Origin of the sequence: Streptomyces sp. NPDC023838, from assembly GCF_040639555.1 — a bacterium.
In the GTDB taxonomy this organism is placed as follows: domain Bacteria; phylum Actinomycetota; class Actinomycetes; order Streptomycetales; family Streptomycetaceae; genus Streptomyces.
In genome coordinates this window covers 168938-283155 of the sequence record NZ_JBFAAD010000003.1, presented here as the reverse complement: position 1 = coordinate 283155, position 114218 = coordinate 168938, and the positions used below count along the sequence as shown (strand labels likewise).

General features: G+C 69.8%; 102 protein-coding genes, 2 tRNA genes, 1 pseudogene and 1 riboswitch (1 of these 106 cut by a window edge). Of the genes and pseudogenes, 47 read left to right on the top strand and 58 right to left on the bottom strand.

Annotated features, from left to right (window positions below):
• Positions 1-50 precede the first annotated feature (50 nt).
• Together AB0G17_RS05580 and AB0G17_RS05575 are read right to left on the bottom strand one after the other, a co-directional pair.
• Positions 51-920 carry a rhomboid family intramembrane serine protease gene (locus AB0G17_RS05580; RefSeq protein ID WP_361375906.1) on the bottom strand — a complete coding sequence of 290 codons (870 nt, stop codon included), beginning with the start codon at positions 918-920 and terminating at the stop codon, positions 51-53.
• Between the two features lie 273 nt (positions 921-1193).
• On the bottom strand, positions 1194-1727 hold the full coding sequence (locus AB0G17_RS05575) for a peptidylprolyl isomerase (protein WP_361375903.1): 534 nt from the start codon (positions 1725-1727) through the stop codon (positions 1194-1196).
• Between the two features lie 327 nt (positions 1728-2054).
• Here AB0G17_RS05575 and AB0G17_RS05570 point away from each other — a divergent pair, with 327 nt between their 5' ends.
• Positions 2055-2747: a DUF5324 family protein gene (locus AB0G17_RS05570; protein ID WP_361375900.1), complete on the top strand. Its 693-nt coding sequence runs from the start codon at positions 2055-2057 to the stop codon at positions 2745-2747.
• 78 nt (positions 2748-2825) lie between these two features.
• Here the strand turns inward: AB0G17_RS05570 and AB0G17_RS05565 are convergent.
• Positions 2826-2898: transfer RNA gene (locus tag AB0G17_RS05565), tRNA-Ala, on the bottom strand.
• Between the two features lie 151 nt (positions 2899-3049).
• On the opposite strand from AB0G17_RS05565, the gene AB0G17_RS05560 reads away from it, so the two are divergent.
• Entirely contained in the window at positions 3050-3598 is a 549-nt protein-coding gene (locus AB0G17_RS05560) for a DNA-binding protein (RefSeq protein WP_361375897.1), read from the top strand.
• Between the two features lie 24 nt (positions 3599-3622).
• Positions 3623-5074, top strand: coding sequence for a serine/threonine-protein kinase (locus AB0G17_RS05555; protein WP_361375894.1), 1452 nt, complete (start codon positions 3623-3625; stop codon positions 5072-5074).
• Positions 5075-5126: 52 nt separating this feature from the next.
• Here the strand turns inward: AB0G17_RS05555 and AB0G17_RS05550 are convergent, their stop codons facing one another.
• Positions 5127-6527 (bottom strand): hypothetical protein, encoded by a 1401-nt coding sequence (locus tag AB0G17_RS05550; protein ID WP_361375891.1) that lies wholly within the window; start codon positions 6525-6527, stop codon positions 5127-5129.
• A gap of 143 nt (positions 6528-6670) precedes the next feature.
• Positions 6671-6805 carry a DLW-39 family protein gene (locus tag AB0G17_RS05545; protein ID WP_003958712.1) on the bottom strand — a complete coding sequence of 45 codons (135 nt, stop codon included), beginning with the start codon at positions 6803-6805 and terminating at the stop codon, positions 6671-6673.
• A 209-nt stretch (positions 6806-7014) separates the two neighbouring features.
• Here AB0G17_RS05545 and AB0G17_RS05540 point away from each other — a divergent pair, with 209 nt between their 5' ends.
• Entirely contained in the window at positions 7015-7404 is a 390-nt protein-coding gene (locus AB0G17_RS05540) for a DUF6344 domain-containing protein (protein WP_361375888.1), read from the top strand.
• 290 nt (positions 7405-7694) lie between these two features.
• Here the strand turns inward: AB0G17_RS05540 and AB0G17_RS05535 are convergent.
• The 9 genes from AB0G17_RS05535 to dnaA all read right to left on the bottom strand — a co-directional run bounded on the left by AB0G17_RS05535 (position 7695) and on the right by dnaA (position 20290).
• Positions 7695-7768, bottom strand: a tRNA-Ile gene (locus tag AB0G17_RS05535).
• Between the two features lie 110 nt (positions 7769-7878).
• Positions 7879-8475: a DUF3566 domain-containing protein gene (locus AB0G17_RS05530; protein WP_361375885.1), complete on the bottom strand. Its 597-nt coding sequence runs from the start codon at positions 8473-8475 to the stop codon at positions 7879-7881.
• An 87-nt stretch (positions 8476-8562) separates the two neighbouring features.
• Positions 8563-11175, bottom strand: coding sequence for a DNA gyrase subunit A (gene gyrA, locus AB0G17_RS05525; RefSeq protein WP_361375882.1), 2613 nt, complete (start codon positions 11173-11175; stop codon positions 8563-8565).
• A 44-nt stretch (positions 11176-11219) separates the two neighbouring features.
• Positions 11220-13283 (bottom strand): DNA topoisomerase (ATP-hydrolyzing) subunit B, encoded by a 2064-nt coding sequence (gene gyrB, locus AB0G17_RS05520; protein WP_361375879.1) that lies wholly within the window; start codon positions 13281-13283, stop codon positions 11220-11222.
• Between the two features lie 447 nt (positions 13284-13730).
• On the bottom strand, positions 13731-14282 hold the full coding sequence (locus AB0G17_RS05515; protein ID WP_101389148.1) for a DciA family protein: 552 nt from the start codon (positions 14280-14282) through the stop codon (positions 13731-13733).
• A complete protein-coding gene (gene recF / locus AB0G17_RS05510) occupies positions 14279-15400 on the bottom strand; it encodes a DNA replication/repair protein RecF (RefSeq protein ID WP_361375876.1) in 1122 nt (373 codons plus the stop codon). The genes AB0G17_RS05515 and recF overlap by 4 nt, the downstream gene beginning before the upstream one ends.
• 43 nt (positions 15401-15443) lie before the next feature.
• The gene (gene gnd / locus AB0G17_RS05505) at positions 15444-16322 is read right to left on the bottom strand and encodes a phosphogluconate dehydrogenase (NAD(+)-dependent, decarboxylating) (protein ID WP_067162137.1); all 879 of its coding nucleotides are present in this window, start codon (positions 16320-16322) and stop codon (positions 15444-15446) included.
• Positions 16323-16443: 121 nt separating this feature from the next.
• Positions 16444-17574, bottom strand: coding sequence for a DNA polymerase III subunit beta (gene dnaN / locus AB0G17_RS05500; protein WP_361375873.1), 1131 nt, complete (start codon positions 17572-17574; stop codon positions 16444-16446).
• Between the two features lie 928 nt (positions 17575-18502).
• Positions 18503-20290 (bottom strand): chromosomal replication initiator protein DnaA, encoded by a 1788-nt coding sequence (gene dnaA / locus AB0G17_RS05495; RefSeq protein WP_361375870.1) that lies wholly within the window; start codon positions 20288-20290, stop codon positions 18503-18505.
• 385 nt (positions 20291-20675) lie between these two features.
• Between dnaA and rpmH the strand changes: the two genes are divergently transcribed.
• The 9 genes from rpmH to AB0G17_RS05450 all read left to right on the top strand — a co-directional run bounded on the left by rpmH (position 20676) and on the right by AB0G17_RS05450 (position 27587).
• Complete coding sequence (gene rpmH, locus AB0G17_RS05490; protein ID WP_006381191.1) at positions 20676-20813, top strand: 50S ribosomal protein L34; 138 nt, start codon at positions 20676-20678, stop codon at positions 20811-20813.
• Positions 20814-20831: 18 nt separating this feature from the next.
• Positions 20832-21203: a ribonuclease P protein component gene (gene rnpA, locus AB0G17_RS05485; RefSeq protein ID WP_361375867.1), complete on the top strand. Its 372-nt coding sequence runs from the start codon at positions 20832-20834 to the stop codon at positions 21201-21203.
• The gene (yidD, locus tag AB0G17_RS05480; protein ID WP_361375864.1) at positions 21200-21535 is read left to right on the top strand and encodes a membrane protein insertion efficiency factor YidD; all 336 of its coding nucleotides are present in this window, start codon (positions 21200-21202) and stop codon (positions 21533-21535) included. The genes rnpA and yidD overlap by 4 nt, the downstream gene beginning before the upstream one ends.
• A gap of 3 nt (positions 21536-21538) precedes the next feature.
• Complete coding sequence (gene yidC / locus AB0G17_RS05475) at positions 21539-22825, top strand: membrane protein insertase YidC (protein ID WP_361375861.1); 1287 nt, start codon at positions 21539-21541, stop codon at positions 22823-22825.
• Between the two features lie 14 nt (positions 22826-22839).
• The gene (locus tag AB0G17_RS05470; protein WP_361375858.1) at positions 22840-23349 is read left to right on the top strand and encodes a R3H domain-containing nucleic acid-binding protein; all 510 of its coding nucleotides are present in this window, start codon (positions 22840-22842) and stop codon (positions 23347-23349) included.
• A gap of 110 nt (positions 23350-23459) precedes the next feature.
• Positions 23460-24179 carry a 16S rRNA (guanine(527)-N(7))-methyltransferase RsmG gene (gene rsmG, locus AB0G17_RS05465; protein ID WP_361375855.1) on the top strand — a complete coding sequence of 240 codons (720 nt, stop codon included), beginning with the start codon at positions 23460-23462 and terminating at the stop codon, positions 24177-24179.
• Positions 24180-24458: 279 nt separating this feature from the next.
• The gene (locus AB0G17_RS05460; RefSeq protein WP_361375852.1) at positions 24459-25535 is read left to right on the top strand and encodes a ParA family protein; all 1077 of its coding nucleotides are present in this window, start codon (positions 24459-24461) and stop codon (positions 25533-25535) included.
• Entirely contained in the window at positions 25532-26638 is a 1107-nt protein-coding gene (locus AB0G17_RS05455; RefSeq protein WP_361375849.1) for a ParB/RepB/Spo0J family partition protein, read from the top strand. Before AB0G17_RS05460 ends, AB0G17_RS05455 begins: the two co-directional genes overlap by 4 nt.
• Before the next feature lie 331 nt (positions 26639-26969).
• A complete protein-coding gene (locus AB0G17_RS05450; protein WP_361375846.1) occupies positions 26970-27587 on the top strand; it encodes a GNAT family N-acetyltransferase in 618 nt (205 codons plus the stop codon).
• A gap of 118 nt (positions 27588-27705) precedes the next feature.
• Here AB0G17_RS05450 and trxA read toward each other — a convergent pair whose 3' ends face one another.
• From trxA to AB0G17_RS05415, 7 genes are all read right to left on the bottom strand, one after another.
• Positions 27706-28038 carry a thioredoxin gene (trxA, locus tag AB0G17_RS05445; protein ID WP_190092046.1) on the bottom strand — a complete coding sequence of 111 codons (333 nt, stop codon included), beginning with the start codon at positions 28036-28038 and terminating at the stop codon, positions 27706-27708.
• Between the two features lie 46 nt (positions 28039-28084).
• Complete coding sequence (gene trxB, locus AB0G17_RS05440; protein WP_361375842.1) at positions 28085-29047, bottom strand: thioredoxin-disulfide reductase; 963 nt, start codon at positions 29045-29047, stop codon at positions 28085-28087.
• A gap of 105 nt (positions 29048-29152) precedes the next feature.
• Entirely contained in the window at positions 29153-30121 is a 969-nt protein-coding gene (locus AB0G17_RS05435) for a hypothetical protein (RefSeq protein ID WP_361375839.1), read from the bottom strand.
• The gene (sigM, locus tag AB0G17_RS05430) at positions 30118-30831 is read right to left on the bottom strand and encodes an RNA polymerase sigma factor SigM (RefSeq protein WP_361375836.1); all 714 of its coding nucleotides are present in this window, start codon (positions 30829-30831) and stop codon (positions 30118-30120) included. The genes AB0G17_RS05435 and sigM overlap by 4 nt, the downstream gene beginning before the upstream one ends.
• 50 nt (positions 30832-30881) lie before the next feature.
• Positions 30882-32609, bottom strand: a complete 1728-nt coding sequence (locus AB0G17_RS05425; protein ID WP_361375833.1) for a serine/threonine protein kinase — start codon at positions 32607-32609, stop codon at positions 30882-30884.
• 129 nt (positions 32610-32738) lie between these two features.
• Complete coding sequence (gene murJ, locus AB0G17_RS05420; RefSeq protein ID WP_361375830.1) at positions 32739-34910, bottom strand: murein biosynthesis integral membrane protein MurJ; 2172 nt, start codon at positions 34908-34910, stop codon at positions 32739-32741.
• A 54-nt stretch (positions 34911-34964) separates the two neighbouring features.
• Positions 34965-37301 (bottom strand): DUF6049 family protein, encoded by a 2337-nt coding sequence (locus AB0G17_RS05415; RefSeq protein WP_361375827.1) that lies wholly within the window; start codon positions 37299-37301, stop codon positions 34965-34967.
• Positions 37302-37541: 240 nt separating this feature from the next.
• Here AB0G17_RS05415 and AB0G17_RS05410 point away from each other — a divergent pair, with 240 nt between their 5' ends.
• Positions 37542-38984, top strand: a complete 1443-nt coding sequence (locus AB0G17_RS05410) for a CCA tRNA nucleotidyltransferase (protein WP_361375824.1) — start codon at positions 37542-37544, stop codon at positions 38982-38984.
• A gap of 162 nt (positions 38985-39146) precedes the next feature.
• Here AB0G17_RS05410 and AB0G17_RS05405 read toward each other — a convergent pair whose 3' ends face one another.
• From AB0G17_RS05405 to AB0G17_RS05390, 4 genes are all read right to left on the bottom strand, one after another.
• Complete coding sequence (locus AB0G17_RS05405; protein ID WP_361375821.1) at positions 39147-39668, bottom strand: hypothetical protein; 522 nt, start codon at positions 39666-39668, stop codon at positions 39147-39149.
• A 108-nt stretch (positions 39669-39776) separates the two neighbouring features.
• Complete coding sequence (locus AB0G17_RS05400) at positions 39777-41030, bottom strand: MFS transporter (protein ID WP_361375818.1); 1254 nt, start codon at positions 41028-41030, stop codon at positions 39777-39779.
• Positions 41031-41110: 80 nt separating this feature from the next.
• Positions 41111-42193 carry an inositol-3-phosphate synthase gene (locus tag AB0G17_RS05395; protein WP_361375815.1) on the bottom strand — a complete coding sequence of 361 codons (1083 nt, stop codon included), beginning with the start codon at positions 42191-42193 and terminating at the stop codon, positions 41111-41113.
• 50 nt (positions 42194-42243) lie between these two features.
• Positions 42244-42927: a PadR family transcriptional regulator gene (locus tag AB0G17_RS05390; RefSeq protein WP_188276669.1), complete on the bottom strand. Its 684-nt coding sequence runs from the start codon at positions 42925-42927 to the stop codon at positions 42244-42246.
• A 375-nt stretch (positions 42928-43302) separates the two neighbouring features.
• Between AB0G17_RS05390 and AB0G17_RS05385 the strand changes: the two genes are divergently transcribed.
• The 3 genes from AB0G17_RS05385 to AB0G17_RS05375 all read left to right on the top strand — a co-directional run bounded on the left by AB0G17_RS05385 (position 43303) and on the right by AB0G17_RS05375 (position 48512).
• Positions 43303-45987, top strand: a complete 2685-nt coding sequence (locus tag AB0G17_RS05385; protein WP_361375811.1) for a transglycosylase domain-containing protein — start codon at positions 43303-43305, stop codon at positions 45985-45987.
• A 119-nt stretch (positions 45988-46106) separates the two neighbouring features.
• Positions 46107-47615, top strand: coding sequence for a glycosyltransferase 87 family protein (locus AB0G17_RS05380; protein WP_361375808.1), 1509 nt, complete (start codon positions 46107-46109; stop codon positions 47613-47615).
• 37 nt (positions 47616-47652) lie between these two features.
• A protein-coding gene (locus AB0G17_RS05375) for an IS5 family transposase (RefSeq protein ID WP_361375805.1) occupies positions 47653-48512 on the top strand; the annotation gives its coding sequence in 2 pieces (ribosomal slippage) (positions 47653-47995 and positions 47995-48512; 861 coding nt in all).
• A gap of 15 nt (positions 48513-48527) precedes the next feature.
• Here AB0G17_RS05375 and AB0G17_RS05370 read toward each other — a convergent pair.
• From AB0G17_RS05370 to AB0G17_RS05355, 4 genes are all read right to left on the bottom strand, one after another.
• Positions 48528-49061 (bottom strand): hypothetical protein, encoded by a 534-nt coding sequence (locus AB0G17_RS05370; protein WP_361375802.1) that lies wholly within the window; start codon positions 49059-49061, stop codon positions 48528-48530.
• A gap of 173 nt (positions 49062-49234) precedes the next feature.
• Positions 49235-50266: an alanine racemase gene (locus AB0G17_RS05365; protein ID WP_361375799.1), complete on the bottom strand. Its 1032-nt coding sequence runs from the start codon at positions 50264-50266 to the stop codon at positions 49235-49237.
• 68 nt (positions 50267-50334) lie between these two features.
• Positions 50335-51453, bottom strand: a complete 1119-nt coding sequence (locus tag AB0G17_RS05360) for a peptidoglycan bridge formation glycyltransferase FemA/FemB family protein (RefSeq protein ID WP_361375796.1) — start codon at positions 51451-51453, stop codon at positions 50335-50337.
• Positions 51454-51577: 124 nt separating this feature from the next.
• Positions 51578-51898, bottom strand: coding sequence for a hypothetical protein (locus AB0G17_RS05355; protein WP_361375793.1), 321 nt, complete (start codon positions 51896-51898; stop codon positions 51578-51580).
• A 271-nt stretch (positions 51899-52169) separates the two neighbouring features.
• Here AB0G17_RS05355 and rpsF point away from each other — a divergent pair, with 271 nt between their 5' ends.
• The 4 genes from rpsF to rplI all read left to right on the top strand — a co-directional run bounded on the left by rpsF (position 52170) and on the right by rplI (position 53871).
• The gene (gene rpsF, locus AB0G17_RS05350) at positions 52170-52460 is read left to right on the top strand and encodes a 30S ribosomal protein S6 (protein WP_067162183.1); all 291 of its coding nucleotides are present in this window, start codon (positions 52170-52172) and stop codon (positions 52458-52460) included.
• Between the two features lie 75 nt (positions 52461-52535).
• Complete coding sequence (locus AB0G17_RS05345) at positions 52536-53126, top strand: single-stranded DNA-binding protein (RefSeq protein WP_361375788.1); 591 nt, start codon at positions 52536-52538, stop codon at positions 53124-53126.
• 43 nt (positions 53127-53169) lie between these two features.
• Positions 53170-53406 carry a 30S ribosomal protein S18 gene (gene rpsR / locus AB0G17_RS05340; RefSeq protein WP_005315025.1) on the top strand — a complete coding sequence of 79 codons (237 nt, stop codon included), beginning with the start codon at positions 53170-53172 and terminating at the stop codon, positions 53404-53406.
• Positions 53407-53424: 18 nt separating this feature from the next.
• Complete coding sequence (gene rplI / locus AB0G17_RS05335; RefSeq protein WP_067162187.1) at positions 53425-53871, top strand: 50S ribosomal protein L9; 447 nt, start codon at positions 53425-53427, stop codon at positions 53869-53871.
• Positions 53872-54078: 207 nt separating this feature from the next.
• Here the strand turns inward: rplI and AB0G17_RS05330 are convergent, their stop codons facing one another.
• Positions 54079-55416 carry an MATE family efflux transporter gene (locus tag AB0G17_RS05330; protein ID WP_361375785.1) on the bottom strand — a complete coding sequence of 446 codons (1338 nt, stop codon included), beginning with the start codon at positions 55414-55416 and terminating at the stop codon, positions 54079-54081.
• A 441-nt stretch (positions 55417-55857) separates the two neighbouring features.
• Here AB0G17_RS05330 and dnaB point away from each other — a divergent pair, with 441 nt between their 5' ends.
• Complete coding sequence (dnaB, locus tag AB0G17_RS05325) at positions 55858-57327, top strand: replicative DNA helicase (protein ID WP_067162191.1); 1470 nt, start codon at positions 55858-55860, stop codon at positions 57325-57327.
• Positions 57328-57346: 19 nt separating this feature from the next.
• Here dnaB and AB0G17_RS05320 read toward each other — a convergent pair whose 3' ends face one another.
• Positions 57347-58111, bottom strand: a complete 765-nt coding sequence (locus AB0G17_RS05320) for a helix-turn-helix domain-containing protein (RefSeq protein WP_361375782.1) — start codon at positions 58109-58111, stop codon at positions 57347-57349.
• Between the two features lie 223 nt (positions 58112-58334).
• Between AB0G17_RS05320 and AB0G17_RS05315 the strand changes: the two genes are divergently transcribed.
• The 4 genes from AB0G17_RS05315 (at position 58335) to AB0G17_RS05300 (ending at position 62374) form a co-directional block, all read left to right on the top strand.
• The gene (locus tag AB0G17_RS05315; RefSeq protein ID WP_361375779.1) at positions 58335-59006 is read left to right on the top strand and encodes a DUF4097 family beta strand repeat-containing protein; all 672 of its coding nucleotides are present in this window, start codon (positions 58335-58337) and stop codon (positions 59004-59006) included.
• 13 nt (positions 59007-59019) lie between these two features.
• On the top strand, positions 59020-60012 hold the full coding sequence (locus AB0G17_RS05310) for an ATP-binding cassette domain-containing protein (RefSeq protein ID WP_361375776.1): 993 nt from the start codon (positions 59020-59022) through the stop codon (positions 60010-60012).
• Positions 60009-60800 (top strand): ABC transporter permease, encoded by a 792-nt coding sequence (locus AB0G17_RS05305; RefSeq protein WP_361375773.1) that lies wholly within the window; start codon positions 60009-60011, stop codon positions 60798-60800. The genes AB0G17_RS05310 and AB0G17_RS05305 overlap by 4 nt, the downstream gene beginning before the upstream one ends.
• A gap of 161 nt (positions 60801-60961) precedes the next feature.
• Positions 60962-62374 (top strand): serine hydrolase domain-containing protein, encoded by a 1413-nt coding sequence (locus tag AB0G17_RS05300; protein WP_361375770.1) that lies wholly within the window; start codon positions 60962-60964, stop codon positions 62372-62374.
• Between the two features lie 212 nt (positions 62375-62586).
• Here the strand turns inward: AB0G17_RS05300 and AB0G17_RS05295 are convergent, their stop codons facing one another.
• Together AB0G17_RS05295 and AB0G17_RS05290 are read right to left on the bottom strand one after the other, a co-directional pair.
• Positions 62587-63039, bottom strand: a complete 453-nt coding sequence (locus AB0G17_RS05295; RefSeq protein WP_361375767.1) for a GNAT family N-acetyltransferase — start codon at positions 63037-63039, stop codon at positions 62587-62589.
• Positions 63040-63049: 10 nt separating this feature from the next.
• Positions 63050-63508 carry a MarR family transcriptional regulator gene (locus AB0G17_RS05290; protein ID WP_361375763.1) on the bottom strand — a complete coding sequence of 153 codons (459 nt, stop codon included), beginning with the start codon at positions 63506-63508 and terminating at the stop codon, positions 63050-63052.
• A gap of 141 nt (positions 63509-63649) precedes the next feature.
• Here AB0G17_RS05290 and AB0G17_RS05285 point away from each other — a divergent pair, with 141 nt between their 5' ends.
• Entirely contained in the window at positions 63650-64861 is a 1212-nt protein-coding gene (locus AB0G17_RS05285; protein WP_361375760.1) for an MFS transporter, read from the top strand.
• Between the two features lie 256 nt (positions 64862-65117).
• Here AB0G17_RS05285 and AB0G17_RS05280 read toward each other — a convergent pair whose 3' ends face one another.
• On the bottom strand, positions 65118-65969 hold the full coding sequence (locus tag AB0G17_RS05280) for a GNAT family N-acetyltransferase (RefSeq protein ID WP_361375757.1): 852 nt from the start codon (positions 65967-65969) through the stop codon (positions 65118-65120).
• Positions 65970-66196: 227 nt separating this feature from the next.
• On the opposite strand from AB0G17_RS05280, the gene AB0G17_RS05275 reads away from it, so the two are divergent.
• Entirely contained in the window at positions 66197-66832 is a 636-nt protein-coding gene (locus tag AB0G17_RS05275) for an HAD-IB family phosphatase (protein ID WP_361375754.1), read from the top strand.
• A gap of 138 nt (positions 66833-66970) precedes the next feature.
• Positions 66971-68116 carry a globin domain-containing protein gene (locus AB0G17_RS05270; protein WP_361375751.1) on the top strand — a complete coding sequence of 382 codons (1146 nt, stop codon included), beginning with the start codon at positions 66971-66973 and terminating at the stop codon, positions 68114-68116.
• 157 nt (positions 68117-68273) lie between these two features.
• Here AB0G17_RS05270 and AB0G17_RS05265 read toward each other — a convergent pair whose 3' ends face one another.
• The 4 genes from AB0G17_RS05265 to AB0G17_RS05250 all read right to left on the bottom strand — a co-directional run bounded on the left by AB0G17_RS05265 (position 68274) and on the right by AB0G17_RS05250 (position 71427).
• Positions 68274-68756 carry an NUDIX hydrolase gene (locus tag AB0G17_RS05265; protein WP_361375748.1) on the bottom strand — a complete coding sequence of 161 codons (483 nt, stop codon included), beginning with the start codon at positions 68754-68756 and terminating at the stop codon, positions 68274-68276.
• A gap of 39 nt (positions 68757-68795) precedes the next feature.
• On the bottom strand, positions 68796-69692 hold the full coding sequence (locus AB0G17_RS05260) for a LysR family transcriptional regulator (RefSeq protein WP_361375745.1): 897 nt from the start codon (positions 69690-69692) through the stop codon (positions 68796-68798).
• A 188-nt stretch (positions 69693-69880) separates the two neighbouring features.
• Positions 69881-71035 (bottom strand): cystathionine gamma-lyase, encoded by a 1155-nt coding sequence (locus AB0G17_RS05255; RefSeq protein ID WP_361375742.1) that lies wholly within the window; start codon positions 71033-71035, stop codon positions 69881-69883.
• Positions 71036-71046: 11 nt separating this feature from the next.
• Complete coding sequence (locus AB0G17_RS05250; protein WP_361375739.1) at positions 71047-71427, bottom strand: phage holin family protein; 381 nt, start codon at positions 71425-71427, stop codon at positions 71047-71049.
• Positions 71428-71477: 50 nt separating this feature from the next.
• Here AB0G17_RS05250 and AB0G17_RS05245 point away from each other — a divergent pair, with 50 nt between their 5' ends.
• From AB0G17_RS05245 to AB0G17_RS05230, 4 genes are all read left to right on the top strand, one after another.
• The gene (locus AB0G17_RS05245) at positions 71478-71795 is read left to right on the top strand and encodes a cupin domain-containing protein (RefSeq protein WP_361375736.1); all 318 of its coding nucleotides are present in this window, start codon (positions 71478-71480) and stop codon (positions 71793-71795) included.
• 152 nt (positions 71796-71947) lie between these two features.
• Positions 71948-72166, top strand: coding sequence for a DUF5326 family protein (locus AB0G17_RS05240; RefSeq protein ID WP_361375733.1), 219 nt, complete (start codon positions 71948-71950; stop codon positions 72164-72166).
• Between the two features lie 188 nt (positions 72167-72354).
• Positions 72355-73125: a helix-turn-helix domain-containing protein gene (locus AB0G17_RS05235; RefSeq protein WP_361375730.1), complete on the top strand. Its 771-nt coding sequence runs from the start codon at positions 72355-72357 to the stop codon at positions 73123-73125.
• A gap of 98 nt (positions 73126-73223) precedes the next feature.
• A complete protein-coding gene (locus AB0G17_RS05230; protein WP_361375727.1) occupies positions 73224-73658 on the top strand; it encodes an SsgA family sporulation/cell division regulator in 435 nt (144 codons plus the stop codon).
• A 7-nt stretch (positions 73659-73665) separates the two neighbouring features.
• Here the strand turns inward: AB0G17_RS05230 and AB0G17_RS05225 are convergent, their stop codons facing one another.
• Positions 73666-75000, bottom strand: a complete 1335-nt coding sequence (locus tag AB0G17_RS05225; RefSeq protein ID WP_361375724.1) for a YibE/F family protein — start codon at positions 74998-75000, stop codon at positions 73666-73668.
• Positions 75001-75071: 71 nt separating this feature from the next.
• Positions 75072-75206, top strand: a riboswitch (TPP riboswitch).
• On the opposite strand from AB0G17_RS05225, the gene thiC reads away from it, so the two are divergent.
• Positions 75199-76977, top strand: coding sequence for a phosphomethylpyrimidine synthase ThiC (gene thiC / locus AB0G17_RS05220; RefSeq protein ID WP_361375721.1), 1779 nt, complete (start codon positions 75199-75201; stop codon positions 76975-76977). (Overlaps the previous riboswitch by 8 nt.)
• Before the next feature lie 207 nt (positions 76978-77184).
• On the opposite strand, the gene AB0G17_RS05215 is transcribed toward thiC, so the two are convergent.
• The 3 genes and pseudogenes from AB0G17_RS05215 to AB0G17_RS05205 form a co-directional block, all read right to left on the bottom strand.
• Positions 77185-78033 (bottom strand): hypothetical protein, encoded by an 849-nt coding sequence (locus tag AB0G17_RS05215; protein WP_361375718.1) that lies wholly within the window; start codon positions 78031-78033, stop codon positions 77185-77187.
• A 172-nt stretch (positions 78034-78205) separates the two neighbouring features.
• On the bottom strand, positions 78206-79363 hold the full coding sequence (locus AB0G17_RS05210) for a metallophosphoesterase (protein WP_361375715.1): 1158 nt from the start codon (positions 79361-79363) through the stop codon (positions 78206-78208).
• 247 nt (positions 79364-79610) lie between these two features.
• Positions 79611-80717: pseudogene (locus AB0G17_RS05205) on the bottom strand (LacI family DNA-binding transcriptional regulator); the annotation flags it as partial.
• Positions 80718-81120: 403 nt separating this feature from the next.
• On the opposite strand from AB0G17_RS05205, the gene hisC reads away from it, so the two are divergent.
• The gene (gene hisC, locus AB0G17_RS05200) at positions 81121-82200 is read left to right on the top strand and encodes a histidinol-phosphate transaminase (protein ID WP_361375712.1); all 1080 of its coding nucleotides are present in this window, start codon (positions 81121-81123) and stop codon (positions 82198-82200) included.
• Here the strand turns inward: hisC and AB0G17_RS05195 are convergent.
• A complete protein-coding gene (locus tag AB0G17_RS05195; protein WP_361375709.1) occupies positions 82197-82622 on the bottom strand; it encodes a cyclophilin-like fold protein in 426 nt (141 codons plus the stop codon). The genes hisC and AB0G17_RS05195 overlap by 4 nt on opposite strands.
• Before the next feature lie 277 nt (positions 82623-82899).
• Between AB0G17_RS05195 and AB0G17_RS05190 the strand changes: the two genes are divergently transcribed.
• The 5 genes from AB0G17_RS05190 (at position 82900) to AB0G17_RS05170 (ending at position 92146) form a co-directional block, all read left to right on the top strand.
• Positions 82900-84408: a cytochrome ubiquinol oxidase subunit I gene (locus AB0G17_RS05190; protein WP_361375706.1), complete on the top strand. Its 1509-nt coding sequence runs from the start codon at positions 82900-82902 to the stop codon at positions 84406-84408.
• A gap of 18 nt (positions 84409-84426) precedes the next feature.
• Positions 84427-85428 (top strand): cytochrome d ubiquinol oxidase subunit II, encoded by a 1002-nt coding sequence (gene cydB / locus AB0G17_RS05185; RefSeq protein ID WP_361375703.1) that lies wholly within the window; start codon positions 84427-84429, stop codon positions 85426-85428.
• 125 nt (positions 85429-85553) lie between these two features.
• Positions 85554-89105 (top strand): thiol reductant ABC exporter subunit CydD, encoded by a 3552-nt coding sequence (cydD, locus tag AB0G17_RS05180; protein ID WP_361375700.1) that lies wholly within the window; start codon positions 85554-85556, stop codon positions 89103-89105.
• A 55-nt stretch (positions 89106-89160) separates the two neighbouring features.
• Positions 89161-90918 carry a GAF domain-containing protein gene (locus AB0G17_RS05175; RefSeq protein WP_361375697.1) on the top strand — a complete coding sequence of 586 codons (1758 nt, stop codon included), beginning with the start codon at positions 89161-89163 and terminating at the stop codon, positions 90916-90918.
• 148 nt (positions 90919-91066) lie between these two features.
• The gene (locus AB0G17_RS05170; protein WP_361375694.1) at positions 91067-92146 is read left to right on the top strand and encodes a peptidoglycan DD-metalloendopeptidase family protein; all 1080 of its coding nucleotides are present in this window, start codon (positions 91067-91069) and stop codon (positions 92144-92146) included.
• Between the two features lie 63 nt (positions 92147-92209).
• Here AB0G17_RS05170 and AB0G17_RS05165 read toward each other — a convergent pair whose 3' ends face one another.
• Positions 92210-93088, bottom strand: a complete 879-nt coding sequence (locus AB0G17_RS05165; RefSeq protein WP_361375691.1) for a Cof-type HAD-IIB family hydrolase — start codon at positions 93086-93088, stop codon at positions 92210-92212.
• A gap of 269 nt (positions 93089-93357) precedes the next feature.
• Between AB0G17_RS05165 and AB0G17_RS05160 the strand changes: the two genes are divergently transcribed.
• A complete protein-coding gene (locus AB0G17_RS05160; protein WP_361375688.1) occupies positions 93358-94254 on the top strand; it encodes an LLM class flavin-dependent oxidoreductase in 897 nt (298 codons plus the stop codon).
• Between the two features lie 84 nt (positions 94255-94338).
• On the opposite strand, the gene AB0G17_RS05155 is transcribed toward AB0G17_RS05160, so the two are convergent.
• The 3 genes from AB0G17_RS05155 to AB0G17_RS05145 all read right to left on the bottom strand — a co-directional run bounded on the left by AB0G17_RS05155 (position 94339) and on the right by AB0G17_RS05145 (position 96072).
• Positions 94339-94800, bottom strand: a complete 462-nt coding sequence (locus tag AB0G17_RS05155) for a hypothetical protein (protein ID WP_361375685.1) — start codon at positions 94798-94800, stop codon at positions 94339-94341.
• A 130-nt stretch (positions 94801-94930) separates the two neighbouring features.
• Complete coding sequence (locus AB0G17_RS05150; RefSeq protein WP_361375682.1) at positions 94931-95485, bottom strand: RNA 2'-phosphotransferase; 555 nt, start codon at positions 95483-95485, stop codon at positions 94931-94933.
• A 71-nt stretch (positions 95486-95556) separates the two neighbouring features.
• On the bottom strand, positions 95557-96072 hold the full coding sequence (locus tag AB0G17_RS05145) for a PadR family transcriptional regulator (RefSeq protein WP_361375679.1): 516 nt from the start codon (positions 96070-96072) through the stop codon (positions 95557-95559).
• A 108-nt stretch (positions 96073-96180) separates the two neighbouring features.
• On the opposite strand from AB0G17_RS05145, the gene AB0G17_RS05140 reads away from it, so the two are divergent.
• Positions 96181-96753 carry a hypothetical protein gene (locus AB0G17_RS05140; RefSeq protein ID WP_361375676.1) on the top strand — a complete coding sequence of 191 codons (573 nt, stop codon included), beginning with the start codon at positions 96181-96183 and terminating at the stop codon, positions 96751-96753.
• Between the two features lie 56 nt (positions 96754-96809).
• Here AB0G17_RS05140 and AB0G17_RS05135 read toward each other — a convergent pair whose 3' ends face one another.
• From AB0G17_RS05135 to AB0G17_RS05120, 4 genes are all read right to left on the bottom strand, one after another.
• On the bottom strand, positions 96810-97775 hold the full coding sequence (locus AB0G17_RS05135; protein ID WP_361376287.1) for a MerR family transcriptional regulator: 966 nt from the start codon (positions 97773-97775) through the stop codon (positions 96810-96812).
• 243 nt (positions 97776-98018) lie between these two features.
• The gene (locus tag AB0G17_RS05130; protein ID WP_361375673.1) at positions 98019-98948 is read right to left on the bottom strand and encodes a metal-dependent hydrolase; all 930 of its coding nucleotides are present in this window, start codon (positions 98946-98948) and stop codon (positions 98019-98021) included.
• On the bottom strand, positions 98945-100699 hold the full coding sequence (locus AB0G17_RS05125; RefSeq protein WP_361376284.1) for an SDR family oxidoreductase: 1755 nt from the start codon (positions 100697-100699) through the stop codon (positions 98945-98947). Before AB0G17_RS05125 ends, AB0G17_RS05130 begins: the two co-directional genes overlap by 4 nt.
• A 26-nt stretch (positions 100700-100725) precedes the next feature.
• Positions 100726-101574: a M24 family metallopeptidase gene (locus tag AB0G17_RS05120; RefSeq protein ID WP_361375670.1), complete on the bottom strand. Its 849-nt coding sequence runs from the start codon at positions 101572-101574 to the stop codon at positions 100726-100728.
• Positions 101575-101843: 269 nt separating this feature from the next.
• On the opposite strand from AB0G17_RS05120, the gene AB0G17_RS05115 reads away from it, so the two are divergent.
• From AB0G17_RS05115 to AB0G17_RS05095, 5 genes are all read left to right on the top strand, one after another.
• Entirely contained in the window at positions 101844-102893 is a 1050-nt protein-coding gene (locus tag AB0G17_RS05115) for an ABC transporter ATP-binding protein (protein ID WP_361376281.1), read from the top strand.
• A gap of 16 nt (positions 102894-102909) precedes the next feature.
• A complete protein-coding gene (locus AB0G17_RS05110; RefSeq protein ID WP_361375666.1) occupies positions 102910-103800 on the top strand; it encodes an ABC transporter permease subunit in 891 nt (296 codons plus the stop codon).
• Positions 103797-104708, top strand: coding sequence for an ABC transporter ATP-binding protein (locus AB0G17_RS05105; RefSeq protein ID WP_361375663.1), 912 nt, complete (start codon positions 103797-103799; stop codon positions 104706-104708). Before AB0G17_RS05110 ends, AB0G17_RS05105 begins: the two co-directional genes overlap by 4 nt.
• Before the next feature lie 17 nt (positions 104709-104725).
• Positions 104726-105445 carry an ABC transporter permease gene (locus tag AB0G17_RS05100; RefSeq protein WP_361375660.1) on the top strand — a complete coding sequence of 240 codons (720 nt, stop codon included), beginning with the start codon at positions 104726-104728 and terminating at the stop codon, positions 105443-105445.
• Between the two features lie 79 nt (positions 105446-105524).
• Complete coding sequence (locus AB0G17_RS05095; protein WP_361375657.1) at positions 105525-106199, top strand: rhomboid-like protein; 675 nt, start codon at positions 105525-105527, stop codon at positions 106197-106199.
• Positions 106200-106348: 149 nt separating this feature from the next.
• On the opposite strand, the gene AB0G17_RS05090 is transcribed toward AB0G17_RS05095, so the two are convergent.
• From AB0G17_RS05090 to AB0G17_RS05060, 7 genes are all read right to left on the bottom strand, one after another.
• Positions 106349-107170 (bottom strand): HAD family hydrolase, encoded by an 822-nt coding sequence (locus AB0G17_RS05090; protein WP_361375654.1) that lies wholly within the window; start codon positions 107168-107170, stop codon positions 106349-106351.
• Positions 107167-108456: a serine--tRNA ligase gene (serS, locus tag AB0G17_RS05085; protein ID WP_361375651.1), complete on the bottom strand. Its 1290-nt coding sequence runs from the start codon at positions 108454-108456 to the stop codon at positions 107167-107169. Before serS ends, AB0G17_RS05090 begins: the two co-directional genes overlap by 4 nt.
• Positions 108457-109019: 563 nt before the next feature.
• A complete protein-coding gene (gene pheA, locus AB0G17_RS05080; protein WP_361375648.1) occupies positions 109020-109955 on the bottom strand; it encodes a prephenate dehydratase in 936 nt (311 codons plus the stop codon).
• A 154-nt stretch (positions 109956-110109) separates the two neighbouring features.
• Entirely contained in the window at positions 110110-111390 is a 1281-nt protein-coding gene (efeB, locus tag AB0G17_RS05075) for an iron uptake transporter deferrochelatase/peroxidase subunit (RefSeq protein ID WP_361376278.1), read from the bottom strand.
• A gap of 23 nt (positions 111391-111413) precedes the next feature.
• Complete coding sequence (locus AB0G17_RS05070; protein ID WP_361375645.1) at positions 111414-113366, bottom strand: copper resistance protein CopC; 1953 nt, start codon at positions 113364-113366, stop codon at positions 111414-111416.
• A gap of 22 nt (positions 113367-113388) precedes the next feature.
• On the bottom strand, positions 113389-113847 hold the full coding sequence (locus AB0G17_RS05065) for a copper chaperone PCu(A)C (RefSeq protein ID WP_361375642.1): 459 nt from the start codon (positions 113845-113847) through the stop codon (positions 113389-113391).
• Positions 113844-114218 carry the 3' portion of an SCO family protein gene (locus AB0G17_RS05060; RefSeq protein WP_361375639.1) on the bottom strand. The gene runs 282 nt beyond the window's last position, so the window shows 375 of its 657 coding nt (coding positions 283-657); its start codon lies beyond the right edge, outside the window — the gene reads right to left on this strand; the stop codon is at positions 113844-113846. The genes AB0G17_RS05065 and AB0G17_RS05060 overlap by 4 nt, the downstream gene beginning before the upstream one ends.

Sequence of the window (114218 nt, the reverse complement as noted above, 5' to 3'; positions counted from 1 at the left end):
CTTGGGGGAAAGCCCGACTCCGTGTGCCCGCCCAGCTGGAGTCCGCCGGTTCAGGTGAGCGCGGCGGTCCGGGCTGTCACGATGACCAGGGCGGCCAGCAGGACCGCCGCGCACGTCCCCCACTGGATCAGCGCCCGGCGCTCCCGGGGCGCGTGGACCATCGCGTACGCCACCACCGTGCCGCCGACCAGGCCGCCGATGTGGGCCTGCCAGGCGATCCCGCCCCAGGGGTTGAACGTGATCACCAGGTTGATCACCAGGAGCGCGATCAGCGGCCGCATGTCGTAGTTCAGCTTGCGCATCAGTACGGCGGTGGCGCCGAACAGCCCGAAGATCGCCCCGGAGGCGCCGAGCGAGGGCGAGTTCGGAGCGGCGAGCCAGTACGTCAGCGCGCTTCCGGCGATCCCGGAGACGAAGTAGAGCGCCACATAGCGCACCCGGCCGAGCGCCGCCTCCAGCGGTCCGCCGATCAGCCAGAGGCTGAGCATGTTGAAGGCGATGTGCAGGGGGCCGCCGTGCAGGAACGTCGACGTCACCAGGCGGTACCACTGCCCTTCGGCGACGCCCTGGAGCGAGTCGAACCCGGGCGGGAGGGCCCGCCCCAGCATTTCGTACCGGTACTCGAACTTGTCCCCGATCACCTGCTGCAGCAGATAGCCGACCAGGTTGAGCCCGATGAGGATCTTGGTGAGCAGATGCGGGTCGCCGGGCGCGATCGTGGCGCCCGCCATCGTGCGCGGCTGGTTGGCCGTCGGCGCGTGGCCGGTGCCGGAGCCGCCACGGACGCACTCCGGGCACTGGAAGCCGACCGAGGCGCTGACCATGCACTCCGGGCAGATCGGGCGCTCGCAGCGGGTGCAGGTGATACCCGTCTGCACGCCCGGGTGCCGGTAGCAGCTCGGCAGGCTCGCCTGGTCCATCGGGCTCCTTGTACTCGGTGCGGGTGCTTGGCGGGGTGCTCGGTGCGGTGCTCGGTGCGGTGCTCGGTGCGGTGCTCGGTGCGGTGCTCGGTGCGGGCGCGGCAATCGCGCCGCCCCGCTCGTCACGTCATACGGACGAGCGGGGCGGTTTGGTTCCCCTCGAACGGGTGACCGTCGCAGACCCGGCCGGGCGCGGGGCGAGCGGGCTCAGTCCTCGCGTGGATTCAGCCCTCGCCCGGGCTCAGTCCTCGCGTGGATTCAGCCCTCGCGAACTCAGCCCTCGCGGGACTCGATGACGACCGACTCGATGATCACGTCCTGGACGGGACGGTCGGTGCGCGGGTTGGTCTGGGCGCCCGCGATGGCGTCCACGACCTTCTTGCCGGCGTCGTTGGCGACCTCGCCGAAGATCGTGTGCTTACGGGTCAGCCACGCGGTGGGGGACACCGTGATGAAGAACTGGGAGCCGTTGGTGCCCGGCCCGGCGTTCGCCATCGCCAGCAGGTACGGCTTGTCGAAGGACAGCTCCGGGTGGAACTCGTCGGCGAACTCGTAGCCCGGGCCACCGGTGCCGTTGCCCAGCGGGTCCCCGCCCTGGATCATGAAGCCGCTGATCACCCGGTGGAATACCGTGCCGTCGTAGAGCGGATCCGTGGTCTTCTTGCCGGTCGCCGGGTGGGTCCACTCGCGCTCGCCCTTGGCCAGCTCGACGAAGTTCCTGACCGTCTTCGGGGCGTGGTTCGGCAGGAGCCGGATCTCGATGTCCCCTTGGTTGGTCTTCAGGGTGGCGTAAAGCTGCTCGGCCACGGTCTGCCTTCCTTTGGTCTGCACTGACGTCCCACGATCCTCGCACGGAGGGCGCCGCGGCAAGGAAATGCCGCCGATCCCCGCCGAACAGACGCGCCCCGGGGTGAACCGTGGCATCGTCGAACGCGAGCTCTCCCCGCACCGCCCTCGCGCCCTCGTGCCGCGCATCACCCGAAGTCGCCCCGCATGACCCGGATGCCTTTCCGCGCATGCCGGGTACCCGTCCGACAGGCATGATTTCGAGATGGGTGGAAAGGCGACACTGTGCTCATTCCGGCGACAACCCACCGGACCGCCCTGAACCCCGCCACCAAGGAGGAGGATCACGTGACCCGCATGGACAGCGTGCGCGCCGCGACCGGCTCGGCGAAGGAGAGCGTGCTGCACGCCGCGGAAGTGGTGGCGCCCTACGCCGACTCGGCCAAGAACCAGGCCGCGCACTACGCGCACGAGACGCGCGTACGGCTCGCGCCGAAGGTGGCCAAGGCCGCCCAGCAGGCCCGCAGCCAGGCTCATCACCAGTACGGCTCGTATGTCGCGCCGCACGTGCCGCCGAAGGTCGACGAGGTGGCCCGGGAGGCGGCGGCCCGTTCCCGTCGCGCCGCCCGCCAGGCCGCCGACTACACGGCGCCCCGCGTCAGCCAGGCGGTCGCCGCCGCCCAGCCGGTCCGGGAAGAGGCGCTGGCCCGCTCCACGGCCGCCCTGGCGGCCCTGCGCGGCCAGATCACCCCGCGCCAGATCGAGAAGCTGGTGAAGAAGCAGCGGCGCCGGGCCCGGGCCGGACGCGTAGCCAAGTACCTCGTGGTCGCCGGCGTCCTGGCGGGCGGCGCCGTCGCCGCCTGGAAGTGGTGGGACAAGCAGGCCAACCCGGACTGGCTGGTCGAACCCCCCGCCCCCACCGAGGTCGCCGAGCCCACCCCGCTGAGCGCGGTCGACGGCAGCGGCTCCCTCGACCCGGAGGTTCAGGCCAAGGAGGCCGAGGAGGCCGAATACGACGACGAGCGCGACGGGAACCACTGACCCCGGCCCCCGGCCGTACACAACGAAACGGCGGGTGCCGTGGACCACTGGTCCACGGCACCCGCCGTCGTCTTGCTGTGGAGCCTAGGGGAGTCGAACCCCTGACATCTGCCATGCAAAGACAGCGCTCTACCAACTGAGCTAAGGCCCCGGAAAGGTGATGCGCAGACCAGAGTACCGGGTGGAACGGGGTATCCCGCAAAAGGATTGGGACTCCCGGTGGGCGACCACTCTCCGTAAGATGCTCGTCGGGGTTCGCGACAGCGAAGCGCCCCAATGGGGAAGCGATGGGGAGACGCGCAATGGACGCAACGCAGCAGGAAGCGACCGCAAGAGCGAGGGAGCTTCAGCGGAGCTGGTACGGAGAGCCGCTGGGGGCGCTCTTCCGCCGACTGATAGACGATCTCGGCCTGAACCAGGCCAGGCTCGCCGCCGTCCTCGGCCTGTCGGCCCCCATGCTGTCCCAGCTGATGAGCGGTCAGCGCGCCAAGATCGGCAACCCGGCCGTCGTCCAGCGCGTACAGGCCCTGCAGGACCTGGCCGGCCAGGTCGCCGACGGCAGCGTCAGCGCCGCCGAGGCCACCGACCGGATGGACGAGATCAAGAAGTCCCAGGGCGGCTCCGTCCTCACCAACACCGGCCAGGCCACCACGAGTTCGGGCGCTCCGACCGTGCGCCGCGTGGTGCGCGAGATCCAGTCGCTGCTGCGCTCGGTCGCCGCCGCCGGGGACATCATCGACGCCGCCGACACCCTCGCCCCGGCCCACCCCGAGCTGGCAGAGTTCCTCCGGGTGTACGGCGCCGGACGCACCGCCGAGGCGGTCGCCCACTACGAGGCGCACCAGAGCTGACGGCCATGGGGGCGGGGATGTCAGGTGGGTGAGGTCTTCGCCGGTCGGTACGAACTCATCGACCCGATCGGACGCGGTGGCGTCGGCGCCGTCTGGCGCGCCTGGGACCACCGCCGCCGCCGCTGCGTGGCGGCGAAGGTCCTCCAGCAGAGCGACGCGCACACCCTGCTGCGCTTCGTCCGCGAGCAGGCCCTGAGGATCGACCACCCTCATGTGCTGGCCCCGGCGAGCTGGGCCGCCGACGACGACAAGGTCCTGTTCACCATGGACCTGGTGACCGGCGGCTCGCTGGCCCATCTGATCGGGGACTACGGGCCGCTGCCGCCCCGGTTCGTCTGCGTGCTGCTCGACCAGTTGCTCGCGGGACTCGCCGCGGTGCACGCCGAGGGGGTCGTCCACCGCGACATCAAACCGGCCAACATCCTCCTCGAAGCCACCGGCACCGGACGTCCGCATCTGCGGCTGTCCGACTTCGGCATCGCGATGCGCAAGGGCGAGCCCCGGCTCACCGAGACGAACTACGTGATGGGGACGCCGGGGTACTTCGCGCCCGAGCAGATCACGGGCGCGGACCCGGACTTCCCGTCCGACCTGTTCGCGGTCGGGCTGGTCGCGCTGTATCTGCTGGAGGGTCAGAAGCCTGACGCCCGGGCCCTGGTGGAGTACTTCACCACGCACGGCACACCGGGGGCCCCACAAGGCGTCCCGGAGCCTCTGTGGCAGGTGCTGGCGGGTCTGCTGCAGCCGGACCCGCACGTCAGGTTCCGGACGGCCACGGGCGCGCGCAAGGCGCTGGCCTCGGCCGTGGAGCTGCTGCCGGAGGTCGCGCCCGACGAGGAGCCCGTCGAGGTCTTCGACCAGATCGGCCCGCTGCCGGAAGGTTTCGTACCGCGCGAGCTCCCGCCGGTCCTGCGGCATCCGCAGACGTCCGGAACGCCACGGCACCCGGCTCCGGCCCACTCCCCGGCCCAGCCCCCGGCCTTCTCCCCGCCCCCGTACGACGCGTCGCAGCAATCGCCGCACCTCGGGCGGGAGCAGCAGCAGAACCAGCCGCAGGACCAGCTACAGGACCAGCTACAGGACCAGTTACATCACCAACGGCCGCTGGCTGCTGACCCGTTGCCCGCGCCGTCAAGGCCGTCCACGGCGCCCACGGCGTCCACGGCGTCCACGGCGTCCACAACCAACGGATTCCCTCCGATCCCGCCCCCCTATCCGCCCTCGTACACACCCACGCCCGTCACCAAGAGGTACACCGGCCAAAGCGCGCAGGCTCCCACTCCGGCGCCACCGGCCTCCGGGCCGAGCGGTCCACCGCTCTCCGACCCCGTCCACCACCAGGTGCACACCCCCGCCGCCCCGCCCCCCTCGGCCCGGCACAAGCGGCCGGGACCGCCCCCGAAGGTGACCGTCCCGGTCCTGCTCCTCGCCCTGCTCTGCTTCGCCGTCGGCTTCTGGGCACTCAGCCAGGTCTGAACGCGGCTCCAGGGCGCGCGGCGGGTCTGAAAACGGCTGCTGCGCGCGCTCATCAGCCCGGCCTGACCGGCTGTTCCCGCCGTCGGGCCACCAGCGTCCGCACCCCGAGCCACACCACCAGCAGCGTGCCCGTCCCGATCCCGGCCGCCGCGAGCAGCCGCATCTTCGTCGAGCCGCCGTCGTGCCGACGGGGGGCCGCGGCCGGAGAGGAGGCGGGGGTCCGGCCGGTGGCCGCGAAGTCGGGCGCGGCCCCTTCGTACGCGGGCGCGGGCCGCGCCTCGCCCCGCACGCCCACCCGCAGCGTGACGGGGTACGTCCCGGGCCCGAGCGCCCGGGCGACCTTGGGGCTGAGGCTCACCGCCAGGTAGTAGTCGCCCCCGAAGCGCAGCGCGCCGACCGTGCCCCAGGTCGAGTTGCGGTTCTCGTACGCCACTGGCGCGAGCGGCTGCAAGGCGACGGACGCGGGCTTTCCGTCGTATCCCGTGTACGCGTCGACGACCGGGCCGAGCGCCGGGTTGTAGAGCTGGAGGTCGATGGCGGGGGCCACGTATCCGCTTCCGCCTCCGCCGGCGCGGCCCAGTTCGGCGGTGGCGAACACCTGCTGTCCCCAGCCGACCGGGACGCGGTAGAACAGCGTGCTGCCCGGCCGCAGGGTGTCGCGCCACGCGCCGCCGCTCAGCCGGGGCGCGTCGGCGAAGCCCGTACCGCCGCGGGCCGTGCGCGGGGCCGAGGAGGGCGCGGGTGGCGCGGCGGTCGACCAGTGCGTGGGCGGGTACGTCGGAACGTCGCCCGTGACCCTCGGCTCGCTCGTGTGCCGCAGCTCCAGCCCCCATTCGCCGGGCGCGGAGGCGGCGTCCCCGATCCGCTGGACCAACACGTTGTACAGGCCTGCCGCCTGACAGGACGTCCGTTTCCCGGTCAGGCCCCGTGAGACGTACGCGGCGATCGGCCTCGGGTACTCGGGCGAGCCGAAGAGCGCGCGGCCGGTGTCGCAGGTGTTGCCGTCGCGGTCCTGGAGCGTGAGCTCGATGCCGTCGCCGAAGGCGACCTTGGTGTCCGGCCTCGGTACGGCCACGGCCGACACATAGGCGTCTCCCGTGCCGCCCAAGTCGACCTGGAAGTAGGCCTTCGCGTCGGGCCCGACGGCCGACCGGTACACACCTCCGGCCGCCAGCCGCGGCGCGCCCTCGCCGGTCGCGGCGCCGGTGACCGGCTGGGCGCGCGGGTCGTAGCGGTAGGGAGTGTCAACACGCACGGCGCCGTCAGCACGCACGGCGCTGTCAGCACGCACGGCGCCGTCGGCACGCACGGCGCTGTCAGCGCGGTACGGACGGTGCGGCTGCGCCCCGTTCGCGGCTTCCGCCCCCTGCGCCCCCTGGCTCTGCAGTGCCGCCAGCGTGCACAGCGCGGCCACGGCGGCCGCGGCCCGGCCCTTCCCACGCTGGTTCGTCATCCCGCCGCGCCCCCTTCAATTTTGCTTCCGCAAGCCATTGATTTGCGCAGGTGAACCCGTGGGGGCGACTGCCCCGGCCACATGACAGCACAGAGCCCCGGCCGCGTCGGCGGCCGGGGCTCTGCAACTGGACTCTGTGGGGCTCACACACCCGAACCTGCGGGCACGGAGTCGGTCGCCTCCGTCCACAGGTCCTGCTCGGCGCGATCCGCCTGGATCTGGCGGTACACGAGGAGCCCGCCGATGGCGGCCAGTGCGACCAGGAGGAGCTTCTTCACCGCGCGACCTCGTCTTTCCTTGACGTAAGGGACCTCTGTCGCCCGACTATACACACCGATCGATATCAATCGGTGATGGTCCATCCGAGTGCAGTTCATCGGAAGATCCGCCCATAGCGGTGCGTCGCCCCTCGCTCGCCACCGCTCGTACACATCATGAGATACAACGCAAATCGGGCAACCCGAAACGGCACAGAAGCGAGGAAGTCATGGCAACCAGCAAGCTCACGACGTGGTGGACCGCACTCATCGGCGCGTTCGTCGCCCTCTTCTCCTTCCTCGGCCTGGCCGGCCAGGCCACCGCCGCCGCTTCCGTACCGCAACAGGGCGCCGTTCACCACCGGAGCGAAAAACTGGCTGCCGAGACGCCGAACGTGCGCTGGGCCCTGCCCAGTGCCTCGGCACTGCCACCCACGATGAAGCAGCGCATCCGCGCCGAGGCCCACGGCTCCTCGCCCTCGACCCGGCACCTGCCCACCGCCCATGACGAGAGCGAAGGCGGCGACGGCGCCCAGGGCTTCTCACGCGACGACTCCGCAGAAGAAGGGTCCGCCTCGGACGACGAGGCGCCAGCCCCGTCCTCGGCCCCGTCCCCCTGACCCCTCCCAGCTCCTGCCCGAGCTTGCGAGCCACGAGCCCGGCGACTCCCCCGAGTTGCCGGGCTTCTTCATGTGCGTACGTACGTCGCGTACGTACGTAGTACGTACGTAACAGGCCATGCCCCCGGGCCACGGCCCCGGGCCCCGCCCCACCAGCCCACCAGCCCACCGGCCGCCCGGCGCCGACGCCCCAGACCCTCAGCCCCCCAGGCCCGCGCCCGCGCCCGCGCCCGCGCCCGCCGCACAACGAAAAGGTCCCCGGACTCATCGTCCGGGGACCTTCTGCACTGTGGGGCTAACAGGATTTGAACCTGTGGCCTCATCCTTATCAGGGATGCGCTCTAACCAACTGAGCTATAGCCCCGCCGCGCTCTGCGGGGTGTCCCCCGCGCGCTGACCTCTGAAGATTAGCGCACGTGGGGGCCAGTCCCAAAATCGATAGCGGCGGCCGGTTTGAACTGCGGCAACCCGCGCTTACTCGTCCTCGGCCAGCGTGAGCTCGATGCCGCCCACGAAACCGGCCGAGAGGTTGTAGATGAACGCCCCGAGCGTCGCCAGCGCGGTGGCGAGCACCACGTCGATGACCGCGATCACCGAGGTGAAGATCAGCACGCGCGGCAGCGACAGGAAGGACTGCAGGTCGAAGCCGTTGGACTCGTTGGAGCCGGTGGCCTCGCTGATGGTCCCGCCCACGGACGAGAAGACGCCCATCGCGTCCATGACCATCCACAGCACGGCCGCCGCCACCACCGTGCACACGCCCAGCGCGATGGAGAGCAGGAAACTGACCTTCATCACTGACCACGGGTCGGCCTTGGCCACCCGCAGCCGTGCCTTGCGCGTACGCGGCGTCGTACGTGCCCCCGTGCGGGGGCGGCGGACAGTGGCGGAAGACGAGCCGCCGCCGCGCTGCTGACCGCCCTGCGTCCCGTTCTGGGACGGCGGGTAGGCCTGCGGCGGGTGGTACGGCTGCGCGGGGCCCGATGCGGACTTCTCGCGCTCGCCGGGCAGTGCCCCGGCGGCGTATCCCTCGTAGTCGGACCGGGCCTGAGGCCCGCGGGTGTCGGTCACCGTTACCCCCTGGGAGTCCGCGGCAGGGCCACGGGCACCGTTCGCTCCGGAAGCGGCCGATCCGGCGCCCGTGGCTCCACTCACGCTTTACTCCTCGTGCTCACCGGCCGAAGGCTCCGTGCCCTCGACTGCGGCCTCGGCAGACTCGCCCTCAGCCGCGTCGATCTCGGTCCCTTCGGGACCGTCGACCTCTTCAGCCTCGCGACCGGCCTCGGCGTTACGAGCGATACCGACGACGGCATCGCGCTTGCCCAGGTTGATCAGTTGGACGCCCATGGTGTCACGGCCCGTCTCCCTGACCTCGTTGACTCGCGTACGAATCACACCACCGCCGAGCGTGATGGCGAGGATTTCGTCCGTCTCCTCGACCACCAGCGCGCCGACCAGCGAGCCCCGGTCCTCGACGATCTTGGCGGCCTTGATACCGAGGCCACCGCGACCCTGGACGCGGTACTCGTCGACGGGGGTCCGCTTCGCGTACCCGCCGTCGGTGGCGGTGAACACGAAAGTACCGGGCCGGACGACATTCATCGAGAGCAGCTCGTCGCCCTCGCGGAAACTCATCCCCTTGACACCCGAGGTGGCACGGCCCATCGGGCGCAGGGCGTCGTCCGTCGCCGTGAAGCGGATGGACTGCGCCTTCTTGCTGATGAGCAGCAGATCGTCCTCGGCGGAGACCAGCTCGGCGCCGATCAGCTCGTCCTCGCCGCCGACCTCCGTTTCACGGAGGTTGATGGCGATGACACCACCCGATCGGGGCGAGTCGTAGTCCTTGAGCGAGGTCTTCTTCACCAGGCCGGACTTGGTGGCGAGGACCAGGTAGGGCGCCGCCTCGTAGTCGCGGATGGCGAGGATCTGGGCGATCTTCTCGTCCGGCTGGAAGGCCAGCAGGTTCGCCACGTGCTGGCCGCGCGCGTCCCGGCCGGCGTCCGGCAGCTCGTACGCCTTGGCCCGGTAGACCCGGCCCTTGTTGGTGAAGAAGAGCAGCCAGTGGTGCGTGGTGGAGACGAAGAAGTGGTCGACGATGTCGTCCTGCTTCAGCTTCGTGCCCCGCACGCCCTTGCCGCCGCGCTTCTGCGAGCGGTAGTCCTCGGTCTTGGTGCGCTTGACGTAGCCGCCGTTGGTGATGGTGACGACGATGTCCTCTTCGGCGATGAGGTCCTCGATGGACATGTCACCGTCGAAGGGCACCAGCTTGGAGCGCCGGTCGTCGCCGAACTTCTCGACGATCGCCGCCAGCTCCTCGCTGATGATCTGGCGCTGGCGCTCGGGCGAGGCGAGGATCGCGTTGTACTCGTTGATCTTCGCCTGGAGCTCGTCGTGCTCGGCGACGATCTTCTGCCGCTCCAGGGCGGCGAGCCGGCGGAGCTGCATCTCCAGGATCGCGTTGGCCTGGATCTCGTCGATCTGGAGCAGGCCCATCAGACCCTCGCGCGCGACCTCGACGGTGTCGCTGCGCCGGATCAGCGCGATGACCTCGTCGATCGCGTCGAGCGCCTTGAGCAGACCGCGCAGGATGTGGGCGCGCTCCTCGGCCTTGCGCAGCCGGAACTTGGTGCGCCGGACGATGACCTCGATCTGGTGCGTCACCCAGTGGCGGATGAACGCGTCCAGCGAGAGCGTGCGCGGCACGCCGTCGACGAGCGCCAGCATGTTGGCGCCGAAGTTCGTCTGGAGGTCGGTGTGCTTGTACAGGTTGTTCAGGACGACCTTGGCGACCGCGTCCCGCTTGAGCACGATGACCAGGCGCTGGCCGGTACGGGAGCTGGTCTCGTCCCGGACGTCGGCGATGCCGCCGACCTTGCCGTCCTTCACCAGGTCGGCGATCTTCTGTGCCAGGTTGTCGGGGTTGACCTGGTACGGAAGCTCGGTGACGACCAGGCACTGGCGGTTCTGGATCTCCTCGACCGCGACCACCGCGCGCATCGTGATGGAGCCGCGCCCGGTGCGGTACGCCTCCTCGATGCCCTTGCGGCCGACCACGAGGGCGCCGGTCGGGAAGTCGGGGCCCTTGATGCGCTCCATCAGCGCGTCCAGGAGCTCCTCGTGCGAGGCCTCGGGGTGCGCCAGGAACCACTGGGCGCCGTCCGCCACCTCGCGCAGGTTGTGCGGCGGGATGTTGGTGGCCATACCGACGGCGATGCCGGCGGAGCCGTTGACCAGCAGGTTCGGGAAGCGCGCCGGCAGGACCGTCGGCTCCTGGTTGCGGCCGTCGTAGTTGTCCTGGAAGTCGACGGTCTCCTCGTCGATGTCGCGGACCATCTCCATGGACAGCGGCATCATCTTGCACTCGGTGTACCGCATGGCGGCGGCCGGGTCGTTGCCCGGGGAACCGAAGTTGCCGTTGGAGTCGACCAGCGGCAGGCGCATCGACCAGTGCTGGGCCAGACGGACCAGGGCGTCGTAGATCGAGGAGTCGCCGTGCGGGTGGTAGGTGCCCATGACGTCGCCGACGACGCGGGCGCACTTGTAGAAGCCCTTCTCGGGCCGGTACCCGCCGTCGTACATCGCGTACAGCACGCGGCGGTGGACGGGCTTCAGACCGTCCCGCACGTCCGGCAGCGCGCGCGACACGATGACGGACATCGCGTAGTCGAGGTAGGAGCGCTGCATCTCCGTCTCGAGCCCGACGGGCTCGATGCGCAGGACAGGTTCTTCCTCGGTGGGCTCAGTGGTCGCGGGAGTGTTCTCGTCGGCCATTGCTGGTTCTCAAGTCCTTTCGAAGCGGTCAGCGACGGACCGACTCAGATGTCGAGGAAGCGGACGTCCTTGGCGTTGCGCTGGATGAACGAGCGCCGCGCCTCGACGTCCTCGCCCATCAGCACCGAGAACAGATCGTCGGCCTGGGCCGCGTCGTCCAGGGTGACCTGCCCGAGCACGCGGTGGTCGACATCCATGGTGGTGATGCGCAGTTCCTCGGCGTTCATCTCGCCGAGACCCTTGAAGCGCTGGATCGAGTCCTCGCGGATCCGCTTGCCGTTCTGCTTGCCGAGCTCCACGAGCGCGTCTCGCTCACGGTCGGAGTACGCGTACTCGAAGTCGTCCCGGCCCCACTTGATCTTGTAGAGCGGCGGGCGCGACAGGTACACGTGCCCGGCCTCGACCAGCGGCCGCATGAAGCGGAAGAGGAAGGTCAGCAGCAGGGTGTTGATGTGCTGGCCGTCGACATCGGCGTCCGCCATCAGAATGATCTTGTGATAGCGGAGCTTCTCGATGTCGAAGTCCTCGTGGACTCCGGTGCCGAAGGCCGAGATCAGCGCCTGGACCTCGGTGTTCTGCAGGATCTTGTCGATACGGGCCTTCTCGACGTTCAGGATCTTGCCTCGGATGGGCAGGATGGCCTGGTACATCGGGTTGCGGCCGGACTTCGCCGAGCCACCGGCGGAGTCACCCTCGACGATGAAGATCTCGCACTTCGTCGGGTCGTTGGACTGGCAGTCGGAGAGCTTGCCGGGGAGAGAGGCGCTTTCCAGCAGACCCTTGCGGCGGGTCAGGTCGCGCGCCTTGCGGGCGGCGACACGTGCCGTCTGCGCCTGGATGGCCTTGCGGATGATGTCCGCGGCCTCGTTGGGGTTCCGGTCGAACCAGTCGGTCAGGTGCTCGTGCACCACCTTCTGGACGAACGTCTTCGCCTCGGTGTTGCCCAGCTTGGTCTTGGTCTGGCCCTCGAACTGCGGCTCGCCCAGCTTGACGGAGATGATCGCCGTCAGACCCTCGCGGATATCCTCGCCGGAGAGGTTGTCGTCCTTCTCGCGCAGCAGCTTCTTGTCACGGGCATACCGGTTGACCAGGCCCGTGAGCGCGGCGCGGAATCCCTCCTCATGCGTACCCCCCTCATGCGTGTGGATGGTGTTCGCAAAGGAGTAAACGCCCTCGCTGTACTGAGAGTTCCACTGCATCGCGATCTCGGCCGAGAGCATGCGCTCCTTGTCCTCGGCCTCCACGTCGATCACGGTCGGGTGGATCAGATCACCCTTGCGCGAGTTGAGGTACTTCACGAAGTCGACGATGCCGCCCTCGTAGTGGTACGAGACCGAGAGCGCCCGCTGCTCTTCCGACTCCTCGGCCGAGTCCGCCCCGGAGACGGCCTTCGCCGACTCCCGCTCGTCCGTCAGCTTGATCGTCAGGCCCTTGTTGAGGAAGGCCATCTCCTGGAAGCGCCGCGCGAGCGTCTCGAAGGAGTACTCGGTGGTCTCGAAGACGTCCGGGTCGGCCCAGAACGTCACCGTGGTGCCACTGTCCTCGACCTGCTCGTGCTTGGCCAGGGGCGCGGTGGGGACGCCGAGCTTGTAGTCCTGCGTCCAGCGGTAGCCGTCGCGCTTGATGTCGACCGCGAGCTTGGTCGAGAGGGCGTTCACGACGGAGACGCCGACACCGTGCAAACCACCGGAGACGGCGTAGCCGCCGCCGCCGAACTTGCCGCCCGCGTGCAGCACGGTCAGCACGACCTCGACGGCCGGCTTCTTCTCCACGGGGTGCATGTCCACGGGGATGCCACGGCCGTTGTCGACCACGCGCACGCCACCGTCGGCCAGGATCGTGACGTCGATCGTGTCCGCGTGACCGGCGAGGGCCTCGTCGACGGAGTTGTCGACGACCTCTTGCACGAGGTGGTGCAGGCCGCGCTCACCCGTCGAGCCGATGTACATGCCGGGCCGCTTGCGGACCGCGTCCAGACCTTCGAGGACGGTGATGGCGCTGGCGTCGTACGAGGCGGTGACCTCGCCGTTCTCACCGACGGCAGCGGACGGGGTGTTCTCGTTGGGGTTGCCGGAATCGGCCACGAAGCGCCCTTTCTGGCACAGCACAGCCTTCCCCTGGGCAGACAGGAGCGGCTGCGTCGTTCAGCGATGGTCAGCGTCGGGCGGCGCCTTGGTGGGGCAGCGACCGACCGCGTCATTCGGTGGGTCCCGCGAGGAGGGCGGGATTATTGACCAGTCTACCGGTAGCGCCGACATGAATGGGGGTTTGCCGGTACCTGAGTCCGCATGTGCCGCCCTGAGCGGGCGCCTACCGACTCCCCATATCCAGGCAGGGGCTCTAAGAGCCTCACACGGGCATTCAGCGCTTCGGCCTGTCAACCTCCGGCTACCGTGAGGGACGCCTCACCCGTACCACCCGGTTTCCTGGCGCGCGGCAGCCGTCGACGGACGCTACGGAGGCCCGCCAACAGGCGGTACCTGGCCGGTTCTTCGAGCCAGGGCGGTGGTTCCACGAGCCGCGACGGGCTCCGGGGCGTGCGCGCACGCCCCGCCTCACCCGTACGTGTCGCCCGGCCCCGTGCTCCCCGGAGCCCGCAGGCGTCCGTACCGCGTGGGCGGGCCGCCCGGGCCCAGGACCTTGATCATCCGGACCGTGCCATGGCCCAGATCCGCGTTCAGCCGGGCCACCAGCTGGGGCGCGAGCAGGCGCAGCTGCGTCGCCCACGCCGTGGAGTCGCACTGCACGGTGAGCACCCGCTCGTCGGGGTCCTCGTCGTAGCGCAGCGGGACGCAGTGGTTGGCCAGGTCGTCGCCGACGATCTGCGGCCAGCGGCCCATCACCCCGCCGACGGCCGCCGGGGTCTCCCAGCCGCGCTCGGTGATCAGCCGGTTGATCGCGGCGCCCAGCGGCTGCGGGTCGCGCCCGTCCGCCCGCGCGCCAGAACGCAGGCCGCCGCCCCGGCGGGCCTGCTTCTTCTGCTGCGCGGCGGCGCCCCGCGCCTTGGCCTGCTCCTTGGCGGCGCGCAGCGCCACGCGCGCGAGGTCGACGCCCGAGGACTCGGGAACCTTGGGCACCGGCGTCTCGTTACCGGAGTGCTCGCTCATACCCGCGCCACCTCTCCCGCGGCGACCTCGTACCGGGCCCCCGCGAGGACGCCCGGCACATCGTCGTCCACGGCCGCCGTCACCAGCACCTGCTCGCCCGGAGCCACCAGCTCCGCCAGCCGTTCGCGGCGCCGGGCGTCCAGCTCCGCGAAGACGTCGTCCAGGACCAGCACGGGCTCGTTGCCCTCGGCCCGCAGCAGGTCGTACGAGGCGAGCCGCAGCGCCAGCGCGTACGACCAGGACTCGCCGTGGCTGGCGTACCCCTTGGCCGGGAGCTGGCCGAGCTTGAGCAGCAGGTCGTCGCGGTGCGGCCCGATCAGCGTGACGCCCCGCTCGATCTCCTGCTTGCGTACGTCGACGAGCGCGGCCATGAGCTGCCCGTACAGGTCCTCGCGGGCGGTGGCCTCGCCCTGGGCCGACGGCTTGTACTCCAGAGCCACCGGGCCGCCGCCGGGCGCCAGCTGCTCGTACGCCTTGTCCGCGAGCGGCTGGAGCGTCGCGATCAGGTCGAGCCGCTGGGCGAGCAGCTCCGCGCCGGCCCGCGCCAGGTGCTGGTCCCACACGTCGAGCGTCGACAGGTCCATGCCACGGCCGCCGTGCCGCCGGGCCATCGCCGCCGACTTCAGCAGGGTGTTGCGCTGCTTGAGGACGCGGTCGTAGTCGGAGCGCACGGCCGCCATGCGCGGCGAGCGCGCGGTGACCAGCTCGTCCAGGAACCGCCGCCGCTCGCCGGGGTCGCCCTTGACCAGCGCCAGATCCTCCGGCGCGAAGAGCACGGTCCGTACTATCCCCAGCACGTCACGCGGTCTGACCTGCGAGGATCGATTGATACGAGCCCGGTTCGCACGGCCCGGGTTGAGCTCCAGCTCGATGAGCTGGGAGCGCTCGCCCTGGGTCACGGCCGCGCGGATGACCGCCCGTTCGGCGCCCATGCGTACCAGTGGCGCGTCCGAGGAGACCCGGTGGCTGCCGAGGGTCGCCAGATAGCCGACCGCCTCGACGAGATTGGTCTTGCCCTGGCCGTTGGCGCCCACGAAAGCGGTGACGCCCGGGTCGAGCGGAACCTCGACCCGGGCGTACGAGCGGAAGTCGGCCAGCGAGAGATGCGTGACGTGCATGGTGGTGCGCCGACCTCCCCCGGCCCTGCCAACAGCCTGTGGATTACTTCTTGGACTCGACCGCGTGGCCGCCGAACTGGTTGCGCAGCGCCGCGATCATCTTCATCTGCGGGGAGTCGTCCTGCCGGGACGCGAACCGCGCGAACAGCGACGCGGTGATCGCGGGCAGCGGAACGGCGTTGTCGATGGCCGCCTCCACGGTCCACCGGCCCTCGCCGGAGTCCGCGGCGAAGCCACGCAGCTGGTCGAGGTGCTCGTCCTCGTCGAGGGCGTTGACCGCCAGGTCCAGCAGCCAGGAACGGATGACCGTGCCCTCCTGCCAGCTGCGGAAGACCTCGCGCACGTCGGTGACGGAGTCGACCTTCTCCAGGAGCTCCCAGCCCTCGGCGTAGGCCTGCATCATCGCGTACTCGATGCCGTTGTGGACCATCTTGGCGAAGTGGCCGGCGCCGACCTTGCCCGCGTGGACCGAGCCGAACTCGCCCTCGGGCTTGAGCGCGTCAAAGACCGGCTGGACCTTCGCCACGTTCTCGGCGTCGCCGCCGTACATCAGCGCGTAGCCGTTCTCCAGGCCCCAGACGCCACCGGAGACGCCGCAGTCGACGAAGCCGATGCCCTTGAGGCCCAACTCGACGGCGTGCTTCTCGTCGTCGGTCCAGCGCGAGTTCCCGCCGTCGACGACCACGTCGCCGGGGGAGAGCAGCTCAGCCAGCTCGTCGATGGTCGACTGCGTCGCGGCACCGGCCGGGACCATCACCCAGACCACGCGCGGGCCCTTGAGCTTGCCCACAAGCTCCTCGAGGCTGTGGACATCGGCGACGTCCGGGTTGCGGTCGTAACCGATGACGGTGTGGCCTGCGCGGCGAATCCGCTCGCGCATGTTGCCGCCCATCTTGCCGAGGCCGACGAGACCGAGCTCCATCACATGATCCTTTGACGTTGTGGCATTCGTACCCGTGTCCGAGACTACGCCCGGACACGGGCACACACCTGTGGGGTCGGCCGCTCAGACGAACACGGTCCCGCCCAGGTCAGCCGGGTGGTCAGCCGGAGAGCCGCACCGGCATGATCAGGTACTTGTACGCGTCGTCCGCCTCGGCGTCGAGCGCGGGCTTGCCGCTCAGCAGCGCCGGCTTGGTCGAGGTGGTGAAGGAGAGCTGGGCGACCGGCGAGTCGATGGCGCTCAGGCCGTCGAGCAGGAAGGTCGGGTTGAAGGCGATCGAGATGTCGTCGCCCTCCAGGTGGGCGTCCACCCTTTCCACAGCCTGTGCGTCGTCGCTGGAACCGGCCTCCAGGATGAGCACGCCCTGCTCGAAGCTGAGGCGGACCGGCGTGTTGCGCTCGGCGACCAGGGAGACGCGCTTGACGGCCTCGACGAAGGGCGCGGTCTCGATCACCGCGACCGAGTTGAACTCGGTGGGGAACAGCGTTCGGTACTTCGGCAGGTCGCCTTCGAGCAGCCGGGTGGTGGTGCGGCGGCCGGCGCCCTCGAAGCCGATCAGACCCTCACCGGCACCGGAGCCCGACAGGGCGAGGGTGACCGTGTCACCGCTGGTCAGGGCCTTGGCGGTGTCCAGGAGCGTCTTGGCGGGCACCAGGGCGACGGCGGAGGCGTCCGGGTTCTCCGGCTTCCACAGGAACTCGCGGACCGCGAAGCGGTAGCGGTCGGTCGAGGCCAGGGTGACCGTGTCGCCCTCGATCTCGATCCGGACGCCGGTCAGCACCGGCAGGGTGTCGTCGCGCCCGGCGGCGATGGCCACCTGGGCGGCGGCGGAGGCGAAGACCTCACCGGGAACGGTGCCGGTCGCGGTCGGCATCTGCGGCAGCGCCGGGTACTCCTCCACAGGCAGGGTGTGGAGGGTGAAGCGGGAGGAGCCACAGACCACCGTCGCCCGTACACCGTCTGTGGAAATCTCCACCGGGCGGTTGGGCAGGGCGCGGCAGATGTCTGCGAGCAGGCGGCCGGAGACGAGCACCGTGCCGTCCTCGTCGACCTCGGCCTCGACCGAGACCCGCGCCGAGACCTCGTAGTCGAAGCTGGAGAAGCTGAGGGCGCCGTCCTCCGCCTTCAGAAGAAGGCCCGCAAGCACCGGCGCGGGCGGACGGGCCGGGAGGCTGCGGGCCACCCACGCCACCGCCTCCGCGAGAACATCGCGCTCCACCCGGATCTTCACCGGAACCGCCTCCTGCTGTTGCTGGCTCGCCCTGCTGGCTTTCGTCGTCGGCTGTATCGCCGGGGACCAGTCTGACGTACGGCACTGACACTCGGTGCGAGTCGGGGTCAAGTCGTGGCGAGAGGTCCGGGAGGCGCCGGGCCCGAGTTGTGCACAGGCCCCACTTCGAAGCGAAATCCCAGCTAACTCTAAGTGGGAGTAGTAGTAGGGCCTGTGGAAACCGTGGATAACCCCGTTTTCGCAGGTCAGACCCGTTTTTTTGTCCACCGAGCCTGTGGGTGGAGCCCGTGGACAACTCACCGGTTCTGTGGACGCCCGAAAGTTCTGCACACCCGATGCACAGGCAGGGCCCACTTCTCCCCAGAGCTGTCCCCAGCTTTACCCAGGTTCCCCACAGCCCAACCGGCCTCGTTGGTGTGACGGCTTTCACTCGACCCGGTGATCGGGGGTGTTGCGTTGCCGAACAGTGGACAGCGCTGTGGAGAAGCTGTGGGCAACATGCCCCAGCCTGTGGGCCGCCGGTGGACAACTTTGACCACAGGCTGTGGACAGAGATTTCGTCCACAGCCTGTGGAGCACGCTCGCGCACAAATCCACAAGTACCTGACCTGGGGTGATGGAGTATCAGGGCGTCGGCCTGTGGAAGCAATCTGGACAACGGGACAGTCCCCAGGGTGTGGACGGGGAAAAGTGCCCGGATCTGTGGAGAACCCCCTCTGACCGGCGCGTATTCGAACACCGGGAGCCCGGGCCGGGCCGTGCGGACCGGTCGCGCAGGGCCGTACACAGGGCGTGGACGACGCCGTACGGAGGCTTGGGCGAGGGCGTACGGGAGGTACAGGAGGCCGTACGCGGGCTTGTGGGCAACAGAAAGGGCGCCCGGGACGTGTCGTCCCGGACGCCCTGAGAGGCTCTGTGAGCGCTCCGCTCAGCCGTTCTTGATGCGGTTGGTGAGCTCGGTGACCTGGTTGTAGATGGAGCGCCGCTCGGCCATGAGCGCGCGGATCTTGCGGTCGGCGTGCATCACCGTCGTGTGGTCGCGGCCGCCGAACTGTGCCCCGATCTTCGGCAGCGAGAGGTCGGTGAGCTCGCGGCACAGGTACATCGCGATCTGGCGGGCCGTCACCAGCACCCGGCTGCGCGAGGATCCGCACAGGTCCTCGACGGTGAGCCCGAAGTAGTCGGCGGTCGCCGCCATGATCGCGCCGGCCGTGATCTCGGGCGCCGAGTCCTCGCCGCCGGGGATCAGGTCCTTCAGCACGATCTCGGTGAGCCCCAGGTCGACCGGCTGCCGGTTGAGCGACGCGAACGCCGTCACCCGGATCAGCGCGCCCTCCAGCTCACGGATGTTCCGCGAGATCCGGGACGCGATGAACTCCAGCACCTCCGGCGGGGCGTTGAGCTGCTCCTGCACCGCCTTCTTACGGAGGATGGCGATGCGCGTTTCCAGCTCCGGCGGCTGCACATCGGTGGTCAGACCCCACTCGAAACGGTTCCGCAGCCGGTCCTCGAGCGTCATCAGCTGCTTGGGCGGCCGGTCCGAGGAGAGCACGATCTGCTTGTTGGCGTTGTGGAGCGTGTTGAAGGTGTGGAAGAACTCCTCCTGTGTCGACTCCTTGCTCGCCAGGAACTGGATGTCGTCGACCAGGAGGATGTCCACGTCCCGGTACCGCTTGCGGAAGGTGTCGCCCTTGCCGTCGCGGATCGAGTTGATGAACTCGTTGGTGAACTCCTCGGAGCTCACGTAGCGCACGCGCGTGCCGGGGTAGAGGCTGCGGGCGTAGTGCCCGATGGCGTGCAGCAGATGCGTTTTGCCAAGACCCGACTCCCCGTAGATGAAGAGCGGGTTGTACGCCTTGGCCGGCGCCTCGGCGACGGCTACGGCCGCCGCGTGCGCGAACCGGTTCGAGGAACCGATGACGAACGTGTCGAAGAGGTACTTGGGGTTGAGACGCGCGTGCGGCTCGCCCGGGCCGCCGGGCTGGGCCGCCGAGGACGACGAGGGGCCGCCCATCGGGCGCGGGGCGCCGCCGCCCGGCTGCGGGCCGCCGTGGTGCTGCTGGTGCTGCTGGGACTGCGGCTCGGGCAGCTCGTGGCGCTCGTGGCGATCCGGGCGCTGCTGCTCGTACGACTGCGGCTGCTGCTCGTACTGCGGGCGCTCGGGCATCTGCGGCTGCCGGTAGTCGTGCTGCGGCTGCTGCGGGCGGGCGGTCGCGTACGGGTCGCGCTCCTGGAAGCCGCCGAGGCGGGGCTGCTGCCAGGACATGTCCTCCTGGGCGCGCGGCCAGGCGCCGGGCTCGGGGCGCTGCTGCTGGTAGTCCGGGTAGGCGGGGCGCACGGTCGGCAGGCCGTCGTCGGCCGGGCGGCCGTAGGCGTCGTCCTGGTAGCGCGGGGGCTGCTGCTGGGGCGGCGCGGACTGCGGGCCGCCGCCGGGCGGCTCGCCCACCGAGTCGTCGACGGTGATCGCGATCCGGATCGGGCGGCCGCACTCACGGCTGAGCGTGTCGCTGATCAGCGGGGCCAGGCGGCCCTCCAGGACGCGCTTGCCCCACTCGTTGGGGACGGCGAGCAGCGCGGTGTCGGCGACCAGCGCGAGCGGCTGGCAGCGCTCGATCCACTGCTTGTCCTTGGGCTCGATGCCCTGCTGGCCCTCTCCGAGGAGCTGCTCCAGCACTCGTGGCCACACTGCGGCAAGATCGGCAGGTACGTCAGCCACAAGGCACGCTCTCTCGCAGGTCCCACGAATGTGTGGTTCTCGGGACGGGATGGAAGGACAGGCAAGGACAGAAAGGAAAAGAGTCGGGGTCGAGCCACGGTAGTCGCGGCGACTGACGTGGTTCAAGTTGTTGTCCACAGGCTGTGCACAGTGGGCCCCGTGAAGAGGCTGGTTTGACCGGATGGCGTAGCCGCGCGTACCGTAACCAGGTCGAGTTGTCGATGGCTGCTGCCGCCTGCCTCCGATGGGCAAAGATCACGGTCTGTGATCGTGAAGCGGTGCACTCGGGCGTATTGCGAGCTTCGTGTATTGCGAGCTTCTCGTGGGCGCACGGTGACAGCCAGGCGATGTCCCGCCACCACCGAATCATTTCTGGAGCCCCCGAGTGAGCAAGCGCACCTTCCAGCCGAACAACCGCCGTCGCGCCAAGACCCACGGCTTCCGCCTGCGGATGCGTACCCGTGCCGGCCGCGCCATCCTCGCGAACCGTCGTGGCAAGGGCCGCGCGAGCCTGTCCGCCTAATCGCATACAGGTCATGACGTGCTGCCTACCGAGAATCGGCTGAGGCGGCGCGAAGACTTCGCGACCGCGGTACGCCGAGGACGCCGGGCCGGTCGCCCGCTCCTCGTCGTCCATCTACGTAGCGGTGCACAAGACCCGCACGCGCCTGGGGAGAGCGCTTCCCCGACGCGTGCGGGTTTCGTCGTCAGCAAGGCCGTGGGTGTGGCGGTCGTCCGCAACCTGGTGAAGCGCAGGCTTCGCCATCTGATGCGCGATCGGCTGTCCCAGCTGCCCCCCGGTAGCCTGGTGGTCGTACGAGCATTGCCCGGCGCGGGCGATGCCGATCATGCACATCTGGCCCGAGACCTGGACGCCGCCCTTCAGCGGCTGCTGGGAGGGGGTGCGCGATGAAGTACCCGCTGCTGGCCCTGATCAAGCTGTACCAGTGGACGATCAGCCCGCTGCTCGGGCCCGTCTGCAGGTACTACCCGTCGTGTTCCCACTACGGATTCACGGCCATTGACCGGCATGGCGCGGTGAAGGGCACGGCACTGACCGCCTGGCGCATTCTGCGGTGCAATCCGTGGTCGCCCGGCGGCGTGGACTACGTCCCCGAACGCAAGCGTCCTCGTTGGCACGAGGCGCTGCGCAACGCCTGGCGCGGCGACAAGGGCGGGCACGCCGCCGCTGAGACCGAGCCCAGCCCGGCCGCAGAGACCTCGCCCAATGCTCAAGGAGCCTGATTAGTGGACACGATTGCCAGTCTGTTCAGCTTTATCACCTGGCCTGTTTCCTGGGTCATCGTCCAGTTCCACCGGTTGTATGGCGCGATCTTCGGGCCGGACACGGGCTGGGCCTGGGGACTGTCCATCGTGTCCCTGGTGGTGCTGATCCGGATCTGTCTGATCCCGCTCTTCGTGAAGCAGATCAAGTCGACCCGGAACATGCAGGCGCTCCAGCCGAAGATGAAGGCGATCCAGGAGCGCTACAAGAGCGACAAGCAGCGTCAGTCCGAAGAGATGATGAAGCTGTACAAGGAGACGGGCACCAACCCGCTCTCCTCGTGCCTTCCCATCCTGGCGCAGTCGCCGTTCTTCTTCGCGCTGTACCACGTGCTGTCGGGCATCGCGAGCGGCAAGACCATCGGCGTCATCAACCAGCCGCTGCTCGAGAGCGCCCAGAAGGCGCACATCATGGGCGCCCCGCTGGCCGCCAAGTTCACGGACAGCGCCCACAAGGTCGAGAGCCTGGGCGCCACGCTGACCGACGTCCGCGTCGTGACCGCGATCATGATCGTGCTGATGTCCGCCTCGCAGTTCTTCACCCAGCGCCAGCTGATGACGAAGAACGTGGACCTCTCGGTGAAGACGCCGTTCATGCAGCAGCAGAAGATGCTGATGTACGTCTTCCCGGTCATGTTCGCCGTGATGGGCATCAACTTCCCCGTCGGTGTCCTCGTCTACTGGCTGACCACCAACGTGTGGACCATGGGCCAGCAGATGTACGTGATCAACCAGAACCCGACGCCGGGCTCGAAGGCGCAGGCCAGCTACCTGGAGCGGCTCAGCAAGAGCATCGCCGCCCACAACGAGGTCCGCGGCAAGCGCCGTCGCACCGTGGTCCAGGCGATCGTGGCCAAGGGCCCGGACCGCAACGACAACGAGCGCAAGTTCATCACCGGCCTGGCCAAGCAGGGCTACGCGGCCCAGGCGGACGGCAACGTGGTGAAGAGCGAGACCGCCGTGGCCGAGGCGGAGAGCGGCGCGGCCAGGCGGCAGCAGCCCAAGCGCCTGACCAAGGCCCAGCGCCAGTCCGGTGCGACCGCCGCGCAGGGTGGCGGCGAGGGTGAGGAGCCGGCGAAGACCTCGCTGGACAAGGGCACGGCGGACGAGGACACCGCGGCGAAGCAGGACGCGCCGCAGAACGCCAAGTCCAAGACGGCGGGCAAGCCCGCCTCCGGTACCGCACGCAGCAAGGCCCAGTCCGGACAGCGCAAGGGTCAGCAGCGGCCCAAGCACCCGTCCAAGAAGTAAGAAGGAGTCCATCCGTGACGGAAGGCACCACCCCGGCCGCCGAGGGTGTCGACACCCTGTCCCGCCTGGAACAGGAGGGGGAGATCGCCGCCGACTACCTTGAGGGCCTGCTCGACATCGCCGACCTGGACGGCGACATCGACATGGATGTCGAGGCGGACCGTGCCGCGGTCTCCATCATCAGCGACGCCGGCAGCCGTGACCTGCAGAAGCTCGTCGGCCGTGACGGTGAGGTGCTGGAGGCGCTCCAGGAGCTGACGCGCCTGGCTGTGCACCGGGAGACCGGCGACCGCAGCCGCCTGATGCTGGACATCGCGGGCTTCCGGGCCAAGAAGCGCACGGAACTGTCCGAGCTGGGTGCCAAGACCGCGGACGAGGTCAAGAGCTCCGGCCAGCCGGTGAAGCTCCAGCCCATGACCCCGTTCGAGCGCAAGGTCGTGCACGACGCGGTCGCCGCCGCCGGTCTGCGCAGTGAGTCCGAGGGCGAGGAGCCGCAGCGCTTCGTCGTCGTGCTCCCCGCCTGAGCGGTCCATCGCTTTCTCGGCCCCGTCTGTTCGCAGACGGGGCCGATCTTTGTCAGCCTGATAGTCAGCCACCCCAGCGCGGGAAGCGCGGTACGGAAGGACGGTCCCCCGTGACGGAGGCAGCAGCAGAGCTTCCCCAGGCGCCCGAAGAGGCTCGCGCGGTATTCGGCGAGTACTTCCCGGAAGCCGTCCGGTACGCCGAGCTGCTCGCGGACGCGGGAGTCAAGCGCGGCCTGATCGGTCCGCGTGAGGTGCCTCGCCTCTGGGAGCGCCACCTGCTCAATTGCGCCGTGCTCTCCGAGGTCGTCCCCGAGGGCGTCACGGTCTGCGATGTCGGCTCCGGCGCCGGTCTGCCCGGTATCCCGCTGGCGCTGGTGCGCCCGGATCTGAAGATCACGCTCCTTGAGCCGCTGCTGCGGCGCACCAATTTCCTCCAGGAAGTCGTGGAGCTGCTGGGCCTGGACCATGTGACCGTGGTGCGCGGCCGGGCCGAGGAGATGCTGGGCAAGGTGCAGCCGGTGCATGTGGTCACGGCTCGCGCGGTGGCCCCGCTGGACCGGCTGGCCGGGTGGGGTGTGCCCCTGCTGCGCCCCTACGGCGAGATGCTGGCGCTCAAGGGCGACACCGCCGAGGAGGAGCTCCTGGGTGCGCGGGCCGCGCTGAGCAAGCTCGGTGTGGTGAACACCTCAGTGCTGCACGTCGGTGAGGGCATCGTGGACCCGCTGTCCACGGTGGTGCGGGTCGAGGTCGGGGAGAGCCCGGGCGGTGTGAGGTTCGCCGCCAAGCGCGCCAAGGCAGCCAGGACCGGCCGTACCAGGCGCCGCCGCTGACCCGCAGGGCCCGCCGAGGGGCGGATGCTCCATAGAAGGCGCGATACGTACGCATTTCGGAGTGTCGTAACGATCTGACCGCAGGGCGCGTGCATCGTGTTTCACGTGAAACGTCGCTCTCTGCTGCATGGAATCATCAGCCGCGGCCGTAACGCCGCGCCGCGCGACCGCAAGCCCTTGGGCGGGGCCTTGGAGTCCCCTTCACGGGCTACGGAGTTGTCCACAGAGGTGGATTCATCCACAGAAGAACGGGCCTCGCTGGTTCACGACCCCGAAAGCATGGCAGGCTCTGTGCATTGCGAGCCTGAAGTCGAGGAGAGTGAATCCTTGCGGTCCGACGCCAACATCGCGGGACCGATGACCGATCCGGTCCCCGGTCCCCGTACCGAGTCGGCGGGGGAGGATGTTTCACGTGAAACACCGCCCCCGATGGACGACACCCCCATCGGTCGTGCTGCCCAGCTGGCGGTGGAAGCTCTCGGCCGTGCCGGCGAGGGTCTGCCCCGGCCTGACCAGACACGCATCATGGTGGTCGCCAACCAGAAGGGCGGCGTGGGAAAGACCACAACCACGGTCAATCTCGCCGCCTCCCTGGCGCTGCACGGCGCCCGCGTGCTGGTGGTCGACCTCGACCCGCAGGGCAACGCCTCCACCGCGCTGGGGATAGACCACCACGCCGAGGTCCCCTCGATCTATGACGTCCTGGTGGAGAGCAGACCGCTCTCCGAGGTCGTGCAGCCGGTCCGGGACGTGGAGGGCCTCTTCTGTGCCCCGGCCACGATCGACCTGGCCGGCGCGGAGATCGAGCTGGTGTCCCTGGTGGCGCGGGAGAGCCGTCTGCAGCGCGCCATCCAGGCGTACGAGCAGCCGCTGGATTACATCCTGATTGACTGCCCGCCGTCGCTGGGACTCCTCACCGTCAACGCGCTCGTCGCCGGTGCCGAAGTCCTGATCCCGATCCAGTGCGAGTACTACGCGCTGGAGGGCCTGGGTCAGCTGCTGCGGAACGTCGACCTGGTGCGGGGGCATCTCAACCCCACCCTGCACGTCTCCACGATCCTGCTCACCATGTACGACGGCAGGACCAGGCTCGCCTCCCAGGTGGCCGACGAGGTGCGCAGCCACTTCGGCCACGAGGTCCTGCGGACGAGCATCCCGCGATCGGTCCGTATCTCGGAGGCTCCGAGCTACGGCCAGACGGTGCTCACCTATGACCCGGGCTCCAGCGGCTCGCTCTCGTATCTCGAAGCCGCCCGCGAGATCGCACTGCGCGGGGTTGGCATCAACTACGACCCGACGCACATCCCCGTGGGCAGTCAGAACAACCAGCACAGCATGTCGGAGGGGATCCAGTGAGTGAGCGACGTAGAGGTCTGGGGCGGGGGCTCGGTGCGCTGATCCCCGCAGCCCCGCAGGAGAAGCAGCCCACGCCTTCGGTGGGGACGGCTTCCACGTCCCCGGCGGCGGTCCCGCTGCTGACCGCGGAGCGCGGGGTCGCTGCGGCGAAGGTGGCCACGCTGGCGGCGCCTTCCGTTTCACGTGAAACATCGGTGCCGGTCCAGGCGCCCGAGCCTTCGGTACCGCAGTTGAAAGCGCCCGCAGGGGCGTACTTCGCGGAACTGCCGCTGGACTCGATCACGCCCAACCCGCGCCAGCCGCGTGAGGTGTTCGACGAGGACGCCCTCGCCGAGCTCGTTACCTCCATCAAGGAAGTCGGGCTGCTCCAGCCCGTCGTCGTACGCCAGCTGACGCCCGAGCGCTTCGAGCTCATCATGGGCGAGCGGCGCTGGCGGGCCTGCCGCGAGGCCGGCCTGGAGCGGATCCCCTCGATCGTGCGAGACACGGACGACGACAAGCTGCTCCTGGACGCACTCCTGGAGAACCTGCACCGCTCCCAGCTGAACCCGCTGGAAGAGGCGGCGGCGTACGACCAGTTGCTGAGGGACTTCGAGTGCACGCACGACCAGCTGGCGGACCGCATCGGCCGGTCGCGCCCGCAGGTCTCCAATACCCTGCGCCTGCTGCGGCTCTCGCCGCGGGTTCAGCGCAGGGTGGCGGCCGGGGTCCTCTCGGCGGGCCACGCCCGGGCCCTGCTCTCCGTCGACGATTCGGACGAGCAGGACCGGCTGGCGCACCGCATCGTGGCCGAGGGGCTGTCGGTGCGGGCGGTCGAAGAGATCGTGACCCTGCTGAACTCGGAGCCCAAGAGCACCGCCAAGGCGAAGAGCCCGCGAGCCGGGACCCGGTTGGCGCCCGCGCTCACCGATCTGGCCTCCCGCCTCTCGGACCGCTTCGAGACACGGGTGAAGGTCGACCTCGGCCAGAAGAAGGGAAAGATCGTCGTCGAGTTCGCGTCGATGGACGATCTTGAGCGGATCCTCGGCACCCTCGCCCCGGGCGAGGGGCGGGTCCTGACCAAGGGCCTCGCCGAGGAGTCCGAGGAGGGCGACGAAGCCTGAGCCGGTGACCTGCCCACCTTCTGAGCCAGGGCAGTTGTCGTGAGGGGCGGGCTGTGTTCCGATGCATACAGGAACACAGCCCGCCCTTTGCTGTTGTGCGGTATCCGCACCGGCGTTGGGTGGATACGATGCGTTCTGGTATGGCACATCCACCTTGGGCCACTTCGGAGGGAGGGCGGGGAGCCATGCGTACGGTGAGCCGTACCCGACTGGTGACAGCGGGGCTGGGCCTCGGGGCGTTCGGTGGCTTCGTCGGCAGCCTTCTCCGGGAACGGAGTGCACTGGCATCCGCCCACGGGGCGGCAGGCGAGGGAAGCGAGGAACAGCCTTCATGGGGCGTCGGCTTGTACCGCTCACGCTGGACAACCTTCCGGACCTTCCCAAGCGCTGCCGCGCCTGTGTCTTCTGGGAACTTGACCCGGTCAGCGGAGAGGCCGCGATAAAGGCGGGGACGCCCGAACTCGAAAAGGAAGCCTGGATCTCGGCCGTGCTCCTGGAGTGGGGCTCCTGCGGCCGGGTCGTCTACGTCGACGATGTGCCGGTGGGCTTCGTCCTCTACGCCCCGCCCGCGTATGTGCCGCGTTCCACGGCCTTCCCCACCAGCCCGGTCTCGCCCGACGCGGTGCAGCTGATAACCGCGTGGATCATGCCCGGATATCAGGGCCAGGGGCTGGGGCGAGTGATGGTGCAGACCGTCGCCAAGGACCTGCTGCGCCGGGGCTTCAAGGCCATCGAGGCGTTCGGGGACGCCCGTTGGCGCGAGCCCGCGTGTGTACTGCCCGCCGACCATCTGCTGGCGGTGGGCTTCAAGACCGTACGGCCGCATCCCCGGTATCCCCGGATGCGGTTGGAGCTGAGGACGACGCTCTCCTGGAAGGAAGACGTGGAGCTGGCCCTGGACCGGCTGCTGGGAGCCGTCCAGAAGGAGCCCGCCCTACGGCCGCTGTAGAACATCGCGGCGCTCGTGGAACGCCACGGCATCCGGCGCCCGGAAAGACGAACGGGCCCGGCCCCCTGATGGGGACCGGGCCCGTGCGCGTTGTTTCACGTGAAACAACGCATCTGACTTACGCGCCGATGAAACCGTCGAGGTCGCGCAGGAGAGCGGCCTTCGGCTTGGCGCCGACGATGGTCTTGGCCACCTCGCCACCCTGGTAGACGTTGAGGGTCGGGATGGACATCACGCCGTACTTCGCGGCAGTGGCCGGGTTCTCGTCGATGTTGAGCTTGACGATCTCGATCTGGTCGCCGTGCTCCGCCGCGATGGCCTCCAGGGACGGGGCGATCTGGCGGCACGGGCCGCACCACGCCGCCCAGAAGTCCACCAGTACGGGCTTGTCGCTCTTGAGGACGACCTCGTCGAAGTCGGCATCGGTCACGTTCTTCAGGGTGCCGGCCACGGCAGCCTCCTTGCGGGTGTGGGTGAGGGGAGGGAAGTCAGATGGTTCAGACGGCGGCCGCGGCGGCCTTCTCGTCGTCGGCGAGCGCGGCCAGGAAGCGCTCGGCGTCGAGAGCGGCGGAGCAGCCCGTACCGGCGGCGGTGATCGCCTGGCGGTAGGTGTGGTCCACCACGTCACCGGCGCCGAAGACACCGGTCAGGTTGGTGCGGGTGGAAGGTGCGGCGACCTTGAGGTAGCCCTCGTCGTCCAGGTCGAGCTGGCCCTTGAAGAGTTCGGTGCGCGGGTCGTGGCCCACGGCGATGAAGAGGCCGGTCACCGCCAGCTCGGAGGTCTCGCCGGTCTTGGTGTTGCGCAGGGTCAGAGCGGAGAGCTTCTGGTCGCCGTGGATCTCGGCGACCTCGCTGTCCCAGGCGAACTTGATCTTCGGGTCGGCGAAGGCGCGCTCCTGCATCGCCTTGGAGGCGCGCAGGCTGTCCCGGCGGTGCACGATGGTGACCGACTTGGCGAAGCGCGAGAGGAAGGTCGCCTCCTCCATCGCGGTGTCGCCGCCGCCGATCACGGCGATGTCCTGGTCCTTGAAGAAGAACCCGTCGCAGGTGGCGCACCAGGAGACACCGCGTCCGGAGAGCTTGTCCTCGTTCGGCAGCCCGAGCTTGCGGTGCTGGGAGCCGGTGGTGACGATCACGGCCTTGGCGCGGTGGACGGTGCCTGCGGTGTCCGTGACGGTCTTGATCTCACCGCTGAGGTCGACGGCCACGACGTCGTCCGGGACCAGCTCGGCGCCGAAGCGCTCGGCCTGCGCCCGCATGTTGTCCATGAGGTCGGGGCCCATGATGCCGTCACGGAAGCCGGGGAAGTTCTCCACCTCGGTGGTGTTCATCAGCGCGCCGCCGGCGGTGACGGCGCCCTCGAACACCAGCGGCTGAAGCGACGCACGCGCGGTGTAGAGCGCAGCCGTGTAACCGGCCGGCCCGGAGCCAATGATGATCACGTTACGGACGTCGCTCACGGGTTTCTTCCTCGTCTCTGCGGACTGCGTACTGCCTGCCGGGGCCCGGTCCAGGACTCTCACCCCACCCAACGGATCCTACGGGGCGAGCATTCCCGGGGAGCCTCACCGACCGGGATAGGCGTGGGTCAGCAGCAGCTTGCCCTTGCTGTCGGGCGCGCCGGTCTCGCAGGCCGCGTCGACGACGTACGCCTGGACCTGCGAGGGGTCCGTGGAGTGCGGAAGAACAACGAGGTACACACGGGTCCCCTGGTATTCGCCGGTTTCGGCGGCGAGCGGGGCCTGCGAGGCCCGGCCGGTGCCTGCTTCGATACACGGCGGCACGGAGACGTCGGAGCGCAGCTTCGGGGAGTTGGACGTGACGCCGAGGTCCGGCTTCTTGCCGGACGGCGAGATCCCGGCGCTCTCCTGGGCGGGACGGGAGGACAGCAGGGTCCGCACCTGCCCGGCGAGGGAGGCTTCGGAGAAGACGGAGCCCGGAGCCTGGCCGGTCGCGGTGTCGGGCTTGGCGTGGGTGTTGTCGGACGTCTGGAGCGTCTGCACCAGGAAGGCGCCCACCCCGATCGCCGCGGCGCCGAAGACAGCTCCGAACACGGCCGTGCGGCGACGCCGACGGCTACGGGAGCGGCCCGGCCCGGTGGCCGCCCTGGGGCGCCCGGCCGGGCGGTCTGCCATGGGAGCGTCGACCGGGGCGGATCCGAGCGATGTTTCACGTGAAACATCCGCCGCGTCGTCGGCCGTCTCGGCGCTGACGGGGGCTCCCGTCGTGACCGAAACCGCGGTCGCCCCGACGGGTACCGGCATTTCGGTGGGCGCCGTGGCGTCGAGGAGGGCCTCGGCGGCCAGCGCCGCGTCGATCCGGCCCGCGATGTCGGCGGGCATGCGCGGCGGCCCGGGCAGAGTGCCGAGCAGCTCGCGGATCTCCGTCAGAGAGGCGTGGACGTCCGCGCAGAGGTCGCATCCGTCCAGGTGCCGGCGTACGTCGGCCGTACGGGAGGGGGGTAGCAGGCCCTCGTGGAGGTCGGAGATCTCCGAGACGTCCGGGTGCTGAGTCATGTCGGCCGTGGATGTCACGTGCGCCCACCTCCGCCCTTCACAGCAGCAGGATCATTCGGTCCTGCGTCCCTTGGTCCCGACGCAGGTGGGACGGATGTCCCCGGCGTCCGGTTCCTTCCCCCACCGCGCTCCTGGCTATCCCCGGTATCGCCCGTATCGCCACGGAGGTGAACGAGCAGGGGTTGCAGCCGCGCCCGGCCCCGGGCGCAGCGGCTCTTGACGGTTCCCACCGGCACGTCGAGGATCTCCGCCGCCTCCGCCACCGGATAGGCCTGCATGTCGACCAGGACCAGGGCGGCGCGCTGGTCGGCCGGGAGCGTCGCCAGCGCCTTCACCAGCTGCCGGTGGAGGTCCTGGCGCTCCGCCGGGGCCTCGGCCGACTCGTGGGGCTCCAGGAGCAGCTCCAGGCGCTCCGCGTCGTCGACCGGCGAGGTCTTGCGGGACGCCGCCTTGCGGGCCCGGTCGAGGCAGGCGTTCACGGTGATGCGGTGCAGCCACGTCGTGACAGCCGACTGGCCGCGGAAGGTGTGCGCGGCCCGATAGGCCGACACCAGCGCGTCCTGGACGGCGTCGGCGGCCTCCTCGCGGTCGCCCAGCGTCCGCAGAGCGACCGCCCAGAGTCTGTCCCGGTGGCGCCGGACGAGCTCGCCGAAGGCGTCGGGGTCACCGCCGACATGGCGGGCCAGAAGGTCCTGGTCGCTCGCGCCGCCGTATGTGGCGTCGTCCAACGGTGAGCCCCCTCCCCGTGCTGTCGGATCTTCCTGTCGGACCTTCCGGATCAGCCGGTGAACTTCACGTCCGTTATGGCCTGCTTGTAACCGGGGTCGCTGAATTCGTCGGCGGCAGCGTAGGGCGCCGCGGTGAGCCACAGGACGACATAGCGGGTCTTCACCGGCTTCTTCGCCTTGAGATCGGCCGAGGCGCTGCTCGTCGTCGTGCTCGCGATCTGCTTCATCGAGGTGATCGGCGTGCTCGGCGACATGGAGTCCGCCGCGTACAGCGCCAGCGTCGTGTGGTTGCCGCCGTACCGGAGCGCTATCGACGCCGCCGACACGTCCTTCTCGGACCCGAGGTCGTAGACGATGCCCACACCCTGCTTGAAGGGGGCGAGCTTGGGGCCGTCCACGTAGCTCTTGGAGCGCCAGTACGTGGAGGTGTTGCCGTCATACGTGTTGCCCACGTCCTTGGCGTTCTGCGGCTTGCCGTCCGGGGCGTACTCCTCGGCGCTCTGGATCCGCAGCGGCTTCGGCGCCTTGGGCTTGTCGCCGTCGCTCTTGTTCGGCTGCTGGGACGTCCCGGACTCGCCGGAGCCCTTGTCGTGGCCCAGGAGCGAGTCCGCGAGCTGCCAGCTGCCCAGGCCGAGTGCGGCGATCAGCAGCGCCGACACGGCCCACTTGATCGCCTTGCCGGTACGGCCCTGGAGCGCGGGCGGCGGGGCCGGCACGACCTGGGTGACCGCCGGGTGCGGCCCCGCGGGCGGGCGGCCGTAGGTGCCCTGCTGGTAGGTGGTGCGCTGGTACTCGGGCGGCGCGGTGAACGCGGGCTCCGGCGGACGGATCCGCGGCATCGCCGAGACGGCCTTGACCAGCTCGTCCGGCGTGGTGCAGGCCGGCTCCTGGCGGGACGCGGTGGCGCCGTCGTTGGCGAGCGCCCGCATGGTGAGCTCGGACAGGCCGCGGTGGACCCCCGCGCGCACCTGGTCGGGAGCGATCAGGCCGACGCCCTTGGGCAGCCCGTGCAGGCCGTAGGCATCGCTGTCGTACGGCCAGCGCTGGGTCAGCGAGGCGTACAGCAGCGCGCCGATCGCCTCCGTGTCGGTCCGCTGCGGGGTGTCGGACGTGATGCCGCGCAGGGCGGCGTTCACCGCGAGCCCGCGGATGCGGTACTGCCCCGAGGAGGTCCGCAGGACCGCGCCAGGGGTCAGCCGCAGGTGCGCGAGGCCCTCGCGGTGGGCCGCCGCCATGGCCTGGGAGACCTGCGTGACCAGCTGGTAGGCGTCGTGCGCCTCCAGCGGGCCGGAGGCCAGCAGCGCGGTCAGCTCGGTGGCGTCCGGCAGCCACTCGTGGACCACGTAGACGAGGTCGTTCTCCTCCACCGCGTCCAGGACCTGGACGAAGCGCGGGTCCCCCAGAAGCGCGGACGAGCGGGCGGCCGCCAGCACGGAACGCGCCCGCGGGTGGTCCGCCGGGAGCAGATGGACCCCGACGGCGCGACGGAGCTTCTCGTCGACCGCACGCCAGCTGCTGAAACCGTCCAGACGGGTGACGCACTCTTCGAGTCGATAGCGTCTGGCGAGCTTGTGGCCGCTGTGCAGCTCCGGTGTGGCGATGGAGGGTTCGGCGGGCTTCCGTTCACCGCCCGTGTCGCCGGCGCCCTGTTCCGCCGTGTCTGCCGTGTCGATGGATTCCGCCACCCCGTCGGTCGTGGCCCCGTCCGCCTTGGCGGTCAGCGGGTTGTCGCCGCTGTTGTCGGCCACGTCGACGGCAGCCGTGCTACGTTCCGCCACCGTCGTTCCTGCCTCCCCATCCGTTGCGTGCTGTCGGCCAGCCATGCAAAGTCATGCCAATTGTGCCCACAGTCCGGCGCTATGCACGACACACGGCGGCGGACGATGGTTGTGCGCGGGAGAACGGACTCAGCGTCCGAGCCGTCCCCGCACCATTCCGACCATGGAGTTGAGCTCCTCGATCCGCATTTTCTTCGCCGCGAGGAAGAAGATGCCGAGCAGCACGGTCCCGCCCACCACGAGGGCGACCAGCGAGCCGAGCGCCCCCTGGCCGAGCTCCTTGAGGATGACGAATCCCAGCGCGCCGCCGATCGCGGCCGCCGGCACGGCCGCCAGGGACAGCCTCGCGTACGTACGCAGCACCCGCGCGCCGTCCAGGTCTCCGCCCAGCCGGTTGCGCAGCCGCCGCCAGGCCACCCCGACGCCGACCGCGTAGGCCAGACCGTAGGCGCCCGCCATCCCCACGACTGCCCACTGGGCGGGCAGGATCGCATAGCAGGCGGCCGAGACGGCGGCGTTCACCGCGGCCACGATGACCGTGTTGTAGAAGGGCGTGCGCGTGTCCTCGTACGCGTAGAAGCCGCGCAGGACGACGTACTGGACCGAGTACGGGATCAGCCCCAGCGCGAACGCCATGAGGATGAAGCCCATGGACCGGCCGGCCTCCACGCCGCTGCTGACGTACAGCAGGGTGCACATCGGGACGCCGAGCGCGAGGAACATGAAGGCGACCGGGACGATCGCGACCGCCGAGTTGCGCAGGCCCTGCGAGATGTCGTCGCGGACCGCGCCCGGGTCGTTGTCGTGGGCGGCCCGGGAGATGCGCGGCAGCAGGGCCGCCATTACCGAGACGGTGATGATGGCCTGCGGCATGCCCCAGATCAGCTGCGCGTTGGAGTAGGCGAGGAAGCCCGCCCCGTGGGCCCCCGAGGCCTTTCCGGCGGCCGTGGCGAGCTGGGTGACGACGAGCACGCCGGCCTGGTTGGCGAGGACGAACATCACAGTCCACTTGGCGAGCTTGACCGTCTTGCCGAGGCCGTGGCCCTTCCAGTCGAACCGCGGCCGGAACCGGAAGCCGGTCTCGCGCAGGTACGGGATCATCGCCAGCGCCTGCACGACGAGGCCCAGCAGGGTGCCGATCCCCAGGAGGCGGATGCCGTCCGGCGGGATCGTCTGCACACCCATCTTCGACTCGGCCGACGTGCCGTACACCCAGATGAACAGGCCGAACGTGCCGATCATGACGATGTTGTTGAGGACCGGCGTCCACATCATCGCGCCGAACTTGCCGCGGGCGTTGAGGATCTGCCCCAGCACCACGTGCAGGCCCATGAAAAAGATGGTGGGCAGGCAGTAGCGGGCGAAGGAGACGGCGACGCTGTTGGCGGCCGTGTCGTCCGAGATGGTGCTCGACATCAGCTTGATCAGCAGCGGGGCCGCGAGCACCACGAGGGCGACGATGGCGCCGAGCGCCACCATGACGAGGGTCAGCAGCCGGTTGGCGTACGCCTCGCCGCCGTCCTCGTCGTCCTTCATGGACCGCACCAGCTGCGGGACGAAGACCGAGTTGAGGCCTCCGCCGACGGTGAGGATGTAGATCATCGTCGGCAGGGTGTACGCCACGGTGTAGGTGTCACCCAGTACCTGCGTGCCCAGCGCGGCGGTGATCACCAGGCTGCGGACGAAGCCGGTCAGGCGCGACACGAGCGTGCCCGCGGCCATCACGGCGCTCGACTTGAGCAGCCCGGAGGCGCGGCCGCCGGACTTCGGCTGCGGCGTGGCGGGCAGCGGCTCGGGCTCCGGGGAAGCCGACGCCGGGCCGGACCCCTGCTGGTCGCGGTAGAGGTACGCGAAGGCGTCCTGCTCGGGCGGCTCCTCGCCCGCCTGCGTGACCAGGTCGTCGATGCCCACGAACTGCGTGGTGCCCGCGGTGTCGCCGTACGGCAGGTGGCGCGAAGGGCCGTCCGGCTCCGGCGGCGGGGTCTGGGCCCAGATCCGGGGGTCCGGCGCGTACTGCTGCGCGGGCGGCTGCTGGTAGAGCGGCTGCGGCTCGGCGTAGGTGCCCGGGGGCGGCGGCGGGTGCGCGGCGCGGTCGTACAGCGCCTCGGTCACCGGGTCCTGGGCATACGGGTCCTGCGCCCGGTACGGATCGTGGCCGTAGGCGTCCTGGAAGTACGGGTCCGGCGCGGGCTGCTGCGGCGGCACCTGCTCGGCGTAGGGAGGCACCGGGGGCGTGTTCCCGGACGACGCGGAGCCGCCGCCCGCGCCCTGCCCGCGGTCACCGTCGTACGGCGCGTTCATGGTTACCCCACCTCATCGTCCCCGGCCTGGCCGGCCACGGTGCATAGCGATAGCTCAATGCTCCACTTTCTCACCCGTGCCGGGCGAGGCCCCGCTTTCCGGACCGGTGTCCGGTGTCGGGTCACTCGGCTGCCCGGGATCGTCGCCGCCGTCGGCCTCCGCTCCGTCGCCCTCGCCGGTCTCCTTCCGGGCCGTCGACCGCTTGCGCTGGGTGTACATCCTGATGCCCGCGAGGACGAGCAACAGGACGCCGCCGGCGATCACCAGCATCACGGTCGGGGTGATCTCGGAGACCTTGACCGTGAATTCCATCGGATCGCCGTACGGGGTCCCGTCCTGCGTGTAGAGCCGGGCGGTCACCTGAACCGGGCCGTTGGCGTTCGCCGTGGCGGTGAACTTCACCGACTGGCTGTGTCCGCCGTCGATCTTGACCGGCTGTCCGCCGTTCGCGGCCTCGTTGGTGGTCACCTTGAGGCGGGAGGGGTTGCTCGGCTCCAGCCGCAGCACCAGGTTGCCCACGGGCTGGACCAGCTGGTTCTGCACAGTGACCGCGAGGGTGGCGCTGCGCCCCGACATGGTGGCCGTGGACTTCTGGATCAGCCGCACCTCGCCGGTGAGGCCGTCCAGATAGCTCTGCACCCCGGCCCGGTAGATCACGGCCCCTTCGCGGTCGCCGCGCCAGGACGTCGACATCTCGCGGCTGATGGCGTTGCCGAAGGGCGTGACGACGCGGTCGGGGGCGGTCAGGATGACCCGGAACTTGTCCAGGGTGCCCTGGGTGCTCTTCATGTCCTGGAACGCCTGTACCGGCAGTTCCTGCCTGCGCAGCGATCCGGGGTACGAGGAGGAGGCGGGCACCCGGGCGGTGGCGCGCGCGTCCGGCTTGGCCGTGGCGGCCGCCGGCAGGTCGAGCGGCGTGGTCCAGCGCTGCGCGCTCAGGGCGCGGACGGCGCCCGCCATCGTCTGGGCCTGGCTGGCGGACGGCATCCGCTGCGGCGCGACGACGATGCTGCGCTGCCTCTCGGGTTCCTGGAGCGTGATCGCCAGCGTCTGGGCCAGGAACTCCTGGACGGCCAGCGTGGCGTTCCCGGACCTGGACATGTCGCCCTCGAACGCCGTCGAGAGCCGGGCGTCGGAGACCACGGCCGTGGTGCCGCCACCGATCGGCCGGGCGGCCGACGGCGAGTACGTGAGGCCGCCGGTCTCGCGGAGGCTGTCGCTGCGGGCGATCACGTTGTGGGCGCCCGCCGAGGTGGCGACGTCGACGATCGAGGGGTCAACCGCGCCCTCCACCGGCCAGGCGAAGTCGACCGAGGGCGTCACGTGGAGGATGGTCTCCACGGTCTTCTCGGCCACCTCGGTGGCGCCCTGCAGATGGCTCAGCGAGCCGGAGACCTCCTTGCCGCGGTGGGCGAGCGAGGCCAGGTCCGGGTCGGCGAACGGCAGTGCGACGACCTTCTGGCCCTGCACCGCGTCCTCGAGCCGGCCCAGCCACTGCTTGGCCACGTCCTGGTTGGTGCCGGGCACATCGGTGTCGCCGGACTTGACCCGGTAGTTGCGGGTCATCGCGTCGACGGTGGCGAGCAGATCCGGGTCGATCACCCAGGTCACCGGCAGCTGGCTGCCCAGCGAGACCATCTGCTCCAGTCGGCCGCCGGGTGCCAGCTCCGCGGCCAGCGCGTCGTCGGCGAAGACCGGGGTCTGCTGCTCGTCCGAGCCCGTCTGCGCGGTGAGATGGGTCGACGACATCAGCGGCCACATATAGGTGAGCTGCGACTTCTTGCCGTCGACGGCCTCGGGCTGCCACGGCAGGAGGGTCCGCTGAATGCCCATGACCTGCTCGTACTGCTGGTTCGCCGTCTGCCCGGACAGGGAGACGCCGAGCGGGTAGACGCCGTCGCCGTCCAGTCCCAGCTTGCTCACCGGCACGGAGAGCGTGAAGTCCCGGCTGATCCCGGGCGCGAGCTTCGGGAACTTGACCGTGTACGGGTCGCCGACCTCGGCCGGGTCCAGGCTCTGCGAGTAGCCGCTGCGCTGGGAGGCGTCGTCGATCGCGGTCCGGCTGGTGAGCCGCTGGCCCACCCGCAGGCCCACGTGGGCGGCCGTGACGGCTTGCCTGCCCGTGTTGGTGACCGTGCCGGAGATCGTCAGCGTGTCGCTCTTGACGGGGGCGCTGGGACTCATCGAGTCGAGCGTCACCTGGACGGTGCGGGAGACCGGCTGCGCCTTCTCTGGTGCGGCCGCCCCGGTGGCGTGGGCCGCCGTGGTGGCGGCCGTGCCGGAGAGCAGACCGGCGATCAGGGGGGCGCCGACGAGCAGCGCCGCTGTGCGGCGCAGCCACCGGCGGGCAGGTGAGGGGCCCATCCCCTGAGAATCTGCCGCCTCGGCCACGCGTCGCCCGTCCCTCGTCGTCGTCAGCTGTGTCGGTGGTTGTCGATTCCTGCGTCCACGCATGGTAACGAGGTGGACTGTGGCGAAGTGCCGTGGACTGCTCCACATGATCGGAAGAGTGTGCCAGGGAGCCAGGTGAGGCGGCTTCCCGGGGCCGTGGAGAGCCCGCGAGGACGGGTGAGCCGGGGCCGACGGAAACGGTGACGCCCCGGTCGGCCCGGGCACGTACCCTTTTCTGTTGTGCCGAACGCCAACGAAGACAATCCCAGCGCCCTGAGCCAGGTGCAGCGCCGCGCGGTCAGCGAACTGCTGCGGGTGTCACCGGTCGCCGACGACCTCGCCCGCCGCTTCCAGGAGGCCGGGTTCTCGCTTGCCCTGGTCGGCGGCTCGGTACGGGACGCGCTCCTTGGCCGGCTCGGGAACGACCTGGACTTCACCACCGACGCCCGCCCCGAGGCCGTGCTGAAGATCGTGCGCCCGTGGGCGGACGCGGTCTGGGAGGTCGGGATCGCGTTCGGCACCGTCGGCTGCCAGAAGGACGGCTACCAGATCGAGGTGACGACGTACCGCTCCGAGGCGTACGACCGGACCTCGCGCAAGCCCGAGGTGTCCTACGGCGACTCCATCGAGGAGGACCTGGTCCGCCGCGATTTCACCGTCAACGCGATGGCCGTGGCACTCCCCGAGAAGGAGTTCATCGACCCGCACGGTGGTCTGGAGGACCTGTCGGAGCGCGTCCTGCGTACCCCCGGCACCCCGGAGGAGTCCTTCTCCGACGACCCGCTGCGCATGATGCGGGCCGCCCGCTTCGCGGCGCAGCTCGACTTCGAGGTGGCCCCCGAGGTCGTCGCCGCGATGACGTCGATGGCCGAGCGGATCGAGATCGTCTCCGCCGAGCGCGTGCGGGACGAGCTGAACAAGCTGCTGGTCTCCGCACACCCGCGCAAGGGGCTGCGGCTGCTCGTGGAGACCGGGCTCGCGGATCACGTGCTGCCCGAGCTTCCCGCACTGCGGCTGGAGAGCGACGAGCACCACCGGCACAAGGACGTCTACGAGCACTCGCTCACGGTGCTCGACCAGGCCATCGCCCTGGAGAAGGACGGGCCCGACCTGGTGCTGCGCCTCGCCGCGCTGCTGCATGACATCGGCAAGCCGAGGACGCGCCGGTTCGAGCAGGACGGGCGGGTCTCCTTCCACCACCACGAGGTGGTGGGCGCGAAGATGACCAAGAAGCGCATGACGGCGCTGAAGTACTCCAACGACATGGTCAAGGACGTCTCGCGCCTGGTGGAGCTGCATCTGCGCTTCCACGGCTATGGAACCGGCGAGTGGACCGACTCGGCGGTGCGCCGGTACGTACGCGACGGCGGGCCGCTCCTGGACCGGCTGCACAAGCTGACCCGCTCGGACTGCACCACGCGCAACAAGCGCAAGGCGGGCGCGCTGTCGCGGGCCTATGACGGGCTGGAGGAGCGGATCGCGCAGCTCCAGGAGCAGGAGGAGCTCGACTCGATCCGCCCGGACCTGAACGGCAACCAGATCCAGGAGATCCTCGGGATCGGGCCCGGCCCGGCGATCGGTCAGGCGTACAAGCACCTGCTGGAGCTGCGCCTGGAGAACGGGCCGATGGAGCACGACGCGGCCGTCGCGGCGCTCAAGGAGTGGTGGGCCGAGCAGGGCTGAGGACGGCCATGGAGGACTGAGGGCGGCCGAGAGGACGTTTCACGTGAAACATGCGGCGTGGTGTGAAACATGCGTCGTGGTTTCACGTGAAACACAGCGACCCGTCGATGTGCCGAGGGGCGGTGTTTCACGTGAAACACCGCCCCTCGGTCTCTGCCGCGACTACTTCTTGTAGTCCTCCAGGCAGAGGGTGAACCGCTTGCTGCCGCGCTTCTCGGTGTACTCCGAGTACTTGGTGCGGTCGCAGCCAATGATGTCGTCGTTCTTCTTCTCGACGACCTTGTACTTGGCCTTGGAGTCGCCGCAGTCGACGACCTTCAGCTCCGGGTTGGTCGTGGAGTCGGGGTTGCCGATGCTCATGCAGTCGCCGACCTTGGCGGTGTCGGCGTCATGGCGGCTGGAGTACCAGCCCACGGCTGCGGCGATGACGACGCTCACCGCGACGACGATCCGGACGATCTTCTTGATGTTGCGGCGCGGCGGGGCGGGCGCCGGCGCGTGGGGTATCGGGCCGCCCTGGTTGAAGTAGGGCGACTGCTGCGGCGGGACTCCCGGCTGACCCGGCTGGCCGTACGGCGCGCCTCCCTGCGGCTGCCCGTACGGGGCTGCGCCCTGCGGCTGTCCGTGGGGAGCGTTGGGCTGCGGCGCGTACGGGTTCTGGCCCTGGGGCGGCGGAGTGGACACTTGGGGGTTCCCCCTTGGGAAAAACAGGTGATGTATGACGCCCGTAAGGTAGCGGGCCCGGCTGACATCCCTGCTATCGGTGGGGACTCTGTGGCCCTGATGTGACACTCAGCCGCGCTGAAAGCGGGTCATAAACACCGCTACTGCCGCGTAGATCACAGAGACCGTGACAACCAGAGGTGCCGACTTCCCGTCAGGCGGCAGCATCAGCGCGGCAACTGCGGCGGCGCCGACGAAGGCGACGTTGAAGAGCACGTCGTACAGCGAGAAGATCCGGCCGCGGTAGGAGTCGTCCACCGAGGACTGCACCACGGTGTCCGTGGAGATCTTCGCGCCCTGGGTGACCAGTCCCAGGACGAAGGCCGCGACGAGCACGGGCACGGGCGTGAACGGCAGCCCCAGGGCGGGCTCCAGGACCGCCGCCGTCCCCGCGCACACCGCCATCCATCGATAGGGCCCCAGTCGCGCGACCGCCCCCGGCGTCACCACGGCGGCCGCGAAGAACCCCGCCCCCGAGATGCCCACCGCCAGCCCCAGCAGCGCCAGCCCGTCGGAGGTGCCGTCGGCCCAGGCGTACCGGCAGAGCATCAGCACCAGCACGGTCAGCGCCCCGTAGCAGAAGCGCAGCAGGGTCATCGCGATCAGCACGTGCGCGGCCGTCCGTCGCTCCCGCAAGTGGCGCAGCCCGCCCGCGAGTCCGCGTACCGTCGCGCCGATCGCGGCGCGGATACCGGGCCGGACCGCGTCGGGGTCGGGCCCCAGCAGACCGGGCGGCAGGCGCAGCGACCACAGGGCCGCGCACAGATAGAGGAGCGAGCCGAGCAGCACGGTGGCGGCGTCCGCCGGGAGCACTAGACGTACCCCGAAGGCCAGCCCGCCGCCCGCGGTCGCGGCGAGTGTTCCGGCGGTCGGCGACAGGGAGTTGGCCATCACGAGCCGCTCCTTGTCCACGACCCGGGGCAGCGCGGCCGAGAGCCCCGCCAGGACGAAGCGGTTGACTGCCGTGACGCAGAGCGCGGACGTGTAGAAGAGCGCGTCGGGCGCGGCGGCGAGCAGCAGCAGCGCCGTGCAGCCGGCCAGCAGGGCCCGCAGCAGATTGCCGTACAGAAAGACCTGGCGCCGCTGCCAGCGGTCCAGGAAAACACCCGCGAAAGGGCCGACGACTGAGTAGGGCAGCAGCAGAACGGCCATGGCCGAGGCGATCGCCGTGGGCGAGGTCTGCTTCTCGGGGGAGAAGACGACGTGGGTGGCGAGCGCGACCTGGTAGACGCCGTCCGCCGCCTGGGAGAGCAGTCGTACGGCCAGCAGCTGCCGGAAATTCCTCAGGCGCAGGAGTACGCGCAGATCACGCACGACGGACATGGGTGCAAGCGTCACATACGAAGAGGGCCCCCGCGCCGGCACGGCACAGGGACCCTCAACAGTCGGACGGAAGCCGAGACTTAGCGCTCGACCTCGCCCTTGATGAACTTCTCGACGTTCTCGAAGGCCTCGTCGTCGAAGTACTGCACCGGCGGGGACTTCATGAAGTACGAGGACGCGGAGAGGATCGGGCCGCCGATACCGCGGTCCTTGGCGATCTTCGCGGCGCGCACGGCGTCGATGATGACACCCGCGGAGTTCGGGGAGTCCCACACCTCGAGCTTGTACTCGAGGTTCAGCGGGACGTCACCGAAGGCACGGCCCTCGAGGCGCACGTACGCCCACTTGCGGTCGTCCAGCCAGGCCACGTAGTCCGAGGGGCCGATGTGGACGTTGTTGTCGCCCAGCTCGCGGTCACGGATCTGCGAGGTGACGGCCTGCGTCTTCGAGATCTTCTTGGACTCCAGACGCTCACGCTCGAGCATGTTCTTGAAGTCCATGTTGCCGCCGACGTTCAGCTGCATGGTGCGCTCCAGGCGGACACCGCGGTCCTCGAAGAGCTTTGCCATCACGCGGTGCGTGATGGTGGCGCCGACCTGCGACTTGATGTCGTCACCGACGATCGGCACACCGGCCTCGGTGAACTTGTCCGCCCACTCCTTGGTGCCGGCGATGAAGACCGGGAGGGCGTTGACGAACGCGACCTTGGCGTCGATGGCGCACTGCGCGTAGAACTTCGCGGCGACCTCGGAACCCACGGGGAGGTAGCAGACCAGAACGTCGACCTGCTTGTCCTTGAGGACCTGGACGACGTCGACCGGCGCCTCGGCGGACTCCTCGATGGTCTGGCGGTAGTACTTGCCGAGACCGTCGTGGGTGTGACCACGCTGGACCGTGACGCCCTTGTTCGGGACGTCGCAGATCTTGATGGTGTTGTTCTCGCTCGCACCGATGGCGTCCGCGAGGTCGAGGCCGACCTTCTTGGCGTCCACGTCGAACGCGGCCACGAACTCCACGTCCTTGACGTGGTAGTCGCCGAACTGGACGTGCATCAGACCCGGCACCTTGCCGGCCGGGTCGGCGTCCTTGTAGTACTCGACGCCCTGCACCAGCGAGGCGGCGCAGTTTCCTACGCCGACGATGGCTACGCGAACCGAACCCATTCCGGTTGCTCCCTGTGTGTTCTCGACGAAGTCCTGCGGACGCAGGGCCTTCAGTTGGCGGTGTCCTCGGACGGATCCGGCCGGGTGCTGTCCCGATGCCGGGGCAGGCCGCCCGTCTCTCCTGATGTGTGGTCCTGCTGAGCGGAGCCGGTGGCTGGGCCGGATCGCTGATCCCGCCCCGCCCGCTCGCTCTCGATGAGCTCGTTCAGCCAGCGCACTTCGCGCTCCACGGACTCCATGCCGTGACGCTGCAGCTCAAGGGTGTAGTCGTCCAGGCGCTCGCGCGTACGGGCCAGGGAGGCGCGCATCTTCTCGAGGCGCTCCTCCAGCCGGCTGCGACGACCTTCCAGCACGCGCATCCGCACCTCGCGCTCCGTCTGCCCGAAAAAGGCGAAACGTGCCGCGAAGTGCTCGTCCTCCCAGGTATCGGGCCCGGTGTGGGAGAGCAGTTCTTCGAAATGCTCCTTCCCTTCGGCCGTCAACCGGTAGACGATCTTGGCCCGGCGCCCTGCGAGTGAAGCAGCGAGAGCGTCCTCGGGAGCGCTGCCCGGTTCCTCGATCAACCAGCCGCTCGCGACCAGCGTCTTGAGGCAGGGGTAAAGGGTCCCGTAACTGAAGGCCCGGAAGATCCCCAGTGAGGTGTTGAGCCGCTTGCGCAGCTCGTACCCGTGCATCGGGGCCTCGCGAAGCAGGCCGAGTACGGCGAATTCGAGGATGCCGGAGCGTCTGCTCAACCTTCGCCTCCTCTGCTGCTGCGGACCTTTATGCCGTGCTGATGTATCGACTCGATACATCCTGACGATAGAACGGTGTCGCCTCTGCGACAAGAGGGACCATCGTGAACGGCGTCACATCGGCAATTCATGGGATGCAACTTGCCTGATTTGGGGTGAACTTCGCCCCCTGGCTGGTTTTGACCGTGCGTAGTCTGTGCGGCATGCAGACCACCGGGAGCCGAGTGACGTCAGGGGGCGTCGGCGCGTACCGCGCCATCGGCATACCGGGCGCACGGCGGACGAGCTCGTCGCAGGGCTGGTCCGTCTGTCGGGGGGACCGGAACTCACCAGTCGCTTTCAGGCGCTCTCGCCTGCCCGAGGAGTAGTCGTTCGATGAGCGAGCACCGTCGCAAACCGTCGGAGTCGCAGGGTGGGGGCCGGGCCGCGGCCCGACGGGCTGCCCAGCAGCCGTCCGGCCGCCGCGCGGCCCCCGCCCGGGACTCCGTCACGGATTCGCCTTCCGGCTCTTACGGAGAGTCACGGTCGGCCGGTGGGCGCGCCGAGGCGCGGCGAGCGGCCCAGCGGGGCGGACGCAGACGAGGGGCCGAACCCGGCGGCGGCCCGGCGGGTCCGGGCGGGCGCCGCGGCGGGACGGGCCCGGGCGACCGGCGGCCCGGCAAGAAGCGTTTCATCGACTACCCGCGCTTCAACAAGCGCGGGTGGCGGCGCTGGATGCCGTCCTGGAAGCTCGTCAGCGGGCTCTGCCTGGGCTTCCTCAGCACGCTGGTGATCGCGATCGGCATCGCCTACTGGATGGTGAGCGTTCCGAACGTGGCCCAGGCGGCCCAGGCCGAGAACAACGTCTACTACTGGGCCGACGGCTCCCAGATGGTCGCGACCGGCGGTGAGGTCAACCGCCAGATCATCGCGTACGAGAAGATCCCCGCGGCCATGCGGTACGCGGTGATCTCGGCGGAGAACAAGACCTTCGAGACCGACTCCGGCGTCGACCCCCAGGGCATCGCGCGCGCCCTGGTGAACATGGCCAAGGGCGGCCACACACAGGGTGGCTCCACGATCACCCAGCAGTACGTGAAGAACGCCCGGCTCGACGACCAGTCGCAGACACTGACCCGTAAGTTCAAAGAGCTCTTCATCTCCATCAAGGTCGGCGCGACCAAGAAGAAGAGCGAGATCATGGCGGGCTATCTGAACACCGCCTACTACGGGCGCGGCGCCTACGGTCTGCAGGCCGCGGCCCGCACGTACTACAGCAAGGACGCCAAGGACCTCGATCCCAGCCAGTGCGCCTTCCTCGCCTCGCTGCTCAAGGGCGCCACCTACTTCGACCCGGCCGGCGCCACGGAGATTGACCCGGCGGCCACGCCGCAGCAGAACACCAAGAACGCCATGAACCGGTGGGCCTGGATCCTGGACGAGGAAGTGAAGGACGGGCACCTGCCCGCGGCGGAGCGCGCCAAGTACAAGACCTTCCCGATGCCGGACAAGCCCAAGAAGAACGCGCAGCTCAGCGGGCAGATCGGCTATCTGGTCAGTCTGTCGAAGGCGTACTTCGTGAACAACAACAACCAGGGCATCACCGCCGGTGACCTGGACAAGGGCGGCTACGAGATCCACACGACCTTCGACAAGAAGAAGGTCCAGGCGCTCGAAGACGTGGTGAAGAAGGTCCGCAAGAAGAACATCGACCCGAAGAAGCGCCCGAAGTACGACACGTTCGTCCAGTTCGGCGCAGCCTCGGTGGATACCAAGAGCGGTGCCATCAAGGCGCTCTACGGTGGCGAGGACGCGACCAAGCACTTCACCAACAACGCCGACCAGACCGGTGCGCAGGTCGGCTCGACCTTCAAGCCGTTCGTGCTGGCCGCCGCCATGGAGTACGGAAAGCGCAACCCGAAGCTCCCCGCCGACCAGCCTCAGGAGGAGCGGACCCCGGTCTCCCCGAAGAGCATCTACAGCGGCATGAACAAGCTGAAGATCAAGAAGTACGACGGGAGCGTGTGGACCGACCAGAAGGGCGGCCAGTGGCTCCAGACCAACGACGGCAACGAGTCCTACAACCCGCCCAGCTACGCCATCGACCTGCGGTACGCGATGCAGGAGTCGGCGAACACGCCCTACGTCCAGCTCGGCATGGACGTCGGCACGGACAAGGTGAAGGACATCGCCCTCGCCGCGGGGCTGCGCAAGGACAGTCTGGCCTCGTCGAGCGTGCCGTCGTTCTCCATCGGCACCTCCTCCCCCAGCGCGATCCGCATGGCCGGCGCGTACGCCACCTTCGCCACCAGCGGGATGCACCACGACCCGTACTCGGTCGAGAAGGTCAACAAGCGCGGCCGGGTCGTCTACCAGCACGATGACAAGGCGACCCGCGCCTTCTCGGCCGCGGTCGCGGACAACGTGACGGACGTCCTGAAGAACGTCGTGGAGAAGGGCACCGGCACCAACGCCAAGCTCAGCGGCCGTGATGTGGCGGGCAAGACCGGTACCACCGACGGCAACCGTTCCGCCTGGTTCGTCGGCTACACGCCGCAGCTGTCGACCGCCGTGAGCATGTACCGTCTCGACGACAACGAGACGAACAAGAAGCGTGAGTTCCTGAAGATGTTCGGGACCGGCGGCCAGGAGAAGATCCACGGCGCGTCGTTCCCGTCGACCATCTGGCACGACTACATGGACCAGGCGCTGAACGGCATCCCGGCCGTCGACTTCCCGACGCCGGAGCCGATCGGCGACAAGGTGTTCGGTGGCGGCATGTCGCCCAGCCCGACCCCCTCCCCGACGCCCTCGGATTCGCCCTCGCCTTCCGGGAGCCCCTCGCCGACCCCGTCACTCACGCCGTCGCCGTCCCCGAAGCCCAGCAAGACCTGTGGCAAGTGGGACTGGAACTGCGGTGGTCCCGGCGGCGGCTCCGGTGGCCCCGGAGGCACGGACGCGGGCGCCGACCAGGGCACCACCGCCGGGGACATCAGCGGCCCCAGCGGCAGTCCGTCACCCAGTAAGTCCAAACCGGGCAGCGGCCCCCAGGGAAATATCTTCGGGGGCCCGAACGGCTAGCGGGCCCGGCGCACGCGGCTGAATGTCAGGGGCGGTGTTTCACGTGAAACCAGCGATGTGTTTCACGTGAAACATCGCCCCTCGGCATTTCCACAGAGGTGTACGGCAGGATGTGCGGCATGACGAGCGAGACCAGTGCCCGCGCGTACGAGGACCGGCGCGGGGAGCCCGCCGAACCCGTCGTACGGCCCACGGAGCAGGACGAGGTCGCCGCGGCCGGTAGCGAGCTGCTGGGCGGCCCTATGGGCCGCTGGGCGACGGGGGCAGGCCACTGGCTCGCCCCTGTCCGGGTGATCGCCCTTATCGCGATCGGCATGTTCGCCCTCGGGATGGCACAGAAGGCTCCCTGCTACGAATGGGCCTGGTTCCGGGGCGTGAACTCCCAGTACACCCACGCCTGCTACTCCGACATCCCCCACCTGTACGTGGGCCGGGGCTTCGCCGACGATCTCGTGCCGTACTTCGACCGGCTGAGCGGCGACATGGACTACCTCGAATATCCCGTCCTGACGGGACTCTTCATGGAGGTGGCCTCCTGGCTGACGCCCAGCGGCGGCGGCATGCAGCACCGCGAGCAGATGTACTGGATGGTCAACGCGGGGATGCTGATGGTCTGCACGGCCGTCATCGCCGTCTGTGTCGCGCGGACACACCGCCGCCGCCCCTGGGACGCCCTGCTGGTCGCCCTGGCGCCCGCCTTCGCGCTCACCGCGACGATCAACTGGGACCTCTTCGCCATCGCGCTGACGGCCGCCGCCATGCTGATGTGGTCCCGTAGCCGCCCACTGGCCTTCGGCATCCTCATCGGGCTCGCGACGGCCGCCAAGCTCTATCCCGTCCTGCTCCTCGGGCCACTGCTGTTCCTGTGCTGGCGGGCCGGCAAGTGGCGGGAGTACGCGGTGGCCGTCTTCGGCGCGGCGGGCGCCTGGTTGGCGGTGAACGTGCCGGTGATGCTGCTCGCACCCGAGGGCTGGAAGAAGTTCTATACGTTCAGCCAGGAGCGGTCGGTCGACTTCGGCTCGTTCTGGCTGATCATCTCGCAGCGCACCGGCAAGTCCCTGGACGTCGAGATGGTGAACAACGTGGCGACGCTGCTGATGGTGCTGCTGTGCGCGGGTATCGCGGCGCTGACGCTCACCGCGCCGCGCCGGCCGCGCTTCGCGCAGCTTGCCTTCCTGGTGGTCGCCGCCTTCATTCTGACCAACAAGGTCTACTCGCCGCAGTACGTGCTGTGGCTGATCCCGCTCGCCGCGCTGGCCAGGCCGCGCTGGCGGGACTTCTTGATCTGGCAGGCCGGGGAAGTCGTCTACTTCTTCGGGATCTGGATGTACCTCGCGTACACGATGAGCGGCGAGAATCACCAGGGACTGCCGCCGGAGGGCTACCAACTGGCCATCGCCGCCCACCTGCTGTCGACGCTCTACCTGTGCGCGGTGATCGTGCGGGACATCATGATGCCCGAGCGGGACGTGCTCCGGCGCGACGGCTCGGACGACCCGTCCGGTGGTGTTCTCGACGGGGCCAGGGACGTGTTCGTCCTGGGGCAGGCGGCGCATCCGCCCCGGCACGCGGCTCCCTTCGTGGAAGGTCCCCGAGTGGAGTGGGGCACGCGGCAGCCGGGCACCTAGAGCGTGTCTCTTTGATCGGTTGGTCAGTTGATCGGATGTGCCCGTCCGGTTAGTGATCACTGATGCGATGTGGGACCGGATCGAGCCGCTGATGCCGGCCGATCCGGTCCGCGGTCGGCGATGGGCCGATCACCGCCGAACCCTGGAGGCCATCGCGTGGAAGTACCGCACCTGCTCGCCCTGGCGGGATCTGCCGGACGAGCTCGGCTCGTTCCAGACCGCCCACAAACGGCTGATCAGGTGGGCTGTGGACGGCACCTGGGAACGCATCCTTGCCGCGGTCCTGGCAGTGGCCGAGGATGCTGACGACATCGGCTGGACCGTGTCGGTGGACTCCACCGTTTGCCGGGATCACCAGCATTCTGTCGGAGCCAGGAAAAAGGGGCTCCAGGCCGGGCAGAACCCGACGACCATGCGCTCGGACGTTCCCGCGGCGGCCTGAGCACGAAGGTCCACCTCGCCAGCGACGGCCATGCACGACCCCTGGCCCTGCATGTCACCGCGGGCCAGGCGGGCGACGCACCGGCATTCGAGACCGTCATGGCGGGCATCCGTGTTCCGCGAAGCGGGCCCGGAAGACCGAGGACTCGACCCGATGCCGTCCCGGCGGACCGCGCGTACTCATCCCGCGCGATCCGGAATCACCTCCGCCGACGCGGGATCCGTGCTGTCATCCCCCAGCCCTCCGACCAGGTCGGCCACCGTCTGAGGCGCGGCCGTACCGGAGGCCGCCCACCCGCCTTCGACGCCGAGGCGTACAAGCAGCGCAACGCGGTCGAGCGGTGCATCAACCGGCTCAAACAGTGGCGCGGGCTGGCCATGCGAACGGACAAGCTCGCGATTGCCTACCAGGCCGCACTCCACCTCGCGGCCATCCTCATCTGGGCCCGCAGATGACCCACAGGAGAAGCTCTAGGACTGGTCGTCGGAGTCGAGGGCGTGTTCTTTGAGGAATGCGCCCGCGTGGGCTGCTGCCTCTTCTGCGGTCGCGTACGGCGCCCGCTCGGCGACCGTGCCGGATGCTCCATCAGCGCCTCGCCCAGTCCAGCCCCAACCACCTGAAGGCGACTGCACCAGCTCGGCAGTCCCTCCGAACAGCGCAAGCGCGCCCGCTGTCGCGGGTGCCGGGCGGCTGACGGCATCGGGCCATTTCTTGCGGGCGCCCTGGCGAGTGATACCCCAGACAGCTCCCAACTGCTCATAACTCGCGCCGTAGGAGCCGGCGGTCACTGCCGCCCGCTCCGTGAGCCGCTTGACCTCGCCATCCATCACCTTCCACGCGGCCAGGACGGACAGCGCCACTTCGACGGGGCTCGCATCCCACATACGGTCAGCGGACAACCCGGTCTCCCGGGAGCGGATGGCCAAGGCCAGGGGGCTCAAGGCGTCGTACAGGGCCTTGTCGAGCTCTGCCTGCTCTTCTGGGGTGATCTCAGAGGCCGTCATGCGACAACTGTAGTTACCGAAGCCGTCAATGTAAACTAAAGTTTGCGCACCGTATCGGTTGTCACCGCATCAGAGAGACAGGCCCTAGACCCCTGCACGGCAGGGAAGTGACGCGAAAGGGCCCCCGCGGGTGGCGGGGGCCCTTCGTCATGTCCGGACAGTGACGCTGTCGCCTAGCGGTCGACCAAGCGGTCGAACTGCGTCGTGGTGTGCCGCAGATGAGCCACCAGCTCGTCACCCACGCGCGGCTCCTGGGAGTCCGACGGGACGAAGAGGATCGACACCTGCATGTGCGGCGGCTCGGCGAACCAGCGCTGCTTGCCGTCCCAGACGAACGGCGAAAGATTGCGGTTGACGGTCGCGAGACCGGCCCGCGCGACGCCCTTGGCGCGCGGCATCACCCCGTGCAGCGCCTTGGGAGCCTCCAGGCCGACGCCGTGAGAGGTGCCGCCGGCGACCACGACCAGCCAGCCGTCGGATGCGGCCTTCTGCTGGCGGTAGCCGAAGCGGTCCCCCTTCGCGACCCGGGTGACGTCCAGGACGGCGCCCCGGTACTCGGTCGCGTCGTGGTCGCCGAGCCACAGCCGCGTGCCGATGCGGGCGCGGAAGCGGGTCTGCGGGAACTGCTGCTGCAGCCGCGCCTGCTCCTCGGCCCGCAGATGGCTGACGAACATGGTGTGCAGCGGCAGCCGGGCCGCGCGCAGCCGGTCCATCCAGCCGATGACCTCCTCGACCGCGTCCGAGCCGTCGGTGCGGTCGAGCGGGAGGTGCAGGGCGAAGCCCTCCAGGCGTACGTCCTCGATGGCGGCGTGGAGCAGGCCGAGCTCCTCCTCCTTGATGCCGTGCCGCTTCATCGAACTCATGCACTCGATGACCACCCGCGCGCCGACCAGGGCGTGCACCCCGTCAACGGACGAGACGGAGCGGATGACGCGGTCCGGCAGCGGCACCGGCTCCTCGCTCCGGCGGAACGGCGTGAGCACCAGCAGGTCCCCGCCGAACCAGTCCTTGATGCGGGCCGCCTCGTAGGTGGTGCCGACCGCCAGGATGTCCGAGCCGAAGCGGTTCACCTCCTCGGCCAGCCGCTCGTGGCCGAAGCCGTAGCCGTTGCCCTTGCAGACCGGGACGATGCCCGGGAACTGGTCGACCACGGACTTCTGGTGCGCCCGCCAGCGCGCGGTGTCGACGTACAGGGAGAGCGCCATGGCCGGATCCGGAACCTTTCTGGTGGCTGCGGTGTATCAGAGGTACGAGAGACGAGGTTACGCAACCATCAGCGCCTCGACATGTAGATGTCGAGAGCCTTGTGCAGCAGCTTGTTGAGCGGGAAGTCCCACTCGCCGACGTACTCGACGGCCTCGCCGCCGGTGCCCACCTTGAACTGGATGAGACCGAAGAGGTGGTCGGTCTCGTCGAGCGAGTCGGAGATGCCGCGCAGGTCGTAGACGGTCGCGCCGATGGCGTACGCATCGCGCAGCATCCGCCACTGCATCGCGTTCGAGGGCCGGACCTCACGGCCGATGTTGTCGGAGGCGCCGTAGGAGTACCAGACGTGCCCCCCGACGACGAGCATCGTGGCCGCCGACAGGTTCACGCCGTTGTGCCGGGCGAAGTAGAGCCGCATCCGGTTGGGGTCCTCGTTGTTGAGGACCGTCCACATGCGCTGGAAGTACGAGAGCGGGCGCGGCCGGAAGTGGTCACGGACAGCGGTGATCTCGTACAGCCGCTGCCACTCGGCCAGGTCCTGGTAGCCGCCCTGGACGACCTCGACACCGGCCTTCTCGGCCTTCTTGATGTTGCGGCGCCACAGCTGGTTGAAGCCCTTGAGGACATCGTCGAGCGAGCGGTTGGCGAGCGGCACCTGGAAGACGTAGCGCGGCTGCACATCGCCGAAGCCCGCGCCGCCGTCCTCGCCCTGCTGCCAGCCCATCTTGCGCAGCCGGTCGGCGACTTCGAAGGCGCGCGGCTCGATGTGGGTGGCCTCGACGTCCCGCAGACGCTTGACGTCCGGGTCCTGGATGCCGGACTTGATGGCGGCGGAGTCCCAGCGCCGGATGACGACCGGCGGGCCCATCTTCACCGAGAAGGCGCCCTGGTGCTTGAGGTGCGCCAGCATCGGCTGGAGCCACTCGTCGAGGTTCGGGGCGTACCAGTTGATGACCGGGCCCTCGGGGAGGTACGCGAGATAGCGCTTGATCTTCGGCAGCTGGCGGTAGAGCACCAGACCGGCGCCGACCATCTGGCCGTTCTTGTCGAACCACCCGAGGTTCTCCGAGCGCCACTCGGTCTTCACATCAGCCCACGCCGGGACCTGGCAGTGGCTCGCCGCGGGCAGGCTCTGGATGTACGCCAGATGCTGCTCTCGGCTGATGGTCCTCAGGGTCAGGCTCATGCGGGGCGCTCCTCGGCAGGTGTGTCCCCATGGGTACAGGGGCTCCGGCTCTCGCGCCGAAGCCTACTGCTCCCGGGGAGCGCCCCGGATGGCTGTACGCACCCTGCGTCGGTGTGGGGTGCTCTCAGCCGCCGACCACACCGCCGAAGAGACCGCCGTGCGCCATGCCCAGGAAGAAGCCCACCGCGGAGGCGCCGAGCCCAAGGATCAGCAGGAACCGCTCGCGGGTGGTCTCCGAGATGAACTGTCCGTACGCACCGGTGAGGATCCCCACGAGGCCGGCCCACGAGCTGACCAGGTGCAGGTTGTGGAAGAACGCGGTGATGAAGGCCAGCGCCCCCAGGGCCACGGTCACCGCCATGAAGGCGTCCTGAAGGGGATGGGGCTTGCCGTCGGTGGCGAAGAGGGAGACGACGGACGAGTTCGATCGCATTGCCTGTGCCATGGGGCACCTCCTGGCGGAAGCGGAACGCGGCGAAGGGTAGCGCCACGCACACCCGATGTGTACAGATTCTGCCCCTTGGTCGCCGGATTTCAACCGGAAGCGGGTGTGCAGGTACTCTGTACGGTCTGCACCGGTGTCTGCCCTGGCCAGGACGCGGTCCCCCTCTTTCGGAGCGGGATTGTCAGTGGCGGCGGATACCGTTGCTTACGCATCACGACCCTCCTGCCACGGAACGACCGTGGCCGCTGAGTCCAAAGGAGGTGGGTTCCACATGCGTCACTACGAGGTGATGGTCATCCTCGACCCCGATCTGGAGGAGCGCGCTGTCTCTCCCCTGATCGAGAACTTCCTCTCCGTCGTCCGTGAGGGCAACGGAAAGGTCGAGAAGGTCGACACCTGGGGCCGTCGTCGTCTCTCCTACGAGATCAAGAAGAAGCCCGAGGGCATCTACACGGTCATCGACCTCCAGGCCGAGCCTGCGGTCGTCAAGGAGCTCGACCGTCAGATGAACCTGAACGAGTCGGTCCTCCGGACCAAGGTCCTCCGCCCCGAGACCCACTGAGCTTCGGCTCAGAAGTCATCGGGTTCCGAGTAGCAACACAGCAGCCAGCAGCAATCCCCGCCGAGAGGTTCACCCATGGCAGGCGAGACCGTCATCACGGTCGTCGGCAATCTCGTCGACGACCCCGAGCTGCGCTTCACCCCGTCCGGTGCGGCCGTCGCGAAGTTCCGTGTCGCGTCGACTCCCCGCACCTTCGACCGTCAGACCAATGAGTGGAAGGACGGCGAGAGCCTGTTCCTGACCTGCTCGGTCTGGCGTCAGGCGGCGGAGAACGTCGCCGAGTCGCTTCAGCGAGGCATGCGCGTCGTCGTGCAGGGCCGGCTGAAGCAGCGGTCCTATGAGGACCGCGAGGGCGTCAAGCGCACGGTCTACGAGCTGGACGTCGAGGAAGTCGGCCCCAGCCTCAAGAGCGCCACGGCCAAGGTCACCAAGACCACCGGTCGAGGCGGCCAGGGTGGCTACGGCGGCGGCGGTCAGCAGCAGGGCGGCGGCAACTGGGGCGGAGCTCCCAGCGGTGGCCCGCAGGGCGGCGGCGCTCCCGCCGACGACCCCTGGGCCTCCAGCGCGCCGGCCGGCGGCGGCCAGCAGCAGGGTGGCGGCGGTGGCGGCTGGGGCGGAAGCTCCGGCAGCTCCGGCGGCGGCTACTCGGACGAGCCGCCCTTCTAGGGCAGCCCGTACCCCCACTTCTTGATCACACAGGAGAAACACCATGGCGAAGCCGCCTGTGCGCAAGCCTAAGAAGAAGGTCTGCGCTTTCTGCAAGGACAAGACCGCTTACGTGGACTACAAGGACACGAACATGCTGCGGAAGTTCATTTCCGACCGCGGCAAGATCCGTGCCCGCCGCGTGACCGGCAACTGCACGCAGCACCAGCGTGACGTCGCCACGGCCGTCAAGAACAGCCGTGAGATGGCGCTGCTGCCCTACACGTCCACCGCGCGATAAGGGAAGGGTGACCGAAAAATGAAGATCATCCTCACCCACGAGGTCTCTGGCCTCGGTGCCGCTGGCGACGTCGTCGACGTCAAGGACGGCTACGCTCGCAACTACCTGGTCCCGCGTGGTTTCGCGATCCGCTGGACCAAGGGCGGCGAGAAGGACGTCGAGCAGATCCGTCGCGCTCGCAAGATCCACGAGATCGCCACCATCGAGCAGGCCAACGAGATCAAGGCCCGCCTCGAGGGCGTGAAGGTGCGTCTGGCTGTTCGCTCCGGCGACGCCGGCCGTCTCTTCGGCTCCGTCACCCAGGCCGACGTCGCTGCGGCGATCAAGGCTGCCGGTGGCCCGGACGTGGACAAGCGTCGCGTCGAGCTCGGCTCGCCGATCAAGACCCTGGGCGCGCACCAGGTGTCCGTGCGTCTGCACGCCGAGGTTGCCGCGAAGGTTGGCGTCGAGGTCGTCGCCGCCTAAGCGCAGCGCTCAGCAGAGCATAAGAAGGGCCGCACCCTCTGGGGTGCGGCCCTTTGCCATGGGCGGCGCGCGCGATGTTTCACGTGAAACGCCGTCGCTTCGAGCGCCGTGTTTCACGTGAAACATCGCACGCACGGGCTCCTCGGAGGTTCTTGACCGTCCTCAGTGCGTCAACCGGCCCTCAGCGCGGCATGCGGCAGCAAGGCGTCAGCGCGTCGCGCCCGTCACCAGCCAGCGGCCCGAGCGGGCGCGGAGCCACAGCGTCAGCATCCGGACGGTCATCATCAGGGTCATCGCCCACCACAGCGTCGTGAGCCCGCCGCCGAGCACTGGGACGAGGAGCGCCACCGGGGCGAAGCAGGCGAGGGTCAGCAGCATCGCCCAGGCCAGATAGGGGCCGTCACCCGCACCCATGAGCACCCCGTCGAGGATGAAGACGACGCCCGAGATCGGCTGGGAGACGGCGACCACGAGGAGGGCGGGCAGCAGGGTGTCCTGGACCGTGTGGTCGCCCGTGAAGAGCGGGATGAACAGCGGCCGGGCGAGGGCCACGAGCAGGCCGAGCACCACCCCGGCAGCGATGCCCCACTCCACCATGCGCCGGCATGCCTGGCGGGCGCCCTCGGTGTCCTCGGCTCCCAGATAGCGGCCGATGATGGCCTGACCGGCGATGGCGATGGCGTCGAGAGCGAAAGCCAGCAGGCTCCACAGGGAAAGGATGATCTGGTGGGCGGCGATGTCAGCGTCGCCGAGCCGGGCGGCCACGGCGGTGGCGATCATCAGGACGGCCCGCAGCGAGAGCGTACGGACCAGCAGCGGAACCCCTGCCTGTGCGCTGGCACGGATGCCCGCCGCGTCGGGGCGCAGCGAGGCGCCGTGCCGCCGCGCTCCTCGTACGACGACCGAGAGGTAGACGGCCGCCATCGCGAGCTGGGCGATCACGGTGCCCCAGGCGGAGCCCGCGATGCCGAGGCCGGCTCCGTAGACGAGTCCGACGTTCAGCGCCGCGTTCAGTGTGAAGCCGCCGATCGCCACATAGAGCGGCGTCCTCGTGTCCTGGAGGCCGCGCAGGATGCCGGTGGCCGCGAGGACCATCAGCATGGCGGGGATGCCGAGTGCGGAGATGCGTAGATAGGTGACGGCGTACGGGGCGGCGGTGTCCGAGGCGCCGAAGAGGTCGATGAACCAGGGGGCCGCGGGCAGGACGACGGCGATGACGGCCGCTCCGAGCAGCAGGGCGAGCCAGACGCCGTCCATGCCCTGGCGGATGGCGGCCTGCAGGTCTCCGGCGCCGACGCGGCGTGCGACGGCGGCCGTGGTGGCGTAGGCGAGGAAGACGAAGACGCTCACGGCGGTGGTGAGGAGTGCTGCGGCGATGCCCAGACCGGCCAGTTGCGGGGTACCGAGATGGCCGACGATCGCGCTGTCGGCCATGACGAAGAGCGGCTCGGCGACGAGTGCGCCGAAGGCGGGCACGGCGAGGGAGACGATCTCGCGGTCGTGTCGGCGCCGGATGTTCTTCGGTGCCACGGGGGCCTGGGTCATGAACTCAATCTAATCTTCCACAGGTAAGAGATGCAATGCATGAGTGATCCTTACCTTGGAGTCGGAGTGCCGCTCGGCTGTGCGCCGTTTGTCGTGATCTTGGGCCAGCCGGAAAAGTTTTTCTCCCCCACAGCCGGTGGACGGAAAACCCGCAGGTCAGGGTGGTGGTGACGGGGTGCCTATGACTTTGTCCACAGTGCTGTCCCCCGGTCCGTGCACAGGTTCTGCGGGGTTCTCCACAGCATCTGGTCCGTCGTCCACATGGCCTGTGGATAACCAGATTGGCTGACGGTGCCGACGGGCCTAACGTGGACCGGCGCCCGACGCGCCGGAACCGGAGTCGGGCTTCTCGTTTTGTCAGTGTCGTGCCGTAGAAAGAGTGGCACGGCTAGGTCCGCGGAGCGGACGGGAGGAGGTGGCCCGGTGAGCATTCCCGAGCCCTTGGACGACCCCTGGGCCGACAGCGGTCCGGGTGACCGTCTGCCCGTCTCCCGCCCCCGCCGCGCCGAGGGACGGGGTCGCGGCCGCGACGACCAGCACGACCGGGGCAGCGAGAGCGAGTCCTGGGACGGTGGCGGTTCGTCCGGCTTCGAGCGGGTCCCCCCGCAGGACATCGACGCCGAGCAGTCCGTCCTCGGCGGCATGTTGCTCTCCAAGGACGCCATCGCGGACGTCGTGGAGATCATCAAGGGTCATGACTTCTACCGGCCGGCGCACGAGACCGTCTACACGGCGATCCTCGACCTGTACGCGAAGGGCGAGCCGGCCGACCCGATCACCGTCGCGGCCGAGCTGGTCAAGCGCGGCGAGATCACCCGCGTCGGCGGCGCCTCGTATCTGCACACCCTGGTGCAGTCGGTGCCGACCGCGGCCAACGCCTCGTACTACGCGGAGATCGTCCACGAGCGGGCGGTGCTCCGCCGTCTCGTCGAGGCGGGCACCAAGATCACGCAGATGGGATACGCGGCGGACGGCGACGTCGACGAGATCGTCAACTCCGCCCAGGCCGAGATCTACGCGGTCACCGAGCAGCGCACCAGTGAGGACTACCTGCCGCTCGGCGACATCATGGAGGGCGCGCTCGACGAGATCGAGGCGATCGGCTCCCGCAGCGGCGAGATGACCGGTGTGCCGACCGGCTTCACCGACTTCGACTCGCTCACCAACGGTCTCCACCCGGGCCAGATGATCGTCATCGCGGCCCGTCCCGCCATGGGTAAGTCCACGCTGGCGCTGGACTTCGCCCGGGCCTGCTCCATCAAGCACAACCTGCCGAGCGTGATCTTCTCCCTCGAAATGGGCCGCAACGAGATCGCGATGCGTCTCCTGTCGGCCGAGGCCCGCGTCGCGCTGCACCACATGCGCTCCGGCACCATGACCGACGAGGACTGGACCCGCCTCGCGCGCCGGATGCCGGATGTATCCCAGGCTCCGCTGTACATCGACGACTCCCCGAACCTGTCGATGATGGAGATCCGCGCCAAGTGCCGTCGGCTCAAGCAGCGCAACGACCTCAAGCTCGTCGTCATCGACTACCTGCAGCTGATGCAGTCCGGTGGCTCCAAGCGCGCCGAGAGCCGCCAGCAGGAGGTCTCGGACATGTCCCGAAACCTCAAGCTGCTCGCCAAGGAGCTGGAGCTCCCGGTCATCGCGCTGTCGCAGCTGAACCGTGGCCCCGAGCAGCGTACGGACAAGAAGCCGATGGTCTCCGACCTGCGTGAGTCCGGCTCCATCGAGCAGGACGCGGACATGGTCATCCTGCTGCACCGCGAGGACGCGTACGAGAAGGAGTCCCCGCGCGCGGGCGAGGCGGACCTGATCGTGGCCAAGCACCGTAACGGTCCGACGGCCACGATCACGGTGGCCTTCCAGGGCCACTACTCGCGCTTCGTGGACATGGCCCAGACCTGACCGGGCCCAGGGCGGCTGTCTATGCGCGATCCGGGCCCGGCGCGGCCGTGCCGTCCGAGGTCGCGGAGGTCGCTTCCGGTCTCGTGTAGAGAACCTCGCGGGCCTGCTCCGCGGCGCGGATGATGCTCTCGCCGACGAAGTCGACGAAGCGGGCGATGTTCTCGAGGCGGACGGCGGCCTCGCTGTCCGGGCCGAGGACGCTGACGCCCTGCCGTGCGGTCTCGGCGAGCTGGGCGTGGGACCGGGCGCTGGCCATCATCCCCTGGTACCAGACGTCGTTGTCGACGACGTAGCGCTCGCGGCGGCGGTCGTCGCGTTCCCGGCGGATGAGGCCCTGGCTCTCGAGGAGCGCGACGGCTTTGGAGATGGACGCCGGGCTGACCTGGAGGCGCTGGACGAGTTCGGATGCGGTGAGGCTGCCCGCGTCGGTGGTGTAGAGGGACACCAGCACCCGGGATGTCATCTTGGGCAGGCCCGACTGCATGAGGAGGGTGGTGAACGTCTCCTCGTACTCGCGCACGGCCTCGGCGTCGCGCCCGTGCGCCTGCGCGGGCGCCTCCGGCCCTCGGGGCGCGACTTGTCTGCGCCGGTGGGCGCGGCGTTCGGTGGCGCGGTGGGCCAGGTCGGCGCGGTAGGCGGTGGGACCGCCGTTGCGCATCACCTCACGCGTCACCGTTGAGGTGGGGCGGTCGAGACCCCTGGCGATCTCCGCGTAGGCAAGGCCGTCGGCCAGCCCCAGCGCGATCTGCTGGCGCTCCTGCTGGGTGAGCCTGCCTCCCGGCATCGTGATCTCCCTTTCGTGCTTCCCTGACGCCTCCAGCATAGCGTTCATTGCCCATTCATTGCAACGATTCCCTATTCTCTGTTGCATTAGAATCAGCATCATTGCAACGCTTTCTCTGCTCTGACCTGCATCGATAGCGATTTAACGCAACGAGTGTGTTGCCAGATCTCCGAACGCAACGTAGCTTTCCTGCATCAGAAACAACGAAGCGAAGGAAAGCAACATGCAGAAGTTCGCCACACCCGCTCCCATCGCCGCCGTCCTCGACATCCCCGCGGGGCTCGTCCGGTTCATCGCCGCCGACCGGGGCGACACCACGGTCGAGGTCCTGCCCGCGGACGCCTCGAAGGGCCGCGACGTGAAGGCGGCGGAGCAGGTCACGGTCGAGTACGGCGACGGCGTCCTGCGGATCGAGGCCTCACCGGCGAAGAACCGGATCCTCGGCAGCTCCGGCTCCATCGAGGTGACCATTCAGCTGCCCGTCGGCTCCCGCGTCGAGGCGAAGGCTGCCAGCGCCGAGTTCCGCGGCGTCGGGCGGCTCGGCGACGTCGCCTTCGAGGGTGCGCAGGGCTCGGTCAAGCTCGACGAGGTCGCGAGCGCCCGTCTCACCCTCCTCGCAGGCGACGTTTCAGTCGGCCGCCTCGGCGGCCCCGCGGAGATCAGCACCCAGAAGGGCGACATCCGGATCGCCGAGGCCGTGCGCGGCACGGTCGTGCTGCGCACCGAGGCCGGCGAACTGTCGGTCGGCGCCGCCCGCGGGGTCTCCGCCTCTCTGGACGCCGGCACCAGCTACGGCCGGATCCACAACACGCTCAAGAACACCGACGGCGCCGCCGCCGGTCTGAACATCCACGCGACCACCGCCTACGGCGACATCACCGCCCGCAGCCTCTGAAGGAGCACCCACCATGACCAACTTGGCCATCGCGGCGAACGGGCTGCGCAAGTCGTACGGTGACAAGGTCGTGCTCGACGGCGTCGACCTGGCCGTCCCCGAAGGAACGATCTTCTCTCTGCTCGGCCCGAACGGTGCCGGCAAGACCACCGCCGTGAAGATCCTCTCCACCCTTGTCTCCGCCGACCCGGGCACCGGTGACATCCACATCGGCGGCCACGACCTGGCCGCCGATCCTCAGGCGGTGCGCGCCGCGATCGGTGTCACCGGGCAGTTCTCCGCCGTCGACGGCCTGATCACCGGCGAGGAGAACATGCTCCTCATGGCGGACCTGCACCACTTCTCCCGTGGTGAGGGGCGGCGCACCGCGGCCGAACTTCTGGAGCGCTTCGACCTGGCGGAGGCGGCGAAGAAGCCCGCCTCCACCTACTCCGGCGGCATGAAGCGCCGCCTGGACATCGCCATGACGCTGGTCGGGCGCCCGCGGATCATCTTCCTCGACGAGCCGACCACCGGCCTCGACCCGCGCGCCCGGCACACCATGTGGCAGATCATCCGCGAGCTGGTCTCCGACGGCGTCACCGTCTTCCTCACCACTCAGTACCTGGACGAGGCCGACGAACTCGCCGACCGCATCGCAGTGCTGAACGACGGAAAGATCGCCGCCCAGGGCACCGCCGAAGAGCTCAAGCGGCTGATCCCCGGCGGGCACGTGCGGCTGCGCTTCGCCGACCCGGCCGCGTACCAGAGCGCCGCCGCCGCCCTGCGTGAGGCGACGGGGGACGGCGAAGCCCTGGCGCTGCGTGTCCCCAGCGACGGCAGCCAGCGCGAGCTGCGCTCCATCCTCGACCGGCTGGACTCGGCCGGTATCGAGGCGGACGAGCTGACCGTGCACACCTCCGACCTCGACGACGTGTTCTTCGCCCTGACCGGCGACGCCGTCAACCAGCCCGGCCTGCCCAGCCAGTCCAGTCAGTCCAGCCAGTCCAAGGAGGCTGTCCGATGAGCTCCTTCTCCCTCGCCGTACGCGACTCGTCCACGATGCTGCGCCGCAACCTCCTGCACGCACGGCGCTATCCGTCGCTCACCCTGAACCTGCTGCTCACCCCGATCATGCTGCTGTTGCTCTTCGTCTACATCTTCGGCGACGCGATGAGCTCGGGCATTGCCGGCGGGAGCCCGGACCGCTCCGCCTACATCGCGTACGTCGTGCCGGGTCTCCTGCTGATGACCATCGGCAGCACCGTGATCGGAACCGCGGTGTCCGTCTCCAACGACATGACCGAGGGCATCATCGCCCGCTTCCGCACGATGGCGATCCACCGCCCTTCGGTGCTCGTCGGGCACGTCGTCAGCAGCGTGCTGCAGTCGATCGCGAGCGTGGTCCTCGTGGGCGCCGTCGCCGTGGCCATCGGCTTCCGGTCCACGGACGCGACCGCCCTGGAGTGGCTGGCGGCGTTCGGGCTGCTCGTGCTCTTCGCCCTGGCGCTCACCTGGATCGCGGTGGGCATGGGCCTGATCAGCCCGAACGCCGAGGCGGCCAGCAACAACGCGATGCCGCTGATCCTGTTGCCGCTCCTCTCCAGCGCGTTCACCCCGGTCCACTCGATGCCCGGCTGGTTCCAGCCGATCGCTGAGTACCAGCCGTTCACGCCCGCCATCGAGACCCTGCGCGGCCTGCTCCTCGGCAGCGAGATCGGCAACAACGGGTGGCTCGCCGTCGGTTGGTGCCTGGGTCTCGCGGTGCTCGGCTACTTCTGGTCGACCGCGAAGTTCAACGACGACCCGCAGTAACCGCCATGACAGCGCGGGCCGCCTCCCGTAACAAGTCCGGCAGTGCACGCCCCGACACACGCGTCGCTACGAGCGGGCCGAACCGTACGGCCCATGCCGACTCGCGCGTGTCGGGCGAAAACCGCTCGACTGGTCCGTGGCCCCGAGATAGACCTGGGGCCATGACCTCACCCCCGCATGCGCCGACCGCCCCGCCGACGACCACGGTTCCCCTTGCGCTTCTGCCCAGCACAGAGCGTGCTCTGATCCACCGCCTGGCCGTCGCCCAGTCCGAGGGGCGGCTCCCCTCGCTGGTCGCCGCCGTGGTGCGCGAGGGGCGGATCGTCTGGACGGGTTCGCGCACCTCCGTCGACGGCCACGGGCCGGATGCCGACGTCCAGTACCGCATCGGCTCGATCACCAAGACCTTCACTGCCGTCCTGGTCATGCGGCTACGGGACGAGGGGCTGCTGGACCTCGACGACCCGCTGGAGAAGTACCTGCCCGGTACCGGGGTCGGTGAGGTGACCATCGCCCAACTGCTCGGCCACACGGCCGGATTGGCGGCCGAGACGCCCGCGCCCTGGTGGGAGCGGAGCTCGGCGGCGCTGCGCCCGGAGCTCGCGGACGTACTGGGCAACCATTCGCTGCTGCACCCGGTCGGCAGGCTGCACCATTACTCCAACCCGGGCTATACGTTGCTCGGTTCGCTGGTCGAGGCCGTACGGGGAGTGCCCTGGGAGGAAGCGCTGCGGAGCGAGATCCTCGATCCGCTGGGGCTGAACAGGACGACCACGCAGCCAGTTGCCCCGCATGCGGGCGGCTGGGCCGTGCACCCCTGGGCGGACGCCCTGCTCCCCGAGCCGTCCGAGGACCTGGGAATCATGGCCCCGGCAGGCCAGCTGTGGTCGACGGCCGCGGACCTCTGCCGATTCGCCGTCTTTCTCGCCGAGGGAGACGACCGGGTGCTGAGCGCCGCGACCGTACGGGAGATGCGGACACCGTCCGCTCCGCCCGAGGCGGGGGACTGGCAGGGCGGTTACGGACTTGGCGTACAGCTGAGCCGTCAGGACGACCACCGCACCCTCGCCGGGCACACCGGTTCGCTGCCCGGATTCGTCGCAGGGCTGTGGATCAGCGTGGAGGACGGCGTCGCGGCGGTCGCGCTCGCCAACGCCACCTCGGGGACGGCCCCCGCGGTCGCCGCCGACCTCGTCCGGCTCGTCGTCGAGGCCGAACCGAGGCTGCCCGAGCCGTGGCGACCCCTCTCCAAGGTCGACCACGACCTTCTTGAGCTCACCGGCCCCTGGTACTGGGGCACTTCGGCCTACGGCCTGCGGCTGAGCGCCGATGGCACGATGGCGCTGGAGCCGTTGCGCGGAGCCGGCCGCGCGGCGAGGTTCGAGGCCCGGCCCGATGGCGCGTGGATCGGCCTCAACGGCTACTACAAGGGCGAGATCCTGCGGGCTGTGCGCCGGCCGGACGGTTCGCTGAGCCATCTCGACCTGGGGTCGTTCGTCTTCACCCGGGAGCCGTATGGGCCGGGGGACGCGGTCCCGGGAGGTGTCGACCCCGAGGGCTGGCGCGGGGTCTGATGTTTCACGTGAAACGTCCCCCTGCGCCTTCCCGTGCCTCTGCGCCTTCCTGCGCCTCTGGGCGGCCTCGCAGGGGCTGGTGTTTCACGTGAAACGTGCCCCCGTGCCCTCCTGCGCCCCTGGGTAGCCCTGCGGGGCCGATGTTTCACGTGAAACGTGCTCCACATGCTTCACGGCCCCCGGGGTGCTCGGCCAGCTCCAGCCCGTGAGGCTCAAAGGGCCTTCTTGAACCCCAGGTGGGACGCCTCGAAGCCCAGCCGCTCATAGAAGCGGTGGGCATCGATCCGGGTGGCGTCCGATGTCAGCTGGACCAACTGGCAGTCCAGGCTCCGGGATTCCTCGACAGCCCACTCGATGAGCCGGGTGCCCAGGCCGCTGCCGCGCTCATCGGCGTGGATGCGTACGCCTTCGATGATCGACCGGGTGGCGCCGCGCCGGGACAGGCCCGGAATGACAGTCAGCTGGAGTGTGCCGACCACCCGGTCGTCGCGGACGGCGACGACCAGGTGCTGGTGGGGATCATCGGCCAGCCGGTCGAAGGCGGCGAGGTACGGGGCGAGGTCGTCCGGCGACTCCCGCTGGGCGCCCAGCGGGTCGTCGGCGAGCATCGCCACGATCGCCGGGATGTCCTGGGGTGCGGCCGGTCTTATCTCAAGATCGCTCATGGCCCGGAGACTACGCCGGGACGCGGAGTTCCTCGACGGCCCTGACCAGTGGTGCGAGTTCGGGGTTCCGCGCGGCCTCGTCGAGCGCCTCGCGCAGGGCGCGGTCATTGGTGGGCCGGGCCTCGGCGAGCAGCGCCTCACCGGCCTCAGTGACGTCTGTGTAGATCCCGCGCCGGTCGGTGTCGCAGAGGTAGCGGGTCAGCAGGCCGCGGTCCTCGAGGCGAGTGACCAGCCGGGTGGTGGCGGACTGGCTGAGGACGACGGCGTCGGCGACCTGCTTCATCTGCAGATGGCCGCCCGGACCGCTGTGCTGGCGGCTGAGGACGTCCAGGAGCGAGTACTCGCGGACGCTCAGCTCGTGCCCCGACTGCAGGGCCCGCTCGATGTGGGCCTCGATCCTTCCGTGCAGCAGGGAGAGGGCGCACCAGCCCTGGGAGAGGGCGGTGAGTGCGGGGTCCGTCGCGGTCATGCGTCTGTCCTCCGTCCGGAGCGGCTTGAGACCAGGATAGGTCACGAGTGCAATAGCCCGCGCTTGCAATTAACCAGCGTCTGCAATTATTGTGAACGCTCGTAAGGCGCTCGTGCAATCTCTTGGAAGGGTGACAATCCCATGCCACTCGCGCTCCTAGCCCTGGCCATTGGGGCGTTCGGTATCGGCACCACCGAATTCGTGATCATGGGGCTGCTCCCGGAGGTGGCCGACACCTTCGACGTGACCATTCCCATGGCCGGCTACCTCGTGACCGGGTACGCGCTCGGCGTGGTGCTCGGTGCCCCGCTGATGACGGTCCTGGGCACCCGGATCTCCCGCAAGCGCATGCTGATGCTGCTGATGGGCTTCTTCGTCGTCGGCAACGTGCTCTCCGCCGTCGCCCCCGTCTTCGGGCTGATGCTGGCCGGGCGGCTCGTCGCCTCGCTGGCACACGGCGCGTTCTTCGGCATCGGCTCGGTGGTCGCGGCCGACCTGGTCGCCCCGGAGAAGAAGGCCGGCGCCATCGCGATGATGTTCACCGGCCTGACCGTCGCCAATGTCATCGGCGTCCCGCTCGGCACGCTGGTCGGCCAGCAGGTCGGCTGGCGTACGACGTTCTTCATCGTCGCCGCGCTCGGTGTGGTCGGGCTCCTGGGCGTCGCCAAACTCGTCCCCGACATGCCCAAGGCCGAGGGCGTCCGGCTGCGCCACGAGATCGCCGCGTTCCGCAACGTCCAGGTGCTGCTCGCCATGGCGATGACCGTGCTCGGCTTCGGTGGCGTCTTCGCCGCGATCACCTACATCACGCCGATGATGACCCACGTCACCGGCTACGCCGACGGCTCCGTCACCTGGCTGCTCGTCCTCTTCGGCCTCGGCATGGTCGCCGGGAACCTGATCGGCGGCCGGTTCGCCGACCGGGCCCTGATGCCGATGCTCTATGTGTCGCTGAGCGGGCTCGCCGTCGTGCTGGCCCTGTTCACCCTCACGGCCCACGACAAGACCGCCTCGGCCGTCACTGTCTTCCTGATCGGCGCGCTGGGCTTCGCGACCGTACCGCCGCTGCAGAAGCGGGTCCTCGACCAGGCCGCGGGTGCCCCCACCCTCGCCTCCGCCGTGAACATCGGCGCCTTCAACCTCGGCAACGCGCTCTCCGCCTGGCTCGGCGGGCTCGTGATCGCCGCCGGGCTCGGCTATACCGCCCCGAACTGGGTCGGCGCCGCGCTCGCCGCCTCGGCGGTCGTCCTCGCCGTCGTCTCCAGTGCGCTGGAGCGGCGTACGGCACGGGGCAGCCGGATCGTCACGGGCACCGCACCCGAGCGGGCGCGCGCCACAGTGGCACACCACTGACGGGCGCCTCACCACGCACCGACTGACCGCTCCGCACCACCCCCGGTCCCCCCTGAGCAACTGCTCTCCCGCACCAAGGAGTCCCCCCCCGGATGAGCACCACCACCGCAGTTGCGCCGCTCACCATTCAGGACGCCGAAGCCCTCGTGGACGTGAGCCCCCTGGGGACCCCGTCAGCGGGAAGCCGGTGAGGCGCAACGGCGCGGTGGTCCCGCACGGCGATCCCGTACGGCAGGTCCCCACGGCAGGCCCCTGCTCAGCCTGCGGCGACCGTCAGCGGAGCGAAGCGGCGGGTCCAGTCGCCGGGCAGGCCGGGGATGTTGCGGGTCATCACCGCGTTGAAGGCGATCGGTTCCAGACCGTTCGTCTTCAGCCAGGTGAGCAGCTCCTCGTGGCGTACGTCGACATCGGTGCGCAGCGGGCGGTCCGTGCCCGCGGCGAGCGAGGCGACCAGGGCCTTCGCGGTCTCGGTGTCACGCGCCACCAGCGGGCCCACGACATGGGTCTCCATGTTCGGCCAGGCCGCCGCGTAGCCGATGAGGCCCCCGGCGTCCTCGGCGACCCGCAGCTGATCGGCGAAGGCGGGCAGCCGGGCGATCACGTGAGTGCGGTCGCGTCCGAAGACATCGGCGTCCAGCCTGAGGATGGCGGGCAGGTCCTCGGCGGTCGCCGGGCGGGTCGCCACGGTGGGGGCGGGGCCCGAGGGGCGGAAGTGGCCACGGATCATTTCGGCGCGGCCGGTGGTCTCGAAGCCCAGCTGTTCGTAGAGCGGCTGTCCGTACGGTGTGGCGTGCAGGGTGACCGGACGGTCGCCGAGCTCCGCCAGCACGTGCCGCATCAGCCGCCGCCCCACGCCCTGCCGTGCGTGCTTCTCGGCCACCAGGACCATGCCGATGGCGGCGAGATCCGCGAACGAGGTAACCACGCAGGCGGTGAGCAGCCCTTTGCCGTCCGGGTCGTCGATGCCGTAACCCGTGCCCGCCGTGAGCAGCAGGCCCCACTTGTGCTCCTCGCGCGGCCAGCCGCGGTTCTCGGAGAGGTCGGCGCAGGAAACGAGGTCGTCAATGGTCAGGCGGCGGATCGGAAGCTCGTCGAGCGGTGAGGGCATGGGGATCAGGCTGTCTGATGAACCCGCGCCTCGTCCACCGTTTTGCGCATACAGCACGTTGCTTTTGGCCACGCTCCGTCAGCCTTCGCCCCCTCCGCCCGGATGTTTCACGTGAAACGGGGACCGAAAGCGTGGTTTCACGTGAAACATGGAGTCCCCGGACGACCCCGGCGCCGGGTGGGGTGCCCGGTGCACGGGCGTAACCACGGGTACTAGCCTCGGCGTTCATGGCGAGACTTCACCTCTTCGACCTCGACGGGACCCTCATTCGGGGATCCGCCGCGCCGGTCGAGATATCCCGGCAGCTCGGGCTGCTGGAGGAGGTCGGCGAGCTGGAGAGGGCGCTGTCCGGCGGACTGATCGGGCCGCCCGAGTACGCGGTCCGGGTACATGAGCTCTGGTCGGGGCTGACGCAGGCGCATGTGACGGCGGCCTTCGTCTCGGCGCCCTGGCTCGCCAACATCCAGGAGGTATGGCGGGAGATCCGGGAAGGCGGCGACTACTGCGCGGTGATCTCGCTCTCGCCGTCGTTCTTCGTCGAACGGCTGCTGGAGTGGGGCGCCCATGCGGCCCACGGTTCGGTCTTCCCCGAGGTGCCCTTCACCCGGCCCGTCGACCCGGCGGGGATCCTCAGCGCCACCGCGAAAGTGACGGTCGCGGAGCGGCTGCGCGCCGAGTTCGGGGTGCGCCGGGCGGACTGTGTCGCGTACGGGGACTCGATGTCGGACGTGGAACTCTTCGCCGCGGTGCCCGTATCGGTCGCCGTGAACGCCGACCGTCATCTCGCCGGAAGGGCGACGCACACCTACACCGGGGGTGATCTCCGTGAGGCCTACGCACTGGCACAGGTCGCACGAGCCTAACGGGAATGCGGGTTCGGATACCCGGGATTCCTGCTATTTGTCCCCGCGGCCTCCCTGAAGCTGACATGCTCCGGTACGGGAGGGACGGGACTCCCGGACGTCGGTAACTGCGGCCAGAGGTTCGAGGCGAGACAAGGGATGAACGCTCCGACCAATACGTCGACCGACGCTGTGCTGATACGCCGCACCCTCGCGGAGATCGCACCTTTAGCGGACAAGGTCACGTCGTACTTCTACGCTCTGCTCTTCATAGGCGATCCAGAGCTGCGCACGCTCTTTCCGGCGGCGATGGACGCCCAGCGGGACCGGCTGCTCAAGGCGCTGCTCACGGCCGCCGAGCATCTGGAGAACACCGCCACACTCACTGAATACCTACGCCACCTGGGCCGGGGCCACCGTAAGTACGGCACCCGGCCCGAGCATTACCCGGCCGTCGGAGAAGCGCTGATCGGGGCGCTGGGGCGGTACGCCGAGAAGACCTGGGACGAGGCGACTCAGGTCGCCTGGGTCCGGGCGTACACGACGATGTCGCAGATCATGATTGACGCGGCCGACGAGGACGAACTGCGCCGGCCCGCCTGGTGGTACGCGGAGGTCGTCTCGCACGACCTGAGGACCCCGGACATCGCGGTGGTCACCCTCCGCCCGGACCAGCCGTACCCCTTCCTGGCCGGGCAGTACACGACGCTGGAGACGCCCTGGTGGCCGCGGATCTGGCGGCACTACTCGCTGGCCTCGGCGCCCCGCTCCGACGGGCTGCTGTCGCTGCACGTCAAGGCTGTGCCGGCCGGCTGGGTCTCCGGGGCGCTGGTCCACCGTGCCCGGCCGGGCGACACCCTGCGGCTGGGTCCGCCCGCCGGGTCGATGGTGGTCGACCACACCACCGACAACGGCCTGCTCTGTCTGGGTGGCGGCACCGGCATAGCGCCCATCAAGGCGCTGGTCGAGGACGTCGCCCGGTACGGCGAGCGGCGGCCCGTCGAGGTCTTCTACGGCGCCCGCAGCAATCATGATCTCTACGACATGGACACCCTGCTGCGGATGGAGCAGGAGCACTCCTGGCTGTCGGTGCGCCCGGTGGTCTCGGATGCCCCTGGCCGGGGGCTCAGGGGGCGGCTCCCGGACGCGGTGCGCGAGTACGGGCCGTGGACCTCGTACGACGCCTATGTGTCGGGGCCGCCGGGCATGATCCGCAGTGGGGTGACCACCCTGCGGGACATCGGGATCCCCTCGGACCGCATTCGCCACGACTCGGTCGAGGAGCTCGTCGCGGCGAACGACTGAGGCACGGCCGACCACTGGGGCACGGCGAAGAACTGCGCACGGCAAAGGACTGACGCGCGGTGAACGACTGGCGCACGGCGCGCGGCGCACGGCGCGCGGCGCGCGGCGCACGGCCGGGGCATGGCACAACGCCGACGGCCGTGCGCCCGGCGGGGGATCAGCCCAGGTCGGGCGCGTGCATCGCGCGGACGCCCTCGATGTTGCCGTCGAGGTAGTGCCGCAGCGACAGCGGAACGAGGTGGACGGAGGCGATACCGACGCGGGTGAACGGGATCCGTACGATCTCGTACTCGCCGCACGGCTCGTCCACCTCGGGGCCGTGCCGCAGTGACTCGTCCATCGATTCGAGTCGGCAGACGAAGAAGTGCTGCACCTTCACGCCGGTCGCGCCGCCGTCGGCGCCGATGTGCTCGACGGTGTCGACGAAACAGGGCACGACGTCGGTGATCTTCGCGCCGAGCTCCTCGTGCACCTCGCGGTGCAGGGCCTCGACGACGGTGGAGTCCTCCGGCTCGACGCCGCCACCGGGGGTGAGCCAGTACGGATCCATGCCGGGCTTGGTGCGCTTGATCAGGATCAGGTCGTCGCCGTCCAGCAGGACGGCTCGTGCGGTGCGCTTGACCACGGGTCGGACGGTCATGGGAGGAATGTGGCCCGTGGCGGCGCCCGCGAAACTCCCTCAGCTCCAGTCGACCGCGGCGCGCAGCAGCCACTCCTGCGCCCGCGCGATGTGCGGCAGGGCGAGCGTGCCCGTGCGCACCGCCAGGAAGTAGGTCCGCAGCGGGGGCACCGGCGGGTCGAGCAGGGCCACCAGCTCACCGCGCTCCAGCGCCCCCTCGCACAGATAGCGCGGCAGTACGGCCAGGCCGGCGCCCGCCCTCACCGCCTCCAGGACCGCCCGCAGGTCGGGCGCGATCACCGTGCCCGCGGCGGCCGGCTTGGTGTCGAAGACCGCCGCCCAGTAGCGCGAGACGAACGGGAGCGACTCGTGCACCTCCACCACCGGAATGTGCTCCAGTACGCCGGGGCCGCCGCGCCGTAACGCCCCCGGCGCGACCCGCGAGGCCCAGCGCACCCCCGCGACCAGGACGTGCTCCTCGTCGCAGAGCGGGGTCGCGCTGAGCAGCCGGCCACGGGGGCGGGCCGTGGCGATGGCCAGGTCGTGGTGGCCCGCCGCCAGGCCTTCCAGGGTCTCCTCGGCGTTGCCGAAGGAGGCCCGCAGCGCGAGTCCCTGCGGGACCAGGCAGGTCAGTGCCGGCAGGGCGCGCAGCGAGGTGAACTCCGGTGGCCCAGCGAGGTGGAGGGTGCGTACGCCCGACTCCTCGTACGCGCCGGACTCCGCGATCTCGACCAGCGCGTCCAGGTGCGGGGCGGCCCGCTGGGCGAGTTCGTCGCCGACGGTCGTCGGTGTGACCCCGCGCGCCTGGCGCAGGAACAGCGGGCGTCCCAACTGCCTCTCCAGAGTGCGGATCTGGCTGGTCACAGCGGGCTGCGAGAGCCCGAGCAGGGCGGCGGCCCGGGTGAAGGATCCCGCGCGGTGGACCGTGACGAACGTCCGCAGCAGGGCGAGGTCCATGGATGCCCTCCCATCCCGAACTGCCTCACAACGTCCCCGGCCGGACACAACTATAAATATGTCGATAGGTCTCTGTCGCTACCGTGATTGGACACTGACACAGAGTCAACTAGCCTTGGTGACACGGTTCTTGACGCGTGGAACCGGGGCGGTCCGAGCCATGAGGGGGGAGGCTCGGACCGCCCGTCTCATGCTCCGGCGGCCGAGGCCTCGTCCAGCGCCCGCCGTACGTCGGCGACGAGGTCCGCGGTGTCCTCGGCCCCGGCCGAGAAGCGGATGAAGCCCTCCGCGACCTTGTCACCGCCCCAGCGGCCGCGCCGCTCGGCCGTGGAGCGCACCCCGCCGAAGCTCGTGGCGTCGTCCACCAGCCGCAGCGCCGCCAGAAACCGCTCCGCGTACGCGCGGTCGGGCAGGTCGAAGGAGACGACACAGCCGAAGCGGCGCATCTGCGCGGCCGCCTGCCGGTGCGCGGGGTCGGACGGCAGCCCGGGATGGCGCACCCCGCTCACCTCCGGGCGCTCAAGCAGTGCCTCGGCGACGGCCAGCGCGTTCGCCGACTGCCGGTCCGCGCGCAGCTGGAGCGTGGCCAGCGAGCGGTGCGCCAGCCAGGCCTCCATCGGGCCGGGGATCGCCCCGACGACCTTGCGCCATTGGCGTACGCGCGCGGTGAGCCCGGGATCCCGGCAGACCACATAGCCGAGCAGCAGATCACCGTGGCCGGTGAGGCCCTTGGTGCCGCTGGCCACCGCGAAGTCCGCGCCGAGCTCCAGCGGGCGCTGGCCGAGCGGAGTCGCCAGCGTGTTGTCGACGGCGACCAGCGCGCCCGTCTCGTGGGCGGCCCGCGCCAGCCGGCGGATGTCGCAGACGTCCAGGCCCGGATTGGACGGCGTCTCGATCCACAGGAGGGCCGCGCCGTCCAGGACGGCCAGCTGGGCGTCGCCCGCGGTCGGCGCGGTGCGCACCTCGACGCCGTACGCGACGAGCTGCTCGCGCACCAGGGGCAGCGCCTGGTAGCCGTCGTCCGGCAGGACCACGACGTCGCCCACGCGCGCGTGGGAGAGCAGAACCGCCGATATCGCGGCCATGCCGGAGGCGAACACGACCGCCTCGGCGGGCGCGTCCGGGGACTCCAGCTCGGCGAGCGCGCGCTCCAGATGGGTCCACGTGGGATTGGTGTCCCGGCCGTAGGTGTAGGGGCCCACGGCCTCGCCCGGGAGGTGGAAGTGCGCGGCGAACACCGGCCCCGGCAGCGACGGTTCGTACGCCACCGGGTCCGGGAGCCCGGCCCGCACCGCTCTGGTGCCGTCACCCGGCGCCGAAGGAGGGTTCACCCCGGAGGTCATCCGCGCCGCCCTCAGTCGTTGTCGTCGGGCAGGACGACGTTCAGTGCCCAGGACACGATCGAGATGATCAGGCCGCCGAGGAGAGCGGTCCAGAAGCCCTCGACGTGGAAGTTGAGGTCGAGCTTCCCGGCCAGCCACGAGGTGAGCAGCAGCATCAGGGCGTTGATCACGAAGGTGATCAGGCCGAGCGTGAGGATGAACAGCGGGAACGAGAGGAACTTCACGACCGGCTTGACGAAGGAGTTCACCAGGCCGAAGACCAGCGCGACCAGAATCAGTGTCAGGGCCTTCTTGCCGGTGCTGTCACCGGTGAGCGTGATGTTCTTGACCAGCCAGATGGCCACGGCCAGGGCCGCCGCGTTGGCGAGCGTCTTGACTACGAAATTCTTCATGTGTCTGATCGTGGCAGACGTGATCGGTACCAGTGCAGGGGCGGACGGCGATGAAGCAATTCCGGCTTGACGAACTCGACGCGGAGCGCGCCGCCAACGACGGCGCGTACCTGCAGTTTCTACGGGAAAGGAACATGTCGGCCGGGTTGTACGCGCTGGACGCGGGCGACCAGGACCCGCAGCAGCCGCACGCCCAGGACGAGATCTACTTCGTGGTGAGCGGCCGGGCCTCCATCACGGTCGGCCTGGAGACCACCGAGGTGGCACGGGGCAGCGTCGTCTACGTGCCGGCCGGGGTCGCCCACCGGTTCCACCACATCGCGGAGGACCTGCGGGTTCTGGTCGTCTTCTCTCCCCCTGAGAGCTGAGGGCGACCCCCGGGTTTCCCTAAGGGTCCGGTCAGGGGAGATCAAGGGCTGCGAGGCCCCCGTTCGGTACCCCCGCGCCCCTAGCATCGAGGGTGTCGAAGGCAGCAGCCCGAGATTCCAGGAGACCGACGATCAAGAAAGAGGTACGGACGATGGCCGCACGGGAGATATTCACGGGGATGCCCTGGTGGGTGAAGTGGGTCGCCGTGCCCGTCATCGCCCTGGTCGTATTCGGCGGTCTCATCGCCAGTGTGGTCGGGTTCCTGTTCTCGCTGCTCTTCAAGGCGCTGATCTTCGTGGCCCTGGCCGGCGGTCTCATCTACGTCGTCCGGCGGTTCATGTCCTCGTCGTCCTCGCGCGGCGACTGGTAGGCGCCGAGGCGCATTTCGTACGGGCGTGGTCCCGCGAAGGCACAGCGCTCGTACAGAACGGCCCGGGATTAGCCCGCTTGAGGGACGGCGAGGCCAAACCCCTCGTGGCACCGGAGGCGGCCGTTATGGTGAAAACCTCTGCTGCCTCGGGCGGGCTCCTTGCCCGTCAGGACGCCTGGGGGTGACCTGTGGCCACGGCCGCGAACGCCGGTGTCCCTACCCTGATCGGTTCGGTCCAGCGGGCCTTGCGCCTGCTGGAGGCCGTGGGAGCCCATACGGACGGCGCTCCTGCCAAACAGCTGGCCCGGGAGGCCGGGCTGCCGCTCCCCACCGCGTACCACCTGCTGCGCACCCTCACCCACGAGGGCTATCTGCGCAGGGAGAACGGTGTGTTCGTGTTCGGCGAGGCGGCCGAGCGGCTGGCGGACGGCGGGGCGATGCAGAATCGTCGCACCAAGATCAGCCGGTCCCTCGCGGAGTGGCGTGACGCCATCGGGGTCCCCGTCTACTTCGCGGTCTACCGCGAGGGTGAGATCGAGATCGCCGGGGTGGCCGACACGCCGTCGGCCCCGGCCGTCGAGGAGTGGGCCGACTTCCGGGAGACCGGACACGCGCACGCCATCGGCCAGTGCCTGCTGAGCCAGCTCGACGAGAAGGCCCGCGAGGACCATCTGGACCGGCACCCCGTCCGCGCGGTCACGCCCTATTCCGTACGCGACCGCCGCGCCCTCCTGGACCGTCTCGCGACTACGGAGCGTATGCAGCCGGTGGTCGAAAGGCAGGAGTACGCGCTGGGTACGGTCTGCGCCGCCATCCCGGTCCCGGCGGGTTCCGGAGCCGCCACCATGGCCATCTCCCTCCCCCTTCACCAGCAAGAACGGCTGATTCCGGCGATCGAGCAGCTCCGCGGCGAGGTGGGCCGGCTCCTCGGTTCCCTCGCGTTCTCTATCAGTATCTGAAAACTCACTCCTTGTGATCTTTTAGTGGTTCCAGCACGATTGCGTCAAGAGGGCCAGGGGGATCATTCCTGGCCATTTCAGCTACAGCGGGGTACGTGATGCGTGAGGTCCTGGCAGAGGTCATGATGAGCTTCCTCGTCTCCGAGGAGCTCTCCTTCAGGATCCCGGTGGAGCTCGCGTACCGCGCCGACGATCCGTACGCGGTCCGCATGACCTTCCACCTTCCCGGGGACGAACCCGTGACCTGGACGTTCGGGCGGGAACTGCTGCTCGACGGCATCAACACCCCCACCGGTGACGGGGATGTGCACATCGCGCCCTCCCGCCCCGAGGAGCTCGGCGACGTCCACATCCGCCTCCAGGTCTCCGGCGAACGGGCGCTCTTCCGGGCCGGGGCGGGCCCGCTGGTGGCCTTCCTCGACCGCACCGACAGGCTCGTACCGCTGGGACAGGAGCGCGCGTTCGGCGACTTCGACGGACATCTGGACGAGGCGCTGGGGCGGATCCTGGCCGAGGAGCAGAACGCGGGCTGAGCGCCGCCTACTTCTTGCGGCGCCGGCCGCGTCCGCCCCGCACCGGACCGCGGGCCCCGGCGGCTGGGCGGTCGGCCGAGACCACCAGCGCCGCCAGGGCGGTGGTCACCGGCACCGAGGCCACCAGGCCGATCGAGCCCACCAGCGTCCGGACGATCTCCTCGGCGACCAGCTCGCTGTTGGCCACCGTCCCCACGCTGCTCTGTGCGATCGAGAACAGCAGCAACAGCGGGAGCGCCGCGCCCGCGTACGCCAGGACCAGGGTGTTGACCACCGACGCGATGTGGTCGCGGCCGATCCGGATGCCCGCCCGGTACAGCCCGCGCGGGCCCATCGTCGGGTTGGCCTCGTGGAGCTCCCAGACCGCCGACGTCTGGGTGACCGTCACATCGTCGAGCACACCGAGCGATCCGATGATCACGCCGGCCAGCAGCAGGCCGGACATGTCGATGTTCGGGTAGAGCCCGTGGATCAGGCCGGTGTTGTCGTCGGTGTTGCCGGTCAGCGAGGCCCAGCCGATGAAGAGCGACCCGAGCAGCCCGATCAGGACGAGTGAGACCAGCGTGCCGAGCACGGCGACCGAGGTGCGCGCCGACAAGCCGTGGCACATGTACAGCGCGATCAGCATGATCGCGCTCGACCCGACCACCGCGACCAGCAGCGGATTCGAGCCCTGGAGGATCGCGGGAAGGATGAAGAGCGTCAGCACGGCGAACGACACGACCAACGCGACGAGCGCCATCACCCCGCGCAGCCGCCCGACGACCACGACCGCGAGCGCGAAGATGCCCGCGAGCAGCGCCATCGGGAGCCGCCGGTTCACATCGGTCACCGAATACTGCAGGTCGTGCGGGGCGTCGGGGGCGTACGCGACGATCACGCCCTGCCCCTTGTGCAGTTGGCGCGGGGCATCCGGCTGGACGATCTCCGTGAACGTGCGGCCCTTCTCCTTGCCGCTGGTGACCTCGATGGTCGCCTTGGCGCACTGGCCCTGCTGGGAGCGCTTGGCCTCCTGGCCCTCGGGAGTCGAGGTGTCGCCGGTCGGCGGGGTCTGGCCGGCGTTGACCGTCTTGCAGTCGACCTTCTGGAGGGCGACCACCTTCGCCTGCTGGGTCTGGCGGTCGAAGCCGACCCCGGTGCGCTGGTGCGAGGGCGTCCCGCCGGGCCACAGGACGGCCAGGCCGACCACGACCGCCACCGAGAACGGGATCAGCACGGCGGCGATCACCTTGCGCAGGTGCTTCGAGACGGGCGCCGCGGGGCCGTGGCTGTGGGTGTGTCCATGGCCCTGGCCGTGCGGGTGTCCGTGGGCGTCTTCGGGGGGCTGCTCTGCTGACGTCACCGCCCGATCATCGCAAGAACGGCGGGGGCCCTCTGTTCAGCGCGCTGGAAATGGCGCTAGCGTGGTGACACCTTTGCACACGCGGGAGCTCGGAGCACCGGGCTGAGAGGGCGCTGAAAGCCGTACGAACCGTACGGAAGCGGCTGCGCCGACCGCCGAACCTGTTACCGGGTAATGCCGGCGTAGGGAGTAGGTCTCATGACCATTCAGGACGCACGCACGCCTGCCTCGAACCAGAACGAGGCCGGGAAGTCCATCGGCTGGCACAAGGGATACGTCGAGGGCTCGCGTCCCGACCTCCGGGTGCCGGTCCGCCAGGTGCACCTCACCAACGGCAAGGACGTCACGCTGTACGACACGTCCGGGCCGTACACGGACCCGAACATCGAGACGGACGTCCGCCGGGGACTCGCCCCGCTCCGGGAGAACTGGATCATCGCGCGCGGCGACACCGAGGAGTACGCGGGCCGCCCCGTCCGCCCCGAGGACGACGGCATCAAGCACACTTCGCCGCGCGGCGGCCTGAAGAACCTCGACGCGGTGTTCCCGGGCCGCCCGCGCCAGCCGCGCCGGGGCCGTGACGGCCAGGCCGTCACCCAGCTCGCCTACGCCCGCCGGGGCGAGATCACCCCGGAGATGGAGTACGTCGCGATCCGCGAGAACGTCTCCCCCGAGGTCGTGCGCGAGGAGATCGCGGCCGGGCGCGCCGTGCTGCCCGCCAACGTCAACCACCCCGAGATCGAGCCGATGATCATTGGCAAGCGGTTCCTGGTGAAGGTCAACGCCAACATCGGCAACTCCGCCGTCACCTCCTCCATCGAGGAGGAGGTCGACAAGATGACCTGGGCCACCCGCTGGGGCGCCGACACGGTCATGGACCTCTCCACCGGCCGCAACATCCACACCACCCGTGAGTGGGTGCTGCGCAACTCCCCCGTCCCGATCGGCACCGTGCCGCTCTACCAGGCGCTGGAGAAGGTCGACGGCCGCGCCGAGGAGCTGACCTGGGACATCTACAAGGACACGGTCATCGAGCAGGCCGAGCAGGGCGTCGACTACATGACGGTCCACGCGGGGGTGCTCCTGCGGTACGTGCCGCTCACCGCCCGCCGCAAGACCGGCATCGTCTCCCGCGGTGGCTCGATCATGGCCGCCTGGTGCCTCGCGCACCACAAGGAGTCGTTCCTGTACGAGAACTTCGAGGAGCTCTGCGAGATCCTCGCGGCGTACGACGTGACGTACTCCCTGGGTGACGGCCTGCGCCCGGGTTCGATCGCGGACGCCAACGACGAGGCGCAGTTCGCCGAGCTGCGCACCCTCGGTGAGCTCAACACGATCGCCAAGCGCCACAACGTCCAGACGATGATCGAGGGCCCGGGGCACGTCCCGATGCACAAGATCAAGGAGAACATCGACCTCCAGCAGGAGATCTGCGAGGAGGCGCCGTTCTACACGCTCGGCCCGCTGACGACCGACGTCGCCCCGGCGTACGACCACATCACCTCCGGCATCGGCGCGGCGATGATCGCCTGGTGGGGCACGGCGATGCTCTGCTACGTCACGCCCAAGGAGCACCTGGGTCTGCCGAACCGCGACGACGTGAAGACGGGCGTCATCACGTACAAGATCGCGGCTCACGCGGCGGACCTCGCCAAGGGGCACCCGGGCGCCCAGGAGTGGGACGACGCGCTCTCGGACGCCCGCTTCGAGTTCCGCTGGGAGGACCAGTTCAATCTGGCCCTCGACCCGGACACCGCGCGGGAGTTCCACGACGAGACGCTGCCCGCCGAGCCGGCGAAGACCGCTCACTTCTGCTCGATGTGCGGGCCGAAGTTCTGTTCGATGAAGATCTCGCAGGACATCCGGCGCGAGCACGGCGGGGACCTGGCGGCGACGGACATCGAAGCCGGAATGGCGGAGAAGTCCAAGGAGTTCGCCGAGGCGGGCAACCGCGTCTATCTGCCGATCGCGGAGTGACGTACGAGCCCCGATGTTTCACGTGAAACGGCGAGCCCTGTTTCACGTGAAACGGGGCAAGGACCTCTGTTTCACGTGAAACACGCGCAGCTGTGTGCGGCTCTGCGTGGCCGTGGTTTCACGTGAAACGAAGGTGACGCTGATTTCCCGGTCGGCTCCTGACGGTTCCGGGTGGTTTCACGTGAAACGGGCGCGCCCCGACTCCGTTTACTCCGGCGGGTGTTCGGGCCCCCCGAAGTCGGGACTGGTGAAGTCCGGGCTGGTGAAGCTGGGCCGGGTCCCCGTCGTCGACGGGTCGCCCGGGCTGTCGAAGTCGGGCCGGTCGTAGCCGAGGCTCGGCATCCGGCCCGTCGGGCGGCGTCTGGGCACGCCCGGACCGGCGCCCGGGGCGGCCAGCGCCTCACGCAGGAACGGGTAGATACCCCGCTCCACCAGGGCGTGGCGCCAGGCCTCCCGTGCCCGGGAGACCTCCTGCGCTCTCTCGTCGCCCACCTCGCCCTCCTCGGGCTCGGCGACGACCTGAGTGGAGCCGTTGCGGATCGCGGTGAGCAGGAGACTGATCGCGGCGGCGAGTATCGCGGCCGCGGTGAGTGCGCCGAAGAACCAGCCGGCCGTCAGTAAAGTGTCGGCGAAGGCGGGCTGTGGGTTGAGCATCTTCAGGATGTAGCCCACCAACAGGAAGATCGCGGCGGCGGTCCCGGCGAGGACGGGCGCCAACACGGCGACGACCGCGCCGACGCCCGCACCCGAGGTGGAATCCGGGCTGTCGATCACCGGAGCCGTCATCACCGAGCCGCGTTCCGATGTGAGCGCGGGGGTGGAGGGCGCACGCAGCTCCTCGCGCGCCTTGACGTAGTGGTCGTACTCGGCCGCCGCGGCCGCCGACACGAGAGCACCGGCGTTGAGCACCATCGTGCGCAACTGCTCGGTGTTGAGCCGTACTCCTACACCGGCCAGCTCGGGCCGGTCGGGCGCGGTGCGCAGTGCGTCGTCGAGGATCCGCTCGAACTCCGGGCGGTCCTCGGTCAGCAGGTGCGGAGCGCTGTTCATGTGCATCCCCCGATGCTCCGTAGGGCCGGAAAGCCCGCCTGATGAACGGGCAATCGGGCGGAAACGGAGGAGAGCCTGCTACGGATAAGCCGATGGTAGAGCGGTTACGGCACGGGGTGACAGGGTGTTTCCGAAATCACCTTGCCACCGCCCGAGCCGGTGCTTTCCCGATTACGCGTCAGTCATGCAGAGGCAACTGCACGACCAGCAGTTTTCCGGCCATGGTCACCCCGCCGTCCATCGCGATGGCGAGGCCGTCCGCGTACACATGCGGTCCCTCCACGACCGGACGGGAGTCTTCCTCGCCGTCTTCGGTGCCCACTTCGCCCAGGAGGTAGGGGATCGGGCTGTGTCCGTGGACCACCCGCTGCCCGCCGTACGCCGAGAGCAGCTCACGCGCGGCCTGCGGGCCCGACTCGTCGCGGAAGGCGAAGCGCTTGGTGAACTTCCGGAACAGGTCCCAGCATTCGTCGGCGTCGTTGCGGGTGAGCAGCGCGTGCACGGTGTCGTTCACGGCCTCGATGGAGTCGCCGTACTCCAGGTACGCGGTGGTGTCGGAGTGCATCAGCAGATGCCCGTCCTCCTCCTCGATCGCGTCGAGGCGGGACATCCACTGCAGATGGACGTCCTGGAGGCGGTCCATGTCGGCCTTCTGGCCGCCGTTGAGCAGCCAGGCGGCCTGGAAGGTGGCGGTTCCCGCACCGGAGTTGACCGGGGTGTCGCCGAAGCGCTTGGCGCCGATCAGGAGCAGCTCGTGGTTGCCCATGAGGGCCTTGCAGTAGCCGCCGGCGGCCGCGGCCTCGGCGGACAGCCGCATCACCAGGTCGATGACGCCGATGCCGTCGGGTCCGCGGTCGGTGAAGTCACCGAGGAACCAGAGGCGGGCATTGCCCGCGGCCCAGTTCCCGTCGACGTCGATCAGCCCCTGCTCGCGGAGCGCGGCCAGGAGTTCATCGAGGTAACCGTGGACGTCGCCCACGACGAAGAGCGGGCCGAGGCCGTCCGGCAGGGGCGCCGGGGCCGGGGCGGGGTCGCTCTCCACCCGGACCTGCACGGTGTCCCCCCGGTTGATCACCGGGAGGTCGCGTGCCGTCGGGGTGTAGCCCTCGGGCGGCTCGTCGTCCGGAAAGGCGTTCCCCGGGTGGATGTCCGCGGGAAACGCCTCCGCCGGGTGCACGGCCGCGGGAGGGTGCGGCTGCGCCGGTGGAGGCATCTCGACGGGTGGGGGCGGCGGCGGGACCTGCGCGGAATGCGCGGGAGCCTGCGCGTACGGAGGCACCCGGAAGTCACGCAACGTCTCCGTCCGCTCGGGTCCCTGACCGGCCCCCTGAGTCATCGACCCCTCCACCACCGTCGCGCCGCCGTACACCGTGGGACCCCCCTGGTCGGGCGGGGATCCGTGGTGTCGTTCGCCCATCATAGGAATGAGGCTCGTGCTGTGTGACGCACCAGGGGTGGTGAATCCGGGCGCGGTCGTGGTTCACCGGTTGTTATGTCCCCAATGTGTTGGTCTAGTCCTTGTCCGCATCGCTGTCGGGGCTCCTGTCCGGCACGTTCGGGTCCTGGCCGAGCCCCCTGCGGGGTTCCGCGACGGGGGAGCGCGGGGGGCTGACCGTCGTCCGCGGCGACCGGCGCTGCGACGACGTACGGACGATGAGTTCGGTCGGTATCACCTGCTCGATCGGGTGACCGTGGTCGATGCCCTCGATGGCGTCGATGAGCAGTTGGACCACGGCCGTGCCGATGCGCCGAGGCTTGAGCGAGAGGGTGGTGATGGGCGGTTCGGTGGTCGCGTACACGGTGGACTCGCTGCAGCAGACGAGCAGCAGGTCCTCGGGTACCCGCAGTCCGTATCTGCGGGCGGCCGCCAGCAGATCGGTGCCGTTGGGGTCGAACAGTCCGTACACGGCGTCGGGCCGGTCCGGGCGGGCGAGCAGCCGGTCGGCCGCGACGGCGCCCGCGCACGGGTCGTGGGCCGGGTAGGACTCGTAGACCGGGTCCTGCCCGACCCGCTCGCACCAGCGCAGATACGCCTCGGTGGAGAGCCGGGTATAGGTGTCGGTGGTGGTGCCGGTGAGGAGGCCGATCCGGCGGGCGCCGGCGGCTGCGAGATGGTCGAGCAGTTCGAGTACGGCGGCCTCGTGGTCGTTGTCGACCCAGGCGGTCACCGGCAGTGAACCCGCCGGGCGGCCGTCGGAGACCACCGGCAGCCCCTGACGGACCAGTTCGGTGACGACGGGGTCCTGGTCGGAGGGGTCGATCACGACGGTGCCGTCGAGGGCGACGTTCGACCAGACGTCCGCGGGGCTGCGGCGTGAGGTGGCGGGCAGAATGACGAGGGCGTAGCCGCGGGCGAGCGCCGCGGACGTCGCGGCCCTCGCCATCTCGGCGAAATAGGCGAACTCGGTGAAGGTGAAAGGTTCATCCCCGTAGGTCGTCACGGTCAGGCCGATCAAGCCGGACTTGCCGGTACGGAGCGTGCGGGCCGCTGCGGATGGGCGATAGCCCAGCCGGTCTGCGACCTCGCGGACGTGGCGGCGGGTGGCGTCGGGGAGCCGGCCCTTGCCGTTGAGCGCGTCGGAGACGGTCGTGATGGAGACACCGGCGGCGGCGGCCACGTCCCGAATGCCCGCCCGCCCCAGCCGGCGACCGGTCGACCGGCTCACCTGGTGCTTCCCTGCTGCTGTCATGGCGAGCCGATAGTAGGGCGAGGCGAGACAGTTGGACCGGGTGCATATGCACGCGTTGACAGGCACGTTTCTGCATGATCATTAGTGCCTAATGGCCTTGATTTCCATGGAAGTTAGAGGCAGTCGCGTTGTGGTGGCGGTTGTCGATCGGTGGGCGGCTGCCGAATGCCCGATGTTTCGAAGAGGTCTCAACTCACCTGCACGAGGGACGCGCGCCACGGCGCAAGCCACCGGCGCACGGCTCTGGCAGGGAGCGCTCCCCCTCCCGCGCGCTCACGTTCCCCAGGTCCGGGCGGGCCGGAGCGGCCGCCCCCGGAGGAAGCCCGTGGCCCTTCGCAGGGACGCCGAATCCTCATAAGGTGAGCAGTATTCGTACGGACGGAACGGTCGAGGAGGACCTGCGGTGAGCGAGACGAGCCCCAAGCTGCGCGCCGAGCTGGACGGCATCCCCACCTACAAGCCCGGCAAGCCTGCGGCGGCCGGCGGCCCCGTCGCGTACAAGCTGTCCTCCAACGAGAACCCGTACCCGCCGCTGCCGGGGGTGATGGAGAGTGCCATCGCCGCCGCCGGGAGCTTCAACCGCTACCCGGACATGGGCTGCACCGGTCTGATGAACGAGCTGGCCGACCGCTTCGGCGTGCCGCTCTCCCACCTCGCCACGGGCACGGGCTCGGTCGGCGTCGCCCAGCAGCTGCTTCAAGCCACCTCCGGCCCCGGTGACGAGGTCATCTACGCCTGGCGCTCCTTCGAGGCGTACCCGATCATCACCCAGATCAGTGGAGCGACGTCTGTCAAGGTGCCGCTGACCTCCGGCGATGTCCACGACCTGGACGCCATGGCCGAGGCGATCACCGAACGGACCCGGCTGATCTTCGTCTGCAACCCGAACAACCCGACCGGCACCGTGGTCCGCCGGGCGGAGCTGGAACGATTCCTCGACCGGGTGCCCTCGGATGTGCTGGTGGTCCTGGACGAGGCGTACAAGGAATTCGTCCGCGACGCCGACGTGCCGGACGGGCTGGAGATCTACCGCGACCGCCCGAACGTGGCGGTGCTGCGCACCTTCTCCAAGGCGTACGGACTCGCCGGGCTCCGGATCGGCTTCGCCGTCGCCCACGAGCCGGTGGCGGCGGCGCTGCGCAAGACGGCCGTCCCCTTCGGCGTCAGCCAGCTCGCCCAGGACGCGGCGGTCGCCTCCCTGCGCGCCGAGGACGAACTGCTCGGGCGTGTCGGCTCGTTGGTGTGCGAGCGCGAGCGGGTGCACGGCGGGCTGGTCGGCCAGGGCTGGACCGTGCCGGAGACGCAGGCGAACTTCGTCTGGCTGCGCCTGGGCGAGCGGACGGTCGAGTTCGCGCAGGCCTGTGAGGCGGCGGGCGTCGTCGTCCGGCCGTTCGCGGGCGAGGGCGTGCGGGTGACGATCGGCGAGACCGAGGCGAATGACCTCTTCCTCAAGGTGGCCGAGGGCTTCCGCAAGGGGAACTAGGGCCTGTCCGTCGCCGCCGGTTCGGCGGCCCCGCGACAGCCCTGGGCCGGGTCTCGGAGGCGGTCCACCCGGATCCGGTCGCCGGTGCGGACCGTGGCGAGCAGCCGCGGGTCCCCGTCGATCCGGCCGACGACGTTGCACGCGCTCGCCAGGCGGCACTCGTCGCCGCGCGAGACCGGCGTCGGGCCGTAGGGCAGCGCCAGTGCGTCGCCCTCGGTCCAGAACGCGACCGTGCCCGGCTCCACCACCTCGCGCGCGTCCGACTCCAGCACGGGGGAGACCGGAGTCTCGAAGTAGACCTCCTCGCCCCAGGTCCGGGCGGTGGAGATGATCGGGAGAGCCCCCGCGAGCGCCGCGCTTGTGGGGGTTTCGTCGAGGGTGGCGGTGAGCTGCCCGGTGGGCCAGGAGATCCGTATCTGCATAGGCTGAAATTCAACAATATGTTGAAGCCAGCGGGGAAGGGCGTCTCAAAAGGCGTCGCCAGCGCCCGCGCCCAAAGTGGCCAGAGGTCGCTCACGGCGTCCTCCGTGGCTCACCCTGGCGCAGGGGGACCCCCCGCTTAAAGATCCCGGAAGCATGTGCGACATAATGCTTGTGAATGTGAACGCGTTCACAAGCGCATCCCGCTTCGTCCCTTAATCAGTGGGTTCGGAGGGGCAACCTGCCGCTGTGATCACGGCGATGTAAGGAGATGACGTTGTGAATCTGGCTCTGGCGCCGGAGACACTGGCGCGCTGGCAGTTCGGCATCACCACCGTCTACCACTTCCTCTTCGTCCCCCTCACGATCTCGCTCGCCGCGCTCACGGCCGGCCTGCAGACCGCGTGGATGCGGACGGAGAACCAGAAGTACCTCAAGGCGACGAAGTTCTGGGGCAAGCTCTTCCTGATCAACATCGCGATGGGCGTGGTCACCGGCATCGTCCAGGAGTTCCAGTTCGGCATGAACTGGTCCGACTACTCGCGCTTCGTGGGTGACGTCTTCGGCGCCCCGCTCGCCTTCGAGGCGCTCATCGCCTTCTTCTTCGAGTCCACCTTCATCGGGCTGTGGATCTTCGGCTGGGACAAGCTGCCGCAGAAGATCCACCTCGCCTGCATCTGGATGGTCTCGATCGGCACCATCCTCTCCGCGTACTTCATCCTGGCCGCCAACTCCTGGATGCAGCACCCGGTCGGCTACAAGCTCAACAAGGCCACCGGGCGCGCGGAGCTCACCGACTTCTGGCATGTGCTGACCCAGGACACCACCCTGGTCGTCGTCTTCCACACGCTCACCGCGGCCTTCCTCACCGGTGGCGCGTTCATGGTCGGCGTCTCCGCCATCCATCTGCGCCGCAAGAAGCACATCCCGGTGATGCGCACCTCGCTCCGGCTCGGCCTGGTCACGCTCGTCGTGGGCGGACTGCTCACAGCCGTCAGCGGTGACCAGCTGGGCAAGGTCATGTTCAAGCAGCAGCCCATGAAGATGGCGGCGGCCGAGGCGCTGTGGGACGGCGAGAAGTCGGCGCCCTTCTCGATATTCGCCTACGGAGACGTGGCCAAGGGCCATAACAGCGTCGAGATCTCGGTCCCGGGCGTGCTCTCCTTCCTCGCCGACAACAACTTCTCCTCGTACGTCCCCGGCATCAACGACGTGAACAAGCAGGAGCAGCAGAAGTACGGGCCCGGCGACTACCGGCCCAACATCCCGGTCACCTTCTGGGGCTTCCGCTGGATGATCGGCTTCGGCATGGCGTCCGTCGCCATCGGAGCCGTCGGCCTCTGGCTTACCCGCAAGAAGTTCATGCTGGCGCCCGGCCTGAGGACCGGTGAGGACGAGGTGCCGCATCTGGTCCTCTTCCGGAACAAGGCGCTCGGCAGCCGGCTGACCGGCTGGTACTGGTTCATCGCCATCTGGACGCTCGGCTTCCCGCTGATCGCCAACTCCTGGGGCTGGATCTTCACCGAGATGGGCCGTCAGCCCTGGGTCGTCTACGGAGTGCTGCGCACCAGGGACGCGGTCTCCCCCGGTGTCTCGCAGGGCGAGGTCCTCACCTCGATGATCGTCTTCACCCTGCTCTACGCCGTGCTCGCGGTGATCGAGGTCAGGCTGCTGGTGAAGTACGTCAAGGCGGGGCCGCCCGAGCTCACCGACTCGGACCTCAACCCGCCCACCAAGATCGGCGGGGACCACCGCGACCCCGACCGGCCGATGGCCTTCTCGTACTGAGGCTGAGGAGACAGAGGCATGGAACTCCACGACGTCTGGTTCGTACTCATCGCCGTCCTGTGGACCGGCTACTTCTTCCTGGAGGGCTTCGACTTCGGAGTCGGGATCCTCACCAAGCTGCTGGCCCGCGACCGCAAGGAGAAGCGGGTTCTGATCAACACGATCGGGCCCGTCTGGGACGGCAACGAGGTGTGGTTGCTCACGGCCGGCGGCGCGACCTTCGCCGCCTTCCCCGAGTGGTACGCCACGCTCTTCTCCGGCTTCTATCTGCCGCTGCTGATCATCCTGGTCTGTCTGATCGTGCGCGGTGTGGCCTTCGAGTACCGGGCGAAGCGGCCCGAGGAGAAGTGGCAGCGCAACTGGGAGGAGGCCATCTTCTGGACGTCGTTGATCCCGGCGTTCCTGTGGGGCGTGGCCTTCGGCAACATCGTGCGCGGAGTGAAGATCGACGCGCACAAGGAGTACGTGGGCACCTTCTGGGATCTGCTCAATGGGTACTCGATCCTCGGCGGACTGGTGACGCTGTTCCTGTTCACCTTCCACGGCTCGGTCTTCACCTCCCTGAAGACCGTGGGTGAGATCCGCGAGCGGTCGCGGGCACTGGCCCTCAAGCTGGGCCTGGCCACGGTCGTACTGGCGCTGGCGTTCCTGATCTGGACGCAGGCCTCGCGCGGTGACACCAAGAGCCTGGTCGCGATGGCGATCGCGGTCCTCGCCCTGGTCGGGGCGATCGGAGCGATCAAGGCCGGTCGCGAAGGCTGGTCGTTCGCCCTGTCCGGCATCACGATCGCGGCCGCCGTGGCGATGCTCTTCCTGACGCTCTTCCCGAACGTCATGCCGTCCTCGCTGCATGAGGAGTGGAACCTCACGGTCTCCAACGCCTCGTCGAGCCCGTACACCCTGAAGATCATGACCTGGTGCGCGGGCGTCGCGACCCCGGTGGTGCTCCTCTACCAGGGCTGGACGTACTGGGTGTTCCGCAAGCGGATCGGCACCCAGCACATCGCCGACGCGCACTGAGTCCGCAGGGGGGGTGTGTTTCACGTGAAACACACCCCGACGCGCACTGAGTCCGCACAGGGGTCTGTTTCACGTGAAACAACCCCCTGCTCTTTGGCCCCCGACCCTTCGAGGGGATGTTTCACGTGAAACCGATCGACCCGCGACTGCTCCGATACGCCCGGGCCACCCGCCTCTTCCTCGTGGCCGTCGTCGCCCTCGGCCTGGTCGGGGCGGGGCTGGTCGTCGCGCAGGCGATGCTCATCGCCGACGTGGTTGTGGGTGCGTTCCAGGACGACCTCGGCGCCGCGGGGCTGCGGACGCCCCTGCTCCTGCTCGGCGCGGTCGCGGTCGGGCGGGGGCTGGTGTCCTGGCTGACCGACCTGGCCGCCCACCGGGCGAGCGCAGCGGTCAAGTCGGAGCTGCGGGGACGGCTTCTCGAACGGGCGGCGCTGCTGGGGCCCGAGTGGCTCGGCGGTCAGCGGACCGGCTCACTGGTGGCGCTGGCCACCCGGGGAGTGGACGCGCTCGACGACTACTTCTCGCGCTATCTGCCGCAGCTGGGCCTCGCGGTGGTGGTGCCCGTGGCGGTGCTCGCCAGGATCGTCACCGAGGACTGGGTCTCGGCGGCGACCATCGTCGTGACGTTGCCGCTCATTCCGCTCTTCATGGCGCTGATCGGCTGGGCCACCCAGGCGCAGACGGACCGCCAGTGGCGGCTCCTCTCCCGGCTGTCGGGACACTTTCTGGACGTGGTCGCCGGACTGCCGACGCTCAAGGTGTTCGGCCGGGCCAAGGCGCAGGCCGAGTCGATCCGGACGATCACCTCGGAGTACCGCCGAGCCACGCTGAAGACCTTGCGGATCGCGTTCCTGTCGTCGTTCGCACTGGAGCTGCTGGCGACGCTGTCGGTGGCGCTGGTCGCCGTCGGCGTCGGTATGCGTCTGGTCCACGGCGATCTGGACCTCTCCACGGGACTGGTGATCCTGATCCTCGCCCCCGAGGCGTATCTGCCGCTGCGGCAGGTCGGTGCGCAGTACCACGCGGCGGCGGAGGGCCTCTCGGCCGCCGAGGAGATCTTCGAGGTCCTGGAGACCCCGCTGCCCGAGGGCGGTACGGGCGTGGTGCCGGCCGGTCCTGTACGGATCGAAGTGGACAGGGTGACTGTTCGTCATCCGGGCCGCAGCGAACCGTCGTTGGCTGCCGCCTCGCTGACGGTGGAGCCGGGCGAGACGGTGGCACTGACCGGACCGAGCGGCGCCGGGAAGTCGACGCTTCTCGGCGCGGTGCTGGGGTTCGTGGCGCCGGACGAGGGCTGGGTGCGGATCTCCGGCACCGATCTGGGCGCGCTCTCGCTGGAGCAGTGGCGCGAACGGATCGCCTGGGTGCCCCAGCGGCCGCACCTGTTCGCGGGGACGATCGCGGAGAACGTACGCCTCGCCCGTCCGGACGCCGACGACACGGCGGTACGGGAAGCCCTGCGGGACGCGGGCGCCCTGGAGTTCGTGAGCGCGCTGCCCGACGGCCTGGGGACGGTGCTCGGGGAGGACGGCGCCGGGCTCTCGGCCGGACAGCGGCAACGCCTCGCGCTGGCACGGGCGTTCCTCGCCGACCGGCCGGTCCTGCTGCTGGACGAGCCGACGGCGGCGCTGGACGGGGCGACCGAGGCGGGCATCGTCGACGCGGTACGGAGGCTGTCGGCCGGCCGCACGGTACTTCTGGTGGTCCACCGCCCCGCCCTGCTCGCGGTCGCGGACCGGGTGGTGGAGCTGCGGACCGCCGACAGCGCGCGGGGCCGGGGCGCCGTGCGGGGACTCGCGCCGCGTACGCCAGTGTCGGCTCCCGGCGACCTCCCCGTGTCGGCACCGAGGCCGGGCTCTGACCTGCCCGAAACGGCACCGAGGCCGGACTCTGCCCTGGGCTCGGCCGGGAAGGCAGGGCCCCAGGACGTGCTCGCGCGGGTGCGCGGGGCCGCAGGCGGGCTGCGCGGGCGTCTCGTCCTGGCGCTGGTGCTCGGAGCATTGGCGCTCGGGTGCGCCGTGGGGCTCATGGGCGTGTCCGGGTGGCTCATCTCGCGGGCTTCCGAGCAGCCGCCGGTGCTGTATCTGATGGTGGCCGTGACGGCGACCCGGGCGTTTGGCATCGGGCGGGCCGTGTTCCGGTACGCCGAGCGGCTGGTGTCCCACGACGCGGTGCTGCGGATGCTCGCCGAGGTGCGCGTCGCGGTGTACCGCAGGCTGGAGCGGATCGCCCCGGCGGGGCTGCGCTCCACCCGGCGCGGCGACCTGCTGTCCCGCCTGGTCGCGGATGTGGATCAGCTCCAGGACTACTGGCTGCGGTGGGCACTGCCCGCAGCCGTGGCCGTGGTGGTCTCGGTGGCCAGTGCCGGGTTCACCGCCTGGCTGCTGCCCGAGGCCGGAGCGGTGCTCGCGATCGGGCTGCTGGTCGCCGGAGTGGCCGTGCCAATGGTCAGCGGGGCGTGCGCACGCCGGGCCGAGCGCCAACTGGCGCCCGCGCGCGGCCTCCTGGCCGCTCGGGTGGCCGAGCTGCTCACCGGGACGGGCGAGTTGACGGTGGCGGGGGCGCTCGGCCGCCGCACCCGGGAGGCGAAGGACACCGACTCGGCGCTTACGCGGATCGCGTCGCGGGCGGCTGCCGCCACCGCGCTCGGGGGCGGGCTCTCGGCCCTGACCTGCGGACTGACCGTGACGGCCGCCGCTCTCGTCGGGGTGCGGGCGGTCGCCGCCGGGCGCCTGGACGGGGTGCTGCTCGCCGTCGTGGTGCTGGTGCCGCTCGCCGCCTTCGAGGCCGTCAACGGCCTGCCCCTCGCCGTACAGGCGCGCCAGCGGGTCAGGCGCAGCGCCGAGCGGGTGTACGAGGTGCTCGACGCACCCGTCCCGGTGAGGGAGCCGGAGCACCCCGCCGCCGCGCCCGCGTCGGCCTTCCCCCTGGAGGTGCGCGGGCTGACGGCCCGGTACGACGGGCAGAGCAGGGACGCGCTGAGTGGCTTCTCGCTGACGCTCGCCCCGGGCCGGCGCGTCGCCGTCGTCGGGACCTCCGGGTCCGGCAAGACCACTCTCGCCCAGGTGCTGCTGCGCTTCCTGGACGCGCGCGAGGGCACGTACCGGATCGGCGGGAAGGACACGGCGGAGCTCGCGGGCGACGACGTCCGCCGTCTCGTCGGCCTCTGCGCCCAGGACGCCCACATCTTCGACAGCTCGGTGCGCGAGAACCTGCGGCTGGCCCGCACCGGCGCGGACGAGGACGCGATGCGCGACGCACTGGCGGAGGCCCGGCTGCTCGACTGGGTGGACGGTCTGCCCGACGGCCTCGACACGCTCGTCGGGGAGCACGGTGCCCGGCTCTCGGGCGGCCAGCGCCAGCGGCTCGCGCTGGCCCGTGCGCTCCTGGCCGACTTCCCGGTGCTCGTCCTGGACGAGCCCGCCGAGCACCTCGACCTGGCGACGGCCGACGCGCTCACGGCGGATCTGCTCAGGGCGACCGAGGGCCGGACGACCGTGCTGATCACCCACCGGCTGCGCGGCCTGGACGCTGTGGACGAGGTGGTGGTCCTCTCCGAGGGCCGGGTGGTGCAGCGGGGCGCGTACGAGGAGCTCGCCCTGGTCGACGGGGAGCTGCGGCGGATGCTGGAGCGCGAGCGCGACAGCGATCTCCTCCAGGAGGCCCGGCCGGCCTGAGGCGTGGGCCAGGCCCGACTTTCCTCGCCAATGGGGACTAACTAGGCTCAAAGGCATGTCAGTGCCGGATCCGAAGGACCTCCAGGACACCAAGGACACCAAGGACACCAAGGACACCAAGGACCACGACGCGCTCGAAGCGGCGACCCTGGCCACCCGAAGCCTTCAGGGTCTGTCCACCGAGCTCACCGCGCGCGTGCCGCAGCTGCTCGAGGCGATGCGTTCCGTCGGTACCGGCCTGGAACTGCACTCCACGCTCGACCGGATCTGTGAGACCGCCGCGGAGCTGGCCGACGCCAGGTACGCGGCGATCGGGGTCATCGACGAGGCGGACACGGGGCTCTCGGACTTCGTGACGTACGGCGTCACGTTCGAGGAGGCGGCCGCCATCGGCCGACGCCCGGACGGCCACCGCGGGCTGCTCGGCTCGCTGATCCACCACCCCGAACCGCTGCGGCTGGGGAACCTGTCCGCCGACCCGCGCTCGGCCGGATTTCCCGCGCACCACCCGCCGATGCGGACCTTTCTCGGGGTTCCCATCCGGGTGCAGGGCGAGGTCTTCGGGAACCTGTACCTCACGGAGAAGAGCGGCGGGGCCGAGTTCAACGACTACGACCTGCACATGGTGCGGGTGCTGGCCACCGAGGCGGGGATCGCGATCGGCAACGCCCGGCTGTACGAGGCGGCACGCCAGCGCGAGCGGTGGATCGATGGATCGGTCGCGGTCACCACGGCGCTGCTCTCGGGCGGCGACGCGGACGACGCCCTGGAGGTCGTCGCCGAGCAGGCCCGCCACCTCGCGGACTCCGCCGCCGGAATCGTGCTGCTGCCCGCCGAGGAGGGCGGCCTCGAGATCGTCGCCGTCTCCTCCGACGACCCCGGCTCGGCGCTGGGCGTGGTGATTCCGCCGGAGAGCCCGGTCGTCGCGACACTTCTGGAAGGCGAGGCGGTCTTCATGGACGACGCGGCGACCGACGCCCGGATGATCACCAAACTCGCGGAGCGGTACGGGCCGAGCATGATGCTGCCGCTGCACAGCGGCGGCCGGGTGCTGGGCGCGCTCGCCACCCCGCGTGCCCGGGGAGGCCGCCCGTTCACCGACGCGGAGCGGACGCTGGCCACCCAGTTCGCCTCGCAGGCGGCGCTCGCGCTGATGATGGCGGAGGCGCAGCGGGACCGGGAGCGGCTCGTTGTGTACGAGGACCGCGACCGGATCGCCCGCGACCTTCATGACCTGGTCATTCAGCGGCTGTTCGCCACCGGGATGATGCTGGAGGGCGCCCAGCGCAAGTCGGTCGTGCCCGAGGTGCAGCGGGGCGTCGGCAAGGCCGTCGACGAGCTGGACGTGACCATCCAGGAGATCCGTACGGCGATCTTCGCGCTCCAGCAGGAGCCGGCCGAAGCGCCGTCCGGGCTGCGCACCCGGGTGCTGCGGGAGATCAACATGGCGGCGGTGCCGCTCGGCTTCAAGCCCGCGCACCGCTTTGTCGGCCCGGTCGATGCGCTGGTCGGCGAGCTGACCGGCAAGAACCTCATCGCGGCCCTGCGCGAAGCCCTGTCCAACGCCTTCCGGCACGCCGAGGCCTCCCGTATCGAGGTCGTCGTGGACGCCACCGTCCAGCTCCCGGACGGGAGCCAGGGCGTACGGCTCACCGTCGCGGACAACGGAATCGGCATCCCCGAGGGCGGCCGCCGCAGCGGGCTGCGCAACCTGCGACGACGCGCGGAGGCGCTGGGCGGAGCCAGTACGTACGGGCCCGGGACCGGGGAGGACGGCGGCGGGACGACGGTGGTGTGGGAGGCTCCGCTGTAGGGGCAGGCCGGAAGACGGAGGAATCCCGACTGCCGAGAGTGGCGCGGCCCGCCTCGATCCCGTATCTGTAGGCCACTTGGGGGGAGCGGCCCCCGGCCGAGAGGTGTGTTTCACGTGAAACATGCTCCGGCCGCGCGACGATCCGGGCATGCGCCTCGGACACCTGTGCAGGGCCCTCACGCTGGTCCTGTGCGTCCTCGCCGGACCGCTCGGTCCCGCCGCCACGGCCGCCGACGACCCCAATGTGCCCCGGACGAGCCTTGCGGTGGCTCGGCTGTATCTGGACGCCGCCCATGCGACCACCGCGTATGAGCAGGGCAGACGCGCGGCCGAGGCCCAGCGGGCGAAGGCGGAGTGGCTCGACCGGCTCCTCGCTGACAGGCGGCACGATCTCGTACGGCTCCATGACGACATGGGCCGGGTGGCCCGCGCGCAGTACCGGACCGGCGGGAGCATCGCGTACACCGCACAACTGCTGCTCGCCGACGACCCGGAGGAGCTGATGCGCGGTCAGCGGCTTGCCTGGCAGGCCGACATGGCTGTGAACCGGCTCTACGGGAAGACGCGCCATGCGGCAGGGCGGCTCACGGCGGCCCAGCGGCGGGCACAGGACGCCTGGCGTAACCTCGCGGACCGCAGGGACCAGCTCGAACACATCAAGAAGTCCATCGCCGCGCGCTTGGAGGAGGCGCGCTGGGAGCTCCAGGGCGAGGCCAACCGGAGCGTGGCGGCGGGCCAGTGCCGTGGGGCCGTACGCCTTGAGGAGCCGCCGGGTACACGTCCCGCGCGTGCGTGGACGGCGCCCGTGGAGACGTACCGGCTGTCGGCCGGCTTCGACAGCGCGGGCGAGCGCTGGGCCCAGCGCCATACCGGCCAGGACTTCGCGGTGGCCATCGGGACGCCCGTACGGGCGGTCGGCGCGGGCCGGGTCGTCTCCGTCTCGTGCGGCGGCGGCTTCGGGATCGAGATCGTCGTCGGACACCCGGGCGGCTACTACTCGCAGTACGCGCATCTGGCGGCGGTCACCGTGGACCAGGGCGAGCAGGTGAGCACCGGCCAGTGGATCGGGCAGGCCGGCACCACCGGCAACTCGACCGGACCGCACCTTCACTTCGAGATCCGGCTCACCCCGGAGATGGGCTCGGCGGTCGATCCGGTGCGATGGCTGAGCGAGCGTGGGGTGGCACTGCGCGCCAACGCCGCCGAGCCGGAACCCGACGGGTCGTGACGCCGCCGGGCCGGTGGCGACGCGTGTCCGCTGCGGACGCGCGCGGTGCTGTGGGAGTACGGCTCAGAGGGAGGCGAGGATCCGCTCGATGACGACCGCCACGCCGTCGTCGTTGTTGGCGACCGTGTGACCCGAGGCGGCGGCCACGACGTCCGGGTGGGCGTTGCCCATGGCGTACGAGGTGCCCGCCCAGGTGAGCATCTCGAGGTCGTTGGGCATGTCGCCGAAGGCGACGACCTCGGCGGGGGTGATGCCGCGCTCGGCACAGCACAGTTCGAGGGTGGAGGCCTTGGAGACGCCGGGGCCGCTGATCTCCAGGAGCGCGGTCGGGCTGGAGCGGGTGATCTCGGCACGCGCCCCCACGGCCTTGCGGGCGAGCGCGAGGAAGTCGTCGGGCGGGAGCTCGGGGTGGTGGGCGAGCACCTTGAGGATGGGCTCACCGACCGTCTGGGCATCTTCGGCCAGCAGTTTCTCGACGGGCGCGATGCTGCTGGCGGCCTCCATCAGCATCGGCGGATAGCTCGATTCGTGGTGGAGCCCGCCGGTCTGCTCAATGGCGAAGGACGTGCCCGGGGCGGTGGCGCGCAGGATCTCGACGACCTCCAGGGCGGCGGCGCGCTCCAGCGGGCGGACCTTGACGAACCGATGCTCGCCGTCGCCGTCGTGCAGATCGACGACAGCCGCGCCGTTGCCGCAGATGGCCAGGCCGTGGCCGTGGACGTGGTCACTGACGACGTCCATCCAGCGAGCCGGGCGGCCGGTGACGAAGAAGACCTCGATGCCCGCCTCCTCGGCGGCCGCGAGTGCCGCGACCGTACGCTCCGAGACGGACTTGTCGTCGCGCAGCAGCGTGCCGTCCAGGTCGGTCGCGATGAGCCGGGGGACGACCGGGGCGGCGTGTTCGGCGGGGAGGGGCTCGGTAGCTGAGGTCACAGCTCTCATTCTCCCGTACACAGGTGCACGGGCGTGCGGGGGAGCGCACATGTGAGTACGTGTGCCGGAGCGTGCGGGGCGCAGGGGGCGCAGGGGGCGCATGAGGTGTGGGGGTTCGGCTGGCACGTGTTGGCGCTGCCTGCCCTGCGGCCGGGCCGCCCGGGCGAGGTCAGCGGGTCCCCAGGGGCCACGGTGCGACCCCGGGGCCACGGTGGGCGCCGGAACCGGGGCCACGACGGGTGCCGGAAGTGTCAGAGGCAGCCGTTAGTGTCGTAGGTATGCGTCTGAGCACTGTGATTCTTCCGGTACGCCGCTGGCACGACGGCGGTCGCGACGAGTGGCTGCGAGCCGAGGAGCTGGGCTTCCACACCGCGTACACCTACGACCACCTGTCCTGGCGGAGCTTCCGCGACGGGCCGTGGTTCGGCGCGGTTCCGACGCTGACCGCCGCTGCCGCCGCCACCTCGCGGATGCGGCTCGGCACGCTGGTCACCTCGCCGAACTTCAGACACCCGGTGACCCTCGCCAAGGACCTGATAACCCTCGACGACGTCTCGAACGGCCGGATCACGCTCGGGATCGGGGCCGGTGGCAACGGCTTCGACGCCACCGCGCTGGGCCAGCAGGCGTGGACGCCGCGCGAGCGGGCCGACCGGTTCGCCGAGTTCGTGCCGCTGCTCGACCGTCTGCTGACCGAGGAGGCGGTGACGTTCGAGGGCACGTTCTACTCGGCGGTCGAGGCACGCAACATCCCCGGCTGTGCGCAGCGGCCGCGGCTGCCGTTCGCCGTGGCGGCGACCGGCCCGCGCGGGCTGAAACTGGCGGCGCGGCACGGGCAGGCGTGGGTGACCACGGGCGACCCGAAGCTCTTCGAGACGGGCACACCCGATCAGTCGGTCGAGGCGATCCGCGGACAGATCAAGAAGCTCGGCGAGGCCTGTGGCGACATCGGCCGTGATGTGGACGAACTGGACAAGATCCTGCTCACCGGCTTCACGCCGGAGCCGGGGCGGGTGCTGGAGTCGCTGGATTCCTTCGTGGACTTCGCGGGCAGGCACTTCGAGCTCGGCGTGACAGAGATCGTCCTGCACGCGCCGATCCCGGACTCGGGCTTCGCCGCCGACCGGAAGGTGTTCGAGCAGATCGCCATGGAGGGGCTGGCACAGCTGCGTTGACGCGGCGGGCCGGGGCGACGGTGTCGCCCCCGTCCGTCCCCGTTTCCGTCTGCCCGCGCCCCGAGCCGGTACGGCGTCCGCAGCTCAGCTCTTGGCGCGTACGCGTCCGCTCAGCCAGGGCGTGAGGGCGCCGCCGAGGACGAGTTCCTTGTACGTCTCGTCGCCGGGCAGAGGCACTACCAGCCACCACCCCGGCGGGAAGAAGCGGCCCTTCACGTACGCCAGTTCGCCGTAGACCGAGCGGAGGAACGCGGGAACCGCGTCGCGCGGCACGTCGTTGAACTCCACACCGTCGACGGTGATCTTCGCGTCGTCCTCCGCGAAGAGCTGCACCGTGACGACGGGCGAGCCGCCGAGCTCGACGAACGCCTCGTGCGGAAGCGAGCCGTCCGGATCCAGAACGGTGAACGCCCCGGCCGAGGTGCGGCGCGAGGAGCGGTCGGCGCCTATGTCGTCGGTGACCTCCATGGCGAGGTGGTGCGCGCGGGCGACCTCGCGGATCGCGGCGACGGCGCTCTCGGTGCTGGGCAGACGCGGATGTGCCATGCCGGCGATCATCTCAGCCGGAGGGCGACCGGCCGGAGACCGGGCCGCACTCGGAGCCGGCCCCACTCCGAACCGCTCCTCACCCAGAACCCGCTTTCACTCGGAGCCCGCCTTCACTCGGAACCGGCCCTCATTCGGGAAGGCGCAGGTACTTCGGCGGTACGGAGTCGGTGAGCCACACCCCGTTCGCGCTGATGTGGAAGACATGGCCGTCCCGCCGCATCGCCGCGGCGTCCACGCTCAGGACGACGGGGCGGCCGCGCCGGGCGCCTACCCGGGTCGCCGTCTCGCGGTCGGCGGAGAGGTGCACATGGTGGCGGGCCATCGGCCGCAGCCCCTCGGACCGGATCGCGTCCAGGCTGCGGGCCACGGTGCCGTGGTAGAGGTACGCGGGCGGCTCGGCGGCCGGCAGGCCCAGGTCGACGGCGACCGTGTGGCCCTGACTGGCCCGGATCCGGTCGCCCTCGATCGCGAACCGCCGCTTGTCGTTGGTGGCGACGACGTGGTCGAGCTCGGCGCGGGTGATGGGGAAGCGGTGTGCGGCCGCCGCCCGCAGCAGGGTGCCGATCTCGACCCAGCCGTGCGGGTCGAGGGTGAGCCCGATGCGTTCGGGCTGGTGGCGCAGGTGTTTCGACAGGTACTTGGACACCTTCACAGTGCGTCTGTCGTCCGGTGTTTCAGCCATGCCGCCAGGGTGCCGGGCGGGGACCGTCCCGGCACCCCAATTTCCCCTGGGGGGCAAGGTTCCCCTTTGCGTCACGCCTTGAGCTGTTGGGCCGCCCAGTGGGCCCACTCCTCGTGCATCGCGCTGAGCCGCTTGCCGTACTCCAGGGCCAGGCGCCCGTAGACGGAGAGCGGGTCGTCGTCCCACTCGATCGCGGCCTCCGCCTCCTTGAGGCCGGCGAGCTGACGGGCGGAGCGCTCGGCCTCGGTCAGGAGGTACGTCTGCGCCTCCAGCGGTGTGAGGAGGCCGAGGAAGAAGACGCGCAGCAGGGAGTCGCTGCGGCGGGTGCGGGACGGCTCGGTCTCGGTGAGCCAGTGGCGCAGCTCGGCCCGGCCCGGGTCGGTGATGGCGTACTCCTTGCGGCCCCGGGGGCCCTCGGCGGACACCTCGACCAGGCCGGAGTCGGCCAGCTTGCCCAACTCGCCGTAGACCTGGCTCTGGGTCGCCGACCAGACGTGGGAGAGCGAGGTCTCGAACAGTTTCATCAGGTCGTAGCCGCTGGCCGGACGTTCGGCCAGCAGCCCCAGGACCGCGTGACGAAGGCTCATGACCCCACTTTACATTCCACTCTTGACACGTCAACACAGGAACCTCTACTTTTGACATGTCGAAGTTGGAATGTGGAGCGGGCGAGAGCCCGATGAAGGGGGACTCCCATGAACTACCTGCGCGGATTCATCCCGTGGATCGTCTTCGCCGCTGTCGGCAGCGAGCACTGGCAGTGGGGCGCGGTCGCCGCGCTCGCCGTGGGAGCGTGGTTGTTCTCCGTCGACCGCAAGCGCGGTGCGGCGGCCGACTCGCTGATTCTGGAGCAGTCGACCATAGCCTTCTTCGCCGTACTGAGCGTGGTGGCCTTCGCGGCGCCGGACAGTGGTCTGCGGGAGTACGGCGGGGTGCTGGCCACCGGCTGGCTGGCCCTCACCGCCTGGGCGACGCTGGCCGTCCGGCGGCCCTTCACCACCGGGATAGCCAAGCGGCAGGCGCCGCGCGAGGTGTGGAACAACCCGGTGTTCCTCCGCATCAACGTGGTGCTGACCGCCGCCTGGGCCGCTGCCTTCACCGTCACCGCCGTCGGGCTCGCCGTCATCCACGCCGAGTCGCTGGGCAGTGCCGCCGCGATAGCCGTGCAGGTCGCCGGGTTCGCGTTGCCCGCGCTCTTCACCGCCAAGTACCCGGAGCGCGCCCGGCGTGCCGCTCAGGCCGCCAAAGTGACCACGATCACGCAGTAATGACGGTCAGTTAGGTTTGATCCACAGACAAGTGCGGTTATCCACAGGGCCTGTGTCTATTCTGTGGACAACGGGCGGGTTGTGGGCAAGGGGCGGGCCGAGAGAGCGTCCAACGTACGGGACTGGACCTCGCGTTCGGCAGCGGCGGAGATGAACGCGGCGACGTTCTCCGGACCGACCAGGTCCTGCACCGCCCGGACCGTGTGCGCGGGCAGGGTGACCGGCCCGGAGTCGGGCTCGGCCGGGGCGGCCTGGGCTGTGGCGCCGAGATGGCGCTGGAGGTGCCGGGTGGCGAACAGGCGCATGGCTCGGGCCAGTTCGGCGTCCACGGTCTGTTGGGCGAGCGGGCGCAGCCGGCGCACCAGACCGGCGGCCTCGGCGGCCTCCGCGTCGGTGGGCGGGCGGTGGCCCAGATAGCGGGCGAAGACGTGCTCGGTGGTGAAGTCGAGGAAGCGGGCGGCGATGTGCTCCACCTGGCCGCGCAGCTCGCGCAGATGCCCGGAGATGGCGTCGAGGGGAACCCCGGCCGCGTGCAGCTCGGCGGCGACCGCCAGCTCCTGCGGGCTGGGGACCAGGAACTCGCGGTCGTTGCCGGGGACGCGTTCCAGGATGCCCAGCTCGATCGCGTCGGCGACGGCCTCGTCGTCGGGCTCACCGCCGAAGGTGGCGTCGAGATCGTCCCGGGAGATCCGGGCAGCCTGCTCGTCGGTCCAGGGCCCGTTGACCTCGGCGACCAGGCCGAGGACACCGCCGAGGCCCCGTCCCGCGTCCCAAGCCTCCAGGAGTTCCTTGATGGAGGCCAGGGTGTAACCGCGGTCCAGCAGATCGGCGATCTGGCGCAACCGGGCCAGATGGGTCTCGCCGTACACATTGGACCGGCCGCGGCGCTCGGGCCTGGGCAGCAGGCCGCGGTCCTGATAGGCGCGGATCGTCCGGACCGTGGCGCCGCTCGCATGGGCCAGGTCCTCGATGCGGTACTCGCAGGAGGAGGAGGGGAGGGAGTGTGACGCCGCCTGCTGCAGCGCGGGCTGGACCGGCTGCTGGGGTGCCTGTTGAGCCGGTGACTGGGGCGTCGGCTGGGGCGCCGATTGGGAGGTCGGCTGAGCCGGTGCCTGGACCGGAGGCTGGAGTGTTTCCCGGGCCGCTGCCTGGGCCGCTGACTGGGCCGGTACGGCGGACGGCACCGGGGCGTGAGCCGGCGCCGCCGACGCACCTGGCGCCGCCGATGACTGTGTTGCTGGCTGCCCGGACAAACCCGTCTCCCTCTACCCCAGGGCGGCGCGGCCCACCGCACCCGCTGCCACACGGGCCGCCGGCGAGGTCGCGAGATATTCGACGGCCTTGCGCAGGGAGCCCTCCTGCGAGGGATGGTACGACCGGCGGAAGTAGCGGGGTATGGCCGCGCCGAGCTCCTTCCAGCTGGGCAGCAGCCCGCGCCGCACCGCCCGGTTGTGCTCGCGCAGTGAGTAGCGCAGCCGACCGGCTAGCTGGGGGTCGTGACGGATCAGATAGGAGGTACCCCACGCCCACAGCCAGAGCAGCACCGGGGCGACCACGACCATGCCCTCCACCCGGCGGGCGTAGCGGGGAAGGCCCTCGCCGCCGCAGTGCTGGTACATGTCGAAGGCGACCGCGCGGTGTTCGACCTCTTCGGCGCCGTGCCAGCGCAGCAGGTCGAGCATGACCGGGTCCGAGCCGGCCCGGTCGAGGGCCTCGGCGTGCAGCACCCAGTCCCCCAGGACCGCGGTGAACTGTTCGATCGCGGCGATCAGCGAGAGGCGGAAGCGCAGCCACTCCTGGGTCGGTATCGGCGTGCCGAACGGAGGGTGCTCGCCGAGGAGTTTGTCGAAGAGGAAGTCGACGTGGCGGGTGTAGGCGGCGGTGTCGAGGCGCTGCTCGGCGAGGTGGTCGAGGACGTAGGCGTGCTGGACGCTGTGGGTGGCCTCCTGGCCCATGAAGCCCTTGACGTCCTTGAGCAATACCGGGTCGGTGACCAGGGGGAGGGCTTCCTTGAAGACCTTCACGAACCACCGCTCGCCCGCCGGGAGGAGGAGGTGCAGCACGTTGATGACATGGGTGGCGGTGGGCTCGTCCGGTATCCAGTGCAGAGGGGTCTCGTGCCAGTCGAACGAGACCCGCCGCGGGGTGATCCGGTAATGGTCCGGGCTCGCGCCGTCCAGGTGCTCCGTGCTCACAGCGGCGGCTCCAATCGGGCGATCGCGCGCAGGGTGCGGGGCGTGAAGCGGGACATGAGGTGGGCGCCGCGGGCCTCGGGCGTCACCGGCACCACGGCCTGGTTCTTCACCACGGCGCGCAAGATCGCCGTGGCGACCTTCTCCGGCGGGTAGTTGCGCAGGCCGTACAGCCGGGCGGACTTCTTCTGGCGGCGCTTCTCCTCGGTCTCGTCGACCCCGGCGAAGCGGGCGGTGGAGGTGATGTTGGTGTTGACGAAGCCGGGGCAGATGGCGCTGACACCGATCCCCTGCCCGGCAAGTTCGGCGCGCAGGCACTCGCTGAGCATCAGCACCGCCGCCTTGGTGGTGGAGTACGCGGGCAGCGCCTTGGAGGGCTGGTAGGCGGCGGCCGATGCGGTGTTGACGATGTGGCCGCCCTGGCCGCGCTCGGTCATCTGCTTGCCGAAGATGCGGCAGCCGTGGATGACGCCCCACAGGTTGACGTCGAGGACCTTCTTCCAGTCCTCGGTGGTGGTGTCGAAGAACGACCCGGAGAGGCCGATCCCGGCGTTGTTCACCAGGACGTCGACGATGCCGTACTCGGCGGCGACCTTCTCGGCGAGCTTCTCCATCGCCTGCTCGTCGCTCACGTCGACCGTCTCGGCCCAGGCTTCGGGGGCGCCGATGAGCCGGGACAGGTCGGCGGTCCGGGCGGCTCCCTCGGCGTCCCGGTCCACGGCGACGATCCGCGCCCCGGCCTCCGCGAACGCGAAGGCGGTGGCCCGGCCGATGCCGCTGGCCGCGCCGGTGACCAGGACCAGCTGGCCGCCGAAGCGGTCCGCGTACGGGCCGGTGGCCACGGCGTCCCTGGCCGAGACGCCGTCCTCGTTGGCGGTGATGAACTCGGTGATCCAAGCGGCCAGCCGGTCGGGGCGGGTGCGCGGGACCCAGTGCTTGGCGGGCAGCGTGCGGCGGACCAGCTGGGGTGCCCACAGCTCCAGTTCGTCGTAGAGCCGCTCGGAGAGGAACGCGTCGCCGGTCGGCGTGATCAGCTGCACCGGTACGTGCGCGTACGCGTCGGCGCGCGGGCGGCGCAGCCGGGCCCGGACGTTGTCCCGGTAGAGCCAGGCGCCGTGCGCCGCGTCCTGGGGCAGGGAGGAGGTGGGGTAGTCGCCGGAGGGGACCTTCTCCACCCGTTCCAGGATCTTCGGCCACCGCTTGCCGAGCGGGCCGCGCCAGGCGAGCTCGGGCAGCACGGGGGTGTGCAGCATGTACACGTACCAGGATTTGGCGCCCTGGCCGAGCAGCTGGCCCACCCGGCGGGGGGTCGGGCGGGTCATTCGGCTCTTGATCCAGTGCCCGAAGTGGTCCAGGGACGGACCGGACATCGAGGTGAAGGAGGCGATCCGGCCCTCGGTGCGCTTGACGGTCACGAACTCCCAGGCCTGGACGGACCCCCAGTCGTGGCCGACCAGGTGCACCGGCCTGTCCGGGCTCACCGCGTCGACGACCGCCAGGAAGTCGTCGGTCAGCTTCTCCAGGGTGAAGCCGCCGCGCAGCGGGGCCGGGGCGGTGGAGCGGCCGTGGCCCCGTACGTCGTACAGCACGACGTGGAAGCGCTCGGCCAGCCGGACGGCGACCTCCGACCAGACCTCCTTGCTGTCCGGATAGCCGTGCACGAGCACCACGGTCGGCTGCTCCGCGTCGCCGAGTTCGGCGACGCAGAGCTCGATCCCTCCCGTGCGCACCCAGCGCTCGCGCGCGCCCTCCATGCCGTTGCCCGCCCGGTCTCCCACGCTCACGCCGCCTTCTCCTCGGCCCAGCGCCGCACATGCGGCAGATCGTCGTCCAGCCAGAACGCGCTCTGCTCGGGGTCCTTGGAGTCGGTGACGACCAGGATCTCCTCGAACTTCGCGCCCGTACCCCGGAAGCCGAGGTGCGGCTCGACCGCCCACAGCCCCGGCCGGGGCGGGTGGTCGGAGAACTTGTAGGGGCTCCACAGCGGCGACCAGCCGTCGCGGTGGCCGTGCAGCGCGTCGCTCGCCAGGCCCTTGAGGGACTGGGTGCCGAACCCGAAGACGTTCGGCGACCAGCGGCGCTCCTTGACCTGGTCGACCTTGTGGGCGACCACGCCGAACGGGTACGCACGGTGCCTGTTGGCGTAGCCCTGGCGGACCATGAGGCGGTCCACGTCCTCGTAGATCTCGCGCAGCGGCCGCAGCGCGCGGACCTCGCGCAGGATCAGCTCGCGGTGCGCCTCCAGATCCGCGAGGAGCCGGTCGTGCACGGGGTTGAGGCCGAGACAGCCCGAGTAGCCGATGTCCGCCGTGAAGCCCTTGTAGACCGGGGCCGTGTCGAGGATGAACGGCATCCCCGCCTCCAGCCTCCGGTTGGTGGGGAAGAACTGGAGCGGGATGCGGAAGTTCACGAACGCCGTGCGGTCCCCGAACCAGGCGAACGGCAGGTGGAACCAGTCCCGCACGCCCCGCTCGCGCAGCCACTCCCGCTGCATGCGGGCCGCCTCGCGCTCCGTCACGCCCGGCTTGAGCTGGGCCGCGACGGCCTCAGCGCACTCGTAGGCGAGCCGCTGCACCTCCCTGAACCCGCTGAGCCGTGCGTCGAGTTCGGTCTTGACCGCCGTTGGCATCGCGCCCACACCCCTGTCGTCGTACGCGTGCGTAACTTGACACTGATGAATGTGACAATGCCCGGCGGCTACGTCAAGGGTTCCGCGCCCGCCTGTGGACGGCGACCGCGTTGTGGACAACCCGATGCCCCTTCGGTGGGCGTTTCTCAGGGTCCCGTCAGTCTTCCGTAGGGGTCCTCTGCGGGTCCGTACCTCTGGAGTCGGACACGGATCCAGCCGCCTGGTCTGACGATCGATGTGGCCTGCGCCACTACCGTCGAAGTGTGAATGTGATCGCGACCGAAAGCCTGAGCAAGCGGTTCCCCCGGGTGACCGCGCTTGACCGGCTCTCCTTGGACATCGGGCCCGGTGTGACCGGCCTGGTGGGTGCCAACGGAGCCGGCAAGTCGACGTTGATCAAGATCCTCCTCGGCCTCTCCCCGGCCACGGAGGGCACCGCCGCGGTGCTCGGCCTCGACGTCGCCACCAGCGGCGGCGCGATCCGCGAACGCGTCGGCTACATGCCGGAGCACGACTGCCTGCCGCCCGACGTCTCGGCCACCGAGTTCGTCGTGCACATGGCGCGCATGTCGGGCCTCCCGGTGACCGCCGCCCGCGAGCGCACCGCCGACACCCTGCGCCACGTAGGCCTCTACGAGGAGCGGTACCGGCCGATCGGCGGCTACTCGACGGGTATGAAGCAGCGCGTCAAGCTCGCACAGGCGCTCGTCCACGACCCCCAGCTGGTCCTGCTCGACGAGCCGACCAACGGGCTCGACCCGGTCGGCCGGGACGAGATGCTCGGCCTGATCCGCCGCATCCACACCGACTTCGGCATCTCCGTCCTGGTCACCTCGCACCTGTTGGGCGAGCTGGAGCGCACCTGTGACCACGTAGTGGTCATCGACGGCGGCAAGCTGTTGCGGTCCAGCTCCACCAGCGACTTCACCCAGACCACCACCACGCTCGCGGTCGAGGTCACCGACTCCGACGCGCACCCGGACGGCACCGAAGCCGTGCGCGGCGCGCTCGCCGCGGCCGGCATCACGCTCCACGCGGGCGTGGAGGAAGGGCTGCCGGGCGCCGGGCACATCCTGCTCGTGGAGGCGGCGGGCGAGGAGACGTATGACGTGGTGCGCGACACCGTCGCCGGGCTCGGCCTCGGGCTCGTACGGATGGAGCAGCGCCGCCACCACATCGCGGAGGTCTTCAAGACCCCGGCGCAGGGCCAGGAGCCGGTCTCCGAGCGCGTCGAGGCCGCGGTGTCCGAGCAGCGGCCTCCGGCCGCGGGAGCAACCGCCGCCGCACAGCAGAACGGAGGCGGCAGCCATGGCAGCTGAGGCCACAGGGACTCGCATGACACAGAACCAGATCGCCCAGACCCAGATCCACAACATCGGCTACCGGGACTACGACGGCCCGCGCCTGGGCCGGGCGTACGCACGGCGCTCGCTCTTCTCACAGTCGCTGCGCGGGGCGTACGGACTGGGCCGCAGCGCCAAGTCCAAGGTGCTGCCGATGCTGCTCTTCGCGGTGATGTGCCTGCCCGCGGCCATCATGGTCGCGGTCGCCGTCGCCACCAAGGCCAACGACCTGCCGGTGGACTACACGCGCAACGCGGTCCTGATGCAGGCCGTCATCGGTCTCTTCATCGCGGCCCAGGCCCCCCAGACCGTCTCGCGCGACCTGCGCTTCCGTACCGTGCCGCTGTACTTCTCGCGGCCCATCGAGCGCGTGGACTACGTCCTCGCCAAGTACGCGGCGATGGCCTCGGCGCTCTTCATCCTCACCGCGGCGCCGCTCGTCGTCCTGTACGCCGGCGCGCTGCTCGCCAAACTCGACTTCGCGGACCAGACCAAGGGGTTCGCACAGGGACTGGTCTCCGTGGCACTGCTCTCCCTCCTGTTCGCCGGCATCGGCCTGGTGGTCTCGGCCCTCACCCCGCGCCGCGGCTTCGGAGTCGCGGCCGTCATCGCGGTGCTGACGATCTCCTACGGGGCGGTCTCCGCGGTCCAGGGCGTCGCCTTCGACCAGCAGTCCGCCGGGGTCATCCAGTGGCTCGGGCTCTTCTCCCCCATCACGCTGATCGACGGGGTGCAGACCGCCTTCCTCGGCGCGACCTCGGCCTTCCCGGGCCAGGCCGGACCGGGCGCCGGAGCCGGCGCGGTGTATCTGCTCGTCGTCCTCGCGCTCATCGCCGGCTCGTACGCCGTCCTGATGCGCCGCTACCGGAAGGTCGGGCTGTGACGACCATCGACATCGACCACACCTCCCGCTGGTTCGGCAACGTGGTGGCCGTCAACGACGTCACCATGTCGATCGGCCCCGGAGTGACCGGACTGCTCGGCCCGAACGGCGCCGGAAAGTCCACGCTCATCAACATGATGGGTGGTTTCCTCGCCCCCTCGACGGGAAGCGTGACGCTCGACGGGCGCCCCATCTGGCGCAACGAGGACGTGTACCGGCAGATCGGCATCGTCCCCGAGCGCGAGGCGATGTACGACTTCCTGACCGGCCGCGAGTTCGTCGTCGCCAACGCCGAGCTGCACGGCCTCGGGGCCAAGGAGGCACAGCGGGCGCTCGCCACGGTCGAGATGGAGTACGCGCAGGACCGCAAGATCCAGACGTACAGCAAGGGCATGCGCCAGCGCGTGAAGATGGCGTCCGCGCTGGTCCACGACCCTTCGGTGCTGCTGCTCGACGAGCCGTTCAACGGCATGGACCCGCGCCAGCGCATGCAGCTGATGGACCTCCTGCGGCGGATGGGCGCCGAGGGCCGCACCGTCCTGTTCTCCTCGCACATCCTCGAAGAGGTCGAGCAGCTCGCCGCGCACATCGAGGTGGTCGTGGCCGGGCGGCACGCGGCGAGCGGCGACTTCCGCAAGATCCGCCGGCTGATGACCGACCGCCCGCACCGCTATCTGATCCGCTCCAGCGACGACCGCGCGCTCGCCGCCGCGCTGATCGCCGACCCCTCGACGGCCGGGATCGAGGTCGACCTCAAGGAGGGCGCACTGCGCATCCAGGCGATCGACTTCGGGCGGTTCACGACACTGCTCCCGCAGGTCGCGAAGGCGCACGGGATCCGTCTGCTGACGGTCTCGCCATCCGACGAGTCGCTCGAATCCGTCTTCTCCTACCTCGTAGCGGCCTGAAAGGAGCTGTGAGCGTCATGTACAACCCCACAGTCGCCCGGCTCACCTACCGGGCCCTGCTCGGCCGCCGCCGGGCCGCCATCCTCTGCGTACTGCCGGTGCTGCTGATCGTCATCTCGGCGGCGGTACGTTCCTTCAGCGGCGCCGACGACCAGGTCGCGGCCAATCTGCTCGGCGGGTTCGCGCTCGCCACGATGGTCCCGCTGATCGGCGTCATCGCGGGCACCGGAGCCATCGGGCCCGAGATCGACGACGGCTCGATCGTCTATCTGCTGGCCAAGCCGGTGAAACGCCCGACGATCATCTTCACCAAACTGATCGTGGCGGTCGCGGTGACCATGGCCTTCTCGGCCGTCCCCACCTTCATCGCCGGAATGATCCTCAACGGCAACGGGCAGCAGATCGCGATCGCCTACACGGTCGCGGCCCTGGTCGCCTCGATCGCGTACGCGGCGGTCTTCCTGCTCCTCGGCACGGTCACCCGGCACGCGGTGGTCTTCGGCCTGGTCTACGCGCTGGTCTGGGAGAGCCTGTTCGGCAACCTGGTGCCGGGCGCGCGCACGCTGAGCGTCCAGCAGTGGTCGCTCGCCCTCGCCGAGCGGATCGGCACGAACGGCTTCATCACCTCGGACGTCGGCCTGCCGGCCGCGGTCGTCCTGCTGACGGCGGTCACGGTCCTGGCGACCTGGTACGCGGGCCAGAAGCTGCGGACGCTGAAGCTGGCCGGGGAGGAGTGACCTCGGACGGCCGGGAGGGCGTCACCCACCCGGGACCCGGGCGGCGGCCTCGTGCCCCCGCTCGGGTCATCATCGAGGGATGACGACGCTTCACGGTCCGGGCACGCGCCGGACTCCCGAGCCGGCCCGGCCGGTGCGGGCCTGGGTGCGTTCCTCGCCCGGGACGCACATCTGGCTGCTGGTCATCGCGCTCACCAGCATCGTCATCGAGCTGTCCAGCCAGGGCCTTGGGCACTATCTGCTGCACCGCAACAGCAGCAACATCCACGAGCTCACCAGGCACCCCGCCCAGTCGCTGTTCACCAGCGCCTTCTGGATCGAGAACCCGTCCTCGTTCCTGCGGTACTTCGTGCTCTTCGAGCTCGTCCACGCGCCCGTGGAGCGCTGGATCGGCACCGTACGGTGGCTGATCGCGGTCGCCGGCGCGCATGTCGCGGCGACTCTGATCAGCCAGGAGGTGGTCCTGTGGAGCATCCAGAACCACGAGGTGCCCAGGCGGATGGCGCACGTCGTGGACATCGGGGTCAGCTACGGGCTCGCCGCTTCGGCGGGGCTGCTGGTGTACCGGCTGCCGCAGCCGTGGCGGTGGCTCTACCTCGCGTGCGTGGTCGCCTTCTTCGGGCTGCCGCTGCTGACCGGGGGCACGTTCACGGACATCGGGCACGCCGTCTCGCTGGGCATCGGGCTTGCATGTTGGCCGCTGACCAGGGGTAAATCAGTGGCTTCGAACGGGCGTGCGGTGCACAGTGGTTGAGGGCCCCAGGGTTGACCGCTTCGAGCGCGCTACGGCGCGGGTCACCCCGGGGTACGGGATCGGTAAGGGGCGTCCACCCATGGTGGACGCCCCTTACATCGCAGCTCGCACGATCGCAGCTCGCACGATCACAGCTCACGCGATCGCGCTCACGCGCCCAGCAACTGCTCCAGCACCACCGCGATCCCGTCGTCCTCGTTGGACGCCGTGATCTCGTGGGCGACGGCCTTCAGCTCGTCGTGGGCGTTGGCCATGGCCACACCGTGCTCGGCCCAGCCGAACATCGGGATGTCGTTGGGCATGTCGCCGAACGCGATCGTGTCCGTCTTCCGGCAGCCGAGCCGGCGCGCGGCCAGCGACAGCCCCGTCGCCTTGCTCAGCCCCAGCGGAAGCAGCTCCACCACGCCCTCGCCCGCCATCACCACGTCGACCAGGCTGCCGACGACCTGACGGGCGATCCGCGCCAGTTCGTCGTCACCGAGCTCCGGGTGCTGGATGTAGACCTTGTTCAGCGGCGCCGACCACAACTCGGCGACCTGGTCGAAGGCGACGACCGGCAGCGAGCCCTCGTGGACCCGGTAGCCGGGGCCGACCAGCACGTCGCCGTCCAGCCCGTCCCGGCTCGCGGCCAGCGCCAGCGGGCCCACCTCGGCCTCTATCTTCGACAGCGCGAGCCCCGCCAGCTGGCGGTCCAGCGTCACCGAGGTGAGCAGCCGGTGCTCGCCCGCGTGGTAGACCTGCGCGCCCTGCCCGCACACCGCGAGACCCTGGTACCCCAGGTCGTCGAGGATGTGCCGGGTCCAGGGCACCGAGCGGCCGGTCACCACGATGTGGGCCGCGCCCGCCGCGGTCGCCGCGGCGAGCGCTTCACGGGTGCGCTCCGAGACGGTCTCGTCGGAGCGCAGCAGCGTCCCGTCCAGATCGGTCGCGATCAGCTTGTACGGGAACGGCTTCCCCGGGGTGGTGCTCACTTGGCGATGGGCTCCAGCACCTCGCGACCGCCCAGGTACGGGCGGAGCACGGCGGGGACCCGCACCGAGCCGTCGGCCTGCTGGTGGTTCTCCAGGATCGCCACGATGGTGCGCGGCACCGCGCAGAGCGTGCCGTTCAGCGTCGCCAGCGGCTGGACCTTGCTCTTGCCCTCGCTGTTGTCGCGCATCCGCACGGACAGCCGGCGCGCCTGGAAGCCGTCGCAGTTGGAGGCCGAGGTCAGCTCGCGGTACTTGCCCTGGGTGGGGATCCACGCCTCGCAGTCGTACTTGCGCGAGGCCGAGGCGCCCAGGTCACCGGTGGCGACATCGATCACCTGGAAGGGCAGTTCGAGGCCGGTCAGCCACTGCTTCTCCCAGTCCAGGAGCCGCTTGTGCTCGTTCTCGGCGTCGTCCGGGTGGACGTACGAGAACATCTCGACCTTGTCGAACTGGTGGACCCGGAAGATGCCCCGGGTGTCCTTGCCGTACGTACCGGCCTCGCGGCGGAAGCACGGCGAGAAGCCCGCGTAGCGCAGCGGCAGCTTCTCCGCGTCGATGATCTCGTCCATGTGGTACGCGGCGAGCGGGACCTCGGAGGTGCCGACCAGGTAGTAGTCGTCCTTCTCCAGGTGGTACACGTTCTCCGCGGCCTGGCCGAGGAAGCCGGTGCCCTCCATGGCGCGCGGGCGGACCAGCGCCGGGGTGAGCATCGGGATGAAGCCGGCCTCGGTGGCCTGCGCGATCGCCGCGTTGACGAGGGCGAGCTCCAGGAGCGCGCCGACACCCGTCAGGTAGTAGAAGCGCGAGCCGGAGACCTTGGCGCCGCGCTCGACGTCGATGGCGCCCAGCGCCTCGCCGAGCTCCAGGTGGTCCTTGGGCTCGAAGCCCTCGGCCGCGAAGTCGCGGATGGCGCCGTGCGTCTCCAGGACGACGAAGTCCTCCTCGCCGCCGACCGGCACGTCCTCGTGGACGATGTTGCCGAGCTGGAGCAGGAGGTGCTTGGCCGCCTCGTCCGCCTCGTTCTGCTCGGCCTCGGCGCTCTTGACGTCGGCCTTGAGCTGCTCGGCCTTCTGCAGGAGCTCGGCGCGCTCCTCGGGCGAGGCCTTGGGGATGAGCTTGCCGAGCGCCTTCTGCTCGGAGCGCAGCTCGTCGAAGCGGACGCCGGACGACCTGCGCCGCTCGTCGGCTGAGAGCAGGGCGTCGACGAGCGCGACGTCCTCTCCACGGGCGCGCTGGGAGGCGCGAACACGGTCGGGGTCCTCACGGAGCAGGCGAAGGTCAATCACCCCTCCAGGCTACCGGTGCGGATCCCTGGCACCCCACCGGATATCTCCGCCACGCCCGTTCCGCGTGTCGGTTTGCCCGAATTGACCGTATTGAGAAATGTGGTGGAGAAATTCCGGGGCGGGCGTCAATAAAGCCCGCCCTTTTCCCTGAAAAGGGGTGCTTTCCGGACTTCGGTTGACCGGAATCCCTTGCGCCCCAAGGGGCTTGTCCACAGAAGCGCCCAGGTCGGAAAAGTTATCCACAGGGTGTGGGGAGTCGCTGTGGACCGAGTGGAAGATCCCCTCCAAAGCCGCGTGCGCGGCCAAGGATTCCCCGTTCGATCCTCTTCCACGCACTCATTCGGGTGGGAATTGCTCGCTCTAAAGAGTTGATCAATGGAATTGAGGTGACATCGCCCGCCCTGATCTTCTGTGGACGGATGAGTCGTCACTAGAGGGATTTGTCGACTGTGTCCGGTTGCGTTGTCGACTTACCCACAGGTCGAGAAGAGAGTCTGTGGATAACTTTGTGGACAGCGAAAATCAGCAGGTAGGACTGCGGATACGGCTGGTGGAAAACGCGCTCAGGCCCGGCCGTCCTGGCTGCGCGCCAGCCACTCCGCCGCCGCCACGAACTCCGCGTCCGAGGTGCCCGGCCGCGCCGTCCGCACCTCGTCGGCCGTCACACCCGCGCGCGGGTACGAGCCGAGGAAGCGCACCTTCGGGCAGATCCGCTTCAGCCCCATCAGGGCCTCGCCGACGCGCCGGTCGGAGATGTGGCCCTCGGCGTCCACCGCGAAGCAGTAGTTGCCGATGCCCGCCCCCGTCGGCCGGGACTGGATGAGCATCAGGTTGACCCCGCGTACGGCGAACTCCTGGAGCAGTTCGAGCAGCGCGCCGGGGCGGTCGTCGCCCAGCCAGATCACCACGGACGTCTTGTCCGCCCCGGTCGGCGCGGCCGGCCGGGCCGGGCGGCCCACCAGGACGAACCGCGTCTCCGCGTTCTCCGCGTCGTGGATCTCGGTGACCAGGGGAACCAGGCCGTACGTCGCCGCCGCGAACTCGCCCGCGAACGCCGCGTCGAACCGGCCCTCCTGGACCAGCCGGGCGCCGTCCGCGTTGGACGCGGCCGACTCCCACAGCGCCTCGGGCAGATGCGCGCGCAGCCAGTTGCGCACCTGCGGCTGGGCCACCGGGTGCCCGGTCACCGTCTTGATGTCCGACAGCTTCGTCCCCGGCCGCACGAGCAGCGCGAAGGCGATCGGCAGCAGCACCTCGCGGTAGATCATCAGCGGCTCGCCGGAGGCCAGCTCGTCCAGGGTCGCGGTGACCCCGCCCTCCACCGAGTTCTCGATGGGCACGAGCGCGGCCGCGGCCTCCCCGTTGCGTACCGCGTCGAGCGCGGCGGGCACGGACACCATCGGCACCAGCTCACGGGTCGCCGCCTCCGGCAGCGTGCGCAGGGCGGCCTCGGTGAAGGTGCCTTCGGGACCCAGATAGGTGTATCGCGTGGCGGACATACTCGTCACCCTAATGGCCTGCCGTCACGGGCGAGGGCTGTCTCGACCGGCCGGGGCCGTCGGCCGGGCCCCACCCCGTCATGCCTCACCGGGCTCCACCCCGTCATGCCTCACCGGGCCCCACCCGCCATGCCTCACCGAGCCCCGCCACGACTCAGGACTCCAGCAGCAGCTGACCCACGTACTCGCCCGCGCGCGGGCCGCCGGGCACCGCGAACAGGCCGCTCGACTCGTGCCGGATGAACGCCGACAGCGCGTCGCCCCGGTCGAGCTTGCGCTGTACGGGCACGAAGCCCCGCAGCGGATCCGCCTGCCAGGCGACGAAGAGCAGGCCCGCGTCCGGCACCCCGTCCGCGGAGATCCCGTCGTGGTACGAGAAGGCGCGCCGCAGCATCGCCGCGCCGCCGTTCTTCTCGGGTGCGGAGATCCGGGCGTGCGCGTTGTCCGGGATGACGAGCTTGCCGTCCGGGCCGAACTTGTCGAGCTGCATCGCGGTGGTCTCCGTACCCCCCGAAAGAGGGGCGCCGTTCGACTTCTTGCGGCCGATCACCTGCTCCTGCTGGGCGAGCGGCACCTTCTCCCAGTCGTCGAGCAGCATCCTGATCCGGCGCACCACCGCGTACGAGCCGTTCGCCATCCACGCCGGCTTGCCGCTGTCCGGGACGAAGATCCGCTTCTCGAAGTCGGGGTCGGCGGGCTTCGGGTTGTTGGTGCCGTCGATCTGGCCCATCAGATTGCGGGCCGTCATCGGCTTCCTGGTGGCGCCGGGCGTCCGGTTGAAGCCGTTCATCTGCCAGCGCACCCGGGCCGCCGCGCCCGCGTCCTTCTGGAGCGCGCGCAGCGCGTGGAAGGCCACCAGGGCGTCGTCCGCGCCGATCTGCACCCACAGATCGCCGTTGGAGCGCTTGGGGTCCAGCCGGTCCGAGGAGAAGTCCGGCAGCGGTTCCAGCTCGGCCGGGCGCTGTGCCACCAGGCCCGTACGGTCGAAGAAGGTGCGGCCGAAGCCGAAGGTGACGGTGAGCGAGGAGGGGCCCGCGTCCAGCGCGACCCCGGTGTCCGCGCCCGTCGGCTCGCCCGCCATCAGCGCCTTCGCCGTCGCCGACCAGCGCCGCAGCAGCGCCGCGGCCTCCTTGCGCCCGGCGCCGGGTGCGAGGTCGAAGGCGATCAGATGGCCGCAGGCCTGAACCGGAGTGGAGATCCCCGCTTGGTGTTTCACGTGAAACGGGACCTCGGCGGAGCCGACCGAGGACAGCTCGGTGGCCCCCGAGTCGTCCGACTGGACGGCGGCGTGGATGAGCGCGCCGCCCGTCGCGCCGAGCGCGACACCGGCCGCGCCCGCCGCTCCCACCGTGCCGAGCAGACGCCGACGGGTCATGTCGACGGGCGCGCCGCTGGCGTCGGTGCCCTGGTTGATCTCGTTGACCTGGTCGGTCATGTGGTCCGTCATGAGGTTCGTACTCAGCCGATCTTGATGTTCTTGTCGACGGTGACCTGGTCGATGTCCGAGGTCCGCACGGTCACGGACACCTGCCATTCGCCCGGCATCGGGAGCTGGACACCGCTCGCGCTCCAGTGTCCCCGGGTGATGCGCTCGGGCGCGACGGGCAGCGGGCCGATGGCCTTGGCGGTCAGCGTGAACGCGACCTTCACCTCGGGGGCGTCCATCGGCTTGGCCTCGGCGTCGTCCGTCCACACGTGCAGCTCGTTCGCGCCGGTGCGGCCCGGGTCCAGGGTGAGGCGGACCGTGCCCTTGCCGTTCTTGCCGCCGGTGTCGAAGGGGATGCGGATGCTGATCGGCCGGTCCGGCACGGCAACCTGGGTGGTCGACTGGGCGGCGGCCGCAGCCTCCTGCGTACGCCCCGGCTCGGTCGACGACAGGATCGTCGCCACGGCGAGCACCGCCACCGCGACCCCCGCCTCGGTGAGCACCGAGCGCCGCAGCCCCGACCGCTGCGGGTCGGCGTCGCGGATGCGCTTCTCGCGCGCGACCGTCATGGCCGCCTGCTGGCGGGCCAGTTGCTGGGCGCGCTTGTGGTCGGCCGGGCTGTTGGCCTCGTCGGAGGCGGTGCTCGTGGTGTCGTCCGGCACGGTCACCCGCTCCGGCTCCTCGGCGGGCTCCGGCTCGGCCGCCCGCTGCTCCACGACGGAGGCGGCCTCGGCCTCGGGCGCCGCGTGCTCGGAGAGCTGCCCGGTCCAGCGGCGCGAGATGTACGCGGCCGACAGCAGCACGGCGACCAGACCGCCCTTGACGAGCAGCAGCTGCCCATAGCCGGTCCCGGTCAGCGCGGACCAGGAGCCGACCTGCCGCCATGCCTGGTAGAGGCCGGTCGACACCAGGACGGTCACGCTCCAGAAGGCGATCCGGGAGAACCGCCGCACCGCCGCCCGCTCCACCGCCGGCGTCAGGTGCAGCGCCACCAGCAGGGTCGCCAGCCCGCCCAGCCAGGTCGCCACGGACAGCAGGTGCACCACCGCGACGGGCATGGCGAGCGCCGTCTGGATGCCGGTCGAGGCGTGCTCGGCGAGCGCCCAGGTGGCGGCGATCCCGGTGGCCACGACGAAGCCGCCGATGGCGAGCCCGTAGGTGAGGTCCTTCTTCTCCTCGTTCTCGCGCTTGGCGAACGCGCCGAACAGTACGGAGATGAACAGCGCGGCGGCGCTGAGCAGCAGCAGCCGGGAGCTCAGCGCGGCACCCGACTTGGTCTGCAGGACCGCCTTCAGCCCGTCGAGGTCGAAGGCGTCCGAGAGCTGCCCGGAACCGGTGTAGGGGGTCCGCAGGAGCAGCAGCGCGATGGTGGCCGCGGTCATCGTCAGCCAGCCGCCCACGACGAGCCGCTGCACCGGGCGCACCGAGGCGCCCCGCTGCCAGCAGGCCAGGACGAAGGCGCCGCCGCCGGTGAAGAGGATGAAGCCGGCGTACGCGGCGTAGCGCATGGTGTCGTACAGCGCGCCGACCAGACCGCCGCCGACGTCCGGGGAGGACAGCGAGACGGTGGTCTTGGAGGGAGCGCCGATGGAGAACGTGAAGGCGCCCGCGACCGGGTGGCTGTCGGCCGAGACGGCCTGCCAGGCCACGGTGTAGGTGCCCTTGGGCAGCCCGTCGCGCAGGCTCACTCCGTACTTCACGACGGAGCCGCTGCACAGGTTGAGCAGTTCGCCGGTGTCGGCGCGCTTGCCGTCCGGGTCGAGGACCCGGATGGACTTGTTGTCCATGGCGACCTGCTCGGAGAACGTGAGGTCGACGTCCTTGGGGGCGACGGCGACCACCGACCCGTCCTTCGGGTTGGTCGCGGTGACCGCGGCGTGCGCCGAGGCGGGGGCGGCGGTCGCGAACACCGCGCCGAGCACGGCGGCCGCGACGAGCAGCAGCCGGGCCAGGGCGGTTCCGAAGCGTGGGGCGGTGGCCGTCATCGTCTGTTCAGTCCCTCATCCCTCAGTGGTGCTTCGGGTTGTAGGTGGATTCCTTGACCGGCAGGTCGACCCGGACCGTGCCGACCTTCTCGAAGTGCAGGTCGAGGGAGACCTTGTCGCCCGGCTTCGGCTTCTTCTTCAGGCCCATGAACATGATGTGGTTGCCACCGCGTTCGAGGTCGAGCTCGCCGCCCGCCGGGATGTCGAAGGTCTTCACCTCCCGCATCTTCTGGTCCTTGGTCGCGTGCATCGTGACGTCGTCGGATATGTCACTGGTGACCTTGGTCAGCTTGTCCGCGGTCTTGCCGTCGTTCTTCACGACCAGGAAGCCGCCGGCCATGTCCGCGCTCACCGGCTCCGGCATGAACGCCTGGCCGATCTTCAGGTCGGGCTTGCCGTCGGAGCTGTCGGACGAGCAGCCCGCCAGCGCCAGCCCGGCGGTCAGGGCTATGGCGGAGGCGAGGGTGGTGCGGCGGTTCACGGGTTCTCTCCAAGAACGATCTTCGGCAGGTCCTTCGTGTAGTCCTCTGCGGTGGCGGTGTCGCCGTACAGGACGTACCCCTGGTCGGTCTTCGGCGAGAAGGCGATGACCTGGGCGCCGTGCATCGACACGACCTTCCCGTCCTTGTCCTTCGTCGCCGGGTCGATACCGATGCCGATCGAGCGGGCCCCGGCCTGGATGGTCGGGAAGTCACCGGTCAGACCGATGAACGACGGGTCCTGCGCCTTGAGCCACTTGCCGAGTGACTCGGGGGTGTCCCGCTCGGGGTCGGTGGTCACGAAGACGACCTGGACCTTGTCCTGGTCGGCCTTGGGCAGGCGCTTCTTGGCGATGGCGATGTTGCTCATCGT

Bases quoted from the DNA above. Each gene is read 5' to 3' on its own strand.
- AB0G17_RS05145 (WP_361375679.1), bottom strand. From the start codon at position 96,072: ATGAGCCTTCGTCACGCGGTCCTGGGGCTGCTGGCCGAACGTCCGGCC.
- AB0G17_RS05170 (WP_361375694.1), top strand. From the start codon at position 91,067: ATGCGCCTCGGACACCTGTGCAGGGCCCTCACGCTGGTCCTGTGCGTC.
- AB0G17_RS05300 (WP_361375770.1), top strand. From the start codon at position 60,962: ATGACCTCACCCCCGCATGCGCCGACCGCCCCGCCGACGACCACGGTT.
- AB0G17_RS05175 (WP_361375697.1), top strand. From the start codon at position 89,161: ATGTCAGTGCCGGATCCGAAGGACCTCCAGGACACCAAGGACACCAAG.
- pheA (WP_361375648.1), bottom strand. From the start codon at position 109,955: ATGTCCGCCACGCGATACACCTATCTGGGTCCCGAAGGCACCTTCACC.
- rplI (WP_067162187.1), top strand. From the start codon at position 53,425: ATGAAGATCATCCTCACCCACGAGGTCTCTGGCCTCGGTGCCGCTGGC.
- efeB (WP_361376278.1), bottom strand. From the start codon at position 111,390: ATGACCGACCAGGTCAACGAGATCAACCAGGGCACCGACGCCAGCGGC.
- AB0G17_RS05155 (WP_361375685.1), bottom strand. From the start codon at position 94,800: ATGGCACATCCGCGTCTGCCCAGCACCGAGAGCGCCGTCGCCGCGATC.
- AB0G17_RS05395 (WP_361375815.1), bottom strand. From the start codon at position 42,193: ATGGGTTCGGTTCGCGTAGCCATCGTCGGCGTAGGAAACTGCGCCGCC.
- AB0G17_RS05255 (WP_361375742.1), bottom strand. From the start codon at position 71,035: ATGACCTCCGGGGTGAACCCTCCTTCGGCGCCGGGTGACGGCACCAGA.
- AB0G17_RS05125 (WP_361376284.1), bottom strand. From the start codon at position 100,699: ATGGAGGGCGCGCGCGAGCGCTGGGTGCGCACGGGAGGGATCGAGCTC.
- AB0G17_RS05210 (WP_361375715.1), bottom strand. From the start codon at position 79,363: ATGACTCAGGGGGCCGGTCAGGGACCCGAGCGGACGGAGACGTTGCGT.
- thiC (WP_361375721.1), top strand. From the start codon at position 75,199: ATGACCATTCAGGACGCACGCACGCCTGCCTCGAACCAGAACGAGGCC.
- AB0G17_RS05120 (WP_361375670.1), bottom strand. From the start codon at position 101,574: ATGCCAACGGCGGTCAAGACCGAACTCGACGCACGGCTCAGCGGGTTC.
- AB0G17_RS05315 (WP_361375779.1), top strand. From the start codon at position 58,335: ATGCAGAAGTTCGCCACACCCGCTCCCATCGCCGCCGTCCTCGACATC.
- AB0G17_RS05560 (WP_361375897.1), top strand. From the start codon at position 3,050: ATGGACGCAACGCAGCAGGAAGCGACCGCAAGAGCGAGGGAGCTTCAG.
- AB0G17_RS05305 (WP_361375773.1), top strand. From the start codon at position 60,009: ATGAGCTCCTTCTCCCTCGCCGTACGCGACTCGTCCACGATGCTGCGC.
- AB0G17_RS05245 (WP_361375736.1), top strand. From the start codon at position 71,478: ATGAAGCAATTCCGGCTTGACGAACTCGACGCGGAGCGCGCCGCCAAC.
- gnd (WP_067162137.1), bottom strand. From the start codon at position 16,322: ATGGAGCTCGGTCTCGTCGGCCTCGGCAAGATGGGCGGCAACATGCGC.
- AB0G17_RS05370 (WP_361375802.1), bottom strand. From the start codon at position 49,061: ATGACGGCCTCTGAGATCACCCCAGAAGAGCAGGCAGAGCTCGACAAG.
- murJ (WP_361375830.1), bottom strand. From the start codon at position 34,910: ATGAACGCGCCGTACGACGGTGACCGCGGGCAGGGCGCGGGCGGCGGC.
- AB0G17_RS05280 (WP_361375757.1), bottom strand. From the start codon at position 65,969: ATGCCCTCACCGCTCGACGAGCTTCCGATCCGCCGCCTGACCATTGAC.
- AB0G17_RS05330 (WP_361375785.1), bottom strand. From the start codon at position 55,416: ATGACCCAGGCCCCCGTGGCACCGAAGAACATCCGGCGCCGACACGAC.
- AB0G17_RS05250 (WP_361375739.1), bottom strand. From the start codon at position 71,427: ATGAAGAATTTCGTAGTCAAGACGCTCGCCAACGCGGCGGCCCTGGCC.
- AB0G17_RS05230 (WP_361375727.1), top strand. From the start codon at position 73,224: ATGCGTGAGGTCCTGGCAGAGGTCATGATGAGCTTCCTCGTCTCCGAG.
- AB0G17_RS05380 (WP_361375808.1), top strand. From the start codon at position 46,107: ATGACGAGCGAGACCAGTGCCCGCGCGTACGAGGACCGGCGCGGGGAG.
- AB0G17_RS05580 (WP_361375906.1), bottom strand. From the start codon at position 920: ATGGACCAGGCGAGCCTGCCGAGCTGCTACCGGCACCCGGGCGTGCAG.
- AB0G17_RS05160 (WP_361375688.1), top strand. From the start codon at position 93,358: ATGCGTCTGAGCACTGTGATTCTTCCGGTACGCCGCTGGCACGACGGC.
- AB0G17_RS05345 (WP_361375788.1), top strand. From the start codon at position 52,536: ATGGCAGGCGAGACCGTCATCACGGTCGTCGGCAATCTCGTCGACGAC.
- AB0G17_RS05460 (WP_361375852.1), top strand. From the start codon at position 24,459: ATGGCAGGCTCTGTGCATTGCGAGCCTGAAGTCGAGGAGAGTGAATCC.
- AB0G17_RS05400 (WP_361375818.1), bottom strand. From the start codon at position 41,030: ATGTCCGTCGTGCGTGATCTGCGCGTACTCCTGCGCCTGAGGAATTTC.
- AB0G17_RS05290 (WP_361375763.1), bottom strand. From the start codon at position 63,508: ATGACCGCGACGGACCCCGCACTCACCGCCCTCTCCCAGGGCTGGTGC.
- AB0G17_RS05275 (WP_361375754.1), top strand. From the start codon at position 66,197: ATGGCGAGACTTCACCTCTTCGACCTCGACGGGACCCTCATTCGGGGA.
- recF (WP_361375876.1), bottom strand. From the start codon at position 15,400: ATGCACGTCACGCATCTCTCGCTGGCCGACTTCCGCTCGTACGCCCGG.
- AB0G17_RS05450 (WP_361375846.1), top strand. From the start codon at position 26,970: ATGGGGCGTCGGCTTGTACCGCTCACGCTGGACAACCTTCCGGACCTT.
- AB0G17_RS05110 (WP_361375666.1), top strand. From the start codon at position 102,910: ATGACACAGAACCAGATCGCCCAGACCCAGATCCACAACATCGGCTAC.
- AB0G17_RS05260 (WP_361375745.1), bottom strand. From the start codon at position 69,692: ATGGACCTCGCCCTGCTGCGGACGTTCGTCACGGTCCACCGCGCGGGA.
- AB0G17_RS05515 (WP_101389148.1), bottom strand. From the start codon at position 14,282: ATGAGCGAGCACTCCGGTAACGAGACGCCGGTGCCCAAGGTTCCCGAG.
- gyrA (WP_361375882.1), bottom strand. From the start codon at position 11,175: ATGGCCGACGAGAACACTCCCGCGACCACTGAGCCCACCGAGGAAGAA.
- AB0G17_RS05195 (WP_361375709.1), bottom strand. From the start codon at position 82,622: ATGCAGATACGGATCTCCTGGCCCACCGGGCAGCTCACCGCCACCCTC.
- AB0G17_RS05095 (WP_361375657.1), top strand. From the start codon at position 105,525: ATGACGACGCTTCACGGTCCGGGCACGCGCCGGACTCCCGAGCCGGCC.
- AB0G17_RS05150 (WP_361375682.1), bottom strand. From the start codon at position 95,485: ATGGCTGAAACACCGGACGACAGACGCACTGTGAAGGTGTCCAAGTAC.
- yidD (WP_361375864.1), top strand. From the start codon at position 21,200: ATGAAGTACCCGCTGCTGGCCCTGATCAAGCTGTACCAGTGGACGATC.
- AB0G17_RS05285 (WP_361375760.1), top strand. From the start codon at position 63,650: ATGCCACTCGCGCTCCTAGCCCTGGCCATTGGGGCGTTCGGTATCGGC.
- rpsF (WP_067162183.1), top strand. From the start codon at position 52,170: ATGCGTCACTACGAGGTGATGGTCATCCTCGACCCCGATCTGGAGGAG.
- AB0G17_RS05100 (WP_361375660.1), top strand. From the start codon at position 104,726: ATGTACAACCCCACAGTCGCCCGGCTCACCTACCGGGCCCTGCTCGGC.
- AB0G17_RS05240 (WP_361375733.1), top strand. From the start codon at position 71,948: ATGGCCGCACGGGAGATATTCACGGGGATGCCCTGGTGGGTGAAGTGG.
- AB0G17_RS05320 (WP_361375782.1), bottom strand. From the start codon at position 58,111: ATGCCGGGAGGCAGGCTCACCCAGCAGGAGCGCCAGCAGATCGCGCTG.
- AB0G17_RS05265 (WP_361375748.1), bottom strand. From the start codon at position 68,756: ATGACCGTCCGACCCGTGGTCAAGCGCACCGCACGAGCCGTCCTGCTG.
- AB0G17_RS05215 (WP_361375718.1), bottom strand. From the start codon at position 78,033: ATGCACATGAACAGCGCTCCGCACCTGCTGACCGAGGACCGCCCGGAG.
- AB0G17_RS05165 (WP_361375691.1), bottom strand. From the start codon at position 93,088: ATGAGAGCTGTGACCTCAGCTACCGAGCCCCTCCCCGCCGAACACGCC.
- AB0G17_RS05540 (WP_361375888.1), top strand. From the start codon at position 7,015: ATGGCAACCAGCAAGCTCACGACGTGGTGGACCGCACTCATCGGCGCG.
- AB0G17_RS05310 (WP_361375776.1), top strand. From the start codon at position 59,020: ATGACCAACTTGGCCATCGCGGCGAACGGGCTGCGCAAGTCGTACGGT.
- AB0G17_RS05295 (WP_361375767.1), bottom strand. From the start codon at position 63,039: ATGAGCGATCTTGAGATAAGACCGGCCGCACCCCAGGACATCCCGGCG.
- AB0G17_RS05385 (WP_361375811.1), top strand. From the start codon at position 43,303: ATGAGCGAGCACCGTCGCAAACCGTCGGAGTCGCAGGGTGGGGGCCGG.
- AB0G17_RS05360 (WP_361375796.1), bottom strand. From the start codon at position 51,453: ATGAGCCTGACCCTGAGGACCATCAGCCGAGAGCAGCATCTGGCGTAC.
- AB0G17_RS05355 (WP_361375793.1), bottom strand. From the start codon at position 51,898: ATGGCACAGGCAATGCGATCGAACTCGTCCGTCGTCTCCCTCTTCGCC.
- AB0G17_RS05270 (WP_361375751.1), top strand. From the start codon at position 66,971: ATGAACGCTCCGACCAATACGTCGACCGACGCTGTGCTGATACGCCGC.
- AB0G17_RS05070 (WP_361375645.1), bottom strand. From the start codon at position 113,366: ATGACGGCCACCGCCCCACGCTTCGGAACCGCCCTGGCCCGGCTGCTG.
- AB0G17_RS05365 (WP_361375799.1), bottom strand. From the start codon at position 50,266: ATGGCGCTCTCCCTGTACGTCGACACCGCGCGCTGGCGGGCGCACCAG.
- AB0G17_RS05140 (WP_361375676.1), top strand. From the start codon at position 96,181: ATGAACTACCTGCGCGGATTCATCCCGTGGATCGTCTTCGCCGCTGTC.
- rpsR (WP_005315025.1), top strand. From the start codon at position 53,170: ATGGCGAAGCCGCCTGTGCGCAAGCCTAAGAAGAAGGTCTGCGCTTTC.
- cydB (WP_361375703.1), top strand. From the start codon at position 84,427: ATGGAACTCCACGACGTCTGGTTCGTACTCATCGCCGTCCTGTGGACC.
- AB0G17_RS05550 (WP_361375891.1), bottom strand. From the start codon at position 6,527: ATGACGAACCAGCGTGGGAAGGGCCGGGCCGCGGCCGCCGTGGCCGCG.